Raw genomic sequence first — 115343 nt, forward strand, 5'->3', positions numbered from 1 at the left:
TGATCTTTTAAATAAGCCGATTCAACCGCTTGTCTTTTTCGATATCGATTTAACGTTTCGATGACGCCTTTTGCATCACGAATTCCGATTCCGTGACCGTAATACAGATTATTGCCGAGATGAATCGCATTTACCCCCCGCCACTGTGGTGTTTCCGGGTTAAAATCCGGGTTGTTGAAATAAACGCAGTCTCCTGGGACAAAATCAGTCGTAACGGTCGTTCGGACTCCGAGGTCTTTGTCGTAATGCCAGTCATATAAAACAAGATCTGCAAATAAATAATTAAAAGCTTTTTCTCCTATTGAATCAAGAGCAGCTTTATAGAACACAATGACTATAGCTGTTGCACATTCAAATGCATATTTATTTCCATTTATAAAAATGTCCTCTATTCCTTTTGCCGGAGTCACATCTTTTTTTAACAAAAACGCCCCTTTACTGCTCAGCTGCCAGAAGCGATCATGACAGTATGAATTTTCAAATGTCGCAAATTGCGCTTTGCTTTTTAAAAGGTCGAGCGAAGCTTCGATCGTTTTTCTCCTGAATAAAATTTCAAACTTTAATTCATTTAAGGATTCATAGCGATAAACTTTGTGGCTGTTTGCCATCCAATCAATAATTTCCCGATCTTTTGCATCTGAAAAAAATTCTTTTAATTCATTAGCTGTAATAGGCCTATTTTGAATTGCAATCATTTATCGTTCCCCCCTCTGTAGCCATCGTATGATTTTGATAAGTAATTGGTCCATGTAAATTCTGATATATCGTTGAAAAGAGCGTTACCGCATCAACTTTTTTACAGGAGAAAAACCTCTTATGAAATTTCGTCATTTGTATAAATTTATACTTGTATTGGAAAAATCATCACGCTATAATATTGTCTGTGACAAATGAAAAACGGGGCATTAGCTCAGTTGGGAGAGCGTCGTGCTGGCAGCGCGAAGGTCAGGGGTTCGAGCCCCCTATGCTCCATTTAAAAAACCCTTGTTGACCAAGGGTTTTATTATTTCTTCATAAAAAATGAGTTTTTTGTGATAATATTCGTCTTCAATGAAAAGATGAAGGAAAAAGCTTTTCCGTAAAGATTGTATAAATCTACTGATTGAATTTATAAATATATTTTGTGATAAAAAAAGTTTGTAAAAAATGCAAATATAAATCCGAGTGGAAACGAAAAAATGACGGACCAACCGTTCACTTTTCCGTTTTCTTCGCTTATTCTTATAGCTTCTTTATATCCATATGCAAAATGGAAAATGGATAAAAAATAAGCAATAATTAAGAAAGCCAGATCCATTTTTATCCCTCCCGCTTTTGTCTCTCTAAATTTTATATATTCATGCTTGTTCATTTTTAATACAAAAAAATAAATGCTATGGCTGCATCAGCATTCTGCTTTTATTTGTACTTGGCTGCATCGCGTCTTTTTTTAAGTTGAGGAAACTATTGTTTCGATCGATAAATTGCTTCACAGTGTCATGTTTCAATCCGGTGAAATCGTGTTTATGAAAACGGTGATGCTGACAAATGCTTGACATCGATTTTCCTTTGGCTCGTTAGATAGAAATTTTAGCGGATCACAAACAGTAAGAGGTGCTTAACAATGCGTTTGTTTGTGGTAAAATATGTTCTAACAGATAATTATTTGAATGAGTATGCTTTCGTCTACTAAATCAATTTTTGTCTAACGACATAACGACTATCAAAAATAAATCTTTTTTTATAAAAATTTATATTGCAATTAGTGGTTAATGGTGATAGAATATCAAATGTCGTTAAGATCAATGAGACATTAGTCATGAATAAAAAATTACTTTTTAAAAAAACTCTTGACATTTTGCTCTGAATAGTTGTATATTGAAAAAGTCGCTGTAAAAATACAGCGGAAAATGATCTTTGAAAACTGAACAAAACGAAAAGCGTGCCTGTTGATTCTGACAAGAGCATTTGGTGACAAACTTTTTTTGGAGAGTTTGATCCTGGCTCAGGACGAACGCTGGCGGCGTGCCTAATACATGCAAGTCGAGCGGACCGAAGGGAGCTTGCTCCTTTAGGTTAGCGGCGGACGGGTGAGTAACACGTGGGCAACCTGCCCTGCAGACTGGGATAACTTCGGGAAACCGGAGCTAATACCGGATAACACCGAAAACCGCATGGTTTTCGGTTGAAAGGCGGCTTTTAGCTGTCACTGCAGGATGGGCCCGCGGCGCATTAGCTAGTTGGTGAGGTAACGGCTCACCAAGGCGACGATGCGTAGCCGACCTGAGAGGGTGACCGGCCACACTGGGACTGAGACACGGCCCAGACTCCTACGGGAGGCAGCAGTAGGGAATCTTCCGCAATGGACGAAAGTCTGACGGAGCAACGCCGCGTGAGCGAAGAAGGTCTTCGGATCGTAAAGCTCTGTTGTCAGGGAAGAACAAGTACCGTTCGAACAGGGCGGTACCTTGACGGTACCTGACGAGGAAGCCACGGCTAACTACGTGCCAGCAGCCGCGGTAATACGTAGGTGGCAAGCGTTGTCCGGAATTATTGGGCGTAAAGCGCGCGCAGGCGGTTCCTTAAGTCTGATGTGAAATCTCGCGGCTCAACCGCGAGCGGCCATTGGAAACTGGGGAACTTGAGTGCAGGAGAGGGGAGCGGAATTCCACGTGTAGCGGTGAAATGCGTAGAGATGTGGAGGAACACCAGTGGCGAAGGCGGCTCTCTGGCCTGTAACTGACGCTGAGGCGCGAAAGCGTGGGGAGCGAACAGGATTAGATACCCTGGTAGTCCACGCCGTAAACGATGAGTGCTAAGTGTTAGAGGGTATCCACCCTTTAGTGCTGCAGCAAACGCATTAAGCACTCCGCCTGGGGAGTACGGCCGCAAGGCTGAAACTCAAAGGAATTGACGGGGACCCGCACAAGCGGTGGAGCATGTGGTTTAATTCGAAGCAACGCGAAGAACCTTACCAGGTCTTGACATCCCCTGACAACCCTAGAGATAGGGCGTTCCCCTTTCGGGGACAGGGTGACAGGTGGTGCATGGTTGTCGTCAGCTCGTGTCGTGAGATGTTGGGTTAAGTCCCGCAACGAGCGCAACCCTTGACCTTAGTTGCCAGCATTCAGTTGGGCACTCTAAGGTGACTGCCGGCTAAAAGTCGGAGGAAGGTGGGGATGACGTCAAATCATCATGCCCCTTATGACCTGGGCTACACACGTGCTACAATGGGTGGTACAAAGGGCAGCGAAACCGCGAGGTGGAGCGAATCCCAAAAAACCACTCTCAGTTCGGATTGCAGGCTGCAACTCGCCTGCATGAAGCCGGAATCGCTAGTAATCGCGGATCAGCATGCCGCGGTGAATACGTTCCCGGGTCTTGTACACACCGCCCGTCACACCACGAGAGTTTGTAACACCCGAAGTCGGTGGGGTAACCCTTACGGGAGCCAGCCGCCGAAGGTGGGACAAATGATTGGGGTGAAGTCGTAACAAGGTAGCCGTATCGGAAGGTGCGGCTGGATCACCTCCTTTCTAAGGATATATACATTGAAATAGGGTACGCTTTTCCGTTTTGTTTAGTTTTGAAGGATCATATCCTTCTTGATTGTTCTTTGAAAACTGGATAACGGAAAGACATTCACGAATAGATCGCTCATGTTAGGAAGAAACGGTTAAGTTAGAAAGGGCGCACGGTGGATGCCTTGGCACTAGGAGCCGATGAAGGACGGGACAAACACCGAAATGCTTCGGGGAGCTGTAAGTAAGCGTCGATCCGGAGATGTCCGAATGGGGGAACCCACTGCCCGTAATGGGGCAGTATCCATACCTGAATCCATAGGGTATGGAGGGCAACCCGGGGAACTGAAACATCTAAGTACCCGGAGGAAGAGAAAGCAACAGCGATTCCCTGAGTAGCGGCGAGCGAAACGGGAACAGCCCAAACCAAGAGGCGTGCCTCTTGGGGTTGTAGGACACTCGATTAAGGAGTGACAAAGGAACGGGGTAGACGAAGAGGTCTGGAAAGGCCCGTCAGAGAAGGTAACAACCCTGTAGTCGAAACTCCGTTCCCTCCCGAGTGGATCCTGAGTACGGCGGGACACGTGAAATCCCGTCGGAAGCAGGGAGGACCATCTCCCAAGGCTAAATACTCCCTAGTGACCGATAGTGAACCAGTACCGTGAGGGAAAGGTGAAAAGCACCCCGGGAGGGGAGTGAAAGAGAACCTGAAACCGTGTGCCTACAAGTAGTCAGAGCCCATTAACGGGTGATGGCGTGCCTTTTGTAGAATGAACCGGCGAGTTGCGATTTCGTGCAAGGTTAAGCCGAAAGGCGGAGCCGCAGCGAAAGCGAGTCTGAAGAGGGCGAAATAGTACGAGGTCGCAGACCCGAAACCAGGTGATCTACCCATGTCCAGGGTGAAGGCAAGGTAACACTTGCTGGAGGCCCGAACCCACGCACGTTGAAAAGTGCGGGGATGAGGTGTGGGTAGGGGTGAAATGCCAATCGAACTTGGAGATAGCTGGTTCTCTCCGAAATAGCTTTAGGGCTAGCCTCAAGGGAAGAGTCTTGGAGGTAGAGCACTGATTGGACGAGGGGCCCCCATCGGGTTACCGAATTCAGTCAAACTCCGAATGCCAATGACTTATCCTTGGGAGTCAGACTGCGAGTGATAAGATCCGTGGTCAAAAGGGAAACAGCCCAGACCGCCAGCTAAGGTCCCAAAGTATACGTTAAGTGGAAAAGGATGTGGAGCTGCTTAGACAACCAGGATGTTGGCTTAGAAGCAGCCACCATTTAAAGAGTGCGTAATAGCTCACTGGTCGAGTGGCTCTGCGCCGAAAATGTACCGGGGCTAAACGTATCACCGAAGCTGCGGGTTGACACCGTTGGTGTCAGCGGTAGGAGAGCGTTCTAAGGGCATCGAAGCCGGACCGGAAGGACCGGTGGAGCGCTTAGAAGTGAGAATGCCGGTATGAGTAGCGAAAGAGGGGTGAGAATCCCCTCCGCCGAAAGCCTAAGGTTTCCTGAGGAAGGCTCGTCCGCTCAGGGTTAGTCGGGACCTAAGCCGAGGCCGAAAGGCGTAGGTGATGGACAACAGGTTGATATTCCTGTACCACCTCCTCACCGTTTGAGCAATGGGGGGACGCAGGAGGATAGGGTAAGCGCGCGGCTGGATGTGCGCGTCCAAGCAGTTAGGGCTGGCAAGCAGGCAAATCCGCTTGCCGTGTGCTTGAGCTGTGATGGCGAGGGAAAGGAAGTACCGAAGTTCCCGATTCCACACTGCCAAGAAAAGCCTCTAGCGAGGTGAGAGGTGCCCGTACCGCAAACCGACACAGGTAGGCGAGGAGAGAATCCTAAGGTGAGCGAGAGAACTCTCGTTAAGGAACTCGGCAAAATGACCCCGTAACTTCGGGAGAAGGGGTGCTCATCAAGGTGATAAGCCATGATGAGCCGCAGTGAAAAGGCCCAGGCGACTGTTTAGCAAAAACACAGGTCTCTGCGAAACCGTAAGGTGAAGTATAGGGGCTGACGCCTGCCCGGTGCTGGAAGGTTAAGGGGAGCGCTTAAGCTGTAGCTGAAGGTGCGAACCGAAGCCCCAGTAAACGGCGGCCGTAACTATAACGGTCCTAAGGTAGCGAAATTCCTTGTCGGGTAAGTTCCGACCCGCACGAAAGGCGTAACGATCTGGGCACTGTCTCAACGAGAGACTCGGTGAAATTATAGTACCTGTGAAGATGCAGGTTACCCGCGACAGGACGGAAAGACCCCGTGGAGCTTTACTGCAGCCTGATATTGAATGTGGGTACAGCTTGTACAGGATAGGTAGGAGCCAGAGACGCGTGAGCGCCAGCTTGCGCTGAGGCGACGGTGGGATACTACCCTGGCTGTACTGACATTCTAACCCGCGCCCCTGATCGGGGCGGGAGACAGTGTCAGGTGGGCAGTTTGACTGGGGCGGTCGCCTCCTAAAAGGTAACGGAGGCGCCCAAAGGTTCCCTCAGAATGGTTGGAAATCATTCGGAGAGTGCAAAGGCAGAAGGGAGCTTGACTGCGAGACCTACAAGTCGAGCAGGGACGAAAGTCGGGCTTAGTGATCCGGTGGTTCCGCATGGAAGGGCCATCGCTCAACGGATAAAAGCTACCCCGGGGATAACAGGCTGATCTCCCCCAAGAGTCCACATCGACGGGGAGGTTTGGCACCTCGATGTCGGCTCATCGCATCCTGGGGCTGTAGTCGGTCCCAAGGGTTGGGCTGTTCGCCCATTAAAGCGGTACGCGAGCTGGGTTCAGAACGTCGTGAGACAGTTCGGTCCCTATCCGTCGCGGGCGCAGGAAATTTGAGAGGAGCTGTCCTTAGTACGAGAGGACCGGGATGGACGCACCGCTGGTGTACCAGTTGTCCCGCCAGGGGCACCGCTGGGTAGCTATGTGCGGAAGGGATAAGCGCTGAAAGCATCTAAGCGTGAAGCCCCCCTCAAGATGAGATTTCCCATCGCGAAAAGCGAGTAAGATCCCTTGAAGATGACGAGGTAGATAGGTCCGAGGTGGAAGCGTGGTGACACGTGGAGCTGACGGATACTAATCGATCGAGGACTTAACCAAGTAAGAGCATCTATTCGTGAAGGAACCGTTATCTAGTTTTGAAAGAATTATGGACTTTTATTTACTTTGCATATGTCCTCTGGTGATTTTTGAATTGGAGGATTAGCTCAGCTGGGAGAGCACTTGCCTTACAAGCAAGGGGTCGGCGGTTCGATCCCGTCATCCTCCACCATACAGTATATCGATTCAGCTCAATTGGCAAAGCACGGTCGAGATATCGTCTTTCATGCTGCTTCATCGTACCAATTGAACTTTTCCTTGGACAAGATTTCTAAGATTGGAACGACGATCAAACGACGATCAAATGAAGCAAGACTGATTATTGATTGTTGTATTCATCATGCCGGTGTAGCTCAATTGGCAGAGCAACTGAATCGTAATCAGTAGGTTGGGGGTTCGATTCCTCTCGCCGGCATCATTAAAGGTGTTGCATATTGAGCAGGAGCTTTTAGATTAGTCGTCAGAGCAACGAGCAATGCTTCGACGAACAATCAGAGAGTTGTCCCGACGCATCCAACATCCTCGAAAAGACTGGCAGAGGAAGGGACATCTGACAAATGAAAAATGGATTAGGAGAAAAAAATTTTTTATGAGCCATTAGCTCAGTCGGTAGAGCATCTGACTTTTAATCAGAGGGTCGGAGGTTCGAATCCTCCATGGCTCACCATTTTGACGCGGGTGTGGCGGAATTGGCAGACGCACTAGACTTAGGATCTAGCGCCTTACGGCGTGGGGGTTCAAGTCCCTCCACCCGCATCATATGCGGAAGTAGTTCAGTGGTAGAACACCACCTTGCCAAGGTGGGGGTCGCGGGTTCGAATCCCGTCTTCCGCTTTTCTCTGCCGGGGTGGCGGAATTGGCAGACGCACAGGACTTAAAATCCTGCGGTAGGTGACTACCGTACCGGTTCAAGTCCGGTCCTCGGCACCATATTTGCGCCCGTAGCTCAATTGGATAGAGCGTTTGACTACGGATCAAAAGGTTAGGGGTTCGACTCCTCTCGGGCGCGCCATATCGGGAAGTAGCTCAGCTTGGTAGAGCACATGGTTTGGGACCATGGGGTCGCAGGTTCGAATCCTGTCTTCCCGACCAGGGAATTTAAAGGGGCCTTAGCTCAGCTGGGAGAGCGCCTGCTTTGCACGCAGGAGGTCAGCGGTTCGATCCCGCTAGGCTCCATATTTAATTTGGCGGTGTAGCTCAGCTGGCTAGAGCGTACGGTTCATACCCGTGAGGTCGGGGGTTCGATCCCCTCCACCGCCATTTTTCGGACCTTTAGCTCAGCTGGTCAGAGCAGACGGCTCATAACCGTCCGGTCGCAGGTTCGAATCCTGCAAGGTCCACCATCTTTATTATATGGAGGAGTACCCAAGTCTGGCTGAAGGGGTCGGTCTTGAAAACCGAGAGGCGGGTCAAACCGCGCGGGGGTTCGAATCCCTCCTCCTCCGTCATTATTATCGCGGGGTGGAGCAGTCCGGTAGCTCGTCGGGCTCATAACCCGAAGGTCGCAGGTTCAAATCCTGCCCCCGCAACCAATGGTCCCGTAGTGTAGCGGTTAACATGCCTGCCTGTCACGCAGGAGATCGCGGGTTCGATTCCCGTCGGGACCGCCATTAATTATTGATTCAACAGCTGTAGGAGGAATTTTTCAAGTACAGCAGGTTGTGTCAATGAATTCTTTCTTTAATGATGGATTGTACATAATTTTTTATCGGAGTTTTACGGCTCGGTAGCTCAGTCGGTAGAGCAAAGGACTGAAAATCCTTGTGTCGGCGGTTCGATTCCGTCCCGAGCCATTGTTTTATTAATTGCGGCGACTGTGGCGAAGTGGTTAACGCACCAGATTGTGGCTCTGGCATTCGTGGGTTCGATTCCCATCAGTCGCCCCATTTGCCTATAGTAGAGATAGATAATATGGCATTGAAAATAAGTATTTATTTCTATTATCAGCTTATTATGCGGGTGTAGTTTAGTGGTAAAACCTCAGCCACGAGCAACACTTCAATGAATAATCTGCGAGTTGCCTCGACGCATTTACATCCTCGAACAATGCTGGAAGAGGAAGAGGCATGGAAAATGCGTGTTTATCATTTAAATAGAAAAATAAATATTTTCGTGCGGGTGTAGTTTAGTGGTAAAACCTCAGCCACGAGCGACACTTCAATGAATAATCTGCGAGTTGCCTCGACGCATTTACATCCTCGAACAGTGCTGGAAGAGGAAGAGGCATGGAAAATGCGTGTTTATCATTTAAATAGAAAAATAAATATTTTCGCGCGGGTGTAGTTTAGTGGTAAAACCTCAGCCTTCCAAGCTGATGTCGTGGGTTCGATTCCCATCACCCGCTTAATATGGGCTTGTAGCTCAGCTGGTTAGAGCGCACGCCTGATAAGCGTGAGGTCGGTGGTTCAAGTCCACTCAGGCCCATTGCTATTTTTTTAGCAGCCTAGTTGGGCAATTGACATTGCTGCAATTGTCAGTCAAAAGCTGTTCTATTTGGCAAAATGCCTTAAATTTTTTTTATATTCCGCAGTAGCTCAGTGGTAGAGCATTCGGCTGTTAACCGAACGGTCGCAGGTTCGAATCCTGCCTGCGGAGTCATTTCGAAATCAAAAAAAAGCGTTGCAGTTTGCAACGCTTTTTTTGTCTTCGTGCGCCCGGCATGTACATGAACTATAGGGTGTAAGTCCCGAACCCCGAAGACAGAAGTAGAGGTTAGCCAAGAGCAAGGGTGTCCGTGGTGACGCGGAATCTGAAGGAAGCTGGAGGCAAAACACCGGTCCGAGGAACACGAACCTCATATAAGGCTAGGTATGATTGAGTGAGTTTGCGAAACAAAACAAAGCTCTTTCTGTCGAAGGTCATATCGAGTAAATGAGGCGGATAGATGGTGTGAAAGTGCATGTACTTACCCGGGGAGATCTGGCTGGCACGCCAAGTAACCTTGGTAACCTATCTAGTGATAGATAACTGAACAGTCAGAAGTCAGCAGAAGTCATAGTACTCTTTCAAGCTCGAGATGGAAGAGGAAGGACTGAACAATTAAGGAGAACGAATCGCTAGGCGTTCACCTTCTGTGTGGAAGCAGACAATCCGATAGGACTTACTTGAAGGAGGAAGTGGTGAATCCCACGGGGGACTTCAAGAGGGTGGAGCAGAAGATGGCACAAATAGAAGAATTCGTTCACGTGGAGAGGATATCAATGTTGATGGAAATGATTTTGTCACGGGAAAATCTCCTGGCGGCACTGAAACGAGTCGAACAGAATAAAGGAGGTCACGGAGTAGATGGCATGTCCGTAAAAGACCTACGAAGACACCTCTACGAAAATTGGGACTCCATTCGACAGTCGTTGAGAGAAGGAACCTACAAGCCCTTACCCGTCCGTCGAGTCGAAATCCCGAAACCGAACGGTGGAGTAAGACTTCTAGGGATCCCTACCGTGACGGATCGTTTCATCCAACAAGCGATTGCCCAAGTGTTGACGAAAATCTTTGATCCGACCTTCTCGAACCATAGCTATGGTTTCCGACCAGGTAGAAGGGGACATGATGCGGTTAGGGAAGCAAAGGGTTATATCAAAGAAGGATATCGTTGGGTAGTCGATATAGACCTAGAGAAATTCTTTGACAAGGTGAATCACGACAAACTGATGGGGATCTTGGCGAAAACGATCAAAGATCGAATTCTACTGAAGGTAATTCGCCGGTATCTTCAATCAGGCGTGATGATCAATGGAGTGGTAATGGAAACGGACATGGGAACGCCTCAAGGCGGCCCGCTTAGTCCACTTTTATCAAACATCATGCTTCATGAATTGGATAAAGAGCTTGAGAAACGTGGACATAAGTTTGTTCGGTATGCGGATGACTGTAACATCTATGTGAAAACAAAGAAAGCAGGAATTCGTGTCATGAACTCCATTACGAACTTTATAGAGAAGGAGTTAAAGCTCAAGGTAAATAAAGAGAAATCGGCGGTAGACCGTCCTTGGAAACGGAAGTTTCTCGGTTTCAGCTTCACACTCAATAAGACTCCAAAGGTACGGATTGCGAACGAAAGTGTGAAACGTTTGAAGAACAAGATCCGTGAAATTACATCAAGGTCGAAACCGTATCCAATGGAGAAAAGGATTGAGAAACTGAATAAGTATTTAATGGGATGGTGCGGATATTTTGCCTTGGCAGAAACACCAAGTAAGTTCAAAGAATTTGATGAATGGATTAGACGAAGGCTTCGGATGTGTTTGTGGAAAGAATGGAAAACCCCGAAAACAAGAATTCGGAAACTCAGAGGATTAGAAGTTCCAAGCCATAAAGCATTCGAATGGGGCAATACACGCAAGAAATATTGGCGGATTGCCTGCAGTCCCATCCTACACAAAACCCTCGACAACTCCTATTGGAAGCGTCGAGGGTTAAGAAGTCTATTCGAAAGATATCAAGCACTACGTCATACTTAATTGAACCGCCGTATACCGAACGGTACGTACGGTGGTGTGAGAGGTCGGGGGTTAGTCACCCCCTCCTACTCGATTTGTAATTTTAATCATTTTTCGTATATGGTTCTTTTTCTGTTAATGGAAGATCTCCCCATAAAACTGTTAAATCCTCTTCATCAAGCATTTTTTCATATCGTTTATGTTCATGTGACGGATAGACGTTTACGTTTTTTCCCTCAATATCTGTATAAATGAAGTTTTCAATATCTTCAATATATCCAATTTCATCATCGGAATTATACATATCTCCGTACGATAACGGTGGAGTTCTTACATCTTGCGGTGTTTCTGACGTTCCGTATTCGATAACATCTTGAAAATAATCATACGGTTCAGTAACAGCGGTATTTTCATGGTCGATTTGAGAGGATCCGTGAAAAGTCGCATCAAGTATTTCTTCCTCTACAGGTCTTTCATGAGAAATCGTTTGAACTAGAGTATGTTCTTTGCATGTTTTGGCTGTCGGTATGGCTTTGAGACGGTCTTCATCAATTTTTTTTCCGCAGACGGAACAAGTACCGTAAGTACCCTCATGAATTCTTTCTAATGCTTCAACGATCTCTTCATATTCTTTTTCTAAATGTTTATTTAATGCTAAATCTTTTTCTCTTTCATACAGTTCGGTCGCATCGTCTCCGGGGTGATTGTCGTAGCTGGAAAGCTCTCCAGTTGATTCATGGTCCAGCCCTTTTTCCAATTGAAAATGATCGTTATTATCCCAACGTTTTTCAATCTCATTTTTCATGAATATTAATTGCTTTTGAAATTCCTTTAATTTTTTTTCGTCCATGTCCATATGAAAGACACCTTCTTTTTTAGAATCTAAAGCTATTTTGGACGAAAAGGAATAAATTATAACTTTAAAATCATGAAAAAAATTCACCTTTGCAGCCATAAATTTCATCATCATTTTAAAACATGTCAGGAAAGGATTGCTGCTTCCACGCCTTTTTTAACGCTATGCTTTGAAGCTGATGGCACTTGAAAGGCTACCACAACATCATTCGGCTGAGAAACAGGCTGGCTATCCGATAAAGAGGCTGTGACCTATCGAGATGTTTTTTCAGGACAAAATATTTGCTCAGCATATTGAAATTGCGAGTGGATGATACAGAACAAATTTCACAGTAAAGCTTAATAAAAAAACACGATAGTAAACATACTATCGTGTTACTGAGATATGATGGTGCTTATGAGCAAACCTGCAGCAAGCAAAAAGCCTAATAAAGTGTTTGTTTGCGATGTTGCTTTCATGGCCGGCATCATTTCAATAGGCTTTGTTTTGCCGACAAATCGCTTCACCGCCTGAATAGCTTTTGGAATGCTAAGAAAAGCTAGAATAGACCACCATGTGGAATAATCAAAAATGATCATAATAAAAATGAGACAGTAAGAAACAATAAACATAATTGCTAAAAATCGAATTGCATTCTGGCGGCCAAGCAAAATTGCTAATGTTTTTCTTCCGTTTTCCTTATCGCCGTCTAAGTCTCTTATGTTATTCGCAAGCATGATGGCGCCGATCGTGATCGCAATCGGGATCGAATGAATGAAAGCTGTTGAAGTTAGATAACCTGTCTGAATAAAAAAGGAAATAAGGATAATAACGACTCCCATAAATAAACCTGAAGCTAGCTCGCCAAACGGCGTGTAAGCGATTGGATATGGACCTCCAGTATATAAGTATCCTACTGCCATACAAATTGAACCGACTAATGCCAACCACCAGCTTGACTGGAGACAAATGTAAATTCCCAATAGGATAGAGACAACAATACATGTGATTGCTAAATTTAAAACGGTTTGGGGCTTGAAGCCATTTCGGACAATTGCTCCTCCAATTCCGACAGATTCTTCTGTATCAAGACCTCGTTTATAATCGAAATATTCATTAAATAAGTTTGTGGCTGTTTGAATTAACAACGAGGCAGTAAGCATTGTAAGAAAAAGTCCAATATGAATGGGTCCTACTTGCAGTGCCAAAAGAGTTCCGACAATCACGGGGACAAATGCTGCAGTTAATGTATGGGGTCTTAAAAGCATCCACCAAGCCCGAAACCCTCGTTCAGCTTTTATAATGGGTACATTATGTGACTCCGTTTTAGGATGCATAATATGTTCTCTCCTTTATTTCATTCTGAAAACGAAAGCTATTCCCCACAACCTAGTCTAGAAAAATGTCGAAAGAGTGTCAATTGTTTTTCATTGGAATAAATGCTCAAGCCCCATCAAAGAGCTGAGCAGTTTGTTTGCTTGTTGTTTTGCATTGCGTCATTCTATAATATAGTTGACATAAATTTTGAACAGGTGTATCTTAATATAAGCTATTTTTCGGTTATGGAGGGATCATCTTTGGTTTCAATTCCATGTTCAGATACATTGAGGGATAAAGTTGCGAATGCTGTCAATCATGCCAAAAAATATTCCCATCCAATCATTTTAAGTTATGTATTTGAAATCAAGGAGAAAGATCCGCTCCAGATTTTCTCAAGCTTTCAATCGGCTTATGCAGGGAAAAGATTTTATTGGGCGACACCTGATCGTACATTTATCCTTTGTGGAATTGGTGTTGAGCTCGAATTGACGTCAGACAAAAAATTTTCCAACCGTTTTTTTGACATTTATTCAAAGTGGAAAGATTGGAAAGAGCATATACAAATTGAAGGCGCCCATCCGATTGGAACGGGTCCGCTTCTTTTTGGGGGTTTTTCTTTTGACCCTTTAAAAAATGCGAATTCTTCAAAATGGAAACCGTTTCATGAAGCACGATTCACTTTACCTTCTTTCATGATTACAAAAATTGGCCGTCACACACTTGCTACTATAAACAGGTTAATTCAATCAACTGATGATATAAATGAAATTATAAATCATTTCAATACATATGAATACACCTTAAAGAAAAAAAATGAAGACACAAATTCTTTTTTGAATTTTACCATCAAAAAAGAAAGTTTGTTTTATAAAAAAGAGTGGATGGCAGCTGTTGAAAAAGCAACAGAACAAATAAAACAAAACCGTTTTGAGAAAGTCGTATTGGCAAGGGAAATGCTGCTGGAGTTTGAGGGATCGATTGATATACATTATGTTTTATCAATGTTAAATGAACATCAGCCTAATTGTTATTTATTTGTTGTTGAAAATGAAGGAAAAACGTTCGTTGGTGCAACTCCTGAGCGGCTTGTAAGCAAGAGAGACCAAAAGGTCCAGTCTGCATGTGTAGCAGGATCAATTAAAAGAGGAAAAACAGTGGAGGCAGACGAAGAATACGCTCAGATGCTGCTTTCAGATACAAAAAACATTCATGAACATCAAATTGTTGTCAAAGCGATCGAAAAAGTGTTCCGTGAATATTGCCAAGAAGTGCAACTACAAAACAATCCAACGATTTTAAAAACGCCGAATATTCAACATTTGTATACACCTGTTGAAGGAACCGTAAAAAAAGGTTTTACGTTGATTGATTTTGTAGAAAAATTGCATCCGACCCCTGCGCTTGGCGGCTATCCGAAAGATGCTGCTCTAGCATTTATTCGCAATGAAGAACCTTTAGAGAGAGGCTGGTATGCTGCTCCGGTTGGATGGATGGATGATCAGGACAACGGAGAATTTGTCGTTGCGATCCGTTCAGGTCTGCTGGATGAGCAAAAAGCTTATTTGTATGCAGGATGCGGGATTGTTGGAGATTCGAAGCCGGAAGAGGAATACAGGGAGACAGAAATCAAATTTGGACCTATGCAGCATGCATTAGGGGGAAAACTGAATGAAAAATAAAAATCTATCTGACTATGTCATTGCATTTGTAAATGGATTAATTACAAAAGGTATTTCTGAAGTTGTGATTAGCCCAGGTTCACGATCTACCCCGCTTGCGATCACATTTGCAGAGCATCCGAAAATACATACTTATATTAATATTGATGAACGATCTGCAGGTTTTTTTGCTCTTGGATTGGCTAAAAAACAAAGAAAACCAATTGCTTTGCTTTGCACATCAGGAACAGCTGCAGCAAACTATTATCCAGCTATCATAGAAGCCCATTATTCACGCATCCCTCTTGTGATTTTAACGGCTGACAGACCTCATGAGCTGCGGGATATTGGAGCTCCACAAGCAATTGATCAAATTCATCTGTATTCGAACTATGTGAAATGGTTTGTTGATTGCGCTCTTCCTGAAAGCAGTCAAACGATGCTGTTATATATAAAAAATATCGCTCAACGGGCGGTCCAAACTGCAAATGAAAATCCGAAAGGACCAGTCCATATCAACTTACCTTTCCGAGAGCCGCTTTTGCCCGATCTATCGAAAATCCATCAATTGCAGAAGTCTCTTCATATTGAGCCAGTGGTGGAAATAAAAAAGCTGGTCGAACATGAGCAAATTGAACGGATTGTGGATGAAATCGATTCAAGCGAGAAAGGACTTATTGTATGCGGGGAATTACATAACAAAGAGTTTCGTGAACAAGTTTTGGCACTAGCAGAGAAATTGAAATTCCCGATATTAGCGGATCCGTTGTCCAATTTACGCTTTGGCGAACATTCTAAACATTATATTATTGATTGTTATGATTCCATTTTAAAAACGATGGGAAAGAAAGCGTATCTGAAACCTGATGTCGTCCTTCGTTTTGGTGCAATGCCCGTCTCAAAACCGCTGTTTCTATTGTTAAGAGACCATCCTGAAATAAAGCAAATTGTGGTTGATGGTGATGGCGGTTATCGCGATCCTACTTTATCAGCAGAACATGTTCACAGTGATGAAGCCTATTTATGTGAAATGCTGATCAAAAAATGTAAAGATAAACAGGAAACATCCTGGTGCAAAAAATGGAAACAAGTAAACAATCTCTTTCGAGAGTATTTGTCAACGCCGGTCATTGAGGAAGATTCTTTATTTGAAGGAACGGTATATGTCGAATTGCAAAAATTGCTCCCGGATCGCTGCAATGTATTTGTAGGAAACAGCATGCCGATTCGAGATGTCGACACGTTTTTCCATAACAGTGATAAAAATATTGCGGTTTATGCCAACCGGGGAGCGAACGGAATTGACGGAGTCGTTTCGACAGCCCTTGGGGTTTCTGCAGCTAGTCATGAAAAAACTATTTTAATCATAGGGGATTTATCATTTTATCATGATTTAAATGGACTCCTTGCTGCAAAACAAAATAAATTGAACTTAACTGTTTTATTAATTAATAATAACGGCGGCGGCATTTTTTCATTTTTGCCGCAGGCGGATGAAAAGACGCATTTTGAACAATTGTTTGGCACCCCGACCAATTTAGATTTTCAATATGCAGCCAGCTTATATAGTGCACATTATAAAAAAATTTCCACTTGGGAAGAATTCAGAACCGAGTTTCAATTCTGCATGAATAGAGATGGATTAAATATTATTGAAATCCCGACCAATCGACATACACGAGTCAACGAACAGAGAAAATGGCTTCGTTCTGTTTCCTGGGAAATAGAAAGGATGTTATGATGGGAAAATTGGCCGTTCGAAATGTGAATTATTGGGCTGAAACGTTTGGAAAGGGGGAGCCACTTGTTCTCCTTCATGGTTTTACAGGAAGCGGAGAAACCTGGGGATTTTTGAAAAATAGTTTAAAAAAATACCAGCTAGTACTTATCGACATCATCGGCCATGGTCAAACAGATTCGCCTGAAAATCCTGAAAGATATCGGATGGAAGAAGCAGTTGAAGATCTAAAAGAAATATTGCTTTCATTCAATATTCGAAAAGCGCATGTGCTCGGGTATTCAATGGGCGGAAGATTGGCATTGAGCTTTGCAATGAGACAGCCGGAATTTGTGAAGACTTTAATATTGGAAAGCAGTTCTCCTGGATTAAAAACTGAAAAGGAACGAGAGACGAGAAGGCTGCAGGACGAACAACTTGCCCAAATGATTTTGGACGAAGGGATTGCGGCATTTGTACAACATTGGGAAAATATCCCTTTGTTTTTAACGCAAAAGTCTCTCCCGCCTGCCGTCAAGGACAAAATAAGAAAGGACCGGCTGAAAAATAATGCAATTGGATTGGCAAACAGTTTAAAAGGAATGGGAACTGGCGTTCAACCTTCATGGTGGGGAGCATTAAAAAGTTTCAACATCCCTACATTATTAATTTGCGGTGAAAGGGATCTTAAGTTTTGCAAAATTATGAAAGAAATGAACCAATTGATTCCTTGCTCTGAATTAAAGGTCGTGCCGCAAGCCGGACATGCAGTTCATGTGGAACAGTCAAAATTTTTTGGTAAAATAGTAGATGAGTTTCTCCAACATTTTTCTACATATTAAAGGAGGATAAAAATGGGATTTCCTTGGGTAAAAGAACGAGAATATGATGAAATCATTTATGAAACGTACAATGGGATAGCAAAAATTACGATGAATCGTCCTCATGTACATAATGCATTCACACCAAAAACGGTCGCGGAAATGATCGATGCTTTTTCCTATGCGCGGGACGATGATAAAATTGGTGTAATTATTTTGACAGGTGCTGGTGATAAAGCGTTTTGCTCAGGCGGAGATCAAAAAGTGCGGGGGCATGGCGGATACGTAGGTGATGATAAAATTCCTAGATTAAACGTTTTGGATTTGCAACGGCTTATTCGGGTGATTCCAAAACCGGTTATTGCAATGGTGAACGGATATGCAATTGGAGGAGGACATGTTCTGCATGTCGTGTGTGATTTAACGATCGCATCAGAGAATGCAATTTTCGGACAAACAGGCCCAAAAGTTGGAAGCTTTGATGCGGGATATGGAGTGGGACTGCTTGCCCGGCTTGTTGGTACGAAAAGAGCTCGTGAAATATGGTATTTATGCCGTCAATATAATGCGCAGGAAGCTTATGAGATGGGCTTAGTCAACAAAGTTGTCCCATTAGAGCAGCTTGAAGAGGAAACTGTCAAATGGTGTGAAGAAATTTTGGAAAAAAGCCCAACTGCTATTCGCTTCTTGAAAGCTGCATTTAATGCAGATACAGATGGTCTCGCCGGTCTCCAACAATTTGCGGGGGATGCGACATTATTGTATTATACAACAGATGAAGCGAAAGAAGGACGAGATGCATTTAAAGAGAAAAGAAAACCTGATTTCAAACAATTCCCGCGTTTCCCATAAAAAGAACAAGCAGCTTGATGGCGATGCATCGAGCTGCTTTATTGTGCAATAATCGAGGTGTTAAGACATGAGTGCAAATCGAAATGAAACACCGAATTGGCTTAAACAGCGAGCTTTTTTGACTCCGAACCGATTGGCCATTCGTTATGAGGGGAAAAATTATTCATTTTTGGACTTGCATCAGCTTGTTGAAAAAAGAGCAAGACAACTGCATCAAATAGATATCAAGCGTGGGGATACAGTCGGGCTTTTAATGAAAAACAGCTTAGAAATGGTCATTAATATTCATGCTTTAATGTATCTCGGTGCAGTCAATGTTCTTTTGAATACTAGACTAACAGCTGAAGAATTATTATGGCAAATAAATGATGCGAATATAAAATGCGTTATCTGTGATGATGAATTATCGGTTCATTTTCCCGGTAAAAAAGTTATGACATTATCAGAGTTGAAGCTTTGTGATGAAAAGGAAGCAGCATTAGATGACAGCTTTATTTTAGATGACGTGGCAACGATTATGTATACGTCTGGAACAACAGGAAAACCAAAAGGAGTTCAGCAAACATTTGGGAATCATTGGTGGAGTGCGATCGGTTCTGTGCTGAATCTTGGACTGAAGGACGGCGATTGCTGGCTTTTGGCAGTTCCTCTTTTTCATATAAGCGGACTGTCAATTTTGATGCGCAGCGTCATTTATGGAATCGGAATTGTTCTCCATTCTTCATTTTCAGCGAAAGAAGCAAACAGAGCGATCAAAAATGAAGGAGTTACGATTGCTTCCGTCGTTACGGCCATGCTGAATGACATGCTGCAGGAATTAGGAAGTGACACGTATCCGAAATCGTTTCGCTGCATGCTTTTAGGAGGAGGTCCTGCCCCGCGGCCGATTCTTGAACAATGCCGTGAAAAAGAAATTCCCGTTTTTCAAACATATGGGATGACGGAAACGTGTTCGCAAATTGCCACATTAGCCCCTGAATTTTGCTTTTCAAAACTCGGATCTGCGGGAAAACCGTTGTTTCCAGCTCAAATTCGGATCGTAGCAGACGGCAGGGACTGCTCCCCTAATGAAGAGGGAGAAATTGTAGTAAAAGGACCGAATGTTACACCGGGGTATTTACATCGTCCAGACGCAACTAACGAAGCTATACGTGACGGCTGGTTTTATACTGGAGATTTAGGCTATCTGGATGAAGAAGGATTTTTATATGTATTGGACCGTCGATCCGATTTAATTGTTTCGGGAGGAGAAAACATTTATCCGGCGGAGGTTGAAGCAGTTATTTTGTCGCATCCTTCCGTAAAAGATGTAGGAGTGGTAGGAAAAGAAAATAAAAAATGGGGAAAAGTTCCCCATGCTTTTGTTGTCCGAAGCGAAGAGGTGTCTGAAGAAGAATTAAGGCAATTTTGTTTGAAAAAGCTGGCAAAATATAAAGTTCCAAAAGGATTTACATTTGTTGAATCTCTGCCACGAAATGCATCTAAAAAGCTGCTCAGGAGAAAACTAAAAGAATGGCTGTAGTTTTTGGCTATTCATGATCGACAGTTAAAATATCATATTGGCTAATATGCAATAAGTGGTGGATTTCGTTTGGCAAATGTTCGAACGAGCCGTATTCATAGCTCCACAAATTTAAAAACGAACAAACAGAAGAATGGAACGTCTCTTCTGTTGCATTATTCACTTCATGTTTAAATTGAGCGATCATATTTTCCATATCTTTTGCTCCCCTTTAGCTTTATTTGATAATTGTAGTATTTTGCATTATTTTTCATTTATTCACTCGTTTTTTTATTTATATCTTTTTCAATTTCCGGGACAGGGTCAAATCCTCCCGGGTGAAACGGGTGGCATTTCAAGATTCGTTTTACTGTCAGAAAGCCGCCTTTGACAGCTCCGAAACGCTTCACTGCTTCAAGCCCGTATTCAGAGCATGTTGGGTAAAAGCGGCATGAAGGCGGCTTTAACGGGGAGATAAAGATTTGATAAAAACGGATAAGGGCGATCATGACAGATTTCACAGCAAGCACCTCTTTTTTCTGGAATCTTGACAACATTTTAACATAAATGTATGTTATAAAATTTTGTGTTAAAATGGAAACTAAGAAAATGTAAGGAGTGATGGGAATGCCTTCAGTGGAGAGTTTTGAACTGGATCATACAAAAGTGCAAGCACCGTATGTCAGACATTGCGGAGTACATAAAGTCGGCACGGATGGAGTAGTTAACAAATTTGATATCCGCTTCTGCCAGCCGAATAAGCAGGCAATGAAACCGGATGCTATTCACACATTGGAGCATCTTCTGGCATTTACAATTCGCAAATATGCGGAAAAATATGATCACTTTGATATCATTGATATTTCTCCAATGGGGTGTCAAACAGGCTTTTATTTAGTCGTTAGCGGGGAACCGACCGTAAAAGAAATCATTGATTTATTGGAAGAGACAATGAAAGATGCTGTAGAGCAGACAGAAGTGCCTGCCGCAAACGAACTGCAATGCGGCCAAGCGAAGCTTCATGATTTAGAAGGCGCCAAAAAGCTCATGGAATATTGGCTAAAGCATAGTAAAGAGGATTTGGAAAAAGTGTTCAGCTAACAGCTACACGCAATGATGCAACTTTTTTTTATAGTTTTAAGAGTGCAAAAAAGGGGTACTGTATAACTAAAAGATTATATAAAAAGGAGATGGGATTATGTCTAAACAAGATTTATTTCAAATCGTAAATAAACAAATTGCGGATTGGACGGTACTTTATGTAAAATTACATAACTTTCATTGGAATGTAAAAGGAGACCAATTTTTCGTTCTCCATGAAAAGTTTGAAGAGCTGTACAATGAAGCTGCTGGTTATATTGACGAATTAGCGGAAAGACTTTTAGCTTTGGGCGCTAAACCTGTTGCTACGATTAGAGAAAGCCTAGAAATCTCCTCTATTAAAGAAGCAGAAGGCGTTGAAACTGCAGAACAAATGGTGCAGGCAGTTGTTGACGACTTTTCCGCCATCATTCAAGATTTGGACAAAGGAATCAAAGTTGCTGAAGAAGTGAATGACGAAGCAACTGGTGACATGCTTCTCGATATTAAAGTGAATCTTGAAAAACATAACTGGATGTTAAAGTCATTCCTTGGAAAATAATTATATCCTTCCTCTTTTGGCTGCGTTAGGCAGCCTTTTTTTATAAATATTTTTCTTTGATAAGGCAATACTTAAAAAGAGGAGGGGGATATAAATGTCCGAAAATCCAAAAAAAACCTATTATATATCAGTAGCTAGCGGTGAGATTTCCCAAAGCAGAGAAGCATCTCCGTGGGATTTTCAAATTTCTGCCAATGATGAGGAAATTACGGAGTTACGGGAGTATTTCGATCAGATTCATTCTACCAGCTGGCAAAATTTCTTCCGGGCGCATGTTCCGTATATACAGTATCATTATGACAAGGAAAATGATGCGATTGATGCTTTAACAAAAAAAGTATATGAATTCATTTATAAGCATGGCGACGAAGAAGCTAGAAAACATATTGCTTCAATGGGTCTTATGCATAATCAAGAATAAGTTATACAATCCTCTTTTCCATATGTTATGATGAAAACAGATAAATGGGAGTAGAGGGATTGATTATGTTTTATTTTAAAGATTTTTACGGCAATGATGTATACCTGTCTTTCCGTCAACACCCTTTTTCTGTTTACCCGAAGCATGTCTGGGTCATCTGCCGATATGAAAACAAATGGCTTTTAACTTTACATGAAGACCGGGGCTACGAGTTTCCAGGAGGAAAAGTCGAGAACGGCGAAAAGCCGGTTGAAGCTGCTGTCCGGGAAGTGAGGGAAGAAACGGGAGGAATTGTCCAAGATATCGTATATATTGGGCAATATAAGGTTATAGGAAAAGAGAAAACGATTGTGAAAAATATTTATTATGCGGAAATTGAGAGGCTCGAAAAACAGAGCACGTATTTTGAAACGTTAGGTCCAGTCCTGCTTGCGGACTTGCCTGAAAAAATTGAGGACGATCATCGCTTTAGCTTTATTATGAAAGATGATGTTCTAAAACGTAGCTTGGACAAAATTTATGCCGATTACATAAAATAGCTTTTAAATTCCTGAAAGTCGGTTTAGAAATTGTTTAAGGGGGTGTCTAGTAAGTCGTTTTTACGGCTTATTGACGCCCCCATTAATGTGTTAGAAACGTTGATATATCGGTGTTTATGATTTTATGTTTTCAATGGCGATTTGACTTTCTTGACAGCCTCTTATTGGCTTTTGATTAATGTTTTTTCAATTAGTTCGACAATTTTGTACATGATCGTTGCAAAGATGGCAATGATAACTAGGCTTAACAGCACAAGGGTAAAATTAAAAACTTGGAACCCGTAAATAATCATATAGCCTAATCCTTTAGCTGAAACGAGAAATTCTCCGACGATCACACCCACCCAGGATAACCCGACATTGACTTTCAAAGTAGAAATAATGGTTGGAAAAGATGACGGCAGGATCGCCTCTCTGAACACGTGCTTTTTGCCTGCCCCAAATGTTTGCAGCACTTTTATATAATTCGGATCCACTTCTTTAAAGGAAGTATAGACTACAATTGTAGTAATAATAACCGAAATGATTGTTCCCATCGCGATAATTGAGGTAAATCCGGGCCCAAGTACAACGATGAAAATCGGCCCAAGAGCTACTTTCGGCATTGCGTTTAAAACCACTAAATACGGATCTAATATTTTAGACAGCCTTGGAAACCACCATAATAGAGCAGCAAGTAATGTCCCGAATAATGTCCCAAAAATAAACCCCAAGACCGTTTCAAAAAGCGTCACGTTCAAATTGGTAAGTAATGTACCGTCCTGCAGTTTTTCAACAAATAAGTGAAAAATTTTTGTCGGCGAACTGAATATGAGCGGGTCTATCCATTTTTGGCTGGATGACACCTCCCATATGAGAAAAAAAGAAATAAAAATTAAGATTTGATAAAAGGTAATCCATTTCTTTTCTTTATGCAATCTTTGCAAATATTGTTTATGGAGGAGATCAATTGTTGTTGTTTGTTTCAAGCTGATCTAACTCCTTCCAGATTAAGTCAAAAAGTGAAGTATACGTTGGATGCTGCCTTGTTTTAAACGGGGATGTATCCCGCAATTCTTTTGGGACAGTAAATATTTTGGCAATTTTGCCAGGCCTTTTGGATAGCAGGACAATCCGATCGCTCATGGCGATTGCTTCCCCAATATCATGCGTGACTAGAATGGCTGTTTTTTTAAAATCCTTTAATGTTTGAAAGACTAAGTCTTCAAGCTTTAATTTCGTTTGATAATCGAGGGCGGAAAAAGGTTCATCCAATAGCAGCATTTTCGGATCTGTAGAAAGAGTGCGGACTAAAGCGGCTCTTTGTCTCATTCCGCCTGATAATTGATTCGGATATAGCTTTTCTACATTTTCGAGACCCATTTGGTGCAGAAGCTGAAATGTCCGCTTTTTCTCATTTTCATTCAGTTTGTTCAATAATTTTAATCCAATTAAAATATTTTCCTCTATCGTTTTCCATGGAAATAAATAATCTTGTTGCAGCATATAACCGACAGACGGTGTTGCGGAAGATATTTGCTTTCCGTTCAAAATAACTTGCCCTTCTGTCGGTTTCATGATACCGGCAATGATGGAAAGCAGCGTTGTTTTGCCGCAGCCGCTAGGACCTAGAAAGGATATAAATTCCCCTTCCTCTACTTCCAAATGGATGTCCTCCAAAGCTGTCGTTGCCGATTTTTTTGTAAAATAAGTATGGCTGACATGATCGATCGTTAAAAATGACAATCTCCTCCCCCCTTGTCGATAAATTTACTCCTTTTGAAACAACATTATATTTGCCACTTCGTTTGCTATGGACGTGTTGACTAATAGTTCATAATCAATTTTCTCCGGCAGTTCTCCTGCTTCTTCCATAATTTTTTGCAAATTGTTCCATTCGTCCTCATCTAACAGCGGGGTTTTTGCATAGGATCCTTGGCTTTTATAACGGTCAATGGAAGATATTAAAATATCGATCGGCGTATCTTTAAATTGCGGCGCTATCGTTTCGGCAATTGTTTCGGCGTCATGTTCTTCCACCCATTTTTGCGCTTTGTAGAGCGCTTTTGTGAATTTTTTCACCGTTTTATCATTTTTCTTAATATAGCTTTCTTTTGCCATAAATGTTGTATAAGGAACTTTGCCCGATTCCTTGCCGAAGGATGCGATAATGTGACCTTTTCCTTCTTTTTCAAAAATACTTGCGGTTGGCTCAAACAGTTGAACATATTCGCCTGTACCGGAAGCAAAAGCATTTGCAATATTCGCAAAGTCGATGTTTTGGATAAGGTTTAAATCTTGATGCGGATCGATGTTATGCTTTTTCAGCACAAATTCCCCTACCATTTGCGGCATGCCGCCTTTACGCTGTCCTAAAAAAGTGCTTCCTTTTAAATCTTCCCATTGAAAATCATCCAACTTGGCTCTGGAGACAAGGAAAGTGCCGTCCGTTTCGGTCAGCTGGGCGAAGTTAATGACTGGGTCATTTGCTTCTTGGGCATATACGTAAATGGACGTTTCCGAACCGACAAGACCGATATCAGCGCCGTTTGATAAAATGGCGGTCATTGTTTTATCTCCGCCCCAAGTAGTTTTTAATTCTACGTCCAGTCCTTCTTCTTTGAAAAATTCTTTTTCAATGGCCACGTACAATGGTGCGTAAAAAACAGAATGAGTGACTTCCGCCAGCCGAATTTTTTCCACTCCTCCGCCGCAGGCTGAAAGAGGTATGATGAAAAGGATCACCAATACGATGGAAGCAAGCCTTTTTTTCATGTGAAATCCTCCCTAATGATGTTCATATTAAAGGAAAAATGTTTAAATATATTTATCTAGGATAAAGTATGAAAAAAAAATATAATGTGTGATTGCCTACCTAAATGGAGGTTGAAAAGATGCTGAGAAACGGAGAAATAGTTGACAAACAAATTTTCCCATCACCGAACCCTTCGATTAAGCTTTCCATCGTGACATATATTTCTGAAGGACTAAAAGTGAAAGGTCTGTTAGCAGAGCCTGTTCAAGAAGGTGTTTATGATGGCTTTTTATATTTGCGCGGAGGGATTAAAAATGTTGGTATGGTTCGGGCAGGAAGAATTATACAATTTGCATCAAAAGGCTTTATCGTGATGGCTCCCTTTTATCGAGGAAATTTAGGAGGAGAAGGGAATGAAGATTTTGCGGGGAATGATCGTTTTGATGCGGTCAATGCATTCTATTTGTTGATGAAACATCCGCAAGTGAATCCGGATCGCATTCACGTTTTTGGCTTTTCAAGGGGAGGAGTCATGGCCTTGCTTACTGGGATTATATGCTCAAATGTTCGATCTGTTGTAAGCTGGGGCGGGGTGTCTGATATGTTTTTAACTTATGAGGAGAGAAAGGACTTAAGAAGGATGATGAAAAGAGTTATTGGAGGGACACCGAAGAAATATCCTGACCGCTATAAATGGCGGACACCGTTGTATTACCTTGAAAAAATGCAAGCACCCGTTTTAATCATTCATGGGGGAAAAGATGAAAACGTGTCAATTGAACATGCATATCGATTGGAAAGAAGGCTGAAAGAATTGGGAAAGCAAGTGGAAAGCTGGTATTTCCAACATTTTAGTCATCATTTTCCGCCTCGGCATAACCGGATGGTTTTAGAACGAATGATAAAATGGATGAAAAATTGACCATTATATTTTTCATATGATACATACTAAAAAATGATCGATCAAATGAAAGGGGATTGGAGAAATGGGCATGCCGCTTGAATTAAATACGATGATTATTACAAAAGGGAAGGAAAAGCGGATAGAGGAAAACGTATTTCAGCTTGTCAAAGATGGCTATCGCCTTTATCCTATGAATATTCCTTTGGAAGTTCGAAAAACGTTGATAAGCGATCCTACAGGAACAGCTGAAATTATTAAATTGGAATGGGCTGATAACAAAACCGTGCTTACTTATAATCTCACTTCATTGTACTCAACCAATTAACCGTCATCATATTTCCGTTCATTTGTTGAACGGATTGTGGAAGGAGGAATTTGCTTAATTTTATCGAGTACGGCTTCCATTTGTCTTATCATAAAAAATCGCGTAACCCCTTTTTCATAAAAGTTCGTTGAAAAAGGGGTTTTCGTCTAAAAATCTGCGTATGCCGATTTGTTTTGCCAAACCACATAAAAATATTAAAAGGCTATCGACAAAGTGATATGCTCCCCTTAAGGTAGACAGATTAAAATATAAAAAATCTGTTTTACCTTAGGGGGAGTTTTTCTATGTATAAGCAATATACAACAGAGCTCAAACTTGAAGTTTTACTTGCATATGAAAACCGAGAATGTACTATTCAAGAGCTTTGTAAAAGGTATCAAATTACTAAATATTCTTTAAGGCAATGGATAAAGACAAACGAGGAAGAAAAAAAGAAGAAGCAGAGTTATCTCCAGAAGAGAAAATGAAACTGGAGATGAAAAAGTTAGAAAGAGAAAATGAGCGCTTACGTGCGGAGAATCTATTTTTAAAAAAGTTAGAGGAAATCGAAAGGAGGTGAAAGTAAACCAAATCCGTTTTGAAGACAAGTATATCGCAATCCGGGAACTTCATGAGAAAGAAAACTAAGCATAATCTTATATGTGAAATCGCCGGTATTTCACGAGCTGCTTACTATAAGTGGTTAAAACGTTTTCCCTCAACATGTTGCAGAAAATATATTGAATCGTGAATTTACAGCGGAAAAGCCAAGTGAAAAATGGGTAGCTGATGTCACAGAATTAAAATAGGTTCATCAAAGAGAGCCTATTTAAGTGCTATTCTTGATCTATATGATGGATCAATTGTGAGCGATGTTTTAGGACATTCCAATCATCATCATCTTGTATTCAAAACGTTGGATCAAGCCACCGTACTTTTAAAAGGAGAGCATCCACTTATTCATAGTGACCGTGGGTTCCAATATACCTCTCATGGTTTTAAACGTAGGATAGACCAAGCAGGGATGACACAAAGTATGTCAAGAGTAGGCAGATGCATTGATAATGGGCCAATGGTATCTTTTTGGGGAACGCTTTAAATGCGAGAAGTATTATTTACATAAGTATCAGACATTTAAAGAATTAGCTCTTGCGATGGATGAGTACAACCGCTTTTATCATTATGAAAGGTATCAAAAAAGATTAAGCGGCTTTAGCCCCATGGAATATAGAGCTAAAGCCGCTTAGGTATATTTTTATTATTTCTACAGTCTACTTGACAGGGGACAGTTCAAAGCTGTAGCCGAAAGTAAGTAATTTTTTTATATGATTGGACCGCCAAGTTCTTCAATTTCCTTCGGAACGTTCGAGAATTTTTTGAAGTTCTCTTTGAATGCTTTTGCTAATTCATACGCTTTTTGTTCATAAGCGTTTTTATCACTCCATGTTTTAATAGGCTGTAAAACTTCATCAGGCACTCCTGGAACATGAGCAGGAATCGCCAGCCCGAAAATAGGGTCTTTTACAGTTTCCACCTCATCGAGTTCGCCTTCCAATGCTGCCTGAACCATGGCTCTTGTATAAGCAAGTTTAATTCGCTTTCCTACTCCGTATTCTCCACCGGTCCACCCTGTATTGACTAAAAATACTTTCACATCATGTTCTTCGATTTTTCTTCCGAGCATTTCAGAGTATCTTGTAGCTGGAAGCGGAAGAAATGGTGCGCCAAAGCATGTGGAGAACGTTGTTTTAGGGGAAGTAATACCCCTTTCCGTTCCAGCAAGCTTGCTCGTATAACCGCTTAAGAAATGATACATAGCCTGTTCTTTCGTTAATTTGCTTATTGGCGGTAGAACACCGAACGCATCAGCTGTTAAAAAAATAATAGTGTTAGGGTGACCCGCAATGCTCGGTTTAGCAATATTGTCAATCGCTTCAATTGGATAAGCCGCACGGGTGTTTTCTGTTAATAAGGAGTTGTCATAATCAGGAATTCGTGTCGATTCATCAACCACAACGTTTTCCAAAACGGAACCGAATCGAATCGCGTTATAAATTTGAGGTTCTTTTTCTTCAGACAAACCGATGCATTTTGCATAACAGCCGCCTTCAATATTAAAAATACCAGATGAAGACCAGCCGTGTTCATCATCACCAATTAATCGGCGTTTTGGATCGGCGGAAAGTGTTGTTTTGCCTGTTCCCGATAAACCGAAAAAGAGCGCGACATCGCCTTCTTGACCGACATTGGCGGAGCAGTGCATTGAAAATATATCTCTTTCTGGAAGCAGGAAGTTCATGACGGAAAAGATAGACTTTTTCATCTCGCCTGCATATTCAGTTCCGCCGATCAGGATTATTCTCTTTTCAAAAGAAATAATGATAAATGCTTCTGAGTTCGTTCCATCCACAGCTGGATCTGCTTTAAAGGAAGGAGCGGAAACAATCGTAAACGGATTTTTATGCTCCTTTAAATCGTCTTGGCTTTTCGGACGGATAAACAGTTGGCGAGCAAATAAATTTTGCCACGCCAATTCATTGACCACTTGAATTGGAAGACGATATTTTTTGTCAGCTCCGGCAAATCCGTTAAAAACATAAATTTCATCTCTATTTTTTAAATATTGTATGACTTTTAAGTACAGTTTTTCAAAAACTTCTGATGAAATTGGCTTGTTGACGGGTCCCCAATCAATTAAATGCTTGACAGAATCTTCTTCAACGATGAATTTATCTTCTGGTGACCGGCCGGTATATTTGCCTGTTGTAACCGAAACTGCACCTGTATTTGTTAAAAAACCTTCTTTCCTAGCTAAAACTTTTTCTACAAGTCGTGCGACTGGTAAATTATGATATGCATTTGGTCCGCTGATCAACGAAGCTAATTCATTTGATACATCTACAATATTCATATACATACCATCCTTTTTTTGCATATTTGAAATGGTTTTATAGAAATAGTATAACACATTCGCAAAAATAATCCATCCTATTTATCGATTTCTGAAAATAATGTTTTTACTATATATTTTGCCTTCATTTTTGGGCATCATACGAATCATGATTGATCAGCTGATACTGAAATAATGGATATCAGATGATTTGGAAAATTACAGAGAAGCTTTATTTATTGTTGACAAGTACTTTTTTGCTCCTGTATGATATACATTTGAACGGATACTCTTATCCCGAGTTGGCGGAGGGACAGGCCCTATGAAGCCCAGCAACCGGCTCGTTGAAAGAAGACAGTAGAATATGGCTTTCAAAATCCCGGTATTCTATGGACATACAACATGATGCGAAAGAATTCCATATTCATAGACGAGCAATGGTGCTAACCTGATGCAAGGTTATATCCTTGAACGATAAGAGTGAAAGGCAATGATGTTTATAACAACCTTTCCTCTGGCAGGGAAGGTTTTTTCTATGTATAAGAGAAATCTCGTTTAGCCAAGTTTTTCTTATCGTACGAAATATTTTGATATGTTTACAATAGTGGCGAGGGAATGAGTTCCGTGTCAATGACAAGGAGTGTAGCACTCCATAAACATCATTTTAAGTTTGAGGAGGAAGCAGTAAATGACAAAAAAGCGCCGTCTGTTTACATCTGAATCCGTAACGGAAGGGCATCCGGACAAAATTTGCGACCAAATTTCAGATGCGATTTTAGATGCCATTTTAGAAAAAGATCCGAACGCACGTGTAGCTTGCGAAACATCTGTCACCACCGGACTTGTATTAGTCAGTGGAGAAATTACGACAAGCACGTATGTGGATATACCAAAAATTGTGCGAGAAACGGTCAAAGAGATCGGCTATACGAGAGCTAAATACGGTTTTGATGCTGAAACTTGTGCTGTTTTAACATCAATTGATGAGCAATCACCCGATATTGCTGCAGGGGTGGATAAAGCTTTAGAAGCGAGAGAAGGACAAATGACTGATGAAGAAATTGAAGCGATTGGCGCTGGAGATCAAGGGTTAATGTTCGGTTTTGCATGCAATGAAACGAAGGAATTAATGCCTCTCCCGATTTCCATTGCCCATAAGCTTTCACGCCGGCTTACAGAAGTTAGAAAAAGCGAAGAAATTCCTTATTTGCGTCCGGACGGAAAGACGCAAGTTACGGTAGAATATGATGAAAATGAACAGCCGGTTAGAATTGACACAATTGTCATATCGACTCAACACCATCCGGAGGCAACTTTAGAACAAATTAAGCAGGATATTAAAGAAAAAGTAATTGATCCGGTTGCTCCAAAAGAACTGATCGATGAAGAAACAAAATATTTCATCAACCCTACCGGACGTTTCGTTATTGGCGGACCACAAGGAGATGCAGGATTAACGGGACGAAAAATCATTGTCGATACTTACGGAGGCTATGCGCGCCATGGCGGAGGAGCTTTCTCAGGAAAAGATCCGACGAAGGTAGACCGATCTGCAGCTTATGCGGCTCGTTACGTAGCGAAAAATATTGTCGCAGCCGGACTTGCAGACAAATGCGAGGTTCAGCTGGCCTATGCAATTGGTGTGGCGAAACCTGTCTCTATTTCTGTTGATACGTTCGGTACTGGCAAAGTAAGCGAAGATGTTTTAGTTGAATTAATTCGCAATAACTTTGATTTGCGCCCAGCTGGCATTATAAAAATGCTTGACTTGCGCCGCCCGATTTACAAACAGACAGCTGCTTACGGTCATTTCGGACGCAACGATCTAGATTTGCCATGGGAACGCACAGATAAAGCGGAAGCTTTGCGCGAACAAGCTCATCAATATTTGTAAAATAAAAAAGGTGTCCAATGCGATGCATGCATTAGACACCTTTTTGCTTGTGCGCCCGGCATGGGTGTAATCTATAGGGTGAAAGTCCCGAGCTGCGAAGGCAGAAGTAGCAGTTAGCTTAACGCAAGGGTGTCCGTGGTGACGCGGAATCTGAAGGAAGCGAGCGGCAAACTTCCGGTCTGAGGAACACGAACTTCATATGAGGCTAGGTATCACTGGGTGAGTTTGCAAGACAAAACAAAGCCCTTTCTGCCGAAGGTGATACAGAGTAAATGAAGCAGATGGATGGAAGGAAAGATTACACTCTTACCCGGGGAGGTCTGGCTGGCACGCCAAGTAACCTTGGTAACCTATCTAGTGATAGATAGCTGAACCGTCAGAAGTCAGCAGAGGTCATAGTATTAGTTGGTCTAGAACAACTAAGAAGGACCGAACAATTAAGAGAGAATAGCCCTTGGCATTCAGTGAGTCATGATGAACACAGAAAACGTAGTACCTCACTTGAGGGAGGAAGCGGTGAATCCCGTGGGAGATCTCTTGGAGGGTGGAGTGACCACTGGCATAAAGAGAACAGCTATTCACGGAAGTTATAAAGACTTGCGTCAATTATCTTAATTGAACCGCCGTATACGGAACCGTACGTACGGTGGTGTGAGAGGACGGGAGTTAATCGCTCCCTCCTACTCGATTTATGGTCCGAATGCGACAAAACAGATGGTGCCTGCTGAAGCTCCTAGAACTATTCCCGCCAGCACATCTGAAGGGTAGTGTAGGCCAAGAAAAATTCTTGATAGTGCTACACTGAATGCGAGAGGAAGCAAAATCCATGTTAAGGCTGGAAAAAAGAGCAAAAATGGTGTAGCCACTGAAAATACAGCTGTCGTATGTCCAGAAGGAAATGAATGGTCAGTTAACGGATTTTCTAACACTTTTGTTTCAAATAATGTAAGATAAGGCCGTCTGCGTGGATAAATTCTTTTCACAATGAAAACCGGAATATGACTGAAAAAAAGAGCAGCTGAACTTGCCAAGGCAACAGTTTTTACAGGTTCATTAAAAAATAACATCAGCATTAAACATGTTGCAATTGAAAAAACAGCCCCTCCTAAATGAGTAATATACCGAAAATAAACATTCAGTCCTTTTCGTTCAAAATGCGAATTAATCAGTTTGAACAACTTGCACTCAAATTGGTAAAGCTGATTCAGCAGTCTGCCCATGTTAAAGTTCCTCTTTTCAAAAAGCAAAAATTCTTAAAAAAATTTTCTCTCATATTTATGTAAACTTCAACAAATCTAATAAAAATTTTACAAAATTTTAAAAATACATGAAGCTGCCCGGTAAAGAATGACATTTGAAAGAGAAAGTTTTAAAATGTTTTTATAAGCAATTTATATGTTGTTCATACGAGCAATATTTTTATAATATTGAGCTTTTTCGATATACTCGCGACGGATGCGTTCCATATCTTGAAGATCTTCTTCTGTTAATTCTCTAATCACTTTGGCGGGTCTTCCGAATGCTAAAGTTTTCTCAGGTATCTTTTTGCCTGGCGGGACAAGACTGCCTGCACCGATAAAAGCGCCTTTTCCGATTTCTGCTCCATCCAGAATAATCGAACCCATTCCAATTAGAGCTCCTTTCCGCACAATCGCACTATGGAGCAGAACTTGATGGCCGACGGTTACATCATCTTCAATAATTAACGGTTTATTTGGGCTCTGGTGCAGACAGCATTGGTCTTGAATATTGACCCGATTTCCAATAATAGTTGGGGCGACGTCACCGCGGATAACCGTCTGAAACCAAATGCTTGATTCATCTCCTATTTGAACATCGCCGGTGATTGTGACAAAATCAGCTATATAAGCCGAATCGCTAATTATAGGTTTTTTGTCTTTATATGGATAAATAACCATGGGAACCATCCTTTTCTTTTTTTCATATTATAACAAATTTTCCGTCATGTTCGGAAAGGAGTTAATTTATGTGGAAATGGGTAAGTTCTAGTCCTAAAGCTGCGATTGTCATCATTCATGGAGCTTTAGAACATCATGGACGTTACAAATGGCTGATAAAAAAGTGGCAAACAAACGGGTACCATGTTGTCATGGGGGATTTGCCAGGACAAGGAAATTCATCCTCCAGACGGGGACATGTCCAATCGTTTGATGAATATATTGATGAAGTTGACCGTTGGATCAGGGAGGCTCAATCTTTCCAATTGCCGCTTTTTTTGCTGGGGCATAGCATGGGCGGTTTAATAGCCATACGTACGCTGCAGAGAAATAAAATTCCGTTAAACGGGGTCATTTTATCTTCGCCATGTTTAGGAATTTTGCAAAAACCGAGTAAAGCGCTCGATCTTTTGGCAAAAGGATTAAATATTTTCGCGCCTAGGGTACGCTTTGATTCCGGTTTGACAGTTGAGATGGCAACGAGAAATAAGGAAATTCAAGACATAAACAGAAACGACTCCCTTTACGTAAGAAAAGTTTCTGTGCGCTGGTACAGAGAGCTTCTTCATGCTATTGAACTAGCATTTCAGCAGCTTCCGCAGTTTCCAGATGTCCCTCTTTTCGTCATGCAGGGAGGAGAAGACAAAATTGTTGATAAATCAGCAGTTCAAAAATGGTATAGTCAGTTGAATCTCACGAAAAAGAGCTATAAAGAATGGGAAGGACTATATCACGAAATTTTTAATGAACCGGAAAGAGAACTTGTTTTTCAAGATGCGTTGAGATTTACAGAAAGCCATTTAACATAAACACTGGAATTTTACAATGAAGAGGTGAGTTGATCTTTGAGTATACCTGAACACCCTATCAGCCTTATGTCAAGAGTTTATAGGGAAATTCTTCCGACCGTCCATTATTACTTAGATGGGTGGAAAAAAAAGGCTGAGGAAATACCGAATCCTGAATTGAGAAAGCAGGCGCTTGCAAGCATAAATACGAAGGCATTTCATTGCGAAGGAGGAAGCATTTTAGCGCTTTTGTCGAACTCTCATATAGAGGAATGCATAGAGTTTATCGTTGCTTATCAAACGATTAGCGATTACTTGGATAATTTATGCGACAGAAGCACTTCTTTTGATCCGGAAGATTTCCGCATGCTGCACCAATCAATGAAGGACGCACTGTCGATTCATGCAGAATTAAAAAATTACTACCAATTTCGTGAGGACCAAGATGACGGCGGATATTTAAAAGAGCTTGTCATGACATGCCAAAGAATGCTGAGCCAATTGGAGAACTATCCGGTTATAGCTGGCTATTTGATGGAGCTTTGCGAATATTATTGTGAACTGCAAGTACATAAGCATGTAATAGAAGAGGAAAGAGTGCCAAGGCTAGTACAGTGGTTCGAACAATATAAATCTTCCCTCCCGGATATGCGGTGGTATGAATTTTCTGCCTGCGCTGGATCGACATTGGGCATTTTTTGTTTAGTCGCCTATGCATTTCAGCCCAGCTTTAACGAAGCGATTGCCAAAAAAATTAAAGACGGTTACTTTCCATATGTGCAAGGGCTTCACATTTTATTGGATTACTTTATTGATCAAGAGGAGGATCAATTGGAGGGCGATTTAAATTTTTGCAGTTTTTATGAAAGCACATCAGAAATGATGGAACGATTAGCTCATTTTGTACATGAAGCGGACAAAAATTTAAAAGGTATTCCGAACGAAAATTTTCATAAATTAATTAACCGCGGATTGCTCGGCATTTATTTATCTGATGACAAAGTATTAGTACATAAAGATTTAGGAAAGCTGGCTAAAAAATTAATAAAAAAAGGAGGAACAACCTCCGTTTTCTTTTATGTGAATGCTAGGGCATATCGAACGTTCCGAAAATGGAATTTGATTAAATCTTCTTGATGGATAAAGCTAGCCGGGATATTATTCCCGGCTATTTTGCTTGTGCGCCCGGCATGGGTGTAATCTATAGGGTGAAAGTCCCGAGCTGCGAAGGCAGAAGTAGCAGTTAGCTTAACGCAAGGGTGTCCGTGGTGACGCGGAATCTGAAGGAAGCGAGCGGCAAACTTTGGGTCTCTCGGAACACGAACTTCATATGAGGCTAGGTATCACTGGGTGAGTTTGCAAGACAAAACAAAGCCCTTTCTGCCGAAGGTGATACAGAGTAAATGAAGCAGATGGATGGAAGGAAAGATTACACTCTTACCCGGGGAGGTCTGGCTGGCACGCCAAGTAACCTTGGTAACCTATCTAGTGATAGATAGCTGAACCGTCAGAAGTCAGCAGAGGTCATAGTATTAGTTGGTCTAGAACAACTAAGAAGGACCGAACAATTAAGAGAGAATAGCCCTTGGCATTCAGTGAGTCATGATGAACACAGAAAACGTAGTACCTCACTTGAGGGAGGAAGCGGTGAATCCCGTGGGAGATCTCTTGGAGGGTGGAGTGACCACTGGCATAAAGAGAACAGCTATTCACGGAAGTTATAAAGACTTGCGTCAATTATCTTAATTGAACCGCCGTATACGGAACCGTACGTACGGTGGTGTGAGAGGACGGGAGTTAATCGCTCCCTCCTACTCGATTTTCGATTGCTACAATAAACGGAGGGGAATTTTTTTGGTTTAAAAACCGGTATTCAAGTACATGAGCAGTATGTTGATCGATTTGTTCGGCAAATTTAAGAAGCTCATCTCTCTCACGTTTTCCTTCCGGATGGCCGTGATAAACGACCAGCACGATCATTCCACCGGGTCTTAGTATGGATAAAAGCTGCTTTACTGCTTCAATAGTTGATTCTGGTTTTGTCACAATGTTTTTTTGGCCACCGGGCAAATAACCGAGATTAAACATCGCACCGGCGATATGATTGTGATGTTTTTTCGGAATCGTATTGAAAATGTCATCATGGCTGGAATGAAACAAAGTAACACGGTCGATTAAACCGGATTCCTTCAACCGTTTTTTTGTCTCTTCAAGCGCTTGTTTTTGAATATCATATCCAAACACATGACCTTGTTCGCCAACGAGTTGTGCTAAAAAGACGGTATCATGTCCGTTCCCGACTGTTGCATCAATAACGATATCGCCGTTTTGGACAGCGGAAGCCATCAATTTTTTTGCAAATGGAAGAATGCGAATGAGGTTCATTTTGACATCACTCGATCTTTTGTATAATACTTCCCTTGGTAGCTGTTTCGTTTTTCGAGTTCGGCATCAATGGCATTCAGCACTTCCCATTTGTTAACGCTCCACATCGGCCCTATCATTAAATCGATCGGACCGTCGCCTGTAATGCGATGAACGATCATTTCGGGAGGCAGTACCTCTAGCTGATCGCAAACTAATTGTACATATTCATCAAAGGATAAAAAGCGCACCATCCCTTTTTCATATTGCTTAACCATCGGTGTACCTTTTAACAAATGGAGCAGATGAATTTTAATTCCTTGAACATCCAGCTTAGCAACTTCTTTTGCAGTTTCCATCATCATATCGTACGTTTCAAGCGGAAGACCGTTTATGATGTGTGTGCAAACTCGGATTCCGTGCTTTCTGAGCTTGTTAACTCCTTCCACATAACATTCATAATCGTGCGCACGGTTAATTAAATCAGCGGTCCGCTGGTGAACGGTTTGCAATCCTAATTCAACCCAAAGATATGTCCTCTCATTTAATTCCGCCAAATAATCAACAACATCGTCAGGCAAACAGTCAGGCCTTGTAGCAATGGACAAACCGACAACTCCTTCGAGACCTAATACCGTTTCATATTTCTCACGAAGAACTTCCACGGGTGCATGAGTGTTTGTAAATGCCTGAAAGTAAGCAATATACTTTCCGTTTTTCCATTTCTCATGCATTTTGCTTCTAATGTCGTGAAATTGCGTAACAAGATCATCAGCTCTGTTTCCGGCAAAATCGCCCGACCCTGCGGCACTGCAAAACGTACACCCGCCATGTGCTACCGTACCGTCGCGGTTTGGACAGTCAAATCCTCCGTCTAAAGCAACTTTAAACACTTTATCTCCAAATGTATTTCGTAAATGGTAATTCCATGTATGATACCGTTTGTTGTCATTCGTATACGGAAATGGATTGTGGTTCGCCAATTCCTACTCCTCCTGTTTCGATATACTATCAAGACATTTTACCATGATTGCCAAACCAATCTCAAATAAGAATTTACCAGCTTTTTTCATGATGGAGCTTGCAGAAATAGCGAAAAATACAGTTGATGAAGAAAATTCTTCATCAAGGAGGGGATTTGTTTGGCTACTAGACAATCCGTGGAAGAGTGCATTCAACATTGCCAGCAAGCATTGGAATATGCAAATGAGCAATATATTGAAGGACTGAAACAGGAGCATTACAATGATGAAGAATATACAAATGCACAGCAAAAGCTTCAAGATGCGCTTGCAGAAGTGGAAAAACTCAGTTTAAGCGCAAATGACCAGCAGCGGGAGCAGCTTCACCGCATGCGCCTTCAACTGCAGCATCTTCAAAATGAGATGATTTTGCTCGATCATTAAAATTCCAGGGCAAAGCCTGATTGTAGGCTTGCCCTTTAATTGCAGTTATTATTTTTCATTTATTCTTTAGCCGATTTGATCTTATATATAAATTTGCATAGGGAAAGAATGGTTTTTGGAATAAAAACGAAAATATAGAATAAAAATATCTTTCAACAGATTGCGCAATTACCGATATAAAAGCTCGGCTCAATGCGAATGAACGATTACATTTTAAAACAAAATCGGGATCAGTTTGTTGAACATCAGTCAAACTTCTAGCAAAAGCTGTTATACGACTATGTACATCATAATTTTTCCCTAAGATCAAGAGCCCCGAACGAGTGAAATCATTCAGTGTTTTTTATATGCGGAATCAGAAATGTTGATTGCATCTTTTCTGTATTATGTGTACTATATAATGTAGTACACATAATACAAAAGAGTCCTTTTTGTAAGAAAGAAGGGTATTTGATGTTTGAAATTGACCCGAGAAGTGCCACTCCGATATATGAGCAGATCATAAAAAAAATGAAAGAACTATGTATCAAAGGTGTGTTAAAGCCTGGCGATAAACTGCCCTCTGTAAGAGAGATGTCTTCCATGATTATCGCTAATCCTAACACGGTTTCAAAGGCTTATAAAGAGCTGGAAAGAGAAGGCTTGATTGAAACGCTGAGAGGACGGGGGACATTTGTATCGAAAATGGTGCAGAAAAAGCTGGATGAAGAGAAAATTGAAATAATTAAAGAGGAGCTGCGGCAAATTATGATCGACGCATTTTATGCAGGAATCAGCTTTGAACAAATATACCAATGGATGAAAGACATGAAAAACGAATTTGCCAATGCTTTTCATAAATAAAGTTTAGCAAAGAAAAAGTATTTGAATCTCTGCAGCGTGAGTTTCAGCTTGTTTGGCTAAAACGGTTCAGAAAAGATAAAGGAAAAACTTTGTTCGGAGGGCATATCTTATTCTTCTCGGTGTTATTCATGCAGCTTTGGCTGCCCATTAGCTAGGTAAAAAATCCCCGGAAAAACGGCATAAATTCAATTAAACCAATGCGTATCGGTAAGATTCTTGTATGAACCATGCGAGTAAACGGGCAGAATTATTTTTTGTTGGACATTAAAAAATCCCAATCCATATATTTGTCATTTTAGCTATTGCAACCAACAAAAAACGAAAATTTCCAGTGAAATGTAAATGTAATAAAATAATAAAGGATTCTTAATTTTTTTCTCCTAAAATTATAAAAGGAAATATACATTTAAAGTGAAACTATTTTGATTTTAGTTCGTTCTAATTGTTGAGCTGCTTTAAGTTGAGGTGAATAAAATGTTAAAAGACCCAAAGATATTAATATTAACGGCAAATTACGGAAACGGTCATATCCAAGTTGCTAAAACATTGGAGCAGTCTTTGCATAAGATGGGAATCAACAACGTAAAAGTTTCTGATTTAATTAGCGAGTCTCATCCAATTATGGCAGAAATTACAAGATATTTATATTTGAAAAGTTTTTCCATCGGTAAGCAATTTTATCGGTTATTTTATTATAGTGTGGACAAAATGTCTAACAAACGCATTATGAATTTGTATTTGAAGCTTGGACACCGCAAGTTGAATCAGCTAGTAAGGGAGATAAATCCTGACATCATCATTAATACATTTCCTATTTCCGTTGTTCCTGAATATCGCACGCGGACAGGCGTGTTCATCCCGACATTTAATGTGCTGACCGATTTTTGTCTTCACCGAGTATGGGTTCATAAAAACATTGATAAATATTATGTTTCGTGCGACGATGTGAAGGAAAAACTGACAATGCTCAACATCCATCCAGCGCTTGTCAAAGTAACCGGAATTCCTATTCGGCCGCAGTTTGAAGAAAAAATGGAAACGATCGATTTATATAAAAAATACAATTTGGATCCGAACAAGAAAACTTTGTTAATTGCTACAGGCGCTCATGGAGTTTTAAAAAATGTAAAAGATTTGTGTGAATCATTTTTTACACGAGACGACATGCAAATAGTCGTTGTATGCGGAAATAACCAATCGCTGAAAGATGAGCTTGAACCGCTTCAGTATATTCACCCGGATCGAATAAAAGTTTTTGGCTATGTCGAAAGAATCGATGAGCTCTTTCGCATTTGTTCCTGCATGATAACAAAGCCTGGAGGGATTACTCTCAGCGAGGCGGCCGCATTAAAAGTTCCGCTTATTCTCTATAAACCTGTTCCGGGGCAGGAAAGGGAGAATGCCGATTTGTTTGCAGCAAAAGGGGCGGCGGTTGTCATCAATAAGCTTGAAAAAGTTCAAGAGACGGTCAATGATTTATTTAACCACCCTGAAAAAATGGAAAAAATGAAAATGAGCATTGCTGAATTATATAGACCAAACGCTGCTGACACGATCTTGCAGGACATTTTAAATGAAGCAGAAATGCTGCTTGATTCAAGCTTGAAAGGGTCTGTCAATTATTAATTATTAGACTGAAATCCAAATTTTTCGACATTGACTTGCATGAACTCATAAAATTCATTAAAATAACAATATGATAAGTGGATGAAAAAGCAAGAACGGTGAAAAGGATCAGTAGTGGATAAAGGCGTCTAGAGAGTTGACGGAAGGTGAAAGTCAATCGTTGTTTATTCACGAACTCCCCTTTGAGTTGCGGGTGTGAAATGTATTCCGGTACAGACTAATGCCCGACGTGTTTCCACGTTACGGAACAGAGTGAGTGCATTTGCGCTAATTTGGGTGGTACCGCGGGAAATTGTCTCTCGTCCCTTCGTCGTGGGGATGGGAGTTTTTTTATTATTTGACGCTTATACATATATATAGCAAAGGAGGATTTTTACATGTCTTACAACCATCGTGAGATTGAGAAAAAATGGCAAGATTATTGGCTAAAAAACAAAACATTTAAAACAGAGGATGATTCCGATAAACCGAAGTTTTATGCATTGGATATGTTTCCGTATCCTTCGGGAGCTGGTCTTCATGTAGGACATCCTGAAGGTTATACGGCAACCGACATTTTGGCGCGAATGAAACGGATGCAAGGATACAATGTTCTCCATCCGATGGGATGGGATGCATTTGGACTTCCGGCTGAGCAATATGCTTTAGATACCGGCAACGATCCTGCGGAATTTACGAAAAAAAATATTGATAATTTTCGCAGACAAATTCAATCACTAGGATTTTCCTATGATTGGGATCGGGAAGTAAATACAACTGATCCGGAATATTACAAATGGACGCAATGGATCTTCTTAAAACTTTATGAAAAAGGACTTGCTTACATTGATGAAGTGCCCGTCAACTGGTGCCCGGCACTCGGAACTGTTCTTGCAAATGAAGAGGTCATCGACGGAAAAAGCGAACGGGGAGGACATCCTGTTGAACGCCGTCCGATGAAACAATGGGTGTTAAAAATCACCGAATATGCTGACAGGCTGCTGGAAGATTTAGAAGAGCTTGATTGGCCGGAAAGCATAAAGGAAATGCAGCGAAATTGGATCGGCCGGTCGGAAGGTGCGGAAGTTCATTTTACAGTCGATGGAACTGATAAAACCTTTACTGTTTTTACTACTCGTCCAGATACGCTTTTTGGTGCTACGTATACAGTGCTTGCGCCTGAACATCCGCTTGTGAAAGAAATTACAACCGAGGAACAAAAAGAAGCGGTGGAAGCCTATTTAGATCAAATTAAAAGTAAAAGTGATCTCGAAAGAACGGACTTGGCGAAGGAAAAAACAGGCGTGTTTACCGGAGCCTATGCTGTAAATCCTGCCAATGGAGAAAGATTGCCGATTTGGATTGCCGATTATGTTTTAATGAGCTATGGTACAGGTGCGATCATGGCCGTGCCTGCCCACGATGAACGGGACTATGAATTTGCGAAAAAATTTGACCTGCCGATTAAAGAGGTTGTCGCTGGAGGAAACATCGAACAAGAAGCTTATACAGGAGACGGCGAGCATGTAAATTCCGACTTTTTGAACGGATTGAATAAAGAAGAAGCAATTGAAGCGATGATCAAATGGCTGGAGGAAAACAAAAAAGGACAAAGAAAAGTGACATACCGTCTCCGAGACTGGTTGTTCAGCCGTCAACGTTATTGGGGTGAACCGATTCCGATCATCCATTGGGAAGACGGCACGATCACAGCTGTTCCTGAAGAGGAGCTGCCGTTAGTGCTTCCGGAAACAGATGAAATTAGACCTTCGGGAACCGGTGAGTCACCTTTAGCGAATATTGAGGATTGGGTGAATGTCGTTGACCCGAAAACAGGCAAAAAAGGGCGGCGCGAAACAAACACAATGCCTCAATGGGCGGGAAGCTGCTGGTACTATTTGCGCTATATTGACCCGCACAATTCAGAACAATTAGCTGATCCTGAAAAATTGAAAAAATGGCTGCCTGTGGACATTTATATCGGCGGGGCTGAGCATGCTGTTTTACACTTGCTGTATGCCCGTTTCTGGCATAAATTTTTATACGATATCGGAGTAGTTCCGACGAAAGAACCGTTCCAAAAATTGTTTAACCAAGGAATGATCCTCGGCGAAAACAATGAAAAGATGAGCAAATCAAAAGGAAATGTCGTCAATCCTGATGAAATCGTTGAAAGCCACGGAGCGGATACTCTCCGTTTATATGAAATGTTCATGGGTCCGCTTGATGCATCCATTGCATGGTCAACAAAAGGACTCGACGGCGCAAGAAGATTTTTAGATCGTGTATGGCGGCTGTTTGTAATGGAAAATGGCGAGTTGAATCCGAAAATCGTCGATGAACCGTCTCAAGAGCTTGAACGCATTTATCACCAAACAGTGAAAAAGGTAACGGAGGATTATGAAAATCTGCATTTTAACACAGCTATTTCGCAACTGATGGTATTTATTAATGAAGCTTATAAAGCGACAATTCTTCCGAAAGAATATATGGAAGGCTTTGTAAAGCTTTTATCGCCGGTTGCTCCGCATATTTGCGAAGAGCTTTGGGAAAAACTCGGCCATTCTGAAACGATTGCTTATGAATCGTGGCCGGCATGGGATGAATCAAAGCTTGTCGAAGATGAAGTGGAAATTGTCATTCAAATCAACGGAAAAGTGCGGGCAAAGCTGCTTGTACCAAACGATGCTTCTAAAGAGGAAATGGAAAAAATCGCGATGGATGATGAAAAAATAAAAGAACAGCTTGAAGGCAAAACCGTTCGTAAAGTGATTGCTGTTCCTGGCAAGCTTGTCAACATCGTAGCCAATTAAGCTTGAATATCAATGAAAGGATGGCCATTCATGGTAAAAGAAATCACACCAAATGATCTCAAAACGAAGCTTGAAAACGGCGAAACATTAGACATTATTGATGTCCGCGAGGAAGAAGAAGTAGAAGAAGGCATGATTCCACAAGCAAAACATATTCCGATGGGAGAAATCCCGGACCGCATTGAAGAATTTGATAAAGAAAAGGAATATATTTTCGTCTGCCGCTCAGGAAGAAGAAGTGAAAATGTTTGTTTATATTTACAGGATCTTGGTTTTAATGTCATCAATATGGTTGGCGGAATGCTCGAATGGACAGGGGAAACTAAACCGAAGAGCGAGATAAAAAAATAAGTGGAAAAACCGCGCTTATGTAGGCGCGGTTTTTTCCTTGTGCGCCCGGCATGGGTGTAATCTATAGGGTGAAAGTCCCGAGCTGCGAAGGCAGAAGTAGCAGTTAGCTTAACGCAAGGGTGTCCGTGGTGACGCGGAATCTGAAGGAAGCGAGCGGCAAACTTTGGGTCTCTCGGAACACGAACTTCATATGAGGCTAGGTATCACTGGGTGAGTTTGCAAGACAAAACAAAGCCCTTTCTGCCGAAGGTGATACAGAGTAAATGAAGCAGATGGATGGAAGGAAAGATTACACTCTTACCCGGGGAGGTCTGGCTGGCACGCCAAGTAACCTTGGTAACCTATCTAGTGATAGATAGCTGAACCGTCAGAAGTCAGCAGAGGTCATAGTATTAGTTGGTCTAGAACAACTAAGAAGGACCGAACAATTAAGAGAGAATAGCCCTTGGCATTCAGTGAGTCATGATGAACACAGAAAACGTAGTACCTCACTTGAGGGAGGAAGCGGTGAATCCCGTGGGAGATCTCTTGGAGGGTGGAGTGACCACTGGCATAAAGAGAACAGCTATTCACGGAAGTTATAAAGACTTGCGTCAATTATCTTAATTGAACCGCCGTATACGGAACCGTACGTACGGTGGTGTGAGAGGACGGGAGTTAATCGCTCCCTCCTACTCGATATAAAGGAAGATTAGCGTGGCAAAACAGTAAACCATACCGCATGTAATACCCTCAAAATCCCCATAAAAACTGCCGACATGAGCAAATCTTTTCCCTTTATTAAAAGTGTCATATTTGTACAAGCATAAAAGTATATTGGAAGCAACGAGATAAATAAAGGGAGTGTGAAGAAATTGAGCTATAAAGTCGCCATTTTTGACGAAGAGCATGAAAAAGATTTAGAAGAGGAAGTGAACGCTTTTTTAACTGCGCTTCCAAGTCAAAAATATATCGACATAAAATATCATGTAGCGGTAACATGCGATCAAAAAGGTGAACAAATTTACTGTTTTTCAGCGATGATTATTTACAAAGAATAAGAAGACTTTCACATTAATAATGAAAAGTCTATTATATTTAGTAAGAATGTAAACAGAATTAAACGTGAAGCGTTGGTTGATTGTAATTTTAGAGAATCTTCGTCAATGCATCAATGTTCGCATGCGCTCCAAGCAGTTGCTATGCCCAGAGGATCTTGAAAGCTTATAAGCACTGATCCAGATAGGAAACACTTTATAAATTGTACCTGATGAGAGAAAGTCGAATAAAACTGAAATGATCGCCATCGTTTTGCAGGATGGAAGACGGACTAACTCATGAAAAAGCTTTTTAAAGCAAGCTTTGGGGATCCGCTTGAAAATCCTTGTTTATGGGGAATCTAGGTCTTTTTTTATTGGAAAAAAGATTTCAATGCTGTTCCGAAGCGACCGCACGAAAAAAAGGATGGCCAATTTTTTTGAAGTTATACAAGAACCTTTTGAAAGGAAAAAACGCTTCGCATCAACCAGAAATTGTAAGCGCTAAGGCAAAAAAGGGTGAGCATATGTACTACAGTGCGATGTTGAATATAAAAGGAAAAAAGACAGTCGTTGTCGGAGGAGGGAAGGTAGCGGAAAGAAAAATAAAAGCTTTGCTCGATGCATGTGCTGATATAACGGTTGTCAGTCCCGATCTATCAGATCATCTTTTTCGAATGCATCAAGAAAAAAAAATATCGTGGAAACAAAAAACGTTTGAAAAAGACGATGTAAACGGTGCGTTTCTAGTCATTGCGGCAACGAATGAAAGGGAAGTTAATGAGCAGGTCTACCAGTCATGTGAAGCACATCAGCTGATCAATGTAGTGGATGCACCTGAAAAAAGCAATATCATTATGCCGGCAACATTTAAAAGGGGCGATTTAATCATCAGTGTATCAACGAGCGGGAAAGTTCCGGGGCTCGCCAGAAAATTAAAAAATAATTTGGCAGAGCAGTTTGATGAACATTTTGCTGACTATGTTGAATTTTTAAAGGAAGGTCGAAAACGTGTCTTAGAAGAAATCAACGACCCAGAGCAAAAAAGGAGTGTTTTACATCAATTATTAGACAAGAGCTTTTTAGAAGCTTCAAATGAAGAACGGTATAAGCAGCTGGAAATGCTTTTGAATGCGAACAGGTCTAGCGAATAGCTAAACCGGATCGTGGGATGAACGATTTGTGCAAAAAAAGAGGCGCCCCCAAAAGTCAGCTGCCCAGTTCATAAAAAACGTTCTTTCTGCAAAATTGGGCTTGTCACCTCACATTTTACTAGATAGGACGTTTTTTTGTGTGTCTTTTAAAAAAAAGAGTAAGTTATCCTGACTTTTTAGACAGACCCATCAATTTATGCGCTTTGAATGAAAAAGGTAAGGTTTAAAAATGCAATTTGATACTATGCCATCCAAAACATTCCATTTAATACCATGACATTAAATGCGGATTAATTAGGTTCTTTAGTTATAACTGTTATTGTCACTAAAACTAAGATGGAAATTATAAATAAACCAATTGTAATAAAGGTATCTTTGAATAAAAAACTAGTGAATGCAGTCCATAATAATATTCCTATTGATAGAACTAACATTGGTTTAAAATTTTTAATCTTAACTAAATAATACAAAAGGAAAAATATCGGATATGTGGATCCAAGGAAAATTAGGGCATTTATTCTATCAGTCTGTATAGATAAATCAAAAGATGTGATTAACATAAAAATCGGAATACTAAACACTGCTAATAATACGGATTTGTTACTATTCATTAGAATTATCCTCTTTTCATATTAAAATATACCATTATTATACTATTTTGAGACAAAAAATGTTAAATATGTATTTTTTTGATATTATACTATTGTATTTAAAAATATAAGAGGAGGAAGATGAAATGAAGTTCAAAGTAATCTCTGTACTGGCATTTACTTTTTTACTTCTCGGAACTGTATTACCTCACTTTGCCTCTGCTTCTACTTCTACTCAAAATCAGAGTTAACATGAACAGAAGTCTCATCAACGTTTTTAAAATAACGCTTTTTCTCTTTACGAATGACAGATTGTATCCATCTAACCCCAACATGCGCAGATAACATTTTAAATCGTGAATTTACAGTAAGTAAACCGAATGAAAAATGGATAACGAATGTGATAGAACTAAAATATGGTTCTTCAAAGAAAGCTTATTTAAGTGTTATTTTAGACCTTTGATGGTTCTATTGTTAGCTATGTATTTAGCAATCTAATAATAATAAGCTAGTGTTTTACACGTTAGTCAAAGAAATTCATTCTATTCATGGTAAACATTTTTTACTATATAGTGATCGAGGATTTCAATTTACTTCACATGGATTTAAAGGAAGGATTGATAACACATAATATGTCTCGTGTTGGACGATGTATAGAATAATGGTCCAATGGCATCCTTTTGGGGAACAGTAAATGTGAAAAATATTATTTACATAAGTACGATACATTTGAAGAGCTAAAGAAGGCGATTGACGAATACATCCAATTTTACAATTACCATCTTTATCAAGAAAAATTAAACGGTCTCAGTCCTATGGAATATAGAGCCAAGACCGCTTAGATCAATTTTTATTATTTCCACTGACTACTTGACAGGAGGCAGTTCAACTTATCGGTTCGCCTTTTTCCACGTAACGGCTTGCGTGCAAGCCTGCCAACCGTCCTGTTACGAGCGCAGCCGTGATGTTGTAGCCGCCCGTGTAGCCGTGAATATCCAATATTTCGCCGCAAAAATAAAGCCCATTCATTAGTTTAGAGGCCATCGTCTTTGGATCGATTTCCTTTATAGAAACGCCTCCGCCGGTCACAAACGCTTTTTCGATTGGGAGCGTGCCGTTTGCTTCGAAGCGGAAATCTTTCACTAAGCGGACAAATTGGCGCAGCTTATCTTTTGAAAGCTGGGAATATGTCATCGAATGATCGATTTCGGATTCCTCCAGCAAAAATAGCAAATATCGTTCAGGCAAGAGACCTTTTAATACATTTTTAACAGCCTTTTTCGGTTCGTCTTTCAATTTAAGCAAAATATGCTGAAAAAGACTTTCTTCATTTTCAGTAGGAAAAGCGTCAATTGACAACGTCACCGTTTTTTCTTTTTTCAATTGTTTTACAACAAATTGGCTGCATCTTAGTGCAGCTGGACCTGATACGCCAAAATGGGTAAAAATAAAATCCATTTTGTGCGTAATAATTGGTCTGTCCTTTTGATTCAACACACTTAAAGCCGCATCTCTTAACGACAGGCCTTGCAATTGTTTTGTTCGGATAAACGGTTCATTCGAAGTAATCGGCACTTCAGTTGGAAATAATTCCGTCACAGTATGACCGGCTTTTTTTGCCCACACGTATCCGTCTCCAGTACTTCCGGTATGAGGGACAGATTTTCCTCCGACAGCAACGACAACAGCTTTGGCAGGAATAAAGGTTTTATTTTTTAACCAGATTCCTTTTACTCTGCTTTCACTATATTCGATGTTTTCAACCGGATGATTTGTTTTAATTGTAACGTTCAGCCTTTTCAGTTCGGAAAGCAGCGCATTGACTACGTCTTGAGCTCTGTTTGATACTGGAAACATCCGGCCATGGTCTTCCTCTTTTAAACGAACTCCAAGGTTTTCGAAAAAGCGTATAATGTCTTCATTATTAAATTGCGAAAAAGCGCCATACAAAAATCGTCCGTTGCCGGGAATATTTTTGATAATTTCTTCAATTGACCGGCGATTTGTTACATTGCACCGTCCGCCACCGGAGATCGCCAGCTTTCTTCCTAATTTTTCTCCTTTATCGACTAACAGCACGTTCGCTCCGTTTTCAGCGGCGGCGATGGCGGCCATCAATCCAGATGGTCCCCCTCCAATTACTGCTACATCATAATTCATATTCTCACAACCTTTAAGAAGTTGATGTTGCTTGTCCAATTTATTCGTACTTTTAGATTAATCCTAGTTTCGTCTACATCCTAGTCTTATATCATTATAAAAAGATGAATTTTTGAATTCAATGAGTGATGACTATATCTTAGTTCCTAGTGAATGTGGTAAAATGTTATAGTTGAAAATTTTTGTTAGAAACAATGGTGAGCAAAAGATGTCGGATAAATTATTAAGAGGGACGTTTATTTTAACATTAGGTACATATATTTCAAGGATTTTAGGAATGATTTATGTCATTCCGTTTTTCGCGTTGGTTGGAGAAACGGGAAGTGCTTTGTATCAATATGGATATGTTCCGTATACGATTTTTTTAAGCATTGCGACAATGGGATTTCCTATGGCCATTTCAAAATTTGTCGCAAAATATAATTCCATTGGTGATTACGAGACAAGCCGCAGAATGTTTCGATCTGGGATGCTGTTTATGCTTCTTGGAGGAATTTTCACTTGTTTTATTTTATTTGTGACTGCGCCTTTCTTTGCGGAACACCAGCTTGGCCAACAGGAGCTGCAAGGTGTGACAGTTGAGGATGTCACATATGTTATACGAATGGTCAGCCTTGCGCTTATAGTTGTTCCGATCATGAGTTTAATACGAGGTTTTTTTCAAGGGCATCAGTCGATGGGCCCGACGTCCGTTTCCCAAGTAATAGAACAGCTAGTGCGCATCATTTTTTTGCTTGTTTCCAGCTATATCATTTTAAAAGTATTACATGGCGATATCATTACAGCGGTGGGTTATGCGACATTTGCCGCCTTTGTTGGCGCCATCGGCGGGCTGTTCGTCCTTTTTTTGTATTGGATGAAAAGAAAAAATTCCTTATTGGCGATGCAGGAGAACAAAATTGAACCTTCCGGCATTTCCACGAAGCAAATGTTTCTCGAGGTGTTCAGGTATGCCGGTCCGTTTGTATTTGTCGGACTAGCTATTCCTTTATATCAATTTGTCGATTCTTTTACGTTTAATAAAGCTATGATTCAGGCGGGAGAAGGCGAAAGAGCGCAAGAATTATATGCCATGGTCAATTTTTTAGTGAATAAAATTGTCATGATTCCTGTTTCTTTAGCAACTGCTTTTGGCTTAACGCTCGTGCCGGCCATTACAAATGCGTTCACGAATCAAAACTTTCCGTTTGTTAGAAGACAAATTGACCAAGCGTTTCAAACATTAATGTTTCTCGTTCTCCCTGCATCCATTGGGATCATTATTCTTTCCGAACCAATCTACATGTTTTTTTATAATGACAATGAAACAGGTGCGAGCATTTTAGCTGCCTATGCACCGATCGCTTTGCTTTTTTCTTATTTCACTGTTTCAGCCGCCATTTTGCAGGGGATTAATAAACAAAAATTGGCTGTCATCAGCCTTGCATTCGGTCTTCTGCTAAAAATTTGTTTAAACAGCTGGCTTATCACGCAGTTTGGTGCATACGGTTCGATTATGGCAACTGCGATCGGGTTTCTTGGCTCGCTCATATACGGATTAATGATGATTCGCCGTCATACAGGCTACTCGTATAAAAGATTTTGGAAAAGAACAATATTTACGGGAATTTTGGTCATCTGTATGTCAATTGTCGTTGTAGCGTTTTCCTCTCTCTTCACTGTCTTTTTTGATTACCATGCAAGTAAAACAAATGCCGCCATCATGGTTGGAATTGCTGCATTATTAGGAGCAGGCTCGTATTTTTGGCTGGCTAAGCAATCAGGATTCCTAAAAGTTATTTTTGGAACTAGATTTTTAAGTAAGAGGAAGGAAAGGGGGTAGATAATATGCGTATTGATAAACTATTAGCACATGCTGGCTACGGCAGCAGAAAAGAAGTAAAAAAGCTGCTAAAGGAACGGGCCGTTCATGTTAATGGAGAAGTGGTGACGGATCCGAAAACAAATGTCGACCCGAATAAACAAGAAATCATCATTCACGGTGAACAGGTGTTGTACAAAGAACATGTTTATTTCATGATGAACAAGCCAGCTGGTTTTTTATCTGCTACAGAAGACAACGTCCAAAAGACTGTGGTCGATTTGCTTGATCCGGAAGATCTTCGCTATAATCCCTTTCCTGTCGGCAGGCTTGACAAAGATACCGAAGGGCTATTGCTGTTAACATCGGACGGACAGCTTGCCCATCAATTAACATCGCCCAAGAAAAATGTTCCTAAAAAATATTTTGCGGAAGTTATTGGTCTAGTGACAGAGAAAGATGTCGAGCGGTTCAAAGCAGGTGTAAAACTTGATGACGGTTATGTTACAAAGCCTGCCTTGCTTGAAATTATTAAGGCAGACGACATTTCTGAAGTTTTTGTCACCATAACGGAGGGTAAATACCATCAAATTAAGCGGATGTTTTCTGCTGTCGGAAAAAAAGTGAAATATTTAAAACGAATTCAAATGGGAACGCTTGAACTAGATCAAACATTGCAAACAGGGGAATATCGAGAACTGACAAAAGACGAATTAGAACAGCTGCGTTCGATTCAAGGGCAGACAGGCGATTCAGCCGATTTTTCTTTGCAGTTTGAAAAAGGTTTACATTGAGCTTCGGTTTTTCAAAAAAGACGGACAAACTGGCGCCATAAAAAGGTTGAATTTTCCTGCAACAGCAGACAAAAAAGGGCTGCATCCAAAAGGAATTTTTCTTTTGGATCAGCCCTGTATATGTATGTGAACGAATAACCCAAATTTTCTTTTTTTAGCAGCTAGGATGACATCTTGACCTTCTTGTTAGTCGTTGCCCATTTTCCTCTTGCAGGACTGTGCACTAAATCGTTATATGCTAACACGTTTAAATCCCTCTGAATCGTTCTGGGGGTAATACCAAATTCATCGACAAGCTCTTGAGTTGTCACTGTACCCCTTTCATGAATGAACATGTAGACGGATTTGATTCGGGTTAGCATACGGTTTGTTGAAGGTTTCAAAAAACCACTCCCTATCATTTAATGCATCGAAATCACAAACCTACATACTCTTCAATGTCCATGCATTAGATGTCAAACTCCTAAAGTGGTACAATTCCATTATACACAATTTACATGTAAACTTTCCAGTGTGTTCATAAAATTCACATAATATTTACAATACTTACCTCTCATAGGCCGATTTAACAGCTTGAACTGACCCCAGTCGAATAGACAAATAGTGAAGAGATGATTCCTTCAACCGGTAAAAAAGGTTCCATTGGTGATTAGATTTTCAAAAGTTCACAAATTATCTTTGTCTAAGCAATAACAGATGCAAATAAAAAACGTTGTATGAACAAAGGCAAATTTTTGCTGTCAAAATTGATGATCATAAAAAAGATGAAAGGAACTGACCTGAAATGTTAGAAATCTTATGCATAAAAATACTTCAATGATGATATATTTCATTTTACTACTTAGATAACATTTACAGTAAGCGTCAAATAAAATGTAACACCGTTGTCTAGGAAAAATGTGCGTTTGGCATAGAAGAACGAACACGATAAGCCTTGTTAAGATGGTGAAACTTTCTCGAAGAATCTCGATACGTGTTACGACATAAGTAAAGATTTTTATTGAGATAGGAGGATATGGATAAAGAGATAAATTGGCAGTATTAATGTTGTACTATTGGAAAAATCAATTAAAAATATTTACATTATTGGTATTATATGTTATAATTTCGGATAAAAATAATATAGAATTTTTAAAATTTTAAAAAGAAAGGGGGGAGAAAATGAAAATTATGAAATCGAAAGTGTTACCTGCAGTAATAAGTCTTAGTATATTAATCTTAGGAATTGGACCAATAGGAGCATCGGCAGCTACTCATAGTAAGACAACTAAAATAGCAACATCTAAAGTAGTGAAAGATTCAGTCGATGAAGAAGCTAAATTAAAAGTTCTTGCATCAATATTAAGAGCAGGTGGATGGGTACTTGAGAAAGCTCTCGCACCTTTAAGCAAATCAGCAGCTAATAAAATAAAAAAATATCGATTAAAAATAGCCGATGGACTGGAAAAAGCAGAAAAAACAACAGAAAGCGGAATATCTAAAGGTCTTCAAAAAGCTGGTATACCAGAAGATGTTGCAGATGATATTGCTAAAATTATCGTTTCATTTCTATTATAAACTTAAGAAATAAGGAGGGAGCAGAACAGTCAACTGTTCTGCTTTTAATTGTTGACATGAAAAAAGATTTTTTTTTAGTTCCTATATTTATAGTAATTGTTTTAATTATCATTATATGTTTCATAATGGGTTTACAGTATGTAGCGAGTATAATTGTTAGTTTCGAGTTTTTAAGTTTTTATGGGCCAATATTTTTATCTTTGAATGTACTTGCTGGATTTATCTTACTTATTCCTTTAAGTATCTTATTGGAAACTATCGTTAATTATACGGGATTTAATAAATTTGGAGGAATTTTCATCGTTCACATAATCGAGTTATCATTATTTATTTTTTATATGAAAATTACAGTATCACGTATGGATATTGTTAAATTCTATTCTGATACAGAGATAATTTTTTATACAATTATGTATTTTGGTTTTTTGGGAATTGGAAAAATTGGGAAAATGATAGAAAGAGAAGATAAGCAATCCCAAAATACAAATAAGTGAAAGGAATTTATAAAATGAAAAATAGTCGATGTTTTTTTATTTTAAAATTTACTATTCTATTTATTTTACTCTTTGGTAACAATATTAATGCGAGTGCTAATGAAGGAAACATTAATACAATCATTACTCCTTTTTCAATTATTGGGAAAGATGAACGCTCTGAAGTAGTAAATTCAGAAAAAAAACCATACTCATCTATTTCTTTCATATACTCTCTTGACTCAATCTGTACAGGAACGATTGTTGACGATGATAAGGTTTTGACAGCAGCCCATTGTGTATATAATCCAGACACAAAACAGTTTTATAGAAATAGTACAATATATCCAGGAGTAAATAAGGATGAATTTCCTTTTGAGTCTGCAGATTCTATAGAATATATTGTTCCAGAACCATATATTCATTCAGGGAATTCTAAATTTGATTATGCCATTATAAAATTAGATAAACCCATTGGGCAGAACATAGAAAAGTTGGATATTAAAAATATTAAATATACCAAAGGAAAGCCTATTAAAGTAATTGGCTATCCAGTTGATAAACTGGAGGAAACTGGTACAGTCTCGCAATATGAAATGAATGGAAGGGTATTGAGCGAAGATCTCTTTAATCTTTATTATGATATAGATACGACATCAGGGCAATCGGGATCTCCGATTTTAAATAGTAAAAATGAAATTATAGGAATACATATAGGAAGTTACAGAACTAATGGCTTGAATGGAGGAATTAAGGTAAATAAAGTAATGAAAAATTTTATAAATAAGAATTTAGAAAAATAGAAAGGGAATAAAGAAGATTGCAAATAAAGGTACTGTCAAGAATTTTTTGTAAGGTTCTATAGAATATCCTCAGATTATGCTTTATTCAATTACATTTATCTGTTCCCACCAGGAGACTGAATATTCAGTCGCGATGGCTCCATCATGGCTGTTTCAGACATTTTTAGTATCGAGGTTTATGGGTTTTCAAAGGAAACAGGAAATGAAGTCGTTGACAATTTATTGAATAACGGCGGTACAGAAGCAATGATGTATACAGTTTCATTTGTTATGATTGCCATGAGTTTCGGGGGAATTTTAGAAACAAGCGGAGTGCTGTAGATAATCGTCGACTCTTTACTGAAACTGGCAAAATCAACTGGAAGCTTAATTACGGCAACGTTGCTACTTGTGTAACAGTGAATGTCGTTGCCTGTGACCAATATTTATCGATTTTAATTCCGGGAAGAATGTATTTGACTGCTTATAAAAAACGTGGTTTGCATGCAAAAAATCTGTCTAGGACATTGGAAGATGCAGGGACGATGACCTCTCCCCTCGTTCCATGGAACACTTGCGGGGCCTTTATGTCTGCGACTTTGGGAGTGGCTACATTAAGCCATGCACCGTATGCAATTTTGAATATTATCAGTCCGTTGATCGCCATCATTTATGCTTTCGTCGGTTTCAAGATTGAGAAGCTTCCTGCTGAAGAAATGAAAAAAATCGAGTTAGACGAAAAAGGTGTAAATGTACAAGCATAATTGGATCGTTATTTAAAATAAGAAAAGGAACGTTTATGGACGTTTCTTTTCTGTTCTAATCATACCTCATACCGTTACGATCATGATGATTATTTTAACTGTAGAAATAAAGTTTATTCCGCTTATGTGGATCCATGTCCCACAAAATCATCTAATAGGTTCGTTCCAACTGAATAGAGGTCCAGCCCGCATCCAGAACTCTCTCGAATCTTGATACATAGAAAAGCTCTTTTGGTGAACGACGAAACGGTGTTACGCAAAGATTTTCGAATGTTTATACATAGAAAAACTCCCCTTAAGGTAAACAGATTGCTCTACCTTAAGGGGTGCATATCAGCTTAGAGAGGTTATTTCTAATTCAAAACCCGATATCCATTTTTTATTTTTAATAGATTTTCCTTTTGGGAAAGCCTCTTAATTAATGACCTCCCAGGAAAAAGAGCTGGATGAAAAATAGTACGGCGAAAATGTACAAAAATGGATGAACCTCTTTCCATTTTCCTTTCATGACTTTCATGAGAGGATAAGAGATAAATCCGAGCGCAATTCCAGTTGCAATACTTGATGTAAGCGGCATGCTTAAAATAACTAAAAAGGCTGGAAATGCTTCATCAATTTCTTTCCAATTAATTTCGGCAATTGAGCCCATCATTAAGCTTCCAACTATAATTAACGCAGGTGCTGTAATCGCTGAAATGCCGGACACAGCTGCAACGATCGGACTGAAAAATGCAGCAGCTCCAAACAATACGGCAACGGTTAAAGTTGTCAATCCAGTTCTACCGCCAGCAGCTACTCCTGAAGAAGACTCAATGTAAGCACTCGTCGGAGTTGTTCCGAGCATAGCCCCTGCTGTTGCTGCTATTGAGTCAGCTAGAAGGGCTTTGCGTGCGTTCGGCATTTCATCCCCTTTCATTAAACCTGCTTGTTTGGCAACACCGATCATTGTTCCAGTTGTGTCAAAAATGGTGACTAATAAAAAGGAAAAGACGACTGCAAATAGGCCATGTTGAATCACATCCCCAATTGCATCAATCGGGTTGGAGATTATAATGCCTTCCGGCAGTTTTGGAATTGAAACAATTCCTTGGTCAAACGATAATTGTCCGGTAAAAAATGCGATGATACCGGTACAAATCATTCCGATAAAAAGTGCACCATGAACATTCAAGCTCATTAAGATAAGAGTTATAGCAAGGCCGACTAAGGCGAGAACAACGGAAGGGGAATGCAGATCCCCAAGAGTCACTAAATTTTGCGGATGATCGGTGATCAGCCCGGTCATTCTTAGTCCGATAAACGCAATAAATAAGCCGATGCCGGCGGTAATTCCATTTTTTAAATTGCTTGGAATGGCCTCAATTATTTGTTTACGAAACGGAGTTAGCGAAAGAATAATAAATAAGATGCCTGCAAGAAATACTGCTGAAAAGGCGATTTCATAATTAACTTTTTCCGCCCCAACAACAGTATAGGCAAAATATGCGTTCATTCCCATACCCGGGGCGATCGCAATCGGATAATTTGCCGACAGCGCCATCCACAATGTGCCGATGATCGTGGCAACAACTGTCGCTGTAAACACTTGATCAAACGGAACGCCTGCTTCCGATAAGATAATCGGATTGACAACAACGATATATACCATTGTTAAAAAGGTGGTTAAACCGGCAATAATTTCAGTTTTAACATTTGTTCCGTGTTCTTTTAGTTTAAACATATGATACCTCCAATTAAATACGAACATTTTATAAAAACACATATATAATATTCGTTTTTTAACTTTTTTGCAAGAGGGGTGCTGGTATTTTATAATTGAATGTAGGTGATAATGAAATGATGAGCCGTAAAAACATCAGTAAGTACTAAGGTAATATGTCAAGCACTATTTTTTAAGGAATTGGAAATTTTCATCTTACCAAGATGTAAAAAAGCAATTTTTAAGGAGCCCAGTAAAACAAATAACATTTACTGGAAAAAAAGTATCAAGATATATTGGTCAATTCCTTTTCGCCTCAGTTTAGAGGCAACAGCAGTTTCCCCATTCCAAGCGACTTGATTCCCATCTATCACCCGTAAACCATTCAAACGAAATTTGCGTCGCAATATCGATTCAATTGACAATTTGACAACTAAACACTATATCCGCACCATCTAACTATTAAATGATAATTAAGTAGAAAGAGGAATTTATGAAGCTACTACTCGTTATTTATACCCACCCTAATATCAGAGTCTTTGTCATTCTTTTTTGCAAAAAATCATCCAAGGTAGTAGGGAAAACCCGAGCATTCAAGAGGTATTAGATTTATATAAAGAACAATTTGATCCACTACTTGTATTTAATGAAACAAAGCGGAGACGGGATCAGCATCAGGATCCCGCCTTTGAAGCGTATTGAAAGCAAATTCTTTGGGCTGACAAGCTCGTGTTTGTCTATCCAATTTGGTAGGGCCGATCTCCTGCTAGCCTCCTTGGTTACATCGATCAACTATTTGCATCTAACATCGCCTATAGAGACGAAGAAGGACTTGTACTAGAAGAGCTATTAAAAGGAAAGTCAATTGTTTGTGTTTCTATGATGAGAGGCCCGACCTATTATCCTTTCTTTTCCTAAATAACACCCACAAAACATTAATAAGAAAAGCCATTTTTCATTATGTCGGTATCAAACAGGTCAAATTCTTTGAATTCGGGAATATGGAAAGCCCGAAAGGAAAACAAGCAAAAAAGCTCGAAAAAGTTTTTTAAGTGATACCCTAATCTCTTTCCCTTGTCATAATAGACAGGGGTTTTTTTACGTTTCACTAAAGGCTTACGCACAATTCCTTTCATTTAGTTTAAAATTCCCTTGACGGTACCTTTGTATTAGTGTACTATTTTATTAGTACAATGATACACTCAAAGATAGGAGGCATAATAATGACTGCTTGGCTCAATTTAACAAAAAAGGAATTCAGACTAGGACTTCCTGCGTTTATTTTCTCATTGATCGTTCTGATCGGGATCTTCGCCATTAGTACCATAATTGGCCTATCGATTGACTTAATGTGGGAAACGTTAACGATTGGGGCGTTTGCTACGGTTGCTCTTCATGGCTTTTATTTAGCCTATTACATGCTTTACAGCCTGGATGTAGAGCGAAAACGAATGCATTTGTGGCTCCATAACCCGCTGCCGATCGTACAACTCTTATTGGCGAAGCTAGTTTCTGGCCTTTCCTATATGCTCATTACCCTTATCACTGCAGCAATTGTATTATGGCAAGCTTACGTAAACAGCATGGTGTCTATCAATGTAAGTGAATGGCTGACTACTCTTATTTTGTCCGTAATCACCTTATTCACAACAACGTTATTACTAGGGTGTACCTATTTGTTCTTTTGGACGGTCTTTATGACGTTAAGCAAAACGTATAATGATTTTCTTAGTTTTGTGTTGACGTTCTTATTTTTTCTCGTCGTCGTATCACTCTTCAATACAGTTGAAGGCGTATCCTTCTTATTCGATTGGGGGGAGGTTAACAATGAAAGTGTGCTTTCAGGGATTGAGTTTAGCATTTCAAATGAAATCTATAGTTTTGAAATTGAAGAAGCATCAACCGTTTTTTACATCGGTCATTTCGTACGGGATCTCGTATTGGCTAGCTTGCTTTTTGTCGGAGGCAGCTGGATTCTTGATCGGAAAGTTGAGGTATAATCGATGTCTGATATATTCAATTCTGCAGAGCCGATTTATTTACAATTAGCGGAACGTATAAAACGGCAAATCGTCCGTGGTGAATTACAACTTGGTGAAAAGCTCCCCTCAGTACGTGACATGGGACTTGAGGTTAACGTGAATCCGAATACGGTACAGCGAACATACCGTGAACTAGAGGGTTTGAAAATTGTGGAGTCCAAACGGGGTCAAGGAACATTTGTTACAGTCGATGAGCAAGTTCTCCAGGCGATCCGGGAGGAAATGAAGGAAAGGGAAATATCCCGTTTTGTACATGGAATGCGGGAAATGGGGTATTCTGACGACGAAATTAAAGCAGGGCTAGATTCTTATTTGACTAAGAAGGGAGCATCTGAGCGATGATTTTATTTAAACAAGTAACGAAAAAATATCGTCAAAAAGTAGCACTGCATGAAGTGAACTTAAAGCTTACACGGGGAAAAATTATCGGACTGGTCGGTGAAAACGGGAGTGGAAAATCAACGATGTTGAAGTTAATCGCCGGCCTCGCTTATCCGACGAGAGGAGAAGTGCTCGTTAGTGGGAGCAAGGCGAATCGCCGTGTGGCCTCCACAGTCTCCTATTTATCAGAGCTGGATGAGTTTTACCGATTTTATAACGTCGAACAAACGATTGAATTTTATGCTAGTCAATTTCCTGATTTTGATCTGAAAAAGGCCTATGAAATTTTAACATTTATGAAGCTCGATTCGGTAAGCAAGTTGAAAGAGCTGTCAAAAGGAAGCCGCGGTCGATTAAAAATCGTGCTGTCCCTTGCCCGCAACGCCCCAATTATCCTGATGGATGAACCACTTTCAGGATTGGACCCGATGGTACGTCAATCGATCGTCAAAGGACTGATCTCCTTTATCGATCTAGAAAAACAGCTCGTTCTGATCACCACTCATGAGATCCGAGAAGTAGAAAACATCTTAGATGAGGTGATCGCGATAAAAGACGGTAAGATCATTGGCCATCATAACGTGGAGCAACTGCGGGAAGAGCAAAACCTCGGAATAGTCGATTGGATGACAACTATTTATGAATAAGGCATTTCTCTTTTGAGGTGTTTTGCCAAATCAACAATATTAATCTAACTCAATGAAACATTTATCTTGGAATTTTTGTTGAAAAATGGTTGACAATCTAACCATTAGCAGCCTTTTATATATGAATTTTACATGTAAGAAGGAGGAACAAAGTGATGGATGTCATTAATACGAGTCACTTAACGAGGAAATACGGGAAGCAATATGCGGTGAAAAACGTCAATTTAAACGTAAAAGAAGGATCGATTTACGGATTTTTAGGTCCGAATGGAGCAGGAAAAAGCACAACTATTCGTATGCTTCTCGGACTGATCAAACCGACTAAAGGGAGTGTCAAAATATTCGGAAAAGATTTAGCAAAACATCGTATGGAGATTTTAAGTAAAGTCGGGTCGTTAGTGGAGACCCCTTCGTATTACGGTCATTTAACGGGATATGAGAATTTGGAAGCCGCCCGCAGGCTATTAGGTGTACCAGAAAAACGAATAGCTGAAGTACTAAATATCGTCCGACTGACAAAAGCAGCAGATAAAAAGGTTAAGCAATATTCACTAGGAATGAAGCAACGCCTAGGGATTGCAACCGCTTTACTCGTACAACCTAAGCTCCTTATTTTAGATGAGCCGACAAACGGCCTTGATCCAGCAGGGATTCAAGAAATACGTGAACTGATTAAAACGATGCCGAAACAACACAACATGACGATCATCGTTTCAAGCCATTTACTAAGTGAAATTGAACAAATGGCCGATCAAGTAGGCATCATCAATAAAGGCGAATTAATTTTCCAAGATTCCATCAATGTACTAAAAGAGAAAAGTAAACCAGCTTTGCACATTGGCGTCGAACAGGCAGAAAAAGCAGTTGCCTTCCTGAAAGAACAAGGTTACTATGCAAAGCTTGCGGGCACTAGATTAGTCATGGAGGACACAGATCCTGAACTTGTAGGTAAAATCAATTATGCACTTGTTTCCGAAGGGTTCTGGGTGTACAGATTAGAAGAAGTGAAACGATCATTAGAAGATATTTTTATCGAACTTACGGGGGTGGGTGAATCCGTATGATGAGCAAAGTAATAGCTTCCGAAATGGTCAAATACAAGCGGACATGGCTTTGGCTGCTTCCGTTGATCATACCATTCATTATAATTATTGCAAATGCTTTAAATATCTTTTTACGCTTTGACACAATTGTTCAACAAGTAGAACAGGATAGCATGACTATGTGGGACCCAATATGGATCTTTAGCTTTTTCCTCATACTCCTAGCCATTCCCTTAGAAGTAACACTCATCACATCAATCATTGCAAATGTAGAACATCAAGGTAACAGCTGGAAATTTATTTTTTCAATGCCAGTTTCACGATTTCACATATACGTCAACAAATTTGCATGGTCAACGGTCCTCACGATCATTTCAGGATTAATTTTAACAGTAGGAATTGTTTGCTTAGGCATGCTGCTTGGAAATGAATCTTTTCCTTGGACGTATATTCTCGGATTTTCCCTTCTTCCATTCTTGGCTGCTGTTCCACTTATTGCTTTGCAGTTATGGCTAGCGCTTATCTTTCAAAACCAAGCGATCCCGATCACGATTGGATCATTGGGAATTTTACTAGCAATACTTGGGGGCCAGCTGCCGTTAGGAAGATGGTTACCCTGGTCATTTTATGTGCAAGTGCTACCCTCGCCTAACCAGGAGATGGCTAGCTTGCCATGGGACATTGTCGGCACTAGCTTTATCATAGGTTTTATGATTCTTCTGGTTGGATTTATTCATTTTAGAAAAAAAGAATTCGTATAAGGAGGAAGAACTATGTTCTCCAACATTTTATCAGTTGAGCTTTTAAAAACGAAACGATCGGTTCTTTGGCCTCTAGCCCTTCTCGTCCCAAGTTTATCCATCTTCCTAGGGGTCGGAAATTTCCTTGTTAACGCAAGGGAATTCATCGGTCCAGATGATAATTTATGGGTTGAAGCATGGTCACAAGTTGTAATTTTTTACGGAATGATCTTTCTTCCCACTCTTGTTGGAATCTATGCCGTTACCATATGCAGGTTTGATCATTTAACAGGGGGATGGAAACAAATTTTAAGCTTTCCCATTTCACGCATCAAGCTTTATTTCGCTAAATTATTTATTTTATATTTACTGTTGGCCGTTACCCAGCTATCCTTAGTCGGTCAATATATTTTCATTGGTCACATCGTTGATCTCTCGGGAACGTTTGTATTAAAAGATTTTGTATTATATGGCCTATTTGGCTGGCTAGCTTCTCTACCGCTCGCTTCATTACAGCTATGGTTGGCCTTTAATTGGAGAAGCTTCGGACTCCCTCTTACAGTAAACATTGCCTTGACGATCCCGGTCTTAATGGTTAGTCAGACTCCGTATGCCTTTTACTATCCGTGGGCTCAGCCCTCGATGATGATGTCTCCAGCCTATGAACTTTTCCGACCTTCCTACGAAGAATTGTTCGCAGTATTTAGCGTATTACTTATTCTTTTTACTACCTTAGGGTTGCTCCACTTTAGAAGAAAAGAATTTGCGTAAGATCGAGTTTTACCTGTGAATATACATTGTTTTCTGCAAGAAAAAAATACAGAGTGTTGTAGTATATCAATATCAAAATTTTGTATAAATATACATATATGCGGTCTAGCCATCAAGGGCTTGACATGGATCCTCTGTAGCCATGATTCTTTAGCCAAGCGCCAGCTTCAATAGTTTTGGCAAAACCAAAAAAGGTTATCATGGCTCCCTCTCCATGTGTTGCCCCATATAACTGCATAAAGATTTTGCAATTCTCTGCACTTTTATGGTTCTTATGCGATCTTGGTGAAAGGAAGAGATTAATTGAGAAAATGAGGATGTAAATATCATTTTTTAACTCCATGTTATCAATTACTCAATTTTTCACCAAAAGAACGTAGACTCCACTTTTATTTTGCAAAAAACACCATTGGTTCTGATCAATGTAGCAGTTATCGATCACAATGTCTTCATGAGCATGGACATGAATCACTTTTGTTGCTACAACCGCAAAGTATGGTGCATAAGCTGGTACCTTCGTATCCATTACCTTTGCTTCGATCTGCAACGGACATTCCAAGATTCGGTCCGGTTGAACAGACACTGATGCTACAGGCGTTAAGCCGCTCCACCCATATTCATCGTTTTCAAATCTGAAACCGAGTTTTTCCTCCTCCTTCGGTACTTTGCGTTTACCTGTGAAGGGGACTAGTCGTTCTACTTTTTCCCATAGATTAGGATTCGGCAGATTGATCACACATTCAGCTAGCCTTTCCTAATTCTCAATGGCTTTCCCGCCAACCCCCAGGCCTAAAATGATGTGATTACCTAGGGTAAATGAATATTTACCGTTCCATCTTCATTTAACGTCGTAAGTAAAATGACTGGTATGCCGTAATATAAAATACTCGGTTTAATAATCGTCGTCTTCATATGACATATGCGAACATCCACTCCTCTATTTAATGTTTCTATTGAAATCGATAGACATTTCACCTATCATCGAAATATAAAATACAAGGAGCGAACAGAATGAATTGGATGAGGGAAGTTTTGAAGCGGAAGGAAGAAATCATCTCTGATGCCCAAACTTTTTTAAAAATTAAAAGTGTGCTTGATCCTTCAACAATAGGGGAGGGAGCGCCTTTTGGCACTGGGATCAGAAGGGCGTTAGAACATCTTTTGCAAAAAGGGGAAAAAGACGGGTTTCAAGTCAAAAATTTAGACGGATATGCCGGTCATATTGAAATGGGAAAAGGAAAGGAAATCGTCGGCGTCCTCTGCCATGTTGATGTCGTGCCAGAAGGGGACGGCTGGTCATTTGATCCTTACGGCGCAACGATCCATGATGGGAAAATATATGCCCGCGGTGCGTTGGATGATAAAGGGCCGACGATGGCAGTATACTACGCCATGAAAATTGTAAAAGAATTAGGTCTTCCGTTATCTAAGCGGGTGAGAATGATCATTGGCACTGATGAAGAAAGTGACTGGCGCTGTGTCGATCATTACTTTAAGCATGAAGAAATGCCTGACATCGGATTTGCGCCAGATGCTGATTTTCCAATTATTCATGCAGAAAAAGGGATAATCGATGCAGTGTTTTCGGTGAACAGCGTGAATAAACATGCAGCAGGAAAATATGTGTTAAAAAGCTTTTCTTCCGGCAGACGGTTTAACATGGTTCCTGATTTTGCGAAAGCTGTGCTTGGAAATGTCCAAAATTTTTCAGAGGTTGAAAAAAGCTTTAAGCAATTTTTATCAGCATCACAATTAAAAGGTCGAATGTATCAAAATGAAGAAGGTGCAGTCGCCGAGCTTGAAGGGATATCCGCTCATGCGATGGAACCTGATAACGGAAAAAATGCCGGGATTTATTTGGCGAATTTTTTGTCAGCATTGCCGCTGGATGGCGAAGGAAAAGGCTTTGTTGATTGGATTAATCGTTATTTTTATCAAGATACAAGAGGGAAAAAGCTGGATATCTCAACACAAGATGAAGTAAGCGGTGAGTTAACGGTGAATGTCGGAATTATTCATTACGAAAAGGGGAAAGAGAAAACCGTTAGCATTAATATCCGCTATCCTGTAACAAAAAAAGGGAGCGAGATTAAAGAAAAACTAGAAAAAATAGCTGGTTGCCAGCTTATTCACTTTTCCGATTCAGCTCCCCATTACGTAGAACAAAATCATCCGCTTATTCAAACATTGAAAAAAGTGTATGAAGAGCAAACAGGGCAAAAAGCGGAGCTCATCTCCATCGGCGGCGGCACTTATGCCAGATCTCTCAAGGCAGGAATCGCCTTTGGTCCGTTGTTTCCGGGAAGGGAAGACATCGCCCATCAAAAAGACGAATACATTTATATCGAAGACCTGTTAAAAGCGACAGCCATCTACGCTCAAGCGATTTATGAATTAGCCAAATAAGTGTCCTTTAGTCTACTAGCTTCAGACCAATAACAGAAACGATAATTAAGGCGATAAATGTTATTCTCCATTTGTCTTTCGGTTCATCGAATACATACATGCCGACGAGCGTGCTGCCGACAGTGCCAATACCTGTCCAGACTGCATAGGCAATGCTCATCGGAATTTCATTCATCGAAAGCGATAAAAAATATAAGCTTAAAATAAATCCGCCAATTAGCATAAAGAAGGATGAGAAGCTTGGCGACGTGTTCACTTTTGTTAATCCTGTTACGCCGATGACTTCGCAGCATCCTGCAATAATTAAAAATATCCAGCTCAAGATTTGTCACCTTCTTTTGCTTCCAATTTGCTTGTTTGATATTTCAGCCCGATGATTCCGCAAATTAGCGACAAAATAAATACCATTTTCATCGGGCTGAAATGGGCGTCGAATAAAATAATCTCACATAAAATTGTTCCTAAAGTGCCGAGTCCGACAAATATTGTATATACCGTTCCTGTCGGCAATTTTTTAGTTAAATAAAGAAGCAGCAAAAAACTTATGCAAATAGAGATCACGGTTAGCATCCATTCCAAAACATTGTCTGAGTGCTTTAAGCCGATGACCCACGCCACTTCAAAAATCGCCGAAACAACGATTAAAAACCAATTCATAAACAAATTCCCCCTTTCCATTGCAATCAAAAAAAGCCTGCGAGAAACCATAAGGTCATTCTCCCAGGCTTTTATCCTTCCGTGTACACAGCAATTTGTGCGTTTTCTCTCGGACCAGTCCAAACGAACGGCGCTTGCGGAACCCTAGAAAACTTTACATTATTGGATTCAATTATCTCACAGAAATAGTAAGAAGGCAATTTATAAACGGTTATTCAAATAAGAACAAATCGCTTGATAAATAGCGTTCGCCTGTATCAGCCGTCATGCACACGACAACATCATCAGGAGATAATCTTTTTGCAACTTGAATTGCGGCAAAACATGCAGCACCTGATGAAGGTCCCACTAATATGGCTTCTTCCTTGGCGAGTCTGCGGGTGATTTCGTACGCTTCATCGTCCTTCACTTTGTGTATTTCATCATAAATGTTCGTGTTTAATGTTTTAGGGATAAAGCCAGGACTTGTTCCGACAAGTTTATGCTTGCCAGGACTGCCCCCGGATAAAACAGGTGACCCAGCAGGCTCGACAACGTGAATGGTCATCTCAGGAAAATATTTTTTTAACGTTTCTCCCGTGCCGGTGATTGTTCCTCCTGTTCCAGACGTTGCAACAAAAGCGGAAAGCGGTTTTCCTATTTTTTTCATTGCTTCGACAATTTCTAAAGCTGTTGTTTTCCGGTGGGCATCTGGGTTGGCAGGGTTTTCAAACTGCATCGGTATGAAGCTGTTCGGTATTTCCTTTACCAGTTCTTGCGCCTTTTTAATCGCACCGGGCATTTTCTCGTCCCCAGGCGTTAATACAACTTCAGCTCCGTATGCTTTCAGCAAATTGATCCGTTCTTCTGTCATGGTGTCCGGCATGACAATAATTGCCCGATATCCTTTGGCGGCCGCATTCATGGCGAGCCCAATGCCAGTGTTGCCGCTTGTCGGTTCAATAATTGTAGCTCCCGGTTTTAACAAACCTTGTTTTTCAGCTTCTACGATCATATTATAAGCAGCTCTGTCCTTAACGCTGCGGGTAGGATTAAAATACTCAAGCTTTACATAAATATCTGCGCCGTTTTTCGGGCTAATTCTGTTTAATTTGACTAATGGAGTTTCTCCTATTAAATCAGCGATATTATGAACTACGCGCATTCAAAACACTTCCTTTTGATATAGTCCATCCATATCATATCATAATTTATACGGACAGAAAAACTCGGATATACAAAGAATGCGCAGTTTTTGCTACAATATGTTCGAAAGTGAGGATAGAAAAAAATGCAAAAACATTATTTTCTTGCATTGGATGTTCCGATTGAAACGGCAAAAAGTATTACAAAATGGATATCAGCGAATCAAGATCGGTGGCACTTTTCGCGTTACGTCCATCCTTTTGACTATCATGTAACATTAGTGTTTTTAGGGAATGTTGATGCAAAGAGGCTTGCTTTGCTGTCAGAAAGCTTGCTTGAGCCCTGCCGGAAAATTCCGTCTTTTTCACTTGAACTTTCAGAGGCAGGAATTTTTGGGAAACGGGAACATCCGCGAATTTTATGGGTAGGCGTGAAAGAAAACGAGTTATTATACCAGTTGCGAAATGAAGTTTATAATACGTGCAAAGCTTTCGATTTCTCTTTAGATGAACGTCCGTTTAGACCTCATATTACTGTCGCCAGAAAATGGGAAGGACAGCTTTCATTTTCCTTGGGGGAGAAAAGCGCCCCATATTTGTTAAACGAACATTTTCATGTGGGTTCTGTTACTTTATTCCAAACGAATATTGACCAAACGCCTAAATATGAAGCGATCAAACAAATTCCTCTTGGAGGATAATGAGAGGAGTAAGGGGTAAAAAAATTGAAAATATTTAATTTGATATGGCAAATAGGTTTGTTGTATGTCATTTATGTTATTGGCACGTTCCTTCAAAAATTGTTTCATTTAATGATTCCAGGAAGCATTATAGGCATGTTGATTCTTTTCGCTCTTTTGCATTACGAGCCTTTTCAAAATTTAGTGAAAGACGGATGCTCTTTTTTAGTCAAGAATCTTGCCCTTTTATTTATTCCTGCGACAGTTGGGGTGATGGAATATTTTTCGCTGTTCCAATCAAAAGGTATCTGGACAGTATTCATTGTCATTATTAGCACGGTGCTGGTGATGTCCATTTCATCTTTTGTCAGCCAGATGACCGCTGCCAAAAAAAAGCAGGCTGCTGGGCAGAATGGGAGTGATCAAAGCTTATGAAAATAATAGTCTCCATCTTAATGATACTTGCTACAGTGCTGATTTATTGGCTAATGGTTAAATTGTACAATAAAATCCATATTCCATTATTAGTTCCGATTGCCACTTCAACATTTGTCATCATTAGTTTATTGATTACATTTCATATTTCGTATCATACGTACATGTATGGAGGAAAATGGATTGATGAGCTTCTAGGCCCTGCCGTAGTCGCGCTGGCATTCCCGCTGTACAAGCATCGATCAACATTGAAAAAGTACGCTGTATCAATTGTTTTGAGCGTTGTCGTCGGCACGATTATCGGGCTGTGTTCAGGAATTATGATGGCTGTTTTACTCGGAATAGATAAGGAACTGATTCTTTCGCTTGCGCCCAAATCGGTCACTTCGCCGATAGCTATGGATATCACAGACATAATTGGAGGTAATCCTACCCTTGCTGCAGTTTATGTCATGATAGCAGGAATATTTGGTGCGATGTTTGGACCTTATTTATTGAAATTACTTCGCATACATCATCCAATTGCTATTGGGATCGGATATGGTACAGCTTCCCACGGAATTGGCACAGCGAAGGCAGCAGAATACGGCAGTCTGGAAGGAGCAATCGGTTCGATTTCGATGACGTTAAGCGCTATATTTGCTTCCATTATCTGCCCGTACGTTGTTCAGCTATTTTTGTAGAGATAAAGAGGAGATGACGCGATCTTGGCTCAGTTGATTAAAATGGAGGATTATATATCAAGGTATGAAATAGATCTAAATCGTTATGCCAATCAATTTATCCGCTTGAAAAAACAACAGTGGGAAGTAATTAAAAAAAGGTTTGAGAGTATCCAATTTGCTCATTCAACCTTAGATAGTGAAAAACAATTGTTTTTAGATCGGATTTTCAACTCCCAGCTTGTATGGGCAAGCTCTACCATTCGGGAAATTTCCCCGATGGATGAAGCTTTTGAAAAGGATTCGCTGCTCAAATATTTTTTGCAGCGGTTTCCTGACACTTATTTTGTCATGTATTATCCGATTTTTCTTATTAAAAAAGCCTCTGTCCAAGGAGAAATTATCATCATTCGGCCAACAGATATCGTATGCCTTACCGCATTAGAATATAAAGAAAACAACGTATTAATCGGTACAAAACAGAAATTTTGGCTGAAACGGGACGATCAAGGCGAGAAAAAAATATTATCTCCCATTATCGGATTGGAGCGGACAGCAAATATAGTAAAACAGATTTTATCAAATGCGGAGGTTGACTTTCCAATTCGAAAAATATTATTAAACAGAACGGGATATATACATGCTTCAGAGCTGCCGGCAGATATTGAAATAGTTGATGTGAGAAGCTACGACGACTGGTTTCAAAATATGCGGCGCCAGCCTTCTCCTTTTAAAAATATGCAACTAAAAGCTGTAAAGGCTCTTTTAGCATCATGTGCAACAAATGCGGTAAAACGATTTAATGAATGAATTTTTTGAAAATGTTCGATTACATGTTGTTCTTTATGGAAGTATGAGGGTATGTTTTTACTTTTTCTTGACGAAAAAGACTGTTAGAAGATAAAATTTATTATGGATAGCTATTGGAAACATCTCATTCAATTCAATAGCTGTCTTTTTTATTGCGCAGGGTGAATCTACTAACGAAATGTGGGCTTGAAATTGAAGGTGAATTGGTTGGAAGACGTATTAGGTAGCGATTGGGAAATATCTCCGGCAGGAGGAGCGACAGGAGAAGCCTTTTATGCTGAAAAAAATGGAAAAAAACTGTTCTTAAAACGCAATTCTTCGCCGTTTTTAGCTGTTTTGTCAGCGGAAGGAATTGTTCCTAAGCTCGTTTGGACGAAAAGAATGGAAAACGGTGATGTGATTACGGCGCAGCATTGGCTAAACGGGCGCGGTTTAAAACCGAAAGATATGAAAAACGAGCACGTTGCGGAGCTCCTAAAGAAAATCCATCGGTCGTATGAACTACTTGATATGTTAAAACGTTTAGGAAAAGAGCCGCTCTCGCCTGAAACGCTGCTTGAAAATGTAAAAAAAGCAGCGAATTTGGAGCTTTTGGAGCTTCCGGTTATTCGACAAGCACTATGTTATTTGGAACAAAACGTGACAGAGGTGCAGCATAAAGAAGCTGTTGTTTGCCATTGTGATATTCATCATAACAACTGGCTTTTATCTGAGGACAACCAATTGTATTTAATCGATTGGGATGGAGCAATGATTGCCGATCCGGCGATTGATTTAGGAATGCTGTTATATACTTACATTCATGAAAGTGAATGGGATGAATGGCTGAAAAAATACGGAGCTGATTTAACGGACGATTTAAAAGTTCGCATGCATTGGTATATGTTAGCTCAAGTCATTTTGTCCATCTCTTTTTTGAGAAAGAAAAACAATGAAAAAGAAATGGCGGAGCAGCTGGAATTTTTAAATGCTTTGCTTAGGAAAGGGCATTGATATCCTCAAGCCATTGAGTCAACTGCCCTTGATGTGAGGCGATAAAATCGGTTATATCGCTGGAATTTTTCCCGTTTTGGCAATAAGTATATATTGTTTCAAGCGATTGCTTTAACTGATCATTAACTTCAGCATTGGCCATTAATGACCGAATGAGGCGCTCTAATTGCTCATATTCCGCTACTGATCCGCAGCATTCACTTTCATGTTCAGATAAAATATCTTTCAGAAGCATCAGTTGATCACGATAATTCAATTGCATTCATTCTCACCCCATTTCTTTATTGATTAGAATATACATCATTTCGATTTCTATACAATAAAGAGCCGTTCAGTATACGGCTCTTTTGACATAGTAAAAAAATAAACAGAGGTGGAATATGCGTTTAAGAAATAAGCCTTGGGCCGGAGATTTTTTAAGAAATCATCCCCAATTTGTTATACAGCAGCCTTTTGAATGGAAAGGGAAATGGAACGATTTGTTCGGGAATGAGCATCCCGTTCATATAGAAGTCGGCACCGGCAAAGGACAGTTTATTGTCGGTATGGGGAAGCAAAATCCGCATATTAATTATATCGGCATTGAGCTTCAGGAAAGCGTCCTCGTCTCGGCTTTAAAAAAATTAAAAGAAGAGGAACTTCCGAATGTAAAGCTTATGAACGTAAATGCGAGCCAGTTAGCTGAAATTTTTGCGAAAGGCGAGGTTGAGCGAATCTATTTAAATTTTTCAGATCCTTGGCCAAAAAAACGCCATGCGAAGCGGCGCTTGACACATCATTCCTTTCTTTCCATTTTTGAGAGCATTTTAGCTGATGAAGGTGAAATTCATTTTAAAACGGATAACCAAAGGCTGTTTGAATATTCGCTTGTCAGTTTTTCCGAATACGGATTTTTATTGAAATGGGTAAGTTTAGATCTTCACCAAAGTGATTTTACAGACAATGTAATGACGGAATACGAAGAGAAATTTTCCAAAAAAGGACAAAAGATTTATAGGGCGGAAGTGAAATTGCGAAAGTGAAAATTCGGTAAAGACAAACATCCCTGCACGATAGTGTGCGGGATGTTTTTTTTGATAAAAAATGGAATCTTCGAGGGATGAATCTTCTGCATTCTTCAGTCTTTTGCTTAAGCAAAAACTTTAGGCGAATTGATTTGTTTCGTACACGTGAGGATTCCGTAAGCACATTTTTAAAATGTTCAGATTTATCGTTTCATTTTTATTCGTCATTCGATCTTCGAGAAAGGAGAAAGCCAGTCTTTTACGCGGCGCCTCGCCGCAAACATCGAGGCCGATCACTTTTTTTTCATTTAATATTGTCCGCAAATAAAAAAGCAATGTTGCAGCACTCATTGTACCTTGGTCCCAGTTTGTCACCGCCTCCCCTTTTTTTAAAACATCTTTGTCGATGCTAATATAAACAAAATCATTTTGTATTTGTTGAATTTGTTGTAAAATATACGGATGATTTTCAGGTGTATACGGGATGACCTTGACTTTTTCTATTTCTTGTTTTTCTGTCCATTTTGGACCGATGATAATGGCTTTTGTTAAAAAAGGATTGTCTTTTAGCGCAAAAGATAACCATGAGCCGCAAGAAATTGGCATGTTCCTCCCGATTGCAGAATCGTCTAAGTCTGTATGATGGTCAAATAGAAGAAGGGTAAACGGAAGTTTTATTTCATTCAACAGGAGATATGTAACATAGTGATAATCGCCGCTGCCGATGAACGTAATTCCTTTTTGCTTGCGGCTCAACAGCTTTCTTTTTATTACTTTTAACGATTGTCCGTCACAAAACAGCCGGGTTCCTTCTAAATCAGTGAAATCAATGCATTCGTGAGAATACGATTGTAATTTTCTTTGATAATGGTATGTTTCATCAAAATGTAAAATCGTCACACCTTTTTTAACAATCCCCATTTTTTTCACTCCCCAAAGAGACAAAGAAATTTGTTTTCTCTGTTTCTTGTTAAGAGGAAAGCTGATTTACATGTAAAATGGTTCCGCTCGATGCATCGACAATAACTTCAAACTGTTCAGTTTTCCCTTTATAAAAACGGCTGATTCCTGCCTCATACACTTTATAAGATATATCATTTTTTTCATAATCTTGCGGGATGGTGTAAATCCAGGATCCGTTGATCGGGCCTTTTTGTTTAAAAGCTTTTTTCACCGATTCAAGTGCTTTTTCCGGCGAAAGAAACGGCTTTTTATATTCGTTTTTTAATACATATCCGACGGCAATCCCTGCTGCGAAGCCGATCAGGAAATTTTTCCATTTCACAATCTTCCCTCCTTAAACAATTTACTATTAGTATAACGCAGTTTTGTTACATTTGTGGAATATACATTCATCATTCGCTAAAATAAGTTTATACATATTTTGTGTACGTGATGGTCTAAATTAAGCTAAAGAAGGGGATATAAACATGAACAACGAAACGTTGGATTTATTTAAAACATTAACAGAGCTGCCGGGTGCATCAGGCAATGAACACGCTGTTCGCTCATTTATGCGCAAAGAGCTAGAAAAATATGCAGATGAGATCGTTCAAGACAAACTCGGCAGCATTTTTGGAGTGAAAAAAGGCAGTGAGGATGGACCAACTATAATGGTTGCAGGCCATATGGACGAGGTAGGCTTTATGGTCACATCTATTACAGAAAATGGAATGATCCGCTTTCAGCCGCTGGGAGGATGGTGGAGTCAGGTTTTGCTGGCGCAGCGCGTGCAAATTATAACTGAACGCGGTCCGGTGATCGGCGTGATCGCATCCATCCCTCCGCATTTGCTCAATGAGGAAGTTCGGAAAAAGCCGATGGAGATTAAAAATATGCTGATTGATATCGGCGCTGATAATCGCTCAGATGCGGAAGCCATAGGAATCAAGCCAGGACAGCAAATTGTTCCGGTCTGCCCGTTTACGCCGATGGCTAATTCGAAAAAAATTTTGGCAAAAGCTTGGGACAACAGGTATGGATGCGGGCTGGCCATTGAGCTGTTGAAAGAAGTGAAAGATGAAACATTGCCAAACGTTTTGTATTCTGGAGCGACTGTCCAGGAAGAAGTAGGGTTAAGGGGAGCGCAAACGGCCGCCAATTTGATTAAGCCGGACATCTTTTTTGCATTGGATGCGAGTCCTGCCAACGACATGAGCGGGGACAAAAACGAATTTGGTCAGCTTGGAAAAGGAGTTCTGCTGAGAATTTATGATCGGACAATGGTCACTCATCGGGGAATGCGGGAATTTATTCTTGACACAGCTGAAACAAACAATATTCCATATCAATATTTTACATCCCAAGGCGGAACAGATGCAGGCCGAGTACATATTTCTGGCAGCGGTGTGCCTTCAGCGGTAATCGGAATATGCGCCCGATATATTCATACTCATGCTTCGATGATCCATGTCGATGATTATTTAGCAGCAAAAGAATTGCTTGTGAAGCTCATAAAAGCTTGCGATCGATCCACTGTTGAAAAGATTAAGCAAAACGTTTAACATAAAACATTCCGGAGGGAAAAAATGAATGTCGCAATCGGATCGAAAAACCTGGCGAAAATCAATGCGGTGAAGGAGACCTTTTCTCTTTTGGAAGAGAAGAACATGGAATTCATCTCAGTTGATGTTCCATCCGGGGTTTCAACACAGCCATTTTCCGATGAGGAAACATTGCAGGGGGCATTAAATCGGGCAAAAAATGTCTTTGAAAAAGTTAAACCGGATCTTTCGGTTGGTCTTGAGGGGGGTGTGGATGTTACACCTCGCGGATTGTTTTTATGCAATTGGGGTGCATTAATTGATAAAGATGGAAATGAATATATTGCTGGAGGGGCGAGAATCCCGCTCCCGAATGAATTTCTTGAGCCGTTGAAAAAAGGCTTGGAGCTTGGAGATGTAATGGATGCATATGCGAAAAAAAGAAATGTGAGACATCGAGAAGGAGCAATCGGAATCTTTACAAACGGCTTTATCGACCGGAAAGAAATGTTTGCACATATCGTGAAGCTGTTAATAGGACAATATCAATTTTCCAAAAAAAAATTAACTTTGATCGGCTAAAGGCATGCGAGTTAGTAGCTTTTTTTGCTGAGATTTGTTACGATGCCAATGAAAAAAGATAAAAGGAGACTTGCAGAGATGGAAAACATTCAATCTGTTGATCATTTTTGGGAGCTTACGAAAGGAAAAAATGCTTTATTTGTATTTTCGGCTGATTGGTGTCCAGATTGCGGGTTTATTAAGCCGCATCTTCCTGAATTGGAAAAGGAGAATCCGCAGTTCGCATTTTATTATGTCGATCGGGATGAATATATCGATTTATGTGCAGAATTAAATGTTTTTGGCATCCCAAGCTTTATCGCATTTAACGAGGGAAAAGAGATCGGACGCTTCGTCAGCAAAGATCGGAAAACAAAAGAGGAAGTTCAGCAATTTTTAGATGGCTTAAATCTTTAATATAAAGAAAATAAAAAGGAGATGATCAGCCTTATGAATTCTGAACAAATGGTCGAATTGTTAAAAGAGAAGTTAAATGATTACTCATTTCACTTTTCATTTAATCGAAAAAAGGATACGTTAAGAATCGAAGATCCAGAATTGAAAAAAGGGCTGACACTCTCCTTGCCAGGTATTATTTCAAAATGGAACGAAAAAAAAGAAAAAGCGATTGATGAATTCGTTTATTACATAACCGAGTCTCTCTCAGCTATGAAAAATGAAGGTGCATTAAGCGGCAAGGAAAAACAGATTTATCCTGTCATTCGCTCAACTTCCTTTCCGGTTGAGTCGAATGGCGTTCCTCTTATTTTTGAGGATCATACTGCTGAGACCCGCATTTATTATGCCCTTGATCTCGGAAATTCGTATCGCCTAATTGATGAACAGATGATGAAGAAGGAGAATTGGACGCGCCAGCAATTGAAGGAAATGGCTGCCTTTAATTTGCGTTCATTGCCGACAAAAGTAAAAGAAGATAAGGTCGCAGGCAATGTTTTTTATTTTTTTAATTCAAATGACGGCTACGATGCCAGCAGGATTTTAAATGAGTCAATTTTAAAAGAATATGAATCAAAAGTTCAAGGGGATATGACTGTCAGCGTCCCTCATCAAGACGTGCTGATCATAGGCGACATTCGAAATGAAACGGGTTATGACGTGCTGGCACAGCTGACGATGAGCTTTTTTACAAATGGGAGGGTGCCGATTACGGCTTTATCCTTTATTTATGAAAACAAAAAGCTCGAACCGATCTTTATTTTGGCAAAAAACCGCAGAAAACTGACGAAAGGAGACGATGACAAGCAATGAATGTATTTTACAATAAAGAAGGAATCGGCGATGTACTCATCATCTCTTTAAAAGATATACCGTATGAACAGAAGCGGTTTGAAAGAAAAGGAGATGTTGTAAAAATATTTGATGCTGAAACTAATGAAACAGCAGGCTTCAACATTTTTCAGGCAACTTCTTATTTTTCGCTTGACGGAAACGGCCAATTAGATGTAACGGCAGAAATGGTGGAAAAGATCAATCAAACAATTGCGCAAAACGGTTTTTCAGATAAGCTGGAGGCGGATTTATCACCGAAATTTGTCGTTGGCCATGTATTGGAAAAAGAAAAGCATCCGAACGCTGACAAATTAAGTGTATGCAAAGTCGATGTGGGGGATGAAGTGCTTCAAATTGTTTGCGGGGCACCGAATGTTGCGGCTGGACAAAAAGTTGTTGTTGCAAAGGTAGGAGCGGTTATGCCAAGCGGAATGGTGATAAAAGAAGCTGAACTAAGAGGCATTTCCTCGAGCGGCATGATCTGTTCGGCAAAAGAATTAAACCTGCCCAATGCACCAAAGGAAAAAGGGATTCTTGTATTGGAAGATAGTCGAAAGCCAGGGGAGCCGTTTTTTAAGTAAAAATGCGATAAAATTTCAAAAAGCACGCGGAAAACATTTTGTTTGCTGCGTGTTTTTGTGCGCCCGGCATGTATATGAACTATAGGGTGTAAGTCCCGAACCCCGAAGACAGAAGTAGAGGTTAGCCAAGAGCAAGGGTGTCCGTGGTGACGCGGAATCTGAAGGAAGCTGGAGGCAAAACACCGGTCCGAGGAACACGAACCTCATATAAGGCTAGGTATGATTGAGTGAGTTTGCAAAACAAAACAAAGCTCTTTCTGTCGAAGGTCATATCGAGTAAATGAGGCGGATAGATGGTGTGAAAGTGCATGTACTTACCCGGGGAGGTCTGGTGGATATGTGAAGTACGCTTCATAACCTACTTAGTGATAAGTAGCTGAACCGTCAGAAGTCAGCAGAGGTCATAGTATTAGTTGGTCTAGAACAACTAAGAAGGACCGAACAATTAAGAGAGAATAGCCCTTGGCATTCAGTGAGTCATGATGAACACAGAAAACGTAGTACCTCACTTGAGGGAGGAAGCGGTGAATCCCGTGGGAGACCTCTTGGAGGGTGGAGTGACCACTGGCATAAAGAGAACAGCTATTCACGGAAGTTATGAAAACTTGCGTCAATTATCTTAATGGAACCGCCGTATACCGAACGGTACGTACGGTGGTGTGAGAGGACGGGAGTTAATCGCTCCCTCCTACTCGATTATATGATGATTTATTAATTTTTGACTCATTTTAAATCATGATTCAACCGTTCCACTGAATGAAATGAGCGGTGATCAGGAAAATAGCAGATAATCCAAACCAAATTAAAAATAATGGTGCATAAAAGCGAACCCATTTTTGCCATGAAACTCCAGCTAGTGCTAGTGCAGCCATAAAATATCCTGAAGTTGGAAATAATATGTTGCCTAGCCCGTCTCCAAATTGGTAGGCCAAAACAGCTGTTTGTCTCGTAACTCCGATTAAATCAGAAAGCGGAGCTAAAATCGGCATAGTAACTAATGCTTGTCCGCTGCCTGACGGAATTAAAAAGCTAAATAGCATTTGGACAATAAACATCCCAATGACACTAAATGTTCCTGGTATTTCGCCTACTATCGTTCCTAGTGTATGGACAATGGTGTCCATTATTTGTCCGTCTTCCATAACTACTGATACTGCTCTGGCAATACCAACAATGATTGCCCCAACTAAAACTTCACGAAAACCGTCATTAAATGCTTCGCAAATATCGTTTAATGTTAATCCAGCGATCAGACCTACAACCACACCCATTATAATGAACAGTCCAGCCATTTCTAACATAAACCAGCCTTGAGTTAAAACACCGTACACTAATAAGACAAAAAAGGATAACAATGCAAAAGAAGCAGCTTTTTGTTTTTTATTCATTTCATTCCTTTTGGATACAGATTGATTGAAGTACATATTCCTTTTAGCATGATCGTCTTTATATACTAAGCTTGCTTCGGGATTCTTTTTAACTTTTTTAGCATATTGCATAATGTAAATCATTCCTGCTAAAACAAAGACAACGAAAGCCGCTATGCGAAATTCTATACCTGAGTATATTGGAAGTCCTGCAATTTTTTGACCTAAACCAGTATTAATCGGGTTAAGAAAGCCTGTCATAAAACCAGCAGTAGTTGCAACTAAAGCAACCGCCGCCGCCACCATTGAATCAAATCCTAAAGCAATAAATAGGGGGAGAATTACAGGTATATAAACTAAACTAAGTTCTTGCGTTCCAATTAAACTGCATATAATTGCGAATACAGTCATTAAAACTGGAATTAACACAATACAATTGGAAGCAAATGTTTTTGCTAGTTTCTCTACTCCTATTTCTATAAGTCCTGTTTTTCGAATAACGGCAAATGTACCGCCGATGATCAAAGTGAAAAAAACGACATCACTTGCTGCAACTAATCCTTTTGGGACTGCCATCATAAATTCAACAGGACTTACAGGTGCTGCTTCAACAAAATCAAATGAGTTTGGATCAATCGTTGTTCTTCCTTCAGGTCCTGGAATACGTTCATAAACGCCAGCAGGTACAAAATAAGTAGCGGCTGTAGCAAGAATTATTAAAACAAACAATATGACATAAATATGAGGCATTCTTAATTTCTTTTTCTCCAATTGTGGTTTTTGATTAATAAAAGCTGCATTTTTTACACCTTTTTCAGCTTCCATTTTTTATCCCTCCTCCTCTGTTTGTGACAATTCATGTTCGTTTTTATAACATAATAATTTGTGGTAGCTATTCTGTCATTGGTTATTTTCACTGAAAATGAACTATTTTTTTGTAAAATCTATTAAATTTTACAATTATTTTAATTTGAAAAGCGAAATCATGTTATAAAAAATAACATAAAATTATTTAAGTTTTCAAAAAGTGCTGATTGATATAGAGGTATGGATCGGATGTACGAGCGAAAAAGGGAAGTTAATAAAAACTTATTGAATGTGATAAGAAAACGAAAACAACGAATTTTCAAAAAAGTCTTCCAATCTGTATTAATCTGTTATATATTAAAAATGTAATTTAAAAACTGTTTTATAACAAGGTAGGTGAGGAAACGTGAAGGCTAGTGCAGCATCTAGGCTGGAAGTGAAGGGAACTCTTCTGCCTTCTTACAGGGAGATTTTAACGAACGAAGCCCTTCAGTTCGTCGAAAAGCTTGAACAAACATTTGGTTCAAGAAGAATCGAGCTGCTTGAACTGAGGAAAGAACGGGAAAGGCGAATTAATGAAGGGGAGAAGCCGTCGTTTTTAAAGGAGACGGAACATATTCGAAAAGGGGACTGGACGATACCGCCTGTTCCAAAAGATTTGCAGGATCGCAGAGTTGAAATTACTGGACCTGTCGACCGGAAAATGATTATCAATGCCTTAAATTCAGGCGCAAAAGTTTTTATGGCGGACTTTGAAGATGCCACATCACCGACTTGGGAAAATATTGTGGAAGGACAAATTCACTTAAGGGATGCGGTCAACAAAACGATTGAATATGTGAATGAAAACGGAAAGGTATATAAGCTGAATGAAGAAACGGCAACGCTGATCGTGCGGCCGAGAGGACTCCATCTAGAAGAAAAACATGTCCTATTGGACGGAAAACGGATTTCAGGCAGTCTGTTTGATTTTGGCCTTTATTTCTTCCACAATGCAAAAGAACTGATCAAAAGAGGAAGCGGACCTTACTTTTATTTGCCGAAGCTGGAAAGCCACTTAGAAGCCAGATGGTGGAACGATGTTTTCTGTTTCGCGCAAGATGAATTGGGGGTAAAGCGGGGGACGATTAAAGCGACCGTTCTGATTGAAACGATATTGGCCGCGTTTGAAATGGACGAAATATTATACGAGCTGAAAGAGCATTCAGCTGGATTGAATTGCGGCAGATGGGATTATATTTTCAGCTATCTGAAAAAATTCCGAAACGATCAAAACGTCATTTTACCTGATCGGGCGCAAGTAACGATGACGGTTCCGTTTATGAGGGCGTATTCTCTGCTCGCGATTAAAACGTGCCATCGCCGGAACGTTCATGCCATTGGAGGAATGGCTGCGCAAATTCCGGTTAAAGATGATCCGGTGAAAAATGAAGAGGCGTTCCAAAAAGTGCGCGCTGATAAAGAGCGGGAAGCGAAAGATGGACACGATGGCACATGGGTGGCACATCCTGCGCTTGTACCGGTTGCCAAAGAAATTTTTGACCAATATATGAAACAACCTAACCAGATTGATAAACAGCTAGATGTTGAGATTTCAGCAGAACAGCTTCTTGAAGTCCCGGAAGGAACAATTACAGAGCAAGGATTAAGAACGAACATTGATGTCGGCATTCGTTATCTTGCATCATGGCTTTCTGGAAGAGGAGCTGCACCTATCCACAATTTGATGGAGGATGCTGCAACGGCAGAAATTTCAAGGGCACAGGTATGGCAATGGATTCGTCATCCAAAGGGGGTGTTGGAGGACGGACGGAAGGTTACAATAGAGCTTTATGAAAAAATTAAGCAGGAAGAGCTGGAAAAAATAAAACAAGAGTTTGGTGAAGAAGCCTATCAAAAAGGGCGTTTTGATGAAGCGGCGAAATTGTTTGATGAGCTTGTGAGAAATGATGAATTCGTAGATTTTCTGACGCTTCCAGGCTATGAAAGATTAAATTAAAAAATATTTCAAAAAAGGGGAGAGAAAAGATGACATTACAAGAAAAAGCGAGACAATTGCAAGAAAGCTGGGAGAAAGATGAACGCTGGAAAGGGATTACACGCCCTTATTCGGCTGAAGATGTGTTGAAGCTTAGAGGTTCCATTGAAATCGAATATACTCTTGCCAGAAGAGGAGCAGAAAAATTTTGGAATTTAATGAAAACTGAGGAATACGTAAATGCCCTCGGAGCTTTGACAGGAAATCAAGCTGTCCAACAAGTAAAAGCCGGATTAAAAGCAATTTACTTAAGCGGCTGGCAAGTGGCAGCAGATGCTAATCTTGCGGGGCAAATGTATCCGGATCAAAGCTTGTATCCTGCTAACAGTGTGCCGCATGTCGTAAAGCGGATTAATCAAGCTTTGCAGCGGGCAGATCAGATCCATCATATGGAAGGGGATCATTCAATTGATTGGTTCGTTCCAATTGTTGCGGATGCTGAAGCTGGATTTGGCGGTCAGTTGAACGTTTTTGAATTGATGAAGGCGATGATTGAAGCAGGAGCAGCTGCTGTTCACTTCGAGGATCAATTGTCTTCTGAGAAAAAATGCGGCCATTTAGGCGGAAAAGTTTTGCTCCCGACACAAACAGCTATTCGCAATTTGATTGCTGCAAGACTGGCTGCTGATGTGATGAATGTTCCGACTGTTATCATTGCTCGTACTGATGCCAATGCGGCTGATTTGATCACAAGCGACATCGATGACAGGGATAAAGAGTTTATTACTGGGGAACGGACACAGGAAGGATTTTTCCGCACTCGCGCTGGTCTTGATCAAGCAATTGCTAGAGGTTTGGCATATGCGCCATACGCAGACATGATTTGGTGTGAAACATCTGAACCTAATTTGGAAGAAGCACGGAAGTTTGCTGAGGCTATTCATAAAGAATTCCCAGGCAAGTTATTGGCATATAACTGCTCACCTTCCTTTAATTGGAAGAAAAAGCTTGATGACGATACTATCGCACGTTTCCAAAAGGAAATTGCTTCTTACGGCTACAAGTTCCAATTCGTTACTTTAGCTGGATTCCATGCATTGAATTACAGCATGTTTGAACTTGCACGCAAGTATAAAGATCATGGAATGGCTGCCTACTCTGAACTTCAGCAAGCCGAATTTAGAAGCGAACAGTATGGTTATACAGCAACACGGCATCAGAGGGAGGTTGGAACTGGTTATTTTGATGAGGTTGCCCAAGTGATTACTGGAGGTACTTCTTCTACAACCGCTTTAAAAGGGTCTACGGAAGCTGAACAATTTACCACAGCTTAATTGACTGGCCATAATCATTACCTTCACATAGATTGAGCCAATCCTCTGGGATTGGCTTTTTTTATCATTTAACGCACCCATTTCGCATATTCTTTGGATAGCTCCATAAATTTTTCTCTATCTTTTCGGTCCAGAGCATCATTAATTTTGTCTTCCAGCATTTTTTTTCGATGATTGAACCATGCTTCGTCCAGAATCATTTGGATGTATACATCCATCATGAAGTTTTCTGGATTTTCCTTCACAGAACGGGTCTTCATCAGTTCGGAATAAGATTTCCGGTTTTCCATAACCCATCACCTCTGATGCCTTTTTTATATTATATGGATTTCGGAAGGAAAAATCAACTTATAATTTGTAATTTTTAGAAAAATTATATTAACAATAACATCTTACCTTGATCTAATGCTTTGTATTTAAAAAATTTTAAAAAAATATAGAAATTTTGGAATTTTTATGATAGATTTGAATCAGTGAAAAAGAACTATTATATAGAAAAAATTAGGAGGTAAGAATTCTAGTGAGTACGAAGCAGTTTGAGGCAGAAAAATGTATTGTAAATGGGGAAACAATGGCAATTTTGCCTTTTAGAAAAGAACATCACTTGTACGCTAAAATTTTGGAAACTAGCGGAGAGCGCATAGTACCTATTCGACCTGTTTATGTTATTGATCAAAGCTGCCGTTATTATGGTTCAAGCTTTAAAGGAAGAGTTGAAGGATCAAAAGGGCTGCTTGGCATAACAAAAAAGCTTCCGATTGTCATTGATCCTGCCAATTCCCTTTATTTTTTTCCTACTCATTCACCCGCAAGGCATCAGTGCGCCTGGTTTTCCCATTCCCACATTTCCCGCTTTATGAAAACAGATTCGAATTGTACGGAAGTCATATTCCGTAACGGTCAGAAAATAGTTGCTGACATATCTCCATCTTCTTTTTCCCATCAATTTTATAAAACGGCACATCTTCGAACGATTATCTCTTCAAGAATTGAGCAGGAGCAGCGCCGCATGAACACAATCCTTTTTCCGAAGGAGCAGCATGCATATATTTATGAACAGCTCGTTCGCGAATTCAGAAAAGAAGATGGATAAGCTTTATCTTCCGGCACGCAAGCTGTCAATTTGCGTGCTTTTTTCCGTGTTAGAAAATGGGGGAGATTTCATTTTTTCTGTTATAAGGGGACAGGCATTCAACGGGCGAAACAAATAGTCCTGTTCCCTCATCTTCTGTAGCGAACGGTTTGGCCGTTGTCTTTCTTTTAAGATAAAAAGTCTAAGAGGTTGGAATGCCAGATTTTTTTTCAGTTTTAAACAAATAATGTTCAATCAGTTCATTTACTTTATTTCGGATTCTTGGATTGAAGTAGCTGTGGTGTTCTTCGTAGCCGTTATAGTAGAAAGTGTACGTTGTGAATGCTTCATCCTGTTTGGCTTTTAAAACTTTCACCTTTTGTCTGCGCAATTCTTTGCGAACCTCTGCCAAATCTTTTTGTACAAGCTTTAACGCCTCTTCAATTAGATGCAAATAAGGATCTTTCAGCTTGAATGGACTTTTTTTTACGACATTCATGTCTTTGTTCAGCACCGTAGCAGTCATCGGTAAGTAGATCGACTGTTCAATCAAATGGCGAATGTCGGTTGGTATTTTCGACATAGGGAATACCTCGCTTCAAAAGGAACGTATGTTCTGTTTTTTATTATAAAACAGGAAAATAAATCATTTCAATTAATTTTTTTCGGCAAAATTTTTCAACTTATGCTCAAAAGGTGTAAAATAAAAGGAGATGTTGAAGTAAGGAGTTAAGATATGGATGTCATTGCATTTTTCGATTCCATTACATTAGAAGATGTTGAACGAATCTTTAAAGAATACCGAGCGCTCGGACCTCTCCCAGGGATTCTGCTTCCGATGCTTGAGGCTTTTTTTCCGTTCTTGCCTCTTATTCTGTTTGTAATTGCGAACGCTAATTCATTCGGACTTTGGTTCGGCTTTTTGTACTCGTGGATCGGTTCATCGGCAGGCGCATTGCTCGTGTTTTTTTTAGTGCGAAAGTTTGGCCGGAAGCGTTTTTTAAATTTTTTAAGCAGACATGAAAAAGTAAGACGAATGATGAACTGGGTCGAACGGCACGGCTTTGCTCCTTTATTTTTAATGCTCTGTTTCCCTTTTACGCCTTCTGCGCTTGTAAATGTAGTAGCCGGCCTTTCCAAAATCAATGTGTGGCAGTTTGCGCTCGCTGTTTTATCAGGGAAGCTCGTGATGATTTTTATGCTTAGCTTATCAGGGTATGATTTACGGGAGCTGATTGAAGAGCCCGCCCGGTTGATCATTGTGTTTGTTGTGATGGCGCTCATGTGGTTTATCGGAAAAAGGATTGAGCAGCGTTTAAATGTTTCGTTAATTAAACGAAAAGATAAAAAGTAGGTGAAGAGCCGTGAGGAAAAAACGAGTTATTGCGGGAATCGTCACTTCAGCTCTTTTATCAACCGTTTTAATTAAAAATATTGCGTTTGCCGCGTACACTGTTGATGGCGTATCGATGCAGCCCACCTTAAAAGAAGGCCATCATTTTTATATAAATAAATTGACGAATCGGTTTAATAAAATTGAACGGTTTGACATTGTCGTGTTTCAGATGCCCGGCGAAAAGCAAGTTTTGGTTAAAAGGGTCATCGGCCTTCCAGGAGAAAAAATTGAATATCGAAACGACAAATTATATGTGAATGGGAAATATGTACCGGAACCATTTTTAAAGAAAAATAAAGAAAAAGTATATGGAAATCCGATCACAGGGAATTTTACATTAAAAGAAATAACTGGAAAAGAAACGGTGCCGGAAAAATGTATTTTTGTCATTGGCGACAATCGGTTAAACAGCAGGGACAGCCGGCATTTTGGCTTTGTTCGTGAAAAAAATGTGATCGGAGAGGTAAAACCGTAAACGATGATTCCTATAAGTTGGAAATTCGGATTGTCCGAATCAATGGATTTTCAAAACCATTTACAGTAAAATAAATGTATTCATAAACACGAAATCAGAATGGGACAAGAAAATTGTCCCATTTTCCGTTTGGATGCCTTCTGAAGGGGGGAGATTTCATGGGTATTAAGTTTTTGGTCGGTTCATCCGGCACAGGAAAAACGACGGCAATCTTAAACGAAATTAGGGGAAAATTAAAAGAAGATCCGTATAATGGAAAACCTATTTTGTTTCTTGTTCCAGATCAAATGACTTTTCAAATGGAATATGAACTGATGAAAACTCCGGAATTAGAAGGAATCATTAGAGCACAAGTATTGAGCTTCAACCGTTTGGCGTGGAGGGTGCTGCAGGAGGAAGGAGGCATCAGCCGTACCTTTATTTCCCAAACAGGCATGAACATGTTTCTTCGAAAAATCATCGAAGAAAAAAAGCACGAATTTAAAGTGTTTTCCAAAGCCAGTGAAAAAAAAGGCTTTATTGAGCATATCGAACAGATGATTACAGAAATGAAAAGATATATCATCAGTCCAGATATGCTGGATGATCAAGTAAAAAAATTAGCGGAAAGCCATGATCATAGAGAGCGGATTCTTTCCGATAAATTGAAAGATTTGGCGGGCATCTATCGTTCCGTGGAAAAATTATTTGCTGATAAATACATAGATTCAGAGGATTATTTGCAGCTTCTTTCAGAGAAGATTTATGAATCAAGCTACATGGACGGAGCGGAAATTTATATCGACGGCTTTCACAATTTTACGCCTCAAGAATTGCAAGTAATCGAATCGATGATGAAAACAGCTTCTTCTATAACAATTGCTCTCACATTGGATAAACCGCCTGAAGAGGCCGTTGCCGACGAGCTTCATTTATTTTACATGACGGCTGAAACCTTTTCTTTGCTGAAAAAAATGGCTGAACGAAATAATATTTCCATTGATGAAGTAGCATATATGACTGACCGGAAACGTTTTATTGAAGAGCCGTCACTTGTTCATCTAGAAAAAATGTACTCTTCCCATACTCCCGAACCTTTTCACGGAGACAGCGCGATTGTATTTATGCAAGCGGTGAATAGACGCGCCGAAATTGAAGGGATTGCTAGAGAAATTATCCGCCTCGTTCGGGATGAGGGAGTGCGATTTCGGGAGATTGCACTGCTTATTAGAAACATGTCCGATTACAGAGATTTGCTGGAGCAATTGTTTCAAGATTACGAGATTCCTTTTTTTATAGATGAAAAAAGCTCAATGACATATCATCCGCTGATCGAATTTATCCGCTCGAGCTTGGAAGTCATAACCGGAAACTGGCGGTATGAAGCTGTTTTCAGAACGATTAAAACAGAATTTCTTTACCCGCTAGATGCCGATAAAGCCGAAATGAGAAAAGAAATGGATCAATTAGAAAATTATGTGCTTGCCTATGGTATTCAAGGGAAAAAATGGACGGATCAAGCCGGCTGGACGTACAGGAAGTACCATTCATTCTATGACAACGACAAAAAGACAGATGAAGAAGAGGAAATAGAAAAACGGATCAATCAATTACGGAAGCTGATTGTGGAGCCTCTGCAAGCATTGGAAAATAAGATGAAACGCGCCAAAACCGGCAGGGATATGGCCGAAGCGCTATATATGTATTTAGAACAAACAAAAGTGCCTGATAAGCTGGAGCTTCTTCGTCTAGATGCGGAAAATGGAGGGAACTTGATTGAAGCAAGGGAGCATGATCAAGTTTGGAATGCTGTGATAGAGCTATTGGATGAATTTGTAGAAATTATGGGCGATCAGGAAATTTCCATTCATTTGTTTAGGGAAATGGTCGAAACCGGAATGGAATCGATGAAATTTTCTCTCGTTCCGCCGGCCATTGACCAAGTGATTGTCGCAACACTTGACCGGTCACGTTTATATGGCATTAAGACGGCATTTATTGCAGGAGCAAATGACGGAGTGCTTCCGGCAAAACCGGTGGAAGACGGGGTTTTAACAGATGATGAAAGAGAGCTTCTATATCATAATGGGGTGAAGCTAGCGCCGACAGCTCGAAGAAAATTGCTGGATGAAAATTTTTTGATTTATTTAGCGCTCACGTCTGCTAAGCAAAAGCTGTATTTATCGTATTCTTTGGCGGATGAAGAAGGAAAAGCGCTCATGCCGTCTATTATTGTCAAACGGTTAAAAGAAATATTTCCAGATGCTAAGGAAATGATCTCTCTTAATGAACCGGAAAGTGAGGAGGCGGAAGAACAGCTTTCTTTTATTGTCAGTCCGAATGTTTCTTTGTCTGTTTTAACTTCAAAATTGCAAAATTGGAAAAAGCAGTATCCTCTCCATGAGCTGTGGTGGGATGTTTACAATTACTTTGTATATGATCAAGAATGGAGCAGCAAAGCGAAAAAGGCGATTGCCAGCCTGTTTTATTCAAATACAGAAAGACCTTTATCCGAAGAGGTAAGCAGAAAATTATATGGACGGAAAATACAAGGAAGCGTTTCAAGGATGGAGCGGTTTCGGGCATGTCCTTTTGCCCACTTTGCTTCTCACGGCTTAAAGTTAAAAGAACGGGAGTATTACAGATTGGAAGCGCCGGATATCGGCCAATTGTTCCATGCGGCATTAAAGCTGATGGCAGACCGGCTTCAAAGCATGAAAGTAGAATGGCGCGAATTAACAAAGGAGAACTGCGAAAGACTTGCTCATGATGCAGTCGAACAGCTGGCGCCGAAGCTGCAAAAAGAAATTTTAATGAGCACAAACCGCCACTATTATATTAAACGCAAGCTTCAAAATATTGTTGCCCGCGCATCAAAGGTTTTAAGCGAACATGCAAAAGCAAGCGGTTTTGTCCCAATTGGTTTAGAAATATCATTTGATGAAAAAAGCAAGCTCCCCCCGTTCCGATTTAAGCTTGAAAACGGATGTACGTTGGAGGTCGTCGGAAGGATAGACCGAGTGGATAAAGCGGAAAGTTCGAAAGGTCTTTTGCTTCGCATCGTCGATTTTAAATCGAGCGACAAAACATTAAATTTGGCAGAAGTGTATTACGGCATTGCGCTGCAGATGCTCACTTACTTGGATGTTGTCATTTCCAATTCTCAATCTTGGCTTGGCGTAGAAGCGACTCCAGCAGGGGTGCTGTATTTCCATATTCATGATCCGTTCATACAGTCCCCAGATTTATTAACGGATGATGAAATAGAAGAAGAAATTTTGAAGAAATTTAAAATGAAAGGCTTGCTGCTTGGAGACGAAGAAACGGTGCGGTTAATGGATCAAAAATTGGAAAGCGGCTATTCCAAAATCGTTCAAGCCGGCATAAAGAAAACCGGGGAATTTTATGCAAATTCTCAAATCGCCAGCGAGGAAGAATTTCATGCATTACGCTCGTATATCCGGCGCGAATTTAAGCGGATCGGTACGGAAATAACAGACGGAAATATTTCCATTGCGCCATATAAAATGAAAGAGAAAACGCCTTGCACCTTTTGTTCCTTTAAATCGGTCTGTCAATTTGATGAATCGATTGAAACGAACCGTTTTCGCATATTGAAAAGCTTAAAAGGGGAAGAAGTGCTGCAAAAGGTAAGGGAGAAGGTGGATTCAGATGAAGAATGAGCTGAAAAAGTTAGAAAAAGGCCAATGGACCGATGAACAATGGAAAGCGATTGTTGCCGACGGACAAGATATATTAGTGGCGGCTGCTGCCGGATCAGGGAAAACGGCCGTTCTAGTTGAGCGGATTATTCGCAAGCTGACCGACAATCAGCATCCTGTAGATGTGGACCGGCTGTTAATCGTAACGTTTACAAACGCTGCGGCTGCAGAAATGCGCAGCAGAATTGGCGAAGCGCTGGCAAAGGCTTTGCGAAAACAGCCTTCTTCCCTCCATCTGCGCCGCCAATTAACCCTTTTAAACAAAGCGCAAATATCAACATTGCATTCTTTTTGCCTGCAAGTCGTTCGCAAATTTTATTACAAAATTGATATTGATCCCGGTTTTCGAATAGCGGACGAAACAGAAATGGAACTGTTAATGGAAGATTGCATGGATGAATTGTTAGAAGAAGAATACGGAATGGAGCATAATGAACTATTTTTCGAATTAGTTGACAAATATACAGGCGATCGCTCAGATGATGAAATCAAAAAAATTATTAGATCCATTTATGAATTTGCTAGATCTAATCCATTCCCGGAAAAATGGCTTGATGAAATGGTGCAAATGTATGACATAGAACAAGCTGAATCATACGAGGACTTGCCGTTTTTTCAATATTTACGGAAGGATATAGCGATACAGCTTTCCGGAATAAAGGATTTGTTAGCGAGAGCTCTCGACATTACGAAATTGCCGGGCGGCCCTTCTCCAAGGGCTGAAAATTTACTCGATGACATGAAGCAGGTGGAAAACATTATAAACGCTTCATCGTGGCAGGAGCTTGCCGAGCAAATGAGAGCTTTTCAACCGACACGCGCCAAGGCATGCAGGGGAGAAGAATATCGAAAAGAGCTCATTGATGAAGTGACGGAAATGAGAAAGAAAGCGACAAAGGAAATAGAGAAATTAAAAAATGAGCTTTTCTCTAGGGATATTCAAAACCAGCTGCTTGATTTGAAAAAAATGAAGCGCACAATGATTTGTTTAGCCGACTTGGTGAAAAAATTTGCTGTCCGGCTGGAAGCAATGAAAAAAGAAAAAGGAATTGTCGATTTTTCGGATCTTGAGCATTATTGTTTACAAATATTAACAGAAAAAGATGAGAAGGGAAATGTTGTTCCGAGTGATGCTGCTTTGTTTTTCAAACGACAATTTCAAGAAGTATTAGTGGATGAATACCAAGATACCAACTTGGTGCAGGAAGCGATTTTAAAGCTGGTGTCAAAAGATCATGAAGCGGAAGGAAATCTATTTATGGTCGGCGATGTAAAACAATCCATTTATCGTTTCCGGCTGGCTGAACCGTTATTGTTTTTGGCGAAATATAAACGGTTTACCTCCAGCGGAACGAATTCCGGCTTGCGCATCGATTTAGCTAAAAATTTCCGCAGCCGAAAAGAAGTTTTGGACGCCACAAATTTTCTTTTCAAACAATTGATGGGAGAGACTGTAGGCGAAGTTGTTTATGATGAGGCAGCAGAATTGAAGCTTGGCGCACGTTATCCAGAGAACAGTAGAATGAATACAGAGCTCCTCCTAATAGACCGCCGGAAGGAGGAATTAGCAGAAAAAGAAGAAATAATGATTGAATTTGATGAAGAAGAATTGGAAACGGTGCAGCTTGAAGCCCGCCTTATGGCGAAAAAAATAAAAGAGCTTATTCAGGAAGGCTTTCCTGTTTACGACCGAAAACTTGATCGTACGAGACCTGTCACATACAGAGATATTGTGATCCTGCTTCGTTCGATGCCTTGGGCGCCGCAAATCATGGAAGAGTTTAAGCAGCAAGGTATTCCGGTGTATGCGAATTTATCAACAGGATATTTTGAAGCAACAGAAGTGGCCATTATGCTTTCGCTTTTAAAAATTATCGACAATCCTTATCAAGATATTCCGCTCGCTTCTGTGCTGCGTTCGCCGATTGTCGGCTTAAGCGGAAATGAACTTGCCATCATCCGTCTTTATAAGAAAAACGGTCCGTATTTCGATGCACTTGAATCATTTTTGCAGCAAGAAAAAGCCCATCATAGCGAGCTTTATCAAAAAGTAAGCGAATTTGTCAGCCGGCTCAATCAATGGCGGAACTTGGCGAGAAAAAGCTCCGTTTCGAATTTAATTTGGCAATTGTACCGTGATACCCGCTTTTTTGATTTTGCAGGCGGAATGCCCGGCGGAAAGCAGCGGCAGGCCAATTTAAGGGCATTATATGACAGAGCAAGGCAATATGAGGAAACGTCCTTTCGGGGATTGTTCCGATTCCTGCGGTTTATTGAAAGAATGCAGGAACGGGGCGATGATTTAGGAGCAGCAAGATCTTTAGGAGAACAGGAAGATGTTGTCCGAATTATGACGATTCATTCAAGCAAGGGGCTTGAATTTCCGATTGTTTTCTGTGCAGGTTTATCTAAACGATTTAATATGAAAGATTTGACCAAAAAATATTTGCTCGATAAAGAATTAGGGTTTGCCTCGCTGTTTATCGATGAAAAAAAGCGGATTGTGTATCCTACTCTTCCTTATGTAGCTGTAAAAAAGAAATTGAGGATGGAAATGCTTTCGGAAGAGCTTAGGGTATTGTATGTGGCTTTGACAAGAGCAAAGGAAAAGCTGTTTTTAATCGGCACAGTGAAAGACGGAGAAAAAAAGTTTAAAGAATGGGAGCAATCATTCACTCACCGCGAATGGCTGCTTCCAGATTACGATCGTTTAAAGGCAGTATGTTATTTAGATTGGATCGGTCCTGCTGTCATCCGTCATAAAGATGCGGCAATTTTACGAGAAGAAGAAAGAGAAGCAGCGGATGAAATCTTCTCTTATCCGGTGAAATTGCAAATTGATGTGATTCCTGAAGAAAAATTAAAAGAGCAAAATGAGCAGGCAGCGGTTATGATGGATGAAAAAATGGACGCTTTGAGAAATTTCGTTCCTGTTCAGTCAACAAGTAGTTTCGCCAACCAAGTGCAAAATCAGTTGTCCTGGAGCTATCCTTTTTCAGATGCAGCCTCTCTCCGGTCGAAGCAATCGGTGACGGAAATCAAAAGAAGACTTCAATTTTCGGATGAATACAGCGACATTTCCATAAAGAAGAAAATACAAGGGAATTCCTCGTACAAGCGTCCGAAATTTATGCAGGCAAAATCTCTTACAGCAGCAGAAAAAGGAACGGCCATGCACACAGTGATGCAGCATTTGCCATTGGGTGAAGACTTGACGGAACAAACGATTCGACAAACCGTGCATTCTCTCGTGAAAAAAGAAATATTAACGGAGGAGCAGGTGGAAGCGGTCAATGTAGAAGGAATTGTGCAATTTTTTGAATCACCGCTAGGTAGACGCCTAAAAGGCGCAAAAAAAATTTTTCGCGAGATCCCTTTCAATTTGGCAGTGCCGGCGAACGAAATTTACGAAAAAGGAAGTTCTCTCAATACTGAAACGGTCATCGTTCAAGGTGTGATCGACTGCCTTTTTGAAGATGACGATGGGCTCGTTCTGTTAGATTACAAAACGGATGCGGTAAAGGATCGTTTTCCATCCATTGAAAAGGCAAAGCCGGTGCTTGCTTCTCGATATGAATTTCAAATTGACTTGTATGCAAAGGCGGTAGAGTCAATCTTAAAAAGACGAGTCGATGATCGGTATTTATTCTTTTTTGATGCAGGGCTCATCATAAAATTATAGATTTGCAGACTATTTTAGAGGTGAGGCAATTGAGAATCTTGCATACGGCGGATTGGCATCTCGGAAAAACGCTTGAAGGTCGGAGCAGGCTAAAAGAGCAGGCACAGTTTCTTGATGAACTGTATGAAATTGTTGTAAAGGAGAAAATTGATGTCATTTTGATGGCAGGAGACGTTTTTGATACGGTGAATCCTCCGGCAGGAGCAGAAAAGCTGTTTTATGAAAGTATTTCAAGACTTTCTGATAGAGGAAAAAGACGTGTTATCATCATTTCCGGAAATCATGACAGTCCGGAACGATTGCAAGCAGCAGCTCCGCTGGCAAAGGAGCAGGCGATCGAGCTGATCGGCTACCCAAGAGGCGATGTTTTAACGGTTGAAGTTCCGCGGACAAATGAAACAATGAAGCTGGCGGCGCTTGCTTATCCGTCGGAAGCAAGGCTGAATGAACTGCTTTCAAACGAATATGATGAACTCTTATTGAGAGAGCATTACGATGAAAAAATTCGCGGCTTGTTTGCAATGATGAGCAGAGAGTTTGAACCTCATACGGTGAATATTGCCATGAGCCATCTTTATGTAGCCGGAGGCAGCACGACAGATTCGGAGAGACCGATTGAAGTCGGCGGAGCGTATACAGTTCGAGCCACAAGTCTCCCGGAAAAAGCGCAATATGTCGCATTGGGGCATCTTCATCGGCCGCAAAATGTTAAAAAGTCCAATGTGCCGGCAAGATATTCCGGATCGCCGCTTGCCTATAGCTTTTCTGAGGCAGGTTATACGAAGTCTGTCACAGTGATCGATGCAAAACCCGGCGAGAACGCGGTTGTCTCCGAAATTTATTTGTCGAGCGGAAAACCGCTTGTGAAATGGAAAGCAACTGGCGGTCTTCTTCAAGTTCACCAGTGGCTTGAAGAAGGAAGAGACAAAAACGCATGGATTGATCTTGAAATTTTTTTGACCGACAGCCTTTCATTAGAAGAAATTCATCGGTTGAGAAAATGGCACGACGGCTTTATTCACATCCGGCCGATTTTTGAAAAAGAAACCGAAAAGATCCAACAAGAAAGAAGAGAAAATCTCCCGATTGATGAAATGTTTAAACGTTTTTACAAAAAACAAACTGGCGGCGCCGAGCCGGAGGCAGAGCTCATTGAACTGTTTATGACATTGCTCTCTGAAGACTTAAAAGAGGAAGGAGCACAGTCATGAAGCCGATAAAACTTTCTTTAGCTGGACTGAATAGCTATCGAAAGATGCAGACGGTCGATTTTGAAACATTATGCGACGGCGGTGTCTTCGGAATATTTGGTCCGACTGGCAGTGGAAAATCAACGATATTGGATGCCATTACGTTAGCGCTTTATGGAAAAGTAGAGCGAGCGGCCAATAATACGCAAGGGATAATGAACCATGCGGAAGATCAATTATATGTCAGTTTTACATTTGAGCTTGAAGATGGCCGATCAAAAAAACGATACACTGTTGAACGAACGTTTAAGCGGGTGGATAATGTCAGGATCAACACAAGGCTGTGCCGGCTTCTCGAAATAGGAGAAGAAACGGTCGTTTTGGCAGATAAAACAAATGATGTAAATGACAAGATTTACGAGCTTTTAGGGCTGACGATAGAGGATTTTACCCGCGCCGTTGTCCTTCCGCAAGGGAAGTTTGCTGAATTTCTTTCTTTAAAAGGCTCGGAAAGAAGGAAAATGTTTGAACGATTGTTCAACTTGGAACGATTCGGCGACCAATTAAATAAAAAGCTGAAAAAACGTCTTTTGGAATCAAGACAGCAATTCGCTGAATTGTCAGCGGAACAAGCAGGTCTTGGCGATGCCTCGAAAGAAGCCGTTTTAGAGGCAGAAAAAACGTTCATACGCTGTGATACAGTGCTGAAAGAACGGGAAAAGCAGCTGGATGAGGCAGCAAAAGAATTTGAGCGGATTCAGACAATCTGGAATTTGCAGACGGAAAAAACGACTTATGAGAAAAAACGACAGGAGCTTGAGCAAGAAAAGGAGCGGTTTCAAGAAATCGAAGAAAAGCTGAAAAAAGCGGAGCAAGCGGAGATGCTGAAACCATATGCGGAAGCAGTGCTCGAGCATTTAGCGGAAAAGGACCGTTTTGAAAAAGAAACAGAGCATTGGCAGCAGGAAGAGAAAAAGCTAGCAAGCCTTTATAAAGAAAAAAAGGAAGCTTTTGAAGCGATTCGTGCCAAAAAAGCTGTTGAAGAGCCGGAGCTTTTAACAAAACGTGAACTATTGAAACAGCTTATCTCATTGGATGCAGAAATCAAAGAGGATGAAGCATCGTTTGTAAAGCTGAAAGAAGACTATGAAGCATTGAAAACGAGGCTGCATGAAAAACAGCATACAGAGAGAAAGACGAGCGAATTATTAAATAGGGCGTTAGAGAAGCAGCAGGCTTTAAAACAGCAGGCGAAAGAAGAAACAGTTTCAAGAGAATTCCGGGAAAAAATCCAAAAAGCATATCAACAGAAGCTGAAAATCATGCAGCTTATGAAAGACGAATATGAATTAAAAAGCAAAAAGCAAAAGAAAGAAGACCAGCTTAACGAATGGCGGGAAAAGGCTGACGAGTCCGCCCGCAAAAAGAGTGAATTAAACGAACGCCTGGCAGGTAATTTCAATCAATTACAAAAAGTTTATGATCGTTTATGCAGCCAAATGCGGGAGCATGAATTTTTTAAAGAAAAAGTAAAGGATGATTTACAGGCTGCAAAAAGTCAGCTTGAAGAAGAAAGAACAAATCAGGCGGCAGCTTTGATTTCCGAGCAGTTGACGGAGGGGGAGCCTTGCCCTGTCTGCGGCTCCACACATCATCCGGCCCCGAACAGACATTTTTCGATTGAACGTTTAAAAAAATTAGAAGAAACAACGCAGCAGCTAGAACGAATTTTCAAAGAATGTGATCAAACCGAACAGCTGTATTCCTCGCTGAAGCAAAAGCTGCAGGAGCTGTCTGAAGATTTACAAGCGGAACAGTCATTCCTTGCCGGAGTGAAAGAAATAGCGTCGGCTAATGAAGAGCCGATCATTACGATGGACGATAAGCCTCATGATCTTTTGGCATATGACAAATTTAAAATCGAATGGAAAGCTTTGAACCAAGATTACTTAGAAATAAAAGACGCAATAAGAAAAACAATAGCAGACATTCGTGAAGTCAACCATATTACAGCAAAAATAGAACCGTTGCTGGATGCTGGGGAAAAAGACTTATCCGAAATCATGCTACAATTGCAAAATGTAATAGAGCAGCTGGAAGAAGAAAAAAGAAAGTGGGATTTAGAGTTTGCTGATCTCGATATGGATCAAATCGAGATGTATGTAAAGGAAATTAGTAAAAAAGACTCGCTCGTTGAACAGCTGCACGAACGAATTGAAAAAAGCGTCAGCTTTATTCAAGAAAAAGAACAGGAAATCGAGCGGTTAAGGGAAGAAATACTCAATCTTTCCACTCAATTAGCTGCCAAAAAAGGAGAAATGGACAGGCAGGCAGAACTGATAGCCGATAAACAGAAAAGGCTCACAGCGCAAAGAGCTGCAAAGGAAAACCTTTTAACAGAACTTAAGAGGATCGATCTTGCCCTTGAACAGCTAAAAAGGGATGAACAAGCAGCTTATGATATTTTCCAAAAAACGGCAAATGAATATCAAAAAGCTGAAAGTCAGCTCCATACCGCCAAACAGCAATTGACAAGCTGTATAAGCAAGCTTGAAAAAGCGGAAAAAAATTGGAACGACCGAAAACAGCAGACTCCTTTTGCAAATGTGCATGAAGTGAGAAATTCCGTTTTGCAGGAAGAAGAAAAACTGGCTATGCAAACGAGTCTAGATCAATATAAAAAGGAAATGGAGCATGTAGCATCTGCAATTGAACGTCTGGAAGAAAAATTAGGCGGAACTGTTCTTAAGCAGGAAACATGGGAAGAAACGAAAAAATGCTTAGAAGAAGCTAGAAAGCAAGTAAACGAAGCAATGGAACAAAGAGGCGCGGCGGCAAAGCATTTGCAGCTGTTAAAGGAAAAACATGAACGATATGTGGAAATAGAAAAAGAGAAAGAAGAGTTGCAGCTTCTTCTTAATCGGTTAGAAAAACTTCAAGCCGTCCTGAAAGGGAATAGTTTTGTCGAATACATGGCTGAGGAACAGCTTCAACAAATAAGCTTTGATGCTTCACAGCGGCTTGGGGAATTGACAAGACAAAGATATGCGATTGAAGTCGATTCAGAAGGCGGTTTTATCATGCGTGACGATGCAAATGGCGGAGTAAAACGACCTGTTTCGACATTATCTGGCGGAGAAACATTTTTAACTTCTTTAGCCTTAGCTTTGTCGTTGTCCACCCAAATTCAGCTTCGCGGAAAATATCCGCTTCAGTTTTTTTTCCTTGATGAAGGGTTTGGAACGCTTGATGCAGAGCTTCTCGATACGGTTGTATCGGCTTTGGAAAAACTGCAATCGCAAAATTTATCCGTTGGCGTAATCAGTCACGTGCAGGAGCTAAGGGAACGATTGCCTAAGCGGCTGATCATTGAGCCAGCTGAACCTTCCGGAAATGGAACGACCGTGCGAATCGAAACGATTTAATTACATGAAGCAAGGATATTTCTGACCTAGTATGCCGTTACCAGTTAACAGCAAGTATTACATTCTCTAAAGGATCTTAACCGCTCAACATGACGGGGCTGTCTAATAAGTCGATTTTCCGGCTTATAGACGCCCCGTTAATGTTTTAGAAATGTTGATATATCAAATGTTTATGATGTTTCGTTTTCAATGGATTTTGACTTTCTAAGACAGCCCCTGCTAATCTTAGCATGTTTTGATTGCTGTGCTCATCCGTACTTTTTTAACCGTTTTTCATCGTTTTGACAAGATGTATGCTGCTTCAGCATTCTCCAAATAAGCGAAAAAAGCAGGTTCGATGGTGACGCCTGCTGCATCATGCACAAATCGTTTCAGCATTTCCAAATAAGCTTAAAAACAGGAGAACGGTACCATCTGCAATTTAGCCCGTTTTGAAATAGGTTGAGTAAAAGTTTTCCGTCAAAAAAATAAGACTATGAAAAGGCGAGTCTTATAAAATATCAAATTCCTCTTTTACAACGGGATGAAAATCACTTTACGAAATTAACTGTATTGTATGTTAATGTTGTGAGTGCGAATGCTTTCTAACTGTATAACAGTCCATGAAAAAACTAATGCAGGTTTTCAGCTTCTTTGAACCGATTCATAGTTTCACTCTATTTGTGCATCATGAGGACATCCACATTCCTAAAAAGAGTCTTTTGATCTGAAATGCAAGACAATGCGCTTTTTTTATTGAGCAGGACAACAAATTGAATGTCCTGCTCGCAAATAGTGTTTCTGGATCATAATATAAATCCAATCGTTATTTTTCACTAAGTCTTTTTAACGAACCAGGTGGCTATGCATTTGCCGTCTGGTTTTGATCATTTACGTCCGGATCGATTCCGTTTGTTATGCTGAGACCGTTGTTATTAATATGAAAATCGCCTGTGCAGCTGCTACCAGAGCCGCTGATGGATTTTGATGCTGATTTTGGAGATAAATAAAAGGAATCTCCAAAATTTACAACTCCTCCTGAAACGGAATTAATTTTTATCGGTCCGACAATCGCTGGCATGAGGAACATCCTTTTCCTTGTTGTCTCATAAATCATATGCGTAGAGAAAATCTATTGTTCAGGTGCATCAATATGTTTTGTCTTGTTGAAATTACCGTTGTTTTTCGTCGCCATCAACGTTTTTAGACAATTGTCGAATATGTTTTATTCGTGCTTCCGCGCATATTTCTTCGGCTGATCCAAAGTTCACGATGCTTGAAGATGAGATGCCCAAAATTTTTACGTGATCGACATATATGTTCGGAGAATTGTTTGAATATGCGCTGGAAAATTGTTCGTCAAAGGAAGGCTGAGGAATGGATTCGCGGAAAAGCTGATAGGAGCGAAACGACCCTTCCTTTGTATTAAATTTTTCATAGTCCCGCTGAACTGCCAGAACATTCGTTTTAGGGGTAATTTTTTTCGCGTCACCGATTTGGAATACGGAACAGATGTCTACTGAGTGTATATACGCCACTCTTATGTTCGCAAATCTTTTTAACAAATACATTAGTCTAATGACAAAGGAACAAATGGACCGATGACCAGTGATTCAGGTGGCGTATCAAAAATGGAAGAAAGAGAGATTTTATCCGCATCCCCTATTAAAAAAACTGATGAACTTGAAACCCCTATGATTCTCACCATGCCCACATGCAAGCCGTTATTGATGACGGTAAAATTCATGACAATTCGTCGCCTTTCTTTTTATTGGGGAAATGTTTAAAAAAATGATCGATCGATTGATCAATATCTTTTTTTACCTTTTCTTCAATCCATTGTATTTTTTCTTTTATATCTGTTTGCTCATGGAGACGGAGTCTTTGTAGATAATAAGTAATCCTTCCTTCAAGTTGTTTTCTAATGTCTTCTATGATGAGTGCTTTATATGTTTCATCTAATTCATATTCATAGTTTTTAGCAAAGTCTTCAATCTTTTTCGGACATTCTTCTTGTAAATAACTATGAATGCTTTCAACGCATTGTTCGAATATTTGCTGTTTTAATTCGCGATGAACATCATCGACGTTTAGTTCTTCATTTTTTACGGAAAATTGTTCAATTGCCTCCTGATCGGCAGGATTTAAACCGATATTCAAGACTCCTTCGAGCGTTTCGATTTTCAATTGGTCAAATTTGTACTCAACTTTTTCAATATTTGTATAAGGTTTGTTTTTGATCTCTTCCATTTGTTCTTCAAGGTAAAGAAACCCTTTTTCCAGATGGTCGATTCTTTTGCTTTGGGAATGGAGATATTGTTCCAATTTTAGAATATATTGCAATAATGATTGTATAGTGTAATTCATGATGTTCTCCCCACCTTTATCTGCATTCGTTACCATATTTATATTCTTTTCCAAATGAAAGGTGAATCGCTATGAAATGCTTGGTGGACGGAGAGGCACAATGACTCCGTTTCCCTGGCCGGACGGAGCGGGAGCCGGTTCAGTAAATTGTCCTGTGTTGTATAAATTCGACAGCGGTTTTATGATTCCGGCGCTGCCGATTTGAAACACGGATGAATTGGCGATCGTTCCGATACGTATAAATTGTATGTGAATCGATTGTTGAATATAAAAATTCATATAACCACCCTCTAAGCATTTAACACTTGCGGCTGATCAACGAGATCACTGTCAAACGTATTCGTAATGCTGTTTTGGTTAAATACGTAAAGACCGTCACCTGTATTGAAGGAACCAGCCCCTGCGAATGTTTTCACTTCACTGTATGGCGAAATGTTTACGACGTCTCCGACATGAACGACACTGGCCGTCCCGACGCTATTTACCTTCATAGCACCAACAATTGCAGGCATCGTTTTCCATTCCTTTACCTTAAAAGTTGTTTAGCTATATTAAGTGTATGTCATGTCTTGAAAACTGTGATAAACGTTTAGAGTCGCATTTTTGTATACCTCAATATTTCACAAAATAACTATGCAAAATTCGTGGTGCTTTTAGCACATTTACACAAAAATTTCATAAAATAATCGCATCCGAAAAAATTTTTGCCCGAAGAGCATGGTGACTTTTCTTGTTTTCAAATTGTTTTTCATTTATCAAGGAAAAATAATGGAAAAAAGTTCAAAAAAATTATTATTCTTACTTGACATATAGGATTAATACGATTAAAATGTAACTCAATATTATTTTCTTAAACTATCAAAAAGTTTTTGTTGTGAAAATCCCTACCGTTTTAGTCGAGATTAATCTAGTAAACTTTCAGGGGAAGGGGGCATTTGGTGAAGGTTTCAAGCAGAGGTGAATATGCATTACGTGCTTTGCTTGTACTTGGACAGCAACAGGGAAGAATTTATCCGATCAATGAAATCGCCAAACAAACGCTAGTTACGGTCAAATACTTGGAACAAATCTTGCTCCAATTAAGAAAGTTGGGATATGTGCACAGTAAAAGGGGCATACAAGGAGGCTATATGCTCCGTTTATCGCCGACTGACATTAACATAGGAGAGGTTATCCGGCAAATTGAAGGTCCTTTATCTCCAATGGGGTGTGCCAGTACGACGGCTTATGTGCCGTGTCCATTGGAAGATAAGTGTTTATTAAAGCCGCTTTGGACGGTTGTACGTGACACAATTGCCCGCGTTCTTGAACAAACAACTTTAGATGATTTATTGAATAAAAGAATTACAACGGGAATTGGAGGGGAGAGCTTTGTTAAAAACGAAAATTGATCAGGAGTGGATTGAAAGAATTATACGTTCACTAGAAGATTTGGAATACGGGTCTGTGCAAATTATTGTACATGACTCAAGAATAACACAAATCGAAAAATTGGAAAAATTCCGTTATCCTTTAGAACGAAAGGATAGCCATAACAAAGGGGCTAAGTGAACATATAAAACAATATCATAAAGAGGTCGTCGATCGGTCCACCGAAGACTCCCTATGTCTTTTCAATATTCCCGGATCGAGGAAGTTTTTTTATTTATAACACCGCCACCGAAACATAGCGGAAAGGGAGATGAATTTTATGAATATTACAAATAAACGCAAGTCAAAAGGACTATTTTTTCTATTATCTGTTATTACAAGTGTAGCTCTTGTTTTAAGTGCTTGTGGTTCAAAAAATGAAAGTGCCAGCTCCAGCTCAGAGGGAGATAAAAAGGCAGTCGAGTTATTAAACGTTTCTTATGACCCTACACGTGAGTTTTATCAAGACTTTAATAAAGCTTTCGCAAGCTATTGGAAAGAAAAAACTGGTCAAGAGGTTACGATTAAGCAATCACATGGAGGTTCTGGAAAGCAGGCGCGGTCTGTTATCGATGGTTTGGAGGCAGATGTTGTAACGCTAGCGCTGGCTTATGATATTGACGCCATTGCAGATACTGGATTGATCGAAAAAAATTGGCAACAAAGATTGGATAAAAACAGTTCTCCTTACACGTCCACTATTGTGTTTCTAGTACGCAAAGGAAATCCGAAAGGTATTAAAGATTGGGACGATCTTGTCAGATCTGATGTTTCGATTATAACCCCCAATCCAAAAACATCGGGTGGAGCACGCTGGAATTATTTAGCTGCATGGGGATACGCATTGAAAAAATATGGCGGCGATGAAGAGAAGGCAAAAGAATTTGTTGCGAAAATATATAAAAATGTTCCAGTATTAGATTCCGGGGCAAGGGGTGCTACAACAACATTTGTCGAAAGAAAAATCGGTGATGTTCTTCTTGCTTGGGAAAATGAAGCTTTTCTAGCCATCAATGAACTAGGAAAGGATCAATTTGAGATTGTTGTGCCTTCTGTAAGCATTTTAGCAGAACCTCCTGTTGCTGTTGTAGACAAGGTGGTTGATAAGAAAGGAACGCGCGAAGTAGCTGAAGAGTATTTGAAATATTTGTACACGGAAGAAGGACAGGAATTGGCAGCGAAGCATTATTATCGTCCAACATTGCCAAAAGTCGCTGAAAAATATAAAGATACATTCCCGCAATTGGAACTCTTTACAGTTGACGAACTGTTTGGGGGCTGGAGAGAGGCTCAGAAAAAACATTTTGACGACGGCGGTATTTTCGATCAAATTTATCAGCCGAAATAATGATTTGTTCCGATGAATGGAGGATTGGAAGTGGCCAAAACAAAACAACAGCACAGAAAAGGGGTTATTCCAGGTTGGGGACTCACGATGGGCTTTACGCTAACTTATCTTAGTTTAATAGTGTTGATCCCCTTGTCCGTTATCTTTTTAAAAGCCTCAACACTCAGCTGGGAGCAATTTTGGCAAATCGTCACAACTGACAGGGTGGCAGCCTCGCTTCGTTTATCTTTTGTTTCTTCATTTATTGCCGCTGCCATCAATTTAGTTTTTGGTCTTTTGCTTACTTGGGTGTTAGTGAAATATGATTTCCCAGGGAAAAGAATTATCGACGGATTAATCGATTTGCCGTTTGCTCTCCCAACTGCAGTAGCGGGAATTTCTTTAACAGCTGTTTATGCCCCGACAGGCGTTATTGGACAGTATTTGGACCGCTTCGGTATTGAGGCTGTTTATACCCCGCTCGGTGTCGTAATTGCTTTAACGTTTATCGGATTGCCGTTTGTTGTGCGGTCTATCCAGCCCATTTTGCATGATTTAGATCAGCAGTACGAAGAAGCGGCAGCTGTTTTAGGTGCAAACCGTTGGCAAACGTTTTGGAAAGTGATTTTGCCATCACTTGTTCCTGCGATGTTCACCGGGTTTTCGCTCGCATTTGCGCGGGCGTTAGGCGAATACGGATCAGTCGTTTTCATTTCCGGCAATATGCCAATGAAAACGGAGATCGCCCCTCTTTTGATCGTCACCAAATTGGAACAGTACGATTATGAGGGGGCAACAGCGATTGCCGCTATTGTATTGATTATCTCTTTTTTCCTGCTTTTTCTTATAAATTATTTGCAATGGAGAACGAGTCGAAAATATTTTATTCATTAAGTCACTAAGGAGATGTTATGCCTCAAATGGGTACTAAAACGAAGAAACAGCCTCTTGTCGGTGTTCATACAGAATCTGCGTGGATTCGTTTTATATTGACGGGAACGGCTCTATTATTTGTTGGTTTTTTTCTCATTATCCCGCTAATTACTGTTTTTACAGAAGCTTTGAAAAACGGTTTAGAAGTTTATTTTGCTTCGGTTACAGAACCGGATGCTCAATCAGCGATCCGTCTTACACTTTTGACCGCAGCAATAGTAGTGCCATTAAATTTTATTTTTGGTATTGCTGCTGCATGGTGTATCACAAAGTTTCAGTTTCCCGGGAAAACCTGGCTCATCACGCTTATTGATTTGCCGTTTTCTGTATCGCCCGTTATCGCTGGTTTAAGCTTTGTTTTATTGTTTGGTGCACAAGGTTTGTTAGCGCCGGTTTTAGATTCGCTCGGATTGAAAATAATCTTTGCTGTCCCAGGCATAATTTTGGCTACTTTATTTGTAACTTTTCCGTTTGTAGCCCGCGAGTTAATACCGGTCATGCAGGCAAAGGGGAGTGAACAGGAAGAAGCCGCTTTATCTTTAGGAGCCAGCGGATGGAAAACATTTTTATTCGTGACGCTTCCAAACGTCAAATGGGGAATTTTATACGGCGTCATCCTGTGCAATGCGAGAGCAATGGGTGAATTTGGAGCCGTTTCTGTTGTGTCAGGGCATATACGAGGAATGACAAATACGATCCCGCTCCATGTAGAAATTTTATATAATGAGTACCAATTTACTGCTGCATTCGCAGTCGCTTCCCTTTTAGCTATGTTGGCGATCGTTACATTAATTGTTAAAGGGGTGCTTGAATGGAAGGGTGTAGTTGATGGAAAAGGGTAAGGAGTGTGCATCATGGATATCAATGTGAAGCAAATTTCTAAAAATTATGGCTCATTTCAAGCATTAAAAGAAGTAAATTTAACAATACCGTCAGGGAAGATTACCGCTTTGTTAGGTCCATCCGGTTCAGGGAAAACTACGTTGCTGCGGATGATTGCCGGATTGGAAATGCCTGATAGCGGAGGCATCTATTTTGGCGACCATGATTATACGACAAAAACGGTCCGTGAAAGAAATGTCGGTTTTGTTTTTCAACATTACGCTTTATTTCATCATATGAACGTTTTTGAGAATATTGCATTCGGACTTAAAGTGCGTCCGCGAAAAGACAGACCGTCCAAACAAGACGTCCAACGAAAAGTAAATGAATTGCTTCATTTAGTCCAATTAAATGGTCTTGATCGCCGTTACCCGGCTCAATTATCAGGCGGACAGAGGCAGAGAGTTGCATTAGCTAGAGCGTTAGCAGTGGAGCCGAACGTGCTTCTGCTTGATGAGCCGTTTGGAGCTCTTGATGCAAAAGTGCGTCAAGAATTGCGGAGATGGCTGCGGCAGTTGCATGAACAATTATATGTAACAACTGTTTTTGTTACGCATGACCAAGAAGAGGCCTTAGAGGTTGCTGATCAAGTGGTAATCTTAAATAATGGACAAATTGAGCAAGTCGGAACACCGGATGAAGTATATCAACATCCAAAAACGAAATTCGTGTATCAGTTTCTAGGGCGTGTTAATGTTTTTCATGCTGAAGTGAACGATGGTCGCCTACATATCGGAGAAGCATTATTTGCTGCACCTGATGAAAACATTCAAACGAAAAAAATGATCGGGTATATTCGTCCTCATGAAGTGCGAATAACTCGACATAATGATAATCAAAAATCAATTCAAGTAAAGGTTCGCCGCATCCAATCTTATGGTCCGATTGTCCGTTTGGAATTGGAAAGATTGAAAACGAATGATCTGATCGAAGTGGACTTGAGTGTTGAACAGGCGAATCAACTGAACGTGAAAAATGATGAGATTCTTTATGCTGACTTGGAAAAAATAAAGTTTTTTTCAGATTCTCCATCCGTAGAATGAATAAATAATGTCGCCAAGATCATTATCACTCGAAAAGCCTGCATTTCAAAAAGAATGTAAATAAATTTGACTAATAGTTTTTATAAGGACAAAGGGGGTAGCAAAATGAGGAGAAAAAATCAAAAATCTTTGCTTGCCTTGCTTTTAATCATGATTGTTAGTTTATTTGCTGTTATATCCGGCTGCTCAGGAGAAGAAAAGAATGTGAAAAGCGCCGGTGAATCTCAAGAAACAAAAGATAAAGAGGAAAAGGTAGTTAGAATCGGATATCAAAAATACGGGACATTAAACATCTTAAAGAAACAAGGAACGCTGGATAAAGCGTTAAAAAGTCACGGATATTCTGTCGAATGGATTCAATTTCCGGCAGGTCCGCAGCTTTTGGAAGGATTAAATGTCGGCAGCATTGATATCGGGCATACTGGCGAAGCGCCGCCGATCTTTGCACAAGCGGCAGGCACTGATTTAGTTTATATTGGTCATGAGCCAGAAAGCCCTCTTTCAGAAGCTATTCTTGTTCCAAAAGATTCCCCCATCCGCACTGTTCAGGATTTAAAAGGTAAAAAGGTTGCGCTCAACAAAGGCTCAAACGTCCATTACTTGCTCGTAAAAGCTTTGGAAAAAGCGGGGCTGACCATAAATGATATTGAACCTAAATATCTCGTACCGGGAGATGCAAGAGCAGCCTTTGAACAAGGAAGTGTGGATGCATGGGTCATTTGGGATCCTTTCTTTGCTGTTGCTGAAACGGAGACAGGCGCCAGAGTTTTGGCAGACGGAAAGGATTTAGTGAAAAATAGAGAGTTTTATTTAGCGAGCAGAAAGTTTGCCGAAAATCATAAAGAGGTTATCGATCTGTTATTGGAAGAAATCAATAAAACAGATCAATGGGCTAAAAGTGCTCCAAAAGAAGTTGCAGAACTATTGTCACCTGAATTGGGAATTGATGTTGCTTCGCTTGAAAAAGCAGCTAAAAGAAGAACATATGGTGTTCAGAAAATAAGCGAACAAGTTCTAAATGATCAGCAGGTAATAGCAGATACTTTTCATCAATTAAAATTAATTCCTGAAAAAATCAATGTAAAAGAAGCAGCTTTGGAGGAAACAAACAACTAAATGAAAACAATAGCGAACCGACCAGACAACTGGAGGCTCCTACTTAGCAGAAGCATGCTAAGAAAGGGGCCTTTTTGCGCATTTAAAACCTTGAATGACAGATGAAAATCTAAAAACGAAATGGGTGGAGTGAAAAATGAACATTTTTTGGTTTATTCCAACACATGGTGACGGGCATTATTTAGGTACTACCATTGGAGGACGTACAACCGATTTGTCTTATTTCAAACAAATTGCCCAAGCAGCGGATCGCCTTGGTTACAGCGGGGTGCTGATTCCAACTGGAAGATCTTGCGAAGATGCTTGGATTATTGCCTCTGCCTTAATTCCCGTTACGGAAAACTTACGGTTTCTTGTGGCAGTTCGGCCGGGGTTGATGGCTCCTTCCGCTGCTGCAAGGATGGCCTCGACATTTGACAGAATTTCAAATGGACGATTGCTAGTAAACGTTGTAACCGGTGGTGATCCGGTGGAGCTGAAGGGTGATGGAATTTTTTATTCACATGATGAAAGATATGAAGTGACTGACGAATTTTTGACAATTTGGCGAAAGCTGCTTGCAAATGAAAAAGTCGATTTCACAGGTCGTTACTTACAGGTGGAAGGAGGAGACCTTTTGTTCCCGCCAGTGCAAAAACCATATCCGCCTGTCTTTTTCGGCGGTTCATCATTGGCTGGCCAGCAAGTAGCGGCAAAGCATGCAGATGTATATTTAACATGGGGAGAGCCGCCGAAACAGGTTGCTGAAAAACTGAATCAGGTGAAAAAGCTGGCAGAGGAACAAGGAAGAACAGTGCGCTTCGGCATTCGCTTGCATATCATCGTCCGTGAAACGGATGAAGAAGCATGGCAAGCAGCCGAACGGTTAATCAAATATGTGGATGATGAAACGGTCGCTCAGGCACAAAAGGTTTTTGACCGTTTTGATTCAGTAGGGCAGCGCAGGATGTCAGATCTTGTGAAAAGAGACCGCAAGTCGCTTGAAATCAGCCCGAATTTATGGTCAGGAATCGGTCTTGTGCGCGGCGGAGCAGGTACGGCGCTAGTCGGCAGTCCGGAAACAATTGCAGAAAGGATGAAGGAATATGCTGATCTCGGCATCGAGACATTTATTTTATCCGGCTATCCTCATTTAGAGGAAGCATATAGAACAGCTGAACTGTTGTTTCCTCACTTGCCGATAAGCCATGTTCAAAGAAACAGTGAACCACAACCGTTTGGACCATTTGGAGAAATTATTGCCAACAACAGTTTACCAGCAGAAATGGAGAGAATCAGAAAATGAAAAAGTCGTTGTTTTCCGATCAAGTAAAAAAACAATTAATCCCATGGCTTTTGCCTATATTGATTTTAATCATTTGGCAATTGTTATCCTCTAAAGGGATTCTTTCAACAAAAATTCTTCCAGTGCCGTCAGACGTTGTGATGGCAGGAGTGGAGCTCATTCGTTCTGGTGAATTGTTTCAGCATTTGCTGATCAGCTTTAAACGAGCCATAATCGGTTTTTTGATTGGAGGAAGCATTGGCTTGTTTCTCGGCCTTATTAACGGGCTGTTTCCGATCGCAGATAGAATTTTCGATACAACGATTCAAATGGTGCGGAATATTCCTCACCTGGCCATGATTCCTCTTGTCATCCTTTGGTTTGGAATTGGTGAGGAAGCCAAAGTATTTTTAGTAGCAGCTGGAGTGTTGTTCCCGATTTATGTGAATACACTTCATGGCATTCGGTCAGTAGATCAAGGGTTGATTGAAATGGGACGGGTATATGGACTTCGTTCCTGGCTTCTCTTTTGGCAAGTGGTGTTGCCCGGCGCCCTCCCGTCTATTTTAGTCGGAGTTCGATATGCACTGGGGATCATGTGGCTGACGTTAATTGTTGCTGAAACAATTTCCGCAGATTCTGGTATCGGATATATGGCCATGAATGCGAGAGAATTTATGCAAACAGATGTAGTGCTGCTCAGCATTCTTCTATATGCATTATTTGGAAAAATAGCGGATTCAATGGCAAAATGGCTTGAAAGAAAATGCTTAAATTGGAATCCAAATTATCAAAACTTGTAGAGAATGGGGGGATAAATGTGGAATCTCCAACTTTTGGAACTCATCTGCAAATCAATGGTGTAGAGAAACACTTTGGGAATCAGCAAGTTCTGCGCGGAATTGATCTTGAGGTGCAGCCTGGTGAGTTTGTAGCGATCATCGGCCGAAGCGGCTGCGGAAAAAGCACGCTGCTTCGTTTAATTGCCGGATTAGATGAGCCGACAGCTGGTGAGATCAAGGCTAACAGCGAATTGATGAAGGGATTAAATCCGGAGGTTCGCATTATGTTCCAAGATGCCAGACTTTTGCCTTGGAAACGCGTAATTCAAAATGTAGCGATTGGCATGAAAAAAGAAGATTTACCTAAAGCGGAGTTAGCTCTAAAGCAGGTTGGTCTGATCGACAGGGCAAAAGAATGGCCTCACGTTTTATCAGGAGGACAAAAACAACGGGTGGCACTTGCAAGAGCATTAGCCAGCAAGCCAAGGCTGTTGTTATTGGATGAACCATTAGGTGCGTTAGATGCTTTAACACGCATTGAAATGCAGCGTTTGATCGAACGATTATGGAAGGAGCAAGGATTTACAGCTTTGCTGATTACACATGATGTGGAAGAAGCGGTAGCAATGGCAGATCGAGTGGTGTTGATAGAGGATGGAAAAATTGCGATGGATACACCGATTAAATTTCCTCGTCCTAGGCAGCGCGGTAATGCCGCATTTGCAGCCCTCGTCGAAAAGATTTTGCGCCGCGTAATGGGTGAGGAAGAAAACACACCAGCTGTCTATGCAAGGCAATCAACGTAATAAGCTTAATAAATATATTCATTAAAGGGGGATTTACTAATGAAAATTATCAGAAAAAGTATGTTTTTAAGTTTGATTTTCCTTTTAGTGCTTTGGATTTCAGGCTGCGGCAGCAAGGAGGAGGCAAATGAGACCTCCAATGCGGAAAAATCAAATGCCAAAGCGGAAGAGGAGACATTACCAGACGAACTTAGAATTGGCTATCAAAAATCATCTATTTTGCTTTTCTTAAAGGAAAAAGGCAGCTTAGAAAAAATTTTGGCTGAAAAAGGAGTTAAAGTCACATGGCATGAATTTCAATCAGGACCGCCATTATTAGAGGCGTTGAATGCAGGAAAAATTGATGTAGGATATGTAGGCGGAGCACCTGCTGTACTTGCAGGAGCCGTTTCAGATTCTGAATTAGCCTATCTTGCCTATGAACCGGAAGTATATCGGGCGATTGTTGTTCCAAAAGATTCACCTATTCAAAAGATAGAAGATTTAAAAGGGAAGAAGGTTGCTTTTGGTAAAGGATCAAGCGCACATTATTTGCTCCTTACTGCTTTAGAGAGTGTAGGGCTGACTTTGAATGATATTACTCCTGTCTATTTACAGCCTTCAGATGCTAGAGGAGCTTTTGAACGCGGCAATGTGGATGCATGGGTGATTTGGGATCCATATCTTGCGGACGCAGAAGAAAGTGGAGGTGCTAGAATCATTGCCGATGCAAAAGGTCTCCCGCGTCAATATGGATTTATTGTAGGAAGACGCGATTATTTTCAAGAAAATCGTGAACTTCGAAATTTAGTGATCAGTGAACTAGAGAAGGTTCACAAAGAGATTCAAGCAGACAAACAAGGGGCTGCCGAAAACTTTTCACAGAAAACTGGCATTTCGAAAGATGTATGGAAGCAAACTTTGGAAAGAAGAGAATATGGAGTATTTGACATCACACCTGAAGTGGTGGATGCCCAACAGAAGCTTGCAGATACTTTTTTAGAGGCAGGATTGATAAACGAGAAAATAAATGTGCAAGATGCTGTTCTTTCAGATTAACGAAGCAAGAAAGTGGTCATTTCATGCTTTATAAGTTATAATGACCCTGAAACGGAATGTTCAAAAGAAAGATCCATGCGATAACGATTGACAAGCGCAAATAGTTGTCCTTTTACAAATGGAGGTGTTTATCCCTCCATTTGTTTTTGTGGAGAACAGTTGTCCTTATCTTCACGGAAGCGGTAATGGCCGGTTTGCAAGCGGGCTGTCTGTGAACCTTGAGGCCGTTTTTCTTTTCAAAATTTTTTTCATTGAATGAGATAATCTTTTCGCTGCGGGAAAGGATGTAATGAATGGAAATTACCCGTAAAAATCCAAACTCGTTTTTAACGAAAACAAACGGCTATTTGCAAGGGTATTCGTACAGTTTAAATCCGTATGTCGGCTGTTCATACGGCTGCCATTATTGTTATGTACAAAAGCTTCCAGTCGCATTGTTTAAGAAAAAAGAGTGGGGAACATGGGTTGAAATAAAGGATGAAAAGCCAAACCAATTTTTAGGCGAATTGAAGCGGGCCAAGAAGAAAGGGAAAGTGACGATTTTCATGTCATCCTCAACAGACCCTTACCAGCCGCTGGAAGCGAAGGAATTACGAACAAGAAGGCTCCTTGAAGTGATAGCAGAAATGCCTCCGGACTTTTTATTTGTCCAGACGAGAAGCCCGCTTGTCACTAGAGATATTGATATCTTTCAAAAATTGGGGGATCGGGTGCTTGTCAGCATTACCGTTGAAACGGACAGAGATGATGTGCGCAAAATTTTTTCTCCAAAGGCGCCGCCGATTCAAGCTAGGATCAATGCGCTTAAAAAACTAAATGAAGAGAACATTCCGTCACAGGCGGCAGTTTCTCCTGTACTGCCTTTTTCTCCTAATTTTACGAATCTATTACGGAATGCGACGAAACGAGTCTGTTTAGATGATTTCTTTTTAGGAGATGGAAGCGGCGGAAGACGATCACAGGCGCTCGGTTTGTCAAAGCTTTTTTCGCAAATTGGAGAAGAAGAATGGTTTTCCCCTGAAAACATCGAATATGTGAAAGACTTATTTTTACATGTGTTTGCGAAAGATCAGCTGTTCATTTCTAGGCAAGGCTTCATTCCGCCCGATGGGAGTCATGAAGAATGATCGATTCTCATATTCATTTGGATCAATACGATCCAAAAACTATTGATGAGCAAATCAAAAAGTGGCAGGAAGCGGGCATTACTCATGTTGTGGCCGTTTCAACCGATTTAACATCCGCCTATAAAACGCTTGAATTGAAGCAGAAACATGAAGATTTTATTATAGCAGCTGCCGGCTTTCACCCTGAACAGGAGATTCTTGAAGAACGGGAGCTTGAAGAGCTTCTATCGCTGATTCGAACAGAGAGGGCGATTTCAGCTGTCGGGGAAATTGGTTTGCCGTATTATGAAAAAGAGCGATTATTTGCAAAGTATTCGGAACAAACTTATATAGATGTCTTGAAGGAATTTTTGAAAATCAGCGTTGAACATTCACTGCCAGTTGCCTTGCATGCAGTTCATGAAGATGCGGAAAAAGCTTTCCATCTTTTGCAAAAACATCAAGTGAAAAAAGCGCATTTTCATTGGCTTAAAGCGGCATCATCTGTAGTGAAGGAAATTTGTAAACAACACTATTATATTTCTGTGACTCCGGAAGTTTGCTACCGCCTGCGCGATCAGCAGCTTGCTGAACAAGTTCCGATGGATCAGCTGCTTATTGAGACGGACGGCCCTTGGCGGTATGGGGGAGCGTTTAAAAATGTTGACACAACCCCGTTATTTTTAAAGGAAATTTGCCGCAAATTGGCGAATATTAAAAAGAGGCCGCGTGAAGATATTGTGCGCACAACTGCAAATAATGCGAAAAAACTTTATCTTAATTGGGGGTAGAACATGAAGCTTGTCACTGCAAATATTCACGACAGAACGTTTATCGGACTAATTTTTAACGAAGATTCGGTTATTGATATTCAAAAAGCGGAACTGAAGCTTTATGAATCGGAAATATCGCCTGCATCGCTGCAAGCGTGCATTGAAATGGGTGAAAAATTTGTCCGCCATATTGAAGCATTACAGGAATGGGTTGCGAAGGAAAAAGAAAGGGAGACATATGTCTATCCGCTGTCAGCTGTTAAACTCCAAGCACCGATTCCACGGCCGAAGAAAAACATTATGTGCGTCGGTAAAAACTACCGTGACCATGTTGCGGAAATGGGAAGCGAAAGTGATATTCCTTCCGATTTGATTCTGTTTTCCAAACCTTCAACTTCCGTTATTGCTCATGAAGGAGAAATTGATCCTCATCTTTATTTAACCGACGAACTTGATTATGAAGGGGAACTTGCAGTTGTCATTGGGAAAAAAGGAAAACAAATTCGCGAAGAAGAAGCCTATGACTACGTTTTTGGATATACGATCATCAATGATGTCACAGCAAGAGATTTGCAAGCTCGCCACAAACAATATTTTTTAGGAAAAAGCTTGGATACATCATGCCCGATGGGACCGTATATTGTACATAAATCGGCTGTTTCGAATCCACAGCATCTGTCTATCGAGACGAAAGTTAATGGCGAAATTCGGCAGCAAGCCAATACAAATCAAATGATTTTCCCGATTAAACGGATCATTTCCATCATTTCTCAAGGCATGACTCTTGAACCGGGAGATATCATTGCAACAGGTACACCTGCGGGAGTCGGAAAAGGCTTCAATCCGCCGAAATTATTAAAGCCTGGCGACACTGTCGAAATTACGGTAGAAGGAATTGGCACGTTGAGAAATAAAGTCAAGGAAATTTAATAGCGAAAGGACGGGCAAGAGTGAGCCCCTTTAATCTTTCGTTTTAGTGCGTCTTTGTCAATTTAGTGAAATCATTTTATTTATCATAGTAATTGCTATGTTTTTGGATGATCATTTGATATGATGAATGTGGACTTGCAAGTATAGATGGGGGAGGGCATTTATGACACATTTGCATATTACATCATGGGTCATTTTGCTGATTTTGTTTTTCATTGCCTTTGCCAAACCTTCAAAAGGTTTGCATATGGCTGTGCGAATCTTTTATTTAATCGTGTTGGCAACTGGACTTGAATTAATTTTCCGCTATAATGTGTTCAGCATGGCCAACTATGTAGGGGAATATGTCGCTAAAATTTTCCTTGCCATTGTTTTGATCGGGCTTATGGAAATGGTTTTGGGCAAAAAGAAGAGAAACGAATCGTCCAAAGGCATTTGGATCGGCTTTTGGATTGTGCTGATTCTCGTCATTTTGCTTGGATTTAGACTGCCTCTTACTTTTTAAAAAATATGTTGATGCAAAAATATAGGAGCGTATTTCGCAGGGGCTGTCTTAGAAAGTCAAATCGCCATTGAAAACAAAAAATCATAAACACCGATATATATCAACGTTTCTAAAACATTAATGGGGGCGTCAATAAGCCGTAAAAACGACTTATTAGACACCCCCCTATTATTTTTCTTTCTTGTCTTTGACAATAAAAACCAGCCTTAAAAAAACATCCAAATCCTATAATTATTAGAATTATATGGCCTATATTTCATATCATCAATGGTTAATGAAAATAAAAAAGCTCCAAGCAAAATAAATGGAATAGCTAATAACCACCTCAAATTATGAAACTCTCCTTATCTCGTTTTTTATTAAGGCTTGAATAATAATTCGATATGAGTTCATTGAAACCTTGCTAATCGCCAAAAAGTTGGACGAAATTCCGCGGATTGGAAAAAAGTTTCAATGCAGGCGATGCCTTACGTTTACTTTCTTTTTGTGAATATCCTAATGTTTTAGGTTCATATTTTTGTTTTTATAAACATTTTCGGTAGCGCAGTCTACATTGATGTTGGGCAGCCGGTCTGTTTCGCCCATCATTGAATAAATACTTAGCCACAGGGTGACAATTCGAACGAATAGCATCTTTTTGAATATCCAGCATTATCAGGCTGAAGCTGTTTTTTATGTGTCTCCTTAAAAAAATTTAAATGACTCTTCTCTGCACTCCCCCTATCAATTGCAAAGCTTTCATTACTCCGACTGTCTTAAAAGTACTTTTTAACTAAATCCTTTTTTCCTTGAATTGCAGTTATGAAATAGAGCTGACAAAGCTTCGTTCCCCTGTGCTTACAGTGAATTCAAACAGGTCTTTTTGTTTGTCTCCCCGATGGAAAAAATGCTGAACCGCACAAAGAGAATCCGTATTATCAAATATAAAAACAGAAGCGCCTTTCATCGGTTTGTTTCCATGGTGATACAACAATTGATTGTGGCAGTAGATGATGTCATAAACGGAAAAGGATAAAGCATTTAAATGGTGTACAAACATTATAAAGCTTTCATCATCCAATTCATTTAAAAAAGAATGAAATGCATAGGGGAATGTCTTCTTGATTCGAATTTTTCCGCCTGACCGCAAGTATTCTTCCTTATTATGTCCAATATCAACCCATCGGCCGTTTTTCAAAAGTTCAATGTGCTGATCGTTTAAATCATCAAGAGAAATCTGTTCATCATCTTCATCATCGATCAAAATCGGTTTTGCTTGAAGCATTTCAACGGTTGCGGTCCGAAAACTCCTTTTTTGTTTATGGAGAAGGTCATTTTTTACGTCCGAAAACAATATGAACACCTCAATACTTTTTATTGATTGTTTTAGACAAAATGCTTTCTTTTTATACAAATGGGCAGGTAACATTGAACTTTTTTTGCATACAATAGCTACATCTTTCATGTTATAGATAGTGGGGTGATAAGCATATGTGTGGAATTGCTGGCTGGGTAAATTTTCAACAATCACTTTTCCAAAATACTGAAATAATGGAAGACATGATTGACACGTTAAGCAAAAGAGGGCCTGATGATACAAATATTTGGGGAAAGAAGCACGTATTGTTCGGGCATAAAAGACTTGTTGTCATTGACCCGGAATGCGGTCGACAGCCGATGACAAAACAAAAAGAAGATAATTCCTACACGATTTGTTATAACGGCGAGCTATACAATACGGAAGATATTCGCAAAGAATTATTGAAAAAAGGCTATACGTTTCGCGGCCACTCAGATACGGAAGTTCTTTTAGCTTCATACATGGAGTGGAAAGAAGAATGTGTGCACCATTTAAACGGAATTTATGCTTTTGCCGTTTGGGATTCAGCAGATGAAAAATTATTTATAGCACGCGACCGTCTTGGCGTTAAACCGCTCTTTTTTTATGAAAACAACGGTAATTTTCTGTTCGCTTCTGAAATAAAAGCCCTTTTAGCCAACCCTGAAGTCGATGCTTTGCTCGATCAGGAAGGGCTGCAAGAAATTATGGCGCTGGGGCCGTCGAGATCTCCCGGTTCAGGCGTTTTTAAAGGAATCGAAGAGCTTAGACCCGCCCATGCCCTAAGTTTTAATCGAGATGGCTTAAAAATATGGAGGTATTGGAACGTTAAAAGCCATCCGCATGAGGATTCTTTTGAAGAAACGGTCGAAAAAGTGCGTGAATTACTAATAGATGCCGTCACAAGACAGCTTGTCAGCGATGTTCCGCTATGCACGTTTTTATCGGGAGGATTGGATTCGAGCGCCATTACAGCGATTGCCGCCAGGACATTTGAAAAGGAAGGAAAGGGGCATCTTCATACTTATTCAATTGATTACGAAGGGAATTCTGAGTATTTTCAACAAAGCGAGTTTCAGCCGAATGCTGATGCCTACTGGATTCATTTAATGAAGGAATCTTTTCAAACCATTCATCACGAATGTATCATGACACAGGAAGAGCTTGTCTCATATTTGCAGGAAGCAGTTGAAGTCCGTGATCTTCCGGGGATGGCGGACGTCGATTCTTCACTTCTTTGGTTTTGCCGGCAAATTAATAAGGACTTTGTCGTGAGCTTGTCGGGAGAATGTGCGGACGAAATTTTCGGCGGATATCCGTGGTTTTATCGTCCTGAGGAATTGGCAAGAGAAGGATTTCCGTGGATTCGTTCATTAGATGAGCGGATCAAGCTGCTCCGGAACGATTGGCAAAAAAAGCTGAATATAAAAGAATATGCTTTAAGGCAATATGAAAAAACGATTGAAGAAACACCTGTTTTAGATGGAGAACCTGAAACGGAAAGAAAAAGGCGGGAGCTTTTTTACTTAAATATGATATGGTTTATGACAACATTGCTTGACCGAAAGGATCGCATGAGCATGGGGGCATCGCTTGAAGTGCGCGTTCCGTTTGCAGATCACCGGCTTGTCGAATACGTCTGGAATATTCCGTGGGAATGGAAACGATATGGCGATCGGGAAAAAGGCCTATTACGGAAAAGCTTAGAAGATCTTTTGCCGAAGGAGGTTGTCTACAGGAAAAAAAGCCCGTATCCGAAAACACATCATCCGAAATATACGAAGCTTGTAAAAGAACAGCTTGAAAACGTATTGGCCATGAAAGACTCCATATTGCACGAGCTTTTCGATGGGAATGCATTAAATAAATTAGTAGAGACAGACGGTGCATCTTTTCAACGCCCATGGTACGGACAGCTGATGACGGGACCGCAGCTGTTAGCCTATCTTTGGCAAATTCACATTTGGTTTGAAAAGTACCGGATTAATATCATTTGATGAATTTAGGGAAAATGAGGCTGTCTTAGAAAGTCAAATCGCCATTGAAAACAA

General features: G+C 40.4%; 105 protein-coding genes, 20 tRNA genes, 2 rRNA genes, 2 pseudogenes, 2 riboswitches and 1 other annotated feature (1 of these 132 running past the window's edge). Of the genes and pseudogenes, 95 read left to right on the forward strand and 34 right to left on the reverse strand.

Annotated features, from left to right (window positions below; all coding sequences use genetic code 11):
• Nucleotides 1-695, reverse strand: the 5' portion of a protein-coding gene (locus NSQ41_RS04520) for a protein-glutamine gamma-glutamyltransferase (RefSeq protein ID WP_063387042.1). It extends 109 nt beyond the left edge of the window; the window shows 695 of its 804 coding nt (coding positions 1-695); its start codon is at nucleotides 693-695; its stop codon lies beyond the left edge, outside the window.
• Between the two features lie 204 nt (nucleotides 696-899).
• Here NSQ41_RS04520 and NSQ41_RS04525 point away from each other — a divergent pair.
• A tRNA-Ala gene (locus NSQ41_RS04525) sits at nucleotides 900-972 on the forward strand.
• A gap of 136 nt (nucleotides 973-1108) precedes the next feature.
• On the opposite strand, the gene NSQ41_RS04530 is transcribed toward NSQ41_RS04525, so the two are convergent.
• Nucleotides 1109-1297: a hypothetical protein gene (locus NSQ41_RS04530; protein ID WP_063387041.1), complete on the reverse strand. Its 189-nt coding sequence runs from the start codon at nucleotides 1295-1297 to the stop codon at nucleotides 1109-1111.
• Nucleotides 1298-1961: 664 nt separating this feature from the next.
• Between NSQ41_RS04530 and NSQ41_RS04535 the strand changes: the two genes are divergently transcribed.
• From NSQ41_RS04535 to ltrA, 22 genes are all read left to right on the forward strand, one after another.
• A 16S ribosomal RNA gene (locus NSQ41_RS04535) occupies nucleotides 1962-3515 on the forward strand.
• A gap of 138 nt (nucleotides 3516-3653) precedes the next feature.
• Nucleotides 3654-6587 (forward strand): 23S ribosomal RNA (locus NSQ41_RS04540).
• The 16S and 23S rRNA genes sit together here with 19 tRNA genes alongside, the layout of an rRNA operon.
• A 96-nt stretch (nucleotides 6588-6683) precedes the next feature.
• Nucleotides 6684-6759, forward strand: a tRNA-Val gene (locus NSQ41_RS04545).
• Nucleotides 6760-6929: 170 nt separating this feature from the next.
• Nucleotides 6930-7002, forward strand: a tRNA-Thr gene (locus tag NSQ41_RS04550).
• A gap of 176 nt (nucleotides 7003-7178) precedes the next feature.
• Nucleotides 7179-7254, forward strand: a tRNA-Lys gene (locus tag NSQ41_RS04555).
• A gap of 7 nt (nucleotides 7255-7261) precedes the next feature.
• Nucleotides 7262-7343: transfer RNA gene (locus tag NSQ41_RS04560), tRNA-Leu, on the forward strand.
• Between the two features lie 6 nt (nucleotides 7344-7349).
• Nucleotides 7350-7421: transfer RNA gene (locus tag NSQ41_RS04565), tRNA-Gly, on the forward strand.
• A gap of 7 nt (nucleotides 7422-7428) precedes the next feature.
• A tRNA-Leu gene (locus NSQ41_RS04570) sits at nucleotides 7429-7517 on the forward strand.
• 5 nt (nucleotides 7518-7522) lie between these two features.
• Nucleotides 7523-7599: transfer RNA gene (locus NSQ41_RS04575), tRNA-Arg, on the forward strand.
• A gap of 3 nt (nucleotides 7600-7602) precedes the next feature.
• Nucleotides 7603-7679: transfer RNA gene (locus tag NSQ41_RS04580), tRNA-Pro, on the forward strand.
• A gap of 11 nt (nucleotides 7680-7690) precedes the next feature.
• A tRNA-Ala gene (locus NSQ41_RS04585) sits at nucleotides 7691-7763 on the forward strand.
• Nucleotides 7764-7773: 10 nt separating this feature from the next.
• Nucleotides 7774-7847 (forward strand) — tRNA-Met (locus tag NSQ41_RS04590).
• Between the two features lie 6 nt (nucleotides 7848-7853).
• Nucleotides 7854-7930, forward strand: a tRNA-Ile gene (locus tag NSQ41_RS04595).
• Nucleotides 7931-7942: 12 nt separating this feature from the next.
• Nucleotides 7943-8032, forward strand: a tRNA-Ser gene (locus tag NSQ41_RS04600).
• Between the two features lie 10 nt (nucleotides 8033-8042).
• A tRNA-Met gene (locus tag NSQ41_RS04605) sits at nucleotides 8043-8119 on the forward strand.
• A gap of 2 nt (nucleotides 8120-8121) precedes the next feature.
• Nucleotides 8122-8197, forward strand: a tRNA-Asp gene (locus NSQ41_RS04610).
• 110 nt (nucleotides 8198-8307) lie between these two features.
• A tRNA-Phe gene (locus NSQ41_RS04615) sits at nucleotides 8308-8380 on the forward strand.
• A gap of 17 nt (nucleotides 8381-8397) precedes the next feature.
• Nucleotides 8398-8473, forward strand: a tRNA-His gene (locus tag NSQ41_RS04620).
• A 387-nt stretch (nucleotides 8474-8860) separates the two neighbouring features.
• A tRNA-Gly gene (locus NSQ41_RS04625) sits at nucleotides 8861-8931 on the forward strand.
• Between the two features lie 6 nt (nucleotides 8932-8937).
• Nucleotides 8938-9011 (forward strand) — tRNA-Ile (locus NSQ41_RS04630).
• A gap of 99 nt (nucleotides 9012-9110) precedes the next feature.
• A tRNA-Asn gene (locus NSQ41_RS04635) sits at nucleotides 9111-9182 on the forward strand.
• A gap of 605 nt (nucleotides 9183-9787) precedes the next feature.
• Nucleotides 9788-11047, forward strand: a complete 1260-nt coding sequence (gene ltrA, locus NSQ41_RS04640; protein ID WP_094245397.1) for a group II intron reverse transcriptase/maturase — start codon at nucleotides 9788-9790, stop codon at nucleotides 11045-11047.
• Between the two features lie 82 nt (nucleotides 11048-11129).
• On the opposite strand, the gene NSQ41_RS04645 is transcribed toward ltrA, so the two are convergent.
• Together NSQ41_RS04645 and NSQ41_RS04650 are read right to left on the reverse strand one after the other, a co-directional pair.
• Nucleotides 11130-11882, reverse strand: a complete 753-nt coding sequence (locus tag NSQ41_RS04645) for a TraR/DksA C4-type zinc finger protein (protein ID WP_339194539.1) — start codon at nucleotides 11880-11882, stop codon at nucleotides 11130-11132.
• 374 nt (nucleotides 11883-12256) lie between these two features.
• Nucleotides 12257-13198 (reverse strand): 1,4-dihydroxy-2-naphthoate polyprenyltransferase, encoded by a 942-nt coding sequence (locus tag NSQ41_RS04650; protein ID WP_063386558.1) that lies wholly within the window; start codon nucleotides 13196-13198, stop codon nucleotides 12257-12259.
• A gap of 240 nt (nucleotides 13199-13438) precedes the next feature.
• Here NSQ41_RS04650 and NSQ41_RS04655 point away from each other — a divergent pair, with 240 nt between their 5' ends.
• The 5 genes from NSQ41_RS04655 to NSQ41_RS04675 all read left to right on the forward strand — a co-directional run bounded on the left by NSQ41_RS04655 (nucleotide 13439) and on the right by NSQ41_RS04675 (nucleotide 19751).
• On the forward strand, nucleotides 13439-14860 hold the full coding sequence (locus NSQ41_RS04655; protein WP_339211081.1) for an isochorismate synthase: 1422 nt from the start codon (nucleotides 13439-13441) through the stop codon (nucleotides 14858-14860).
• A complete protein-coding gene (gene menD, locus NSQ41_RS04660) occupies nucleotides 14850-16580 on the forward strand; it encodes a 2-succinyl-5-enolpyruvyl-6-hydroxy-3-cyclohexene-1-carboxylic-acid synthase (protein WP_339211083.1) in 1731 nt (576 codons plus the stop codon). The genes NSQ41_RS04655 and menD overlap by 11 nt, the downstream gene beginning before the upstream one ends.
• Entirely contained in the window at nucleotides 16580-17398 is an 819-nt protein-coding gene (gene menH / locus NSQ41_RS04665; protein WP_117017541.1) for a 2-succinyl-6-hydroxy-2,4-cyclohexadiene-1-carboxylate synthase, read from the forward strand. Before menD ends, menH begins: the two co-directional genes overlap by 1 nt.
• Before the next feature lie 12 nt (nucleotides 17399-17410).
• Complete coding sequence (gene menB, locus NSQ41_RS04670) at nucleotides 17411-18229, forward strand: 1,4-dihydroxy-2-naphthoyl-CoA synthase (protein WP_063386561.1); 819 nt, start codon at nucleotides 17411-17413, stop codon at nucleotides 18227-18229.
• Nucleotides 18230-18296: 67 nt separating this feature from the next.
• Nucleotides 18297-19751, forward strand: a complete 1455-nt coding sequence (locus NSQ41_RS04675; protein ID WP_063386562.1) for an o-succinylbenzoate--CoA ligase — start codon at nucleotides 18297-18299, stop codon at nucleotides 19749-19751.
• A 7-nt stretch (nucleotides 19752-19758) separates the two neighbouring features.
• On the opposite strand, the gene NSQ41_RS04680 is transcribed toward NSQ41_RS04675, so the two are convergent.
• Entirely contained in the window at nucleotides 19759-19947 is a 189-nt protein-coding gene (locus tag NSQ41_RS04680; protein WP_063386563.1) for a hypothetical protein, read from the reverse strand.
• Nucleotides 19948-20005: 58 nt separating this feature from the next.
• Nucleotides 20006-20251, reverse strand: coding sequence for a membrane protein insertion efficiency factor YidD (yidD, locus tag NSQ41_RS04685; RefSeq protein ID WP_063386564.1), 246 nt, complete (start codon nucleotides 20249-20251; stop codon nucleotides 20006-20008).
• Between the two features lie 106 nt (nucleotides 20252-20357).
• On the opposite strand from yidD, the gene NSQ41_RS04690 reads away from it, so the two are divergent.
• The 4 genes from NSQ41_RS04690 to ytkD all read left to right on the forward strand — a co-directional run bounded on the left by NSQ41_RS04690 (nucleotide 20358) and on the right by ytkD (nucleotide 22332).
• A complete protein-coding gene (locus tag NSQ41_RS04690) occupies nucleotides 20358-20831 on the forward strand; it encodes an S-ribosylhomocysteine lyase (RefSeq protein ID WP_063386565.1) in 474 nt (157 codons plus the stop codon).
• 97 nt (nucleotides 20832-20928) lie between these two features.
• A complete protein-coding gene (locus tag NSQ41_RS04695) occupies nucleotides 20929-21372 on the forward strand; it encodes a Dps family protein (RefSeq protein ID WP_063386566.1) in 444 nt (147 codons plus the stop codon).
• A 94-nt stretch (nucleotides 21373-21466) separates the two neighbouring features.
• On the forward strand, nucleotides 21467-21793 hold the full coding sequence (locus NSQ41_RS04700) for a hypothetical protein (RefSeq protein WP_063386567.1): 327 nt from the start codon (nucleotides 21467-21469) through the stop codon (nucleotides 21791-21793).
• A gap of 65 nt (nucleotides 21794-21858) precedes the next feature.
• The gene (gene ytkD / locus NSQ41_RS04705) at nucleotides 21859-22332 is read left to right on the forward strand and encodes an RNA deprotection pyrophosphohydrolase (protein WP_094245279.1); all 474 of its coding nucleotides are present in this window, start codon (nucleotides 21859-21861) and stop codon (nucleotides 22330-22332) included.
• Between the two features lie 161 nt (nucleotides 22333-22493).
• Here the strand turns inward: ytkD and NSQ41_RS04710 are convergent, their stop codons facing one another.
• From NSQ41_RS04710 to NSQ41_RS04720, 3 genes are read right to left on the reverse strand one after another with little or no spacing between them, the layout of a single operon-like run.
• Complete coding sequence (locus NSQ41_RS04710) at nucleotides 22494-23300, reverse strand: ABC transporter permease (RefSeq protein ID WP_339211085.1); 807 nt, start codon at nucleotides 23298-23300, stop codon at nucleotides 22494-22496.
• On the reverse strand, nucleotides 23278-24057 hold the full coding sequence (locus tag NSQ41_RS04715; RefSeq protein ID WP_066249444.1) for an ABC transporter ATP-binding protein: 780 nt from the start codon (nucleotides 24055-24057) through the stop codon (nucleotides 23278-23280). The genes NSQ41_RS04710 and NSQ41_RS04715 overlap by 23 nt, the downstream gene beginning before the upstream one ends.
• Before the next feature lie 24 nt (nucleotides 24058-24081).
• Nucleotides 24082-25086, reverse strand: a complete 1005-nt coding sequence (locus tag NSQ41_RS04720) for an ABC transporter substrate-binding protein (RefSeq protein WP_339211088.1) — start codon at nucleotides 25084-25086, stop codon at nucleotides 24082-24084.
• 119 nt (nucleotides 25087-25205) lie between these two features.
• On the opposite strand from NSQ41_RS04720, the gene NSQ41_RS04725 reads away from it, so the two are divergent.
• From NSQ41_RS04725 to NSQ41_RS04735, 3 genes and pseudogenes are all read left to right on the forward strand, one after another.
• Nucleotides 25206-25988, forward strand: a complete 783-nt coding sequence (locus NSQ41_RS04725; RefSeq protein ID WP_063386572.1) for a prolyl oligopeptidase family serine peptidase — start codon at nucleotides 25206-25208, stop codon at nucleotides 25986-25988.
• Nucleotides 25989-26052: 64 nt separating this feature from the next.
• Nucleotides 26053-26295, forward strand: a complete 243-nt coding sequence (locus NSQ41_RS04730; protein WP_063386573.1) for a DUF2584 domain-containing protein — start codon at nucleotides 26053-26055, stop codon at nucleotides 26293-26295.
• A 412-nt stretch (nucleotides 26296-26707) separates the two neighbouring features.
• Nucleotides 26708-27521: pseudogene (locus tag NSQ41_RS04735) on the forward strand (IS3 family transposase); the annotation flags it as partial.
• Nucleotides 27522-27595: 74 nt separating this feature from the next.
• On the opposite strand, the gene pckA reads toward NSQ41_RS04735, so the two are convergent.
• Nucleotides 27596-29185 carry a phosphoenolpyruvate carboxykinase (ATP) gene (pckA, locus tag NSQ41_RS04740; RefSeq protein ID WP_063386648.1) on the reverse strand — a complete coding sequence of 530 codons (1590 nt, stop codon included), beginning with the start codon at nucleotides 29183-29185 and terminating at the stop codon, nucleotides 27596-27598.
• Nucleotides 29186-29453: 268 nt separating this feature from the next.
• Nucleotides 29454-29645, forward strand: a riboswitch (SAM riboswitch).
• Nucleotides 29646-29852: 207 nt separating this feature from the next.
• Here pckA and metK point away from each other — a divergent pair.
• Nucleotides 29853-31058 (forward strand): methionine adenosyltransferase, encoded by a 1206-nt coding sequence (gene metK / locus NSQ41_RS04745; protein WP_311067002.1) that lies wholly within the window; start codon nucleotides 29853-29855, stop codon nucleotides 31056-31058.
• Between the two features lie 689 nt (nucleotides 31059-31747).
• Here the strand turns inward: metK and NSQ41_RS04750 are convergent.
• Nucleotides 31748-32278, reverse strand: coding sequence for a phosphatase PAP2 family protein (locus NSQ41_RS04750; protein ID WP_066249451.1), 531 nt, complete (start codon nucleotides 32276-32278; stop codon nucleotides 31748-31750).
• Between the two features lie 171 nt (nucleotides 32279-32449).
• Entirely contained in the window at nucleotides 32450-32977 is a 528-nt protein-coding gene (locus NSQ41_RS04755; RefSeq protein ID WP_063386577.1) for a gamma carbonic anhydrase family protein, read from the reverse strand.
• Nucleotides 32978-33045: 68 nt separating this feature from the next.
• Here NSQ41_RS04755 and NSQ41_RS04760 point away from each other — a divergent pair, with 68 nt between their 5' ends.
• Both NSQ41_RS04760 and NSQ41_RS04765 read left to right on the forward strand, forming a co-directional pair.
• The gene (locus NSQ41_RS04760; RefSeq protein ID WP_339211090.1) at nucleotides 33046-33825 is read left to right on the forward strand and encodes an alpha/beta hydrolase; all 780 of its coding nucleotides are present in this window, start codon (nucleotides 33046-33048) and stop codon (nucleotides 33823-33825) included.
• Between the two features lie 36 nt (nucleotides 33826-33861).
• Nucleotides 33862-34941: a tetraprenyl-beta-curcumene synthase family protein gene (locus NSQ41_RS04765; RefSeq protein ID WP_063386578.1), complete on the forward strand. Its 1080-nt coding sequence runs from the start codon at nucleotides 33862-33864 to the stop codon at nucleotides 34939-34941.
• A 660-nt stretch (nucleotides 34942-35601) separates the two neighbouring features.
• Here the strand turns inward: NSQ41_RS04765 and NSQ41_RS04770 are convergent.
• Together NSQ41_RS04770 and NSQ41_RS04775 are read right to left on the reverse strand one after the other, a co-directional pair.
• The gene (locus tag NSQ41_RS04770) at nucleotides 35602-36189 is read right to left on the reverse strand and encodes a class I SAM-dependent methyltransferase (RefSeq protein WP_094245288.1); all 588 of its coding nucleotides are present in this window, start codon (nucleotides 36187-36189) and stop codon (nucleotides 35602-35604) included.
• Entirely contained in the window at nucleotides 36186-37151 is a 966-nt protein-coding gene (locus NSQ41_RS04775) for a TIGR01212 family radical SAM protein (protein WP_063386580.1), read from the reverse strand. Before NSQ41_RS04775 ends, NSQ41_RS04770 begins: the two co-directional genes overlap by 4 nt.
• A 159-nt stretch (nucleotides 37152-37310) precedes the next feature.
• On the opposite strand from NSQ41_RS04775, the gene NSQ41_RS04780 reads away from it, so the two are divergent.
• The 7 genes from NSQ41_RS04780 (at nucleotide 37311) to NSQ41_RS04810 (ending at nucleotide 45356) form a co-directional block, all read left to right on the forward strand.
• The gene (locus NSQ41_RS04780; protein WP_063386581.1) at nucleotides 37311-37574 is read left to right on the forward strand and encodes a YtzC family protein; all 264 of its coding nucleotides are present in this window, start codon (nucleotides 37311-37313) and stop codon (nucleotides 37572-37574) included.
• 453 nt (nucleotides 37575-38027) lie between these two features.
• Nucleotides 38028-38417 carry a GntR family transcriptional regulator gene (locus NSQ41_RS04785; protein ID WP_339199055.1) on the forward strand — a complete coding sequence of 130 codons (390 nt, stop codon included), beginning with the start codon at nucleotides 38028-38030 and terminating at the stop codon, nucleotides 38415-38417.
• A 474-nt stretch (nucleotides 38418-38891) separates the two neighbouring features.
• On the forward strand, nucleotides 38892-40043 hold the full coding sequence (locus tag NSQ41_RS04790; RefSeq protein WP_063386583.1) for a diglucosyl diacylglycerol synthase: 1152 nt from the start codon (nucleotides 38892-38894) through the stop codon (nucleotides 40041-40043).
• A gap of 89 nt (nucleotides 40044-40132) precedes the next feature.
• Nucleotides 40133-40353: a binding site (T-box leader), on the forward strand.
• A gap of 67 nt (nucleotides 40354-40420) precedes the next feature.
• Complete coding sequence (gene leuS, locus NSQ41_RS04795; protein WP_094245290.1) at nucleotides 40421-42835, forward strand: leucine--tRNA ligase; 2415 nt, start codon at nucleotides 40421-40423, stop codon at nucleotides 42833-42835.
• Between the two features lie 30 nt (nucleotides 42836-42865).
• The gene (locus NSQ41_RS04800; protein WP_063386585.1) at nucleotides 42866-43186 is read left to right on the forward strand and encodes a rhodanese-like domain-containing protein; all 321 of its coding nucleotides are present in this window, start codon (nucleotides 42866-42868) and stop codon (nucleotides 43184-43186) included.
• 854 nt (nucleotides 43187-44040) lie between these two features.
• Entirely contained in the window at nucleotides 44041-44226 is a 186-nt protein-coding gene (locus NSQ41_RS04805) for a sporulation protein Cse60 (RefSeq protein WP_063386586.1), read from the forward strand.
• 416 nt (nucleotides 44227-44642) lie between these two features.
• Nucleotides 44643-45356, forward strand: coding sequence for an NAD(P)-binding protein (locus NSQ41_RS04810; protein ID WP_339211092.1), 714 nt, complete (start codon nucleotides 44643-44645; stop codon nucleotides 45354-45356).
• A 1475-nt stretch (nucleotides 45357-46831) separates the two neighbouring features.
• On the opposite strand, the gene NSQ41_RS04815 is transcribed toward NSQ41_RS04810, so the two are convergent.
• Complete coding sequence (locus NSQ41_RS04815; protein ID WP_339211094.1) at nucleotides 46832-48106, reverse strand: NAD(P)/FAD-dependent oxidoreductase; 1275 nt, start codon at nucleotides 48104-48106, stop codon at nucleotides 46832-46834.
• Nucleotides 48107-48314: 208 nt separating this feature from the next.
• Between NSQ41_RS04815 and NSQ41_RS04820 the strand changes: the two genes are divergently transcribed.
• Together NSQ41_RS04820 and NSQ41_RS04825 are read left to right on the forward strand one after the other, a co-directional pair.
• Nucleotides 48315-49928: a polysaccharide biosynthesis protein gene (locus NSQ41_RS04820; protein WP_066249479.1), complete on the forward strand. Its 1614-nt coding sequence runs from the start codon at nucleotides 48315-48317 to the stop codon at nucleotides 49926-49928.
• A 5-nt stretch (nucleotides 49929-49933) separates the two neighbouring features.
• The gene (locus NSQ41_RS04825; RefSeq protein WP_339211096.1) at nucleotides 49934-50701 is read left to right on the forward strand and encodes a pseudouridine synthase; all 768 of its coding nucleotides are present in this window, start codon (nucleotides 49934-49936) and stop codon (nucleotides 50699-50701) included.
• A gap of 161 nt (nucleotides 50702-50862) precedes the next feature.
• Here the strand turns inward: NSQ41_RS04825 and NSQ41_RS04830 are convergent, their stop codons facing one another.
• On the reverse strand, nucleotides 50863-51084 hold the full coding sequence (locus NSQ41_RS04830) for a DeoR family transcriptional regulator (RefSeq protein WP_063386591.1): 222 nt from the start codon (nucleotides 51082-51084) through the stop codon (nucleotides 50863-50865).
• A 778-nt stretch (nucleotides 51085-51862) separates the two neighbouring features.
• On the opposite strand from NSQ41_RS04830, the gene NSQ41_RS04835 reads away from it, so the two are divergent.
• From NSQ41_RS04835 to NSQ41_RS04850, 4 genes are all read left to right on the forward strand, one after another.
• Complete coding sequence (locus NSQ41_RS04835) at nucleotides 51863-52258, forward strand: hypothetical protein (protein ID WP_339211097.1); 396 nt, start codon at nucleotides 51863-51865, stop codon at nucleotides 52256-52258.
• Between the two features lie 508 nt (nucleotides 52259-52766).
• The gene (locus NSQ41_RS04840; protein WP_339211099.1) at nucleotides 52767-53534 is read left to right on the forward strand and encodes a trypsin-like serine protease; all 768 of its coding nucleotides are present in this window, start codon (nucleotides 52767-52769) and stop codon (nucleotides 53532-53534) included.
• Between the two features lie 144 nt (nucleotides 53535-53678).
• Nucleotides 53679-53855: a Na+/H+ antiporter NhaC family protein gene (locus tag NSQ41_RS04845; RefSeq protein WP_339211101.1), complete on the forward strand. Its 177-nt coding sequence runs from the start codon at nucleotides 53679-53681 to the stop codon at nucleotides 53853-53855.
• 77 nt (nucleotides 53856-53932) lie between these two features.
• On the forward strand, nucleotides 53933-54277 hold the full coding sequence (locus tag NSQ41_RS04850) for a Na+/H+ antiporter NhaC family protein (RefSeq protein ID WP_339211102.1): 345 nt from the start codon (nucleotides 53933-53935) through the stop codon (nucleotides 54275-54277).
• A gap of 418 nt (nucleotides 54278-54695) precedes the next feature.
• Here NSQ41_RS04850 and NSQ41_RS04855 read toward each other — a convergent pair whose 3' ends face one another.
• Nucleotides 54696-55997: an NCS2 family permease gene (locus tag NSQ41_RS04855; protein ID WP_339211105.1), complete on the reverse strand. Its 1302-nt coding sequence runs from the start codon at nucleotides 55995-55997 to the stop codon at nucleotides 54696-54698.
• Between the two features lie 472 nt (nucleotides 55998-56469).
• On the opposite strand from NSQ41_RS04855, the pseudogene NSQ41_RS04860 reads away from it, so the two are divergent.
• The 7 genes and pseudogenes from NSQ41_RS04860 to NSQ41_RS04890 all read left to right on the forward strand — a co-directional run bounded on the left by NSQ41_RS04860 (nucleotide 56470) and on the right by NSQ41_RS04890 (nucleotide 61600).
• A pseudogene (locus NSQ41_RS04860) lies at nucleotides 56470-57028 on the forward strand (NAD(P)H-dependent oxidoreductase).
• Nucleotides 57029-57199: 171 nt separating this feature from the next.
• A complete protein-coding gene (locus NSQ41_RS04865; RefSeq protein WP_339211107.1) occupies nucleotides 57200-57976 on the forward strand; it encodes a hypothetical protein in 777 nt (258 codons plus the stop codon).
• 3 nt (nucleotides 57977-57979) lie between these two features.
• Nucleotides 57980-58360, forward strand: coding sequence for a GntR family transcriptional regulator (locus NSQ41_RS04870; RefSeq protein WP_339211108.1), 381 nt, complete (start codon nucleotides 57980-57982; stop codon nucleotides 58358-58360).
• Nucleotides 58357-59046, forward strand: coding sequence for an ABC transporter ATP-binding protein (locus NSQ41_RS04875; protein WP_339211110.1), 690 nt, complete (start codon nucleotides 58357-58359; stop codon nucleotides 59044-59046). The genes NSQ41_RS04870 and NSQ41_RS04875 overlap by 4 nt, the downstream gene beginning before the upstream one ends.
• A 155-nt stretch (nucleotides 59047-59201) precedes the next feature.
• Nucleotides 59202-60110: an ABC transporter ATP-binding protein gene (locus NSQ41_RS04880; protein ID WP_339211112.1), complete on the forward strand. Its 909-nt coding sequence runs from the start codon at nucleotides 59202-59204 to the stop codon at nucleotides 60108-60110.
• Nucleotides 60110-60850: an ABC transporter permease gene (locus NSQ41_RS04885; protein WP_339211114.1), complete on the forward strand. Its 741-nt coding sequence runs from the start codon at nucleotides 60110-60112 to the stop codon at nucleotides 60848-60850. The genes NSQ41_RS04880 and NSQ41_RS04885 overlap by 1 nt, the downstream gene beginning before the upstream one ends.
• Before the next feature lie 12 nt (nucleotides 60851-60862).
• Complete coding sequence (locus tag NSQ41_RS04890; RefSeq protein WP_339211115.1) at nucleotides 60863-61600, forward strand: ABC transporter permease; 738 nt, start codon at nucleotides 60863-60865, stop codon at nucleotides 61598-61600.
• A gap of 355 nt (nucleotides 61601-61955) precedes the next feature.
• On the opposite strand, the gene NSQ41_RS04895 is transcribed toward NSQ41_RS04890, so the two are convergent.
• Nucleotides 61956-62336, reverse strand: a complete 381-nt coding sequence (locus tag NSQ41_RS04895; RefSeq protein ID WP_339211116.1) for a hypothetical protein — start codon at nucleotides 62334-62336, stop codon at nucleotides 61956-61958.
• Between the two features lie 275 nt (nucleotides 62337-62611).
• Here NSQ41_RS04895 and pepV point away from each other — a divergent pair, with 275 nt between their 5' ends.
• A complete protein-coding gene (gene pepV, locus NSQ41_RS04900; RefSeq protein ID WP_339211119.1) occupies nucleotides 62612-64006 on the forward strand; it encodes a dipeptidase PepV in 1395 nt (464 codons plus the stop codon).
• A 7-nt stretch (nucleotides 64007-64013) separates the two neighbouring features.
• On the opposite strand, the gene NSQ41_RS04905 is transcribed toward pepV, so the two are convergent.
• From NSQ41_RS04905 to cysK, 3 genes are all read right to left on the reverse strand, one after another.
• Entirely contained in the window at nucleotides 64014-64328 is a 315-nt protein-coding gene (locus tag NSQ41_RS04905; protein ID WP_063386602.1) for a multidrug efflux SMR transporter, read from the reverse strand.
• Nucleotides 64325-64663, reverse strand: coding sequence for a multidrug efflux SMR transporter (locus tag NSQ41_RS04910; RefSeq protein ID WP_130157146.1), 339 nt, complete (start codon nucleotides 64661-64663; stop codon nucleotides 64325-64327). Before NSQ41_RS04910 ends, NSQ41_RS04905 begins: the two co-directional genes overlap by 4 nt.
• Before the next feature lie 58 nt (nucleotides 64664-64721).
• A riboswitch (guanidine-I (ykkC/yxkD leader) is annotated at nucleotides 64722-64822 on the reverse strand.
• A gap of 52 nt (nucleotides 64823-64874) precedes the next feature.
• On the reverse strand, nucleotides 64875-65807 hold the full coding sequence (gene cysK / locus NSQ41_RS04915) for a cysteine synthase A (protein ID WP_339211121.1): 933 nt from the start codon (nucleotides 65805-65807) through the stop codon (nucleotides 64875-64877).
• 126 nt (nucleotides 65808-65933) lie between these two features.
• On the opposite strand from cysK, the gene thpR reads away from it, so the two are divergent.
• The 5 genes from thpR to NSQ41_RS04940 all read left to right on the forward strand — a co-directional run bounded on the left by thpR (nucleotide 65934) and on the right by NSQ41_RS04940 (nucleotide 69367).
• Nucleotides 65934-66488: an RNA 2',3'-cyclic phosphodiesterase gene (gene thpR / locus NSQ41_RS04920; RefSeq protein WP_339211122.1), complete on the forward strand. Its 555-nt coding sequence runs from the start codon at nucleotides 65934-65936 to the stop codon at nucleotides 66486-66488.
• Between the two features lie 24 nt (nucleotides 66489-66512).
• Entirely contained in the window at nucleotides 66513-66902 is a 390-nt protein-coding gene (locus NSQ41_RS04925) for a CidA/LrgA family protein (protein WP_339211124.1), read from the forward strand.
• Nucleotides 66899-67585: an LrgB family protein gene (locus tag NSQ41_RS04930; RefSeq protein WP_339211125.1), complete on the forward strand. Its 687-nt coding sequence runs from the start codon at nucleotides 66899-66901 to the stop codon at nucleotides 67583-67585. The genes NSQ41_RS04925 and NSQ41_RS04930 overlap by 4 nt, the downstream gene beginning before the upstream one ends.
• A gap of 24 nt (nucleotides 67586-67609) precedes the next feature.
• The gene (locus NSQ41_RS04935; RefSeq protein ID WP_339211128.1) at nucleotides 67610-68374 is read left to right on the forward strand and encodes an NERD domain-containing protein; all 765 of its coding nucleotides are present in this window, start codon (nucleotides 67610-67612) and stop codon (nucleotides 68372-68374) included.
• Nucleotides 68375-68572: 198 nt separating this feature from the next.
• Entirely contained in the window at nucleotides 68573-69367 is a 795-nt protein-coding gene (locus NSQ41_RS04940) for a phosphotransferase family protein (RefSeq protein WP_082829584.1), read from the forward strand.
• Here the strand turns inward: NSQ41_RS04940 and NSQ41_RS04945 are convergent.
• Entirely contained in the window at nucleotides 69351-69629 is a 279-nt protein-coding gene (locus tag NSQ41_RS04945) for a YtzH-like family protein (protein ID WP_063386609.1), read from the reverse strand. The two genes, NSQ41_RS04940 and NSQ41_RS04945, sit on opposite strands and share 17 nt — an antisense overlap.
• 118 nt (nucleotides 69630-69747) lie before the next feature.
• On the opposite strand from NSQ41_RS04945, the gene trmB reads away from it, so the two are divergent.
• The gene (gene trmB / locus NSQ41_RS04950; protein ID WP_063386610.1) at nucleotides 69748-70389 is read left to right on the forward strand and encodes a tRNA (guanosine(46)-N7)-methyltransferase TrmB; all 642 of its coding nucleotides are present in this window, start codon (nucleotides 69748-69750) and stop codon (nucleotides 70387-70389) included.
• Nucleotides 70390-70509: 120 nt separating this feature from the next.
• Here the strand turns inward: trmB and NSQ41_RS04955 are convergent, their stop codons facing one another.
• Nucleotides 70510-71292, reverse strand: a complete 783-nt coding sequence (locus tag NSQ41_RS04955; RefSeq protein ID WP_339211130.1) for an arginase family protein — start codon at nucleotides 71290-71292, stop codon at nucleotides 70510-70512.
• A 49-nt stretch (nucleotides 71293-71341) separates the two neighbouring features.
• Nucleotides 71342-71656 carry a PepSY domain-containing protein gene (locus tag NSQ41_RS04960; RefSeq protein ID WP_063386612.1) on the reverse strand — a complete coding sequence of 105 codons (315 nt, stop codon included), beginning with the start codon at nucleotides 71654-71656 and terminating at the stop codon, nucleotides 71342-71344.
• Nucleotides 71657-71801: 145 nt separating this feature from the next.
• Here NSQ41_RS04960 and NSQ41_RS04965 point away from each other — a divergent pair, with 145 nt between their 5' ends.
• The 5 genes from NSQ41_RS04965 (at nucleotide 71802) to ytpR (ending at nucleotide 75286) form a co-directional block, all read left to right on the forward strand.
• Entirely contained in the window at nucleotides 71802-72875 is a 1074-nt protein-coding gene (locus NSQ41_RS04965; protein ID WP_063386613.1) for a M42 family metallopeptidase, read from the forward strand.
• A gap of 24 nt (nucleotides 72876-72899) precedes the next feature.
• Complete coding sequence (locus tag NSQ41_RS04970; protein ID WP_094245300.1) at nucleotides 72900-73436, forward strand: DUF84 family protein; 537 nt, start codon at nucleotides 72900-72902, stop codon at nucleotides 73434-73436.
• 78 nt (nucleotides 73437-73514) lie between these two features.
• Entirely contained in the window at nucleotides 73515-73832 is a 318-nt protein-coding gene (locus NSQ41_RS04975) for a thioredoxin family protein (protein ID WP_063386615.1), read from the forward strand.
• A gap of 33 nt (nucleotides 73833-73865) precedes the next feature.
• Entirely contained in the window at nucleotides 73866-74684 is an 819-nt protein-coding gene (locus NSQ41_RS04980; protein WP_063386616.1) for a DUF1444 domain-containing protein, read from the forward strand.
• A complete protein-coding gene (gene ytpR / locus NSQ41_RS04985; RefSeq protein ID WP_063386617.1) occupies nucleotides 74681-75286 on the forward strand; it encodes a YtpR family tRNA-binding protein in 606 nt (201 codons plus the stop codon). The genes NSQ41_RS04980 and ytpR overlap by 4 nt, the downstream gene beginning before the upstream one ends.
• A gap of 740 nt (nucleotides 75287-76026) precedes the next feature.
• Here ytpR and NSQ41_RS04990 read toward each other — a convergent pair.
• Nucleotides 76027-77478, reverse strand: a complete 1452-nt coding sequence (locus NSQ41_RS04990; protein ID WP_339211132.1) for a YfcC family protein — start codon at nucleotides 77476-77478, stop codon at nucleotides 76027-76029.
• Between the two features lie 388 nt (nucleotides 77479-77866).
• On the opposite strand from NSQ41_RS04990, the gene aceB reads away from it, so the two are divergent.
• Nucleotides 77867-79459, forward strand: a complete 1593-nt coding sequence (gene aceB / locus NSQ41_RS04995) for a malate synthase A (protein ID WP_063386618.1) — start codon at nucleotides 77867-77869, stop codon at nucleotides 79457-79459.
• A gap of 29 nt (nucleotides 79460-79488) precedes the next feature.
• Nucleotides 79489-80772, forward strand: coding sequence for an isocitrate lyase (gene aceA / locus NSQ41_RS05000; protein WP_339194632.1), 1284 nt, complete (start codon nucleotides 79489-79491; stop codon nucleotides 80770-80772).
• A gap of 68 nt (nucleotides 80773-80840) precedes the next feature.
• On the opposite strand, the gene NSQ41_RS05005 is transcribed toward aceA, so the two are convergent.
• Nucleotides 80841-81062, reverse strand: a complete 222-nt coding sequence (locus NSQ41_RS05005) for an IDEAL domain-containing protein (RefSeq protein ID WP_063386620.1) — start codon at nucleotides 81060-81062, stop codon at nucleotides 80841-80843.
• A 230-nt stretch (nucleotides 81063-81292) separates the two neighbouring features.
• On the opposite strand from NSQ41_RS05005, the gene NSQ41_RS05010 reads away from it, so the two are divergent.
• Complete coding sequence (locus NSQ41_RS05010; RefSeq protein WP_082829581.1) at nucleotides 81293-81865, forward strand: competence protein ComK; 573 nt, start codon at nucleotides 81293-81295, stop codon at nucleotides 81863-81865.
• A 181-nt stretch (nucleotides 81866-82046) separates the two neighbouring features.
• Here NSQ41_RS05010 and NSQ41_RS05015 read toward each other — a convergent pair whose 3' ends face one another.
• Nucleotides 82047-82427 carry a hypothetical protein gene (locus NSQ41_RS05015; protein ID WP_063386621.1) on the reverse strand — a complete coding sequence of 127 codons (381 nt, stop codon included), beginning with the start codon at nucleotides 82425-82427 and terminating at the stop codon, nucleotides 82047-82049.
• Between the two features lie 153 nt (nucleotides 82428-82580).
• On the opposite strand from NSQ41_RS05015, the gene NSQ41_RS05020 reads away from it, so the two are divergent.
• The 6 genes from NSQ41_RS05020 to NSQ41_RS05045 all read left to right on the forward strand — a co-directional run bounded on the left by NSQ41_RS05020 (nucleotide 82581) and on the right by NSQ41_RS05045 (nucleotide 95713).
• Nucleotides 82581-83198 carry a TVP38/TMEM64 family protein gene (locus NSQ41_RS05020; protein WP_327848359.1) on the forward strand — a complete coding sequence of 206 codons (618 nt, stop codon included), beginning with the start codon at nucleotides 82581-82583 and terminating at the stop codon, nucleotides 83196-83198.
• A 10-nt stretch (nucleotides 83199-83208) separates the two neighbouring features.
• On the forward strand, nucleotides 83209-83715 hold the full coding sequence (gene lepB, locus NSQ41_RS05025; RefSeq protein ID WP_066250627.1) for a signal peptidase I: 507 nt from the start codon (nucleotides 83209-83211) through the stop codon (nucleotides 83713-83715).
• A gap of 158 nt (nucleotides 83716-83873) precedes the next feature.
• Nucleotides 83874-87377, forward strand: a complete 3504-nt coding sequence (addB, locus tag NSQ41_RS05030) for a helicase-exonuclease AddAB subunit AddB (RefSeq protein WP_339211133.1) — start codon at nucleotides 83874-83876, stop codon at nucleotides 87375-87377.
• Nucleotides 87367-91098 carry a helicase-exonuclease AddAB subunit AddA gene (gene addA, locus NSQ41_RS05035; RefSeq protein ID WP_339194641.1) on the forward strand — a complete coding sequence of 1244 codons (3732 nt, stop codon included), beginning with the start codon at nucleotides 87367-87369 and terminating at the stop codon, nucleotides 91096-91098. The genes addB and addA overlap by 11 nt, the downstream gene beginning before the upstream one ends.
• 29 nt (nucleotides 91099-91127) lie before the next feature.
• Nucleotides 91128-92309, forward strand: coding sequence for an exonuclease SbcCD subunit D (locus NSQ41_RS05040; protein WP_339199087.1), 1182 nt, complete (start codon nucleotides 91128-91130; stop codon nucleotides 92307-92309).
• The gene (locus NSQ41_RS05045) at nucleotides 92306-95713 is read left to right on the forward strand and encodes an SMC family ATPase (protein ID WP_339211134.1); all 3408 of its coding nucleotides are present in this window, start codon (nucleotides 92306-92308) and stop codon (nucleotides 95711-95713) included. Before NSQ41_RS05040 ends, NSQ41_RS05045 begins: the two co-directional genes overlap by 4 nt.
• Nucleotides 95714-96554: 841 nt before the next feature.
• On the opposite strand, the gene NSQ41_RS05050 is transcribed toward NSQ41_RS05045, so the two are convergent.
• The 6 genes from NSQ41_RS05050 to NSQ41_RS05075 form a co-directional block, all read right to left on the reverse strand.
• The gene (locus tag NSQ41_RS05050) at nucleotides 96555-96773 is read right to left on the reverse strand and encodes a spore germination protein (RefSeq protein WP_063386628.1); all 219 of its coding nucleotides are present in this window, start codon (nucleotides 96771-96773) and stop codon (nucleotides 96555-96557) included.
• A 91-nt stretch (nucleotides 96774-96864) separates the two neighbouring features.
• Nucleotides 96865-97230 (reverse strand): spore germination protein GerPE, encoded by a 366-nt coding sequence (locus NSQ41_RS05055; protein WP_157727918.1) that lies wholly within the window; start codon nucleotides 97228-97230, stop codon nucleotides 96865-96867.
• Nucleotides 97231-97262: 32 nt separating this feature from the next.
• On the reverse strand, nucleotides 97263-97439 hold the full coding sequence (locus NSQ41_RS05060; protein WP_339194649.1) for a spore gernimation protein GerPD: 177 nt from the start codon (nucleotides 97437-97439) through the stop codon (nucleotides 97263-97265).
• Nucleotides 97436-98059 (reverse strand): spore germination protein GerPC, encoded by a 624-nt coding sequence (gene gerPC / locus NSQ41_RS05065; protein WP_339211136.1) that lies wholly within the window; start codon nucleotides 98057-98059, stop codon nucleotides 97436-97438. The genes NSQ41_RS05060 and gerPC overlap by 4 nt, the downstream gene beginning before the upstream one ends.
• Before the next feature lie 69 nt (nucleotides 98060-98128).
• Complete coding sequence (locus tag NSQ41_RS05070) at nucleotides 98129-98338, reverse strand: spore germination protein GerPB (protein ID WP_063386632.1); 210 nt, start codon at nucleotides 98336-98338, stop codon at nucleotides 98129-98131.
• An 11-nt stretch (nucleotides 98339-98349) separates the two neighbouring features.
• Entirely contained in the window at nucleotides 98350-98571 is a 222-nt protein-coding gene (locus NSQ41_RS05075) for a spore germination protein (protein ID WP_063386633.1), read from the reverse strand.
• A 426-nt stretch (nucleotides 98572-98997) separates the two neighbouring features.
• Here NSQ41_RS05075 and NSQ41_RS05080 point away from each other — a divergent pair, with 426 nt between their 5' ends.
• The 15 genes from NSQ41_RS05080 to NSQ41_RS05150 all read left to right on the forward strand — a co-directional run bounded on the left by NSQ41_RS05080 (nucleotide 98998) and on the right by NSQ41_RS05150 (nucleotide 111974).
• A complete protein-coding gene (locus tag NSQ41_RS05080) occupies nucleotides 98998-99450 on the forward strand; it encodes an Rrf2 family transcriptional regulator (RefSeq protein ID WP_339199097.1) in 453 nt (150 codons plus the stop codon).
• Nucleotides 99431-99610, forward strand: coding sequence for a YezD family protein (locus NSQ41_RS05085; RefSeq protein WP_094245314.1), 180 nt, complete (start codon nucleotides 99431-99433; stop codon nucleotides 99608-99610). The genes NSQ41_RS05080 and NSQ41_RS05085 overlap by 20 nt, the downstream gene beginning before the upstream one ends.
• Nucleotides 99611-99749: 139 nt before the next feature.
• The gene (locus tag NSQ41_RS05090) at nucleotides 99750-100817 is read left to right on the forward strand and encodes a sulfate ABC transporter substrate-binding protein (protein ID WP_063386636.1); all 1068 of its coding nucleotides are present in this window, start codon (nucleotides 99750-99752) and stop codon (nucleotides 100815-100817) included.
• An 87-nt stretch (nucleotides 100818-100904) separates the two neighbouring features.
• The gene (gene cysT, locus NSQ41_RS05095; RefSeq protein WP_235600405.1) at nucleotides 100905-101690 is read left to right on the forward strand and encodes a sulfate ABC transporter permease subunit CysT; all 786 of its coding nucleotides are present in this window, start codon (nucleotides 100905-100907) and stop codon (nucleotides 101688-101690) included.
• 26 nt (nucleotides 101691-101716) lie between these two features.
• Nucleotides 101717-102571, forward strand: coding sequence for a sulfate ABC transporter permease subunit CysW (cysW, locus tag NSQ41_RS05100; RefSeq protein ID WP_094246455.1), 855 nt, complete (start codon nucleotides 101717-101719; stop codon nucleotides 102569-102571).
• A 12-nt stretch (nucleotides 102572-102583) separates the two neighbouring features.
• On the forward strand, nucleotides 102584-103654 hold the full coding sequence (locus NSQ41_RS05105; RefSeq protein ID WP_339211138.1) for a sulfate/molybdate ABC transporter ATP-binding protein: 1071 nt from the start codon (nucleotides 102584-102586) through the stop codon (nucleotides 103652-103654).
• A 105-nt stretch (nucleotides 103655-103759) separates the two neighbouring features.
• The gene (locus NSQ41_RS05110) at nucleotides 103760-104770 is read left to right on the forward strand and encodes a sulfonate ABC transporter substrate-binding protein (RefSeq protein ID WP_130158334.1); all 1011 of its coding nucleotides are present in this window, start codon (nucleotides 103760-103762) and stop codon (nucleotides 104768-104770) included.
• A 136-nt stretch (nucleotides 104771-104906) separates the two neighbouring features.
• A complete protein-coding gene (ssuD, locus tag NSQ41_RS05115; RefSeq protein WP_066250608.1) occupies nucleotides 104907-106055 on the forward strand; it encodes an FMNH2-dependent alkanesulfonate monooxygenase in 1149 nt (382 codons plus the stop codon).
• Entirely contained in the window at nucleotides 106052-106837 is a 786-nt protein-coding gene (ssuC, locus tag NSQ41_RS05120; protein WP_066250605.1) for an aliphatic sulfonate ABC transporter permease SsuC, read from the forward strand. Before ssuD ends, ssuC begins: the two co-directional genes overlap by 4 nt.
• 17 nt (nucleotides 106838-106854) lie before the next feature.
• Nucleotides 106855-107622, forward strand: coding sequence for an ATP-binding cassette domain-containing protein (locus NSQ41_RS05125; protein WP_235600403.1), 768 nt, complete (start codon nucleotides 106855-106857; stop codon nucleotides 107620-107622).
• Nucleotides 107623-107661: 39 nt separating this feature from the next.
• A complete protein-coding gene (locus NSQ41_RS05130) occupies nucleotides 107662-108660 on the forward strand; it encodes an aliphatic sulfonate ABC transporter substrate-binding protein (protein ID WP_186439323.1) in 999 nt (332 codons plus the stop codon).
• A 293-nt stretch (nucleotides 108661-108953) separates the two neighbouring features.
• Nucleotides 108954-109787 (forward strand): radical SAM protein, encoded by an 834-nt coding sequence (locus NSQ41_RS05135; RefSeq protein WP_311067021.1) that lies wholly within the window; start codon nucleotides 108954-108956, stop codon nucleotides 109785-109787.
• On the forward strand, nucleotides 109784-110557 hold the full coding sequence (locus NSQ41_RS05140) for a TatD family hydrolase (protein ID WP_327873806.1): 774 nt from the start codon (nucleotides 109784-109786) through the stop codon (nucleotides 110555-110557). The genes NSQ41_RS05135 and NSQ41_RS05140 overlap by 4 nt, the downstream gene beginning before the upstream one ends.
• A gap of 3 nt (nucleotides 110558-110560) precedes the next feature.
• Nucleotides 110561-111469, forward strand: a complete 909-nt coding sequence (locus NSQ41_RS05145) for a fumarylacetoacetate hydrolase family protein (protein ID WP_063386644.1) — start codon at nucleotides 110561-110563, stop codon at nucleotides 111467-111469.
• A gap of 163 nt (nucleotides 111470-111632) precedes the next feature.
• A complete protein-coding gene (locus tag NSQ41_RS05150; RefSeq protein WP_063386645.1) occupies nucleotides 111633-111974 on the forward strand; it encodes a YisL family protein in 342 nt (113 codons plus the stop codon).
• A 799-nt stretch (nucleotides 111975-112773) separates the two neighbouring features.
• On the opposite strand, the gene NSQ41_RS05155 is transcribed toward NSQ41_RS05150, so the two are convergent.
• The gene (locus tag NSQ41_RS05155) at nucleotides 112774-113307 is read right to left on the reverse strand and encodes a DUF2777 family protein (protein ID WP_063387038.1); all 534 of its coding nucleotides are present in this window, start codon (nucleotides 113305-113307) and stop codon (nucleotides 112774-112776) included.
• Nucleotides 113308-113444: 137 nt separating this feature from the next.
• Between NSQ41_RS05155 and asnB the strand changes: the two genes are divergently transcribed.
• Nucleotides 113445-115289 carry an asparagine synthase (glutamine-hydrolyzing) gene (asnB, locus tag NSQ41_RS05160; RefSeq protein ID WP_339211140.1) on the forward strand — a complete coding sequence of 615 codons (1845 nt, stop codon included), beginning with the start codon at nucleotides 113445-113447 and terminating at the stop codon, nucleotides 115287-115289.
• Nucleotides 115290-115343 lie beyond the last annotated feature (54 nt).

It is taken from the genome of Aeribacillus sp. FSL K6-8210, from assembly GCF_037963925.1.
GTDB classification, from domain to species: domain Bacteria; phylum Bacillota; class Bacilli; order Bacillales; family Aeribacillaceae; genus Aeribacillus; species Aeribacillus composti.

Bases quoted from the DNA above. Each gene is read 5' to 3' on its own strand.
- NSQ41_RS04530 (WP_063387041.1), bottom strand. From the start codon at position 1,297: ATGGATCTGGCTTTCTTAATTATTGCTTATTTTTTATCCATTTTCCAT.
- ltrA (WP_094245397.1), top strand. From the start codon at position 9,788: ATGTTGATGGAAATGATTTTGTCACGGGAAAATCTCCTGGCGGCACTG.
- NSQ41_RS04645 (WP_339194539.1), bottom strand. From the start codon at position 11,882: ATGGACATGGACGAAAAAAAATTAAAGGAATTTCAAAAGCAATTAATA.
- NSQ41_RS04650 (WP_063386558.1), bottom strand. From the start codon at position 13,198: ATGCATCCTAAAACGGAGTCACATAATGTACCCATTATAAAAGCTGAA.
- menD (WP_339211083.1), top strand. From the start codon at position 14,850: ATGAAAAATAAAAATCTATCTGACTATGTCATTGCATTTGTAAATGGA.
- menH (WP_117017541.1), top strand. From the start codon at position 16,580: ATGGGAAAATTGGCCGTTCGAAATGTGAATTATTGGGCTGAAACGTTT.
- menB (WP_063386561.1), top strand. From the start codon at position 17,411: ATGGGATTTCCTTGGGTAAAAGAACGAGAATATGATGAAATCATTTAT.
- NSQ41_RS04675 (WP_063386562.1), top strand. From the start codon at position 18,297: ATGAGTGCAAATCGAAATGAAACACCGAATTGGCTTAAACAGCGAGCT.
- NSQ41_RS04680 (WP_063386563.1), bottom strand. From the start codon at position 19,947: ATGGAAAATATGATCGCTCAATTTAAACATGAAGTGAATAATGCAACA.
- NSQ41_RS04690 (WP_063386565.1), top strand. From the start codon at position 20,358: ATGCCTTCAGTGGAGAGTTTTGAACTGGATCATACAAAAGTGCAAGCA.
- NSQ41_RS04695 (WP_063386566.1), top strand. From the start codon at position 20,929: ATGTCTAAACAAGATTTATTTCAAATCGTAAATAAACAAATTGCGGAT.
- NSQ41_RS04700 (WP_063386567.1), top strand. From the start codon at position 21,467: ATGTCCGAAAATCCAAAAAAAACCTATTATATATCAGTAGCTAGCGGT.
- ytkD (WP_094245279.1), top strand. From the start codon at position 21,859: ATGTTTTATTTTAAAGATTTTTACGGCAATGATGTATACCTGTCTTTC.
- NSQ41_RS04720 (WP_339211088.1), bottom strand. From the start codon at position 25,086: ATGAAAAAAAGGCTTGCTTCCATCGTATTGGTGATCCTTTTCATCATA.
- NSQ41_RS04725 (WP_063386572.1), top strand. From the start codon at position 25,206: ATGCTGAGAAACGGAGAAATAGTTGACAAACAAATTTTCCCATCACCG.
- NSQ41_RS04730 (WP_063386573.1), top strand. From the start codon at position 26,053: ATGGGCATGCCGCTTGAATTAAATACGATGATTATTACAAAAGGGAAG.
- pckA (WP_063386648.1), bottom strand. From the start codon at position 29,185: ATGAATATTGTAGATGTATCAAATGAATTAGCTTCGTTGATCAGCGGA.
- metK (WP_311067002.1), top strand. From the start codon at position 29,853: ATGACAAAAAAGCGCCGTCTGTTTACATCTGAATCCGTAACGGAAGGG.
- NSQ41_RS04750 (WP_066249451.1), bottom strand. From the start codon at position 32,278: ATGGGCAGACTGCTGAATCAGCTTTACCAATTTGAGTGCAAGTTGTTC.
- NSQ41_RS04755 (WP_063386577.1), bottom strand. From the start codon at position 32,977: ATGGTTATTTATCCATATAAAGACAAAAAACCTATAATTAGCGATTCG.
- NSQ41_RS04760 (WP_339211090.1), top strand. From the start codon at position 33,046: ATGTGGAAATGGGTAAGTTCTAGTCCTAAAGCTGCGATTGTCATCATT.
- NSQ41_RS04770 (WP_094245288.1), bottom strand. From the start codon at position 36,189: ATGAACCTCATTCGCATTCTTCCATTTGCAAAAAAATTGATGGCTTCC.
- NSQ41_RS04785 (WP_339199055.1), top strand. From the start codon at position 38,028: ATGTTTGAAATTGACCCGAGAAGTGCCACTCCGATATATGAGCAGATC.
- NSQ41_RS04790 (WP_063386583.1), top strand. From the start codon at position 38,892: ATGTTAAAAGACCCAAAGATATTAATATTAACGGCAAATTACGGAAAC.
- leuS (WP_094245290.1), top strand. From the start codon at position 40,421: ATGTCTTACAACCATCGTGAGATTGAGAAAAAATGGCAAGATTATTGG.
- NSQ41_RS04800 (WP_063386585.1), top strand. From the start codon at position 42,866: ATGGTAAAAGAAATCACACCAAATGATCTCAAAACGAAGCTTGAAAAC.
- NSQ41_RS04815 (WP_339211094.1), bottom strand. From the start codon at position 48,106: ATGAATTATGATGTAGCAGTAATTGGAGGGGGACCATCTGGATTGATG.
- NSQ41_RS04820 (WP_066249479.1), top strand. From the start codon at position 48,315: ATGTCGGATAAATTATTAAGAGGGACGTTTATTTTAACATTAGGTACA.
- NSQ41_RS04825 (WP_339211096.1), top strand. From the start codon at position 49,934: ATGCGTATTGATAAACTATTAGCACATGCTGGCTACGGCAGCAGAAAA.
- NSQ41_RS04835 (WP_339211097.1), top strand. From the start codon at position 51,863: ATGAAAATTATGAAATCGAAAGTGTTACCTGCAGTAATAAGTCTTAGT.
- NSQ41_RS04840 (WP_339211099.1), top strand. From the start codon at position 52,767: ATGAAAAATAGTCGATGTTTTTTTATTTTAAAATTTACTATTCTATTT.
- NSQ41_RS04845 (WP_339211101.1), top strand. From the start codon at position 53,679: ATGGCTGTTTCAGACATTTTTAGTATCGAGGTTTATGGGTTTTCAAAG.
- NSQ41_RS04855 (WP_339211105.1), bottom strand. From the start codon at position 55,997: ATGTTTAAACTAAAAGAACACGGAACAAATGTTAAAACTGAAATTATT.
- NSQ41_RS04865 (WP_339211107.1), top strand. From the start codon at position 57,200: ATGACTGCTTGGCTCAATTTAACAAAAAAGGAATTCAGACTAGGACTT.
- NSQ41_RS04870 (WP_339211108.1), top strand. From the start codon at position 57,980: ATGTCTGATATATTCAATTCTGCAGAGCCGATTTATTTACAATTAGCG.
- NSQ41_RS04875 (WP_339211110.1), top strand. From the start codon at position 58,357: ATGATTTTATTTAAACAAGTAACGAAAAAATATCGTCAAAAAGTAGCA.
- NSQ41_RS04880 (WP_339211112.1), top strand. From the start codon at position 59,202: ATGGATGTCATTAATACGAGTCACTTAACGAGGAAATACGGGAAGCAA.
- NSQ41_RS04885 (WP_339211114.1), top strand. From the start codon at position 60,110: ATGAGCAAAGTAATAGCTTCCGAAATGGTCAAATACAAGCGGACATGG.
- NSQ41_RS04890 (WP_339211115.1), top strand. From the start codon at position 60,863: ATGTTCTCCAACATTTTATCAGTTGAGCTTTTAAAAACGAAACGATCG.
- pepV (WP_339211119.1), top strand. From the start codon at position 62,612: ATGAATTGGATGAGGGAAGTTTTGAAGCGGAAGGAAGAAATCATCTCT.
- NSQ41_RS04910 (WP_130157146.1), bottom strand. From the start codon at position 64,663: ATGAATTGGTTTTTAATCGTTGTTTCGGCGATTTTTGAAGTGGCGTGG.
- cysK (WP_339211121.1), bottom strand. From the start codon at position 65,807: ATGCGCGTAGTTCATAATATCGCTGATTTAATAGGAGAAACTCCATTA.
- thpR (WP_339211122.1), top strand. From the start codon at position 65,934: ATGCAAAAACATTATTTTCTTGCATTGGATGTTCCGATTGAAACGGCA.
- NSQ41_RS04930 (WP_339211125.1), top strand. From the start codon at position 66,899: ATGAAAATAATAGTCTCCATCTTAATGATACTTGCTACAGTGCTGATT.
- NSQ41_RS04945 (WP_063386609.1), bottom strand. From the start codon at position 69,629: ATGCAATTGAATTATCGTGATCAACTGATGCTTCTGAAAGATATTTTA.
- trmB (WP_063386610.1), top strand. From the start codon at position 69,748: ATGCGTTTAAGAAATAAGCCTTGGGCCGGAGATTTTTTAAGAAATCAT.
- NSQ41_RS04955 (WP_339211130.1), bottom strand. From the start codon at position 71,292: ATGGGGATTGTTAAAAAAGGTGTGACGATTTTACATTTTGATGAAACA.
- NSQ41_RS04965 (WP_063386613.1), top strand. From the start codon at position 71,802: ATGAACAACGAAACGTTGGATTTATTTAAAACATTAACAGAGCTGCCG.
- NSQ41_RS04970 (WP_094245300.1), top strand. From the start codon at position 72,900: ATGAATGTCGCAATCGGATCGAAAAACCTGGCGAAAATCAATGCGGTG.
- NSQ41_RS04975 (WP_063386615.1), top strand. From the start codon at position 73,515: ATGGAAAACATTCAATCTGTTGATCATTTTTGGGAGCTTACGAAAGGA.
- NSQ41_RS04980 (WP_063386616.1), top strand. From the start codon at position 73,866: ATGAATTCTGAACAAATGGTCGAATTGTTAAAAGAGAAGTTAAATGAT.
- ytpR (WP_063386617.1), top strand. From the start codon at position 74,681: ATGAATGTATTTTACAATAAAGAAGGAATCGGCGATGTACTCATCATC.
- NSQ41_RS04990 (WP_339211132.1), bottom strand. From the start codon at position 77,478: ATGGAAGCTGAAAAAGGTGTAAAAAATGCAGCTTTTATTAATCAAAAA.
- aceA (WP_339194632.1), top strand. From the start codon at position 79,489: ATGACATTACAAGAAAAAGCGAGACAATTGCAAGAAAGCTGGGAGAAA.
- NSQ41_RS05005 (WP_063386620.1), bottom strand. From the start codon at position 81,062: ATGGAAAACCGGAAATCTTATTCCGAACTGATGAAGACCCGTTCTGTG.
- NSQ41_RS05015 (WP_063386621.1), bottom strand. From the start codon at position 82,427: ATGTCGAAAATACCAACCGACATTCGCCATTTGATTGAACAGTCGATC.
- NSQ41_RS05020 (WP_327848359.1), top strand. From the start codon at position 82,581: ATGGATGTCATTGCATTTTTCGATTCCATTACATTAGAAGATGTTGAA.
- addB (WP_339211133.1), top strand. From the start codon at position 83,874: ATGGGTATTAAGTTTTTGGTCGGTTCATCCGGCACAGGAAAAACGACG.
- addA (WP_339194641.1), top strand. From the start codon at position 87,367: ATGAAGAATGAGCTGAAAAAGTTAGAAAAAGGCCAATGGACCGATGAA.
- NSQ41_RS05045 (WP_339211134.1), top strand. From the start codon at position 92,306: ATGAAGCCGATAAAACTTTCTTTAGCTGGACTGAATAGCTATCGAAAG.
- NSQ41_RS05050 (WP_063386628.1), bottom strand. From the start codon at position 96,773: ATGCCAGCGATTGTCGGACCGATAAAAATTAATTCCGTTTCAGGAGGA.
- NSQ41_RS05060 (WP_339194649.1), bottom strand. From the start codon at position 97,439: ATGAATTTTACCGTCATCAATAACGGCTTGCATGTGGGCATGGTGAGA.
- gerPC (WP_339211136.1), bottom strand. From the start codon at position 98,059: ATGAATTACACTATACAATCATTATTGCAATATATTCTAAAATTGGAA.
- NSQ41_RS05070 (WP_063386632.1), bottom strand. From the start codon at position 98,338: ATGAATTTTTATATTCAACAATCGATTCACATACAATTTATACGTATC.
- NSQ41_RS05075 (WP_063386633.1), bottom strand. From the start codon at position 98,571: ATGCCTGCAATTGTTGGTGCTATGAAGGTAAATAGCGTCGGGACGGCC.
- NSQ41_RS05090 (WP_063386636.1), top strand. From the start codon at position 99,750: ATGAATATTACAAATAAACGCAAGTCAAAAGGACTATTTTTTCTATTA.
- cysT (WP_235600405.1), top strand. From the start codon at position 100,905: ATGGGCTTTACGCTAACTTATCTTAGTTTAATAGTGTTGATCCCCTTG.
- cysW (WP_094246455.1), top strand. From the start codon at position 101,717: ATGGGTACTAAAACGAAGAAACAGCCTCTTGTCGGTGTTCATACAGAA.
- NSQ41_RS05105 (WP_339211138.1), top strand. From the start codon at position 102,584: ATGGATATCAATGTGAAGCAAATTTCTAAAAATTATGGCTCATTTCAA.
- NSQ41_RS05110 (WP_130158334.1), top strand. From the start codon at position 103,760: ATGAGGAGAAAAAATCAAAAATCTTTGCTTGCCTTGCTTTTAATCATG.
- ssuD (WP_066250608.1), top strand. From the start codon at position 104,907: ATGAACATTTTTTGGTTTATTCCAACACATGGTGACGGGCATTATTTA.
- ssuC (WP_066250605.1), top strand. From the start codon at position 106,052: ATGAAAAAGTCGTTGTTTTCCGATCAAGTAAAAAAACAATTAATCCCA.
- NSQ41_RS05130 (WP_186439323.1), top strand. From the start codon at position 107,662: ATGAAAATTATCAGAAAAAGTATGTTTTTAAGTTTGATTTTCCTTTTA.
- NSQ41_RS05135 (WP_311067021.1), top strand. From the start codon at position 108,954: ATGGAAATTACCCGTAAAAATCCAAACTCGTTTTTAACGAAAACAAAC.
- NSQ41_RS05140 (WP_327873806.1), top strand. From the start codon at position 109,784: ATGATCGATTCTCATATTCATTTGGATCAATACGATCCAAAAACTATT.
- NSQ41_RS05145 (WP_063386644.1), top strand. From the start codon at position 110,561: ATGAAGCTTGTCACTGCAAATATTCACGACAGAACGTTTATCGGACTA.
- NSQ41_RS05150 (WP_063386645.1), top strand. From the start codon at position 111,633: ATGACACATTTGCATATTACATCATGGGTCATTTTGCTGATTTTGTTT.
- asnB (WP_339211140.1), top strand. From the start codon at position 113,445: ATGTGTGGAATTGCTGGCTGGGTAAATTTTCAACAATCACTTTTCCAA.